Annotated in this window: 112 protein-coding genes (1 of these 112 running past the window's edge); 74 read left to right on the top strand and 38 right to left on the bottom strand. The window is 41.0% G+C overall.

Translation table 11 applies throughout. From position 1 onward, the window contains the following. Window positions 1-316: the 5' end (the start) of a radical SAM protein gene (locus HZA77_12125; GenBank protein MBI5376177.1), read on the bottom strand. Its footprint begins 578 nt before the window's first position; the window shows 316 of its 894 coding nt (coding positions 1-316); its start codon is at window positions 314-316; the stop codon falls past the left edge of the window. 108 nt (window positions 317-424) lie between these two features. Between HZA77_12125 and HZA77_12120 the strand changes: the two genes are divergently transcribed. Next, on the top strand, window positions 425-1033 hold the full coding sequence (locus tag HZA77_12120; GenBank protein MBI5376176.1) for a cysteine hydrolase: 609 nt from the start codon (window positions 425-427) through the stop codon (window positions 1031-1033). Between the two features lie 26 nt (window positions 1034-1059). Beyond that, window positions 1060-1488, top strand: coding sequence for an NUDIX domain-containing protein (locus HZA77_12115; protein ID MBI5376175.1), 429 nt, complete (start codon window positions 1060-1062; stop codon window positions 1486-1488). A gap of 19 nt (window positions 1489-1507) precedes the next feature. On the opposite strand, the gene HZA77_12110 is transcribed toward HZA77_12115, so the two are convergent. The 6 genes from HZA77_12110 to HZA77_12085 form a co-directional block, all read right to left on the bottom strand. Then, window positions 1508-2218: a hypothetical protein gene (locus HZA77_12110; GenBank protein ID MBI5376174.1), complete on the bottom strand. Its 711-nt coding sequence runs from the start codon at window positions 2216-2218 to the stop codon at window positions 1508-1510. A 204-nt stretch (window positions 2219-2422) separates the two neighbouring features. Continuing rightward, complete coding sequence (locus HZA77_12105; GenBank protein ID MBI5376173.1) at window positions 2423-2620, bottom strand: ChaB family protein; 198 nt, start codon at window positions 2618-2620, stop codon at window positions 2423-2425. A gap of 456 nt (window positions 2621-3076) precedes the next feature. Continuing rightward, the gene (locus tag HZA77_12100; GenBank protein MBI5376172.1) at window positions 3077-3274 is read right to left on the bottom strand and encodes a hypothetical protein; all 198 of its coding nucleotides are present in this window, start codon (window positions 3272-3274) and stop codon (window positions 3077-3079) included. Between the two features lie 22 nt (window positions 3275-3296). Further along, window positions 3297-3824, bottom strand: a complete 528-nt coding sequence (locus tag HZA77_12095) for a Mov34/MPN/PAD-1 family protein (GenBank protein MBI5376171.1) — start codon at window positions 3822-3824, stop codon at window positions 3297-3299. Window positions 3825-3928: 104 nt separating this feature from the next. After that, window positions 3929-5005: a DUF362 domain-containing protein gene (locus tag HZA77_12090; protein ID MBI5376170.1), complete on the bottom strand. Its 1077-nt coding sequence runs from the start codon at window positions 5003-5005 to the stop codon at window positions 3929-3931. 29 nt (window positions 5006-5034) lie between these two features. Beyond that, window positions 5035-5877 carry an amidohydrolase gene (locus HZA77_12085; GenBank protein MBI5376169.1) on the bottom strand — a complete coding sequence of 281 codons (843 nt, stop codon included), beginning with the start codon at window positions 5875-5877 and terminating at the stop codon, window positions 5035-5037. 79 nt (window positions 5878-5956) lie between these two features. Here HZA77_12085 and HZA77_12080 point away from each other — a divergent pair, with 79 nt between their 5' ends. Beyond that, a complete protein-coding gene (locus HZA77_12080; protein MBI5376168.1) occupies window positions 5957-7096 on the top strand; it encodes an aminotransferase class V-fold PLP-dependent enzyme in 1140 nt (379 codons plus the stop codon). Between the two features lie 275 nt (window positions 7097-7371). After that, window positions 7372-9000: an alginate export family protein gene (locus HZA77_12075; GenBank protein ID MBI5376167.1), complete on the top strand. Its 1629-nt coding sequence runs from the start codon at window positions 7372-7374 to the stop codon at window positions 8998-9000. Between the two features lie 183 nt (window positions 9001-9183). On the opposite strand, the gene HZA77_12070 is transcribed toward HZA77_12075, so the two are convergent. From HZA77_12070 to HZA77_12050, 5 genes are all read right to left on the bottom strand, one after another. Continuing rightward, window positions 9184-10224, bottom strand: coding sequence for an alcohol dehydrogenase catalytic domain-containing protein (locus HZA77_12070; protein MBI5376166.1), 1041 nt, complete (start codon window positions 10222-10224; stop codon window positions 9184-9186). Window positions 10225-10350: 126 nt separating this feature from the next. Further along, on the bottom strand, window positions 10351-11403 hold the full coding sequence (locus tag HZA77_12065; protein MBI5376165.1) for an alcohol dehydrogenase catalytic domain-containing protein: 1053 nt from the start codon (window positions 11401-11403) through the stop codon (window positions 10351-10353). A gap of 10 nt (window positions 11404-11413) precedes the next feature. Next, a complete protein-coding gene (locus tag HZA77_12060; protein ID MBI5376164.1) occupies window positions 11414-13423 on the bottom strand; it encodes a molybdopterin-dependent oxidoreductase in 2010 nt (669 codons plus the stop codon). Window positions 13424-13573: 150 nt separating this feature from the next. Beyond that, window positions 13574-14509, bottom strand: coding sequence for a flavodoxin family protein (locus tag HZA77_12055; GenBank protein ID MBI5376163.1), 936 nt, complete (start codon window positions 14507-14509; stop codon window positions 13574-13576). A 14-nt stretch (window positions 14510-14523) separates the two neighbouring features. Beyond that, complete coding sequence (locus HZA77_12050) at window positions 14524-16170, bottom strand: thiamine pyrophosphate-binding protein (GenBank protein ID MBI5376162.1); 1647 nt, start codon at window positions 16168-16170, stop codon at window positions 14524-14526. A gap of 154 nt (window positions 16171-16324) precedes the next feature. Between HZA77_12050 and HZA77_12045 the strand changes: the two genes are divergently transcribed. From HZA77_12045 to HZA77_12020, 6 genes are all read left to right on the top strand, one after another. Continuing rightward, window positions 16325-18082 (top strand): alkaline phosphatase family protein, encoded by a 1758-nt coding sequence (locus HZA77_12045; protein ID MBI5376161.1) that lies wholly within the window; start codon window positions 16325-16327, stop codon window positions 18080-18082. 79 nt (window positions 18083-18161) lie between these two features. Then, window positions 18162-18383 (top strand): type II toxin-antitoxin system HicB family antitoxin, encoded by a 222-nt coding sequence (locus HZA77_12040; protein ID MBI5376160.1) that lies wholly within the window; start codon window positions 18162-18164, stop codon window positions 18381-18383. Further along, on the top strand, window positions 18376-18597 hold the full coding sequence (locus HZA77_12035) for a type II toxin-antitoxin system HicA family toxin (GenBank protein MBI5376159.1): 222 nt from the start codon (window positions 18376-18378) through the stop codon (window positions 18595-18597). Before HZA77_12040 ends, HZA77_12035 begins: the two co-directional genes overlap by 8 nt. Window positions 18598-18677: 80 nt before the next feature. After that, entirely contained in the window at window positions 18678-19286 is a 609-nt protein-coding gene (locus HZA77_12030; GenBank protein ID MBI5376158.1) for a flavin reductase family protein, read from the top strand. A 153-nt stretch (window positions 19287-19439) separates the two neighbouring features. Beyond that, complete coding sequence (locus HZA77_12025) at window positions 19440-19931, top strand: L-2-amino-thiazoline-4-carboxylic acid hydrolase (GenBank protein ID MBI5376157.1); 492 nt, start codon at window positions 19440-19442, stop codon at window positions 19929-19931. Window positions 19932-20092: 161 nt separating this feature from the next. Beyond that, window positions 20093-20575, top strand: a complete 483-nt coding sequence (locus HZA77_12020; protein MBI5376156.1) for an L-2-amino-thiazoline-4-carboxylic acid hydrolase — start codon at window positions 20093-20095, stop codon at window positions 20573-20575. Here HZA77_12020 and HZA77_12015 read toward each other — a convergent pair. Continuing rightward, complete coding sequence (locus HZA77_12015) at window positions 20568-22190, bottom strand: GAF domain-containing protein (GenBank protein MBI5376155.1); 1623 nt, start codon at window positions 22188-22190, stop codon at window positions 20568-20570. The two genes, HZA77_12020 and HZA77_12015, sit on opposite strands and share 8 nt — an antisense overlap. Before the next feature lie 13 nt (window positions 22191-22203). After that, window positions 22204-23037, bottom strand: coding sequence for an MBL fold metallo-hydrolase (locus HZA77_12010; protein ID MBI5376154.1), 834 nt, complete (start codon window positions 23035-23037; stop codon window positions 22204-22206). A 104-nt stretch (window positions 23038-23141) separates the two neighbouring features. Here HZA77_12010 and HZA77_12005 point away from each other — a divergent pair, with 104 nt between their 5' ends. The 22 genes from HZA77_12005 to HZA77_11900 all read left to right on the top strand — a co-directional run bounded on the left by HZA77_12005 (window position 23142) and on the right by HZA77_11900 (window position 44431). Continuing rightward, window positions 23142-23621: an NAD(P)H-dependent oxidoreductase gene (locus tag HZA77_12005; protein ID MBI5376153.1), complete on the top strand. Its 480-nt coding sequence runs from the start codon at window positions 23142-23144 to the stop codon at window positions 23619-23621. Further along, window positions 23614-24315 (top strand): tRNA (adenosine(37)-N6)-threonylcarbamoyltransferase complex dimerization subunit type 1 TsaB, encoded by a 702-nt coding sequence (tsaB, locus tag HZA77_12000; protein ID MBI5376152.1) that lies wholly within the window; start codon window positions 23614-23616, stop codon window positions 24313-24315. The genes HZA77_12005 and tsaB overlap by 8 nt, the downstream gene beginning before the upstream one ends. Next, the gene (gene rimI / locus HZA77_11995; GenBank protein MBI5376151.1) at window positions 24308-24790 is read left to right on the top strand and encodes a ribosomal protein S18-alanine N-acetyltransferase; all 483 of its coding nucleotides are present in this window, start codon (window positions 24308-24310) and stop codon (window positions 24788-24790) included. The genes tsaB and rimI overlap by 8 nt, the downstream gene beginning before the upstream one ends. Window positions 24791-24886: 96 nt before the next feature. Then, window positions 24887-25150: a DUF465 domain-containing protein gene (locus HZA77_11990; GenBank protein MBI5376150.1), complete on the top strand. Its 264-nt coding sequence runs from the start codon at window positions 24887-24889 to the stop codon at window positions 25148-25150. 95 nt (window positions 25151-25245) lie between these two features. Continuing rightward, window positions 25246-26904, top strand: coding sequence for a dihydroxy-acid dehydratase (gene ilvD / locus HZA77_11985; protein MBI5376149.1), 1659 nt, complete (start codon window positions 25246-25248; stop codon window positions 26902-26904). Between the two features lie 10 nt (window positions 26905-26914). Then, window positions 26915-28594, top strand: coding sequence for a biosynthetic-type acetolactate synthase large subunit (gene ilvB, locus HZA77_11980; protein ID MBI5376148.1), 1680 nt, complete (start codon window positions 26915-26917; stop codon window positions 28592-28594). Then, the gene (gene ilvN, locus HZA77_11975) at window positions 28594-29085 is read left to right on the top strand and encodes an acetolactate synthase small subunit (GenBank protein ID MBI5376147.1); all 492 of its coding nucleotides are present in this window, start codon (window positions 28594-28596) and stop codon (window positions 29083-29085) included. Before ilvB ends, ilvN begins: the two co-directional genes overlap by 1 nt. A 31-nt stretch (window positions 29086-29116) precedes the next feature. Further along, window positions 29117-30121 carry a ketol-acid reductoisomerase gene (gene ilvC, locus HZA77_11970; GenBank protein ID MBI5376146.1) on the top strand — a complete coding sequence of 335 codons (1005 nt, stop codon included), beginning with the start codon at window positions 29117-29119 and terminating at the stop codon, window positions 30119-30121. An 18-nt stretch (window positions 30122-30139) separates the two neighbouring features. Then, the gene (locus HZA77_11965; protein ID MBI5376145.1) at window positions 30140-30775 is read left to right on the top strand and encodes a phosphatidylserine decarboxylase family protein; all 636 of its coding nucleotides are present in this window, start codon (window positions 30140-30142) and stop codon (window positions 30773-30775) included. Then, window positions 30772-31632 (top strand): CDP-diacylglycerol--serine O-phosphatidyltransferase, encoded by an 861-nt coding sequence (gene pssA / locus HZA77_11960; protein ID MBI5376144.1) that lies wholly within the window; start codon window positions 30772-30774, stop codon window positions 31630-31632. Before HZA77_11965 ends, pssA begins: the two co-directional genes overlap by 4 nt. Next, entirely contained in the window at window positions 31610-33145 is a 1536-nt protein-coding gene (locus tag HZA77_11955) for a 2-isopropylmalate synthase (protein MBI5376143.1), read from the top strand. The genes pssA and HZA77_11955 overlap by 23 nt, the downstream gene beginning before the upstream one ends. A gap of 54 nt (window positions 33146-33199) precedes the next feature. Continuing rightward, a complete protein-coding gene (gene leuC / locus HZA77_11950; GenBank protein MBI5376142.1) occupies window positions 33200-34462 on the top strand; it encodes a 3-isopropylmalate dehydratase large subunit in 1263 nt (420 codons plus the stop codon). After that, entirely contained in the window at window positions 34459-34962 is a 504-nt protein-coding gene (gene leuD, locus HZA77_11945; protein ID MBI5376141.1) for a 3-isopropylmalate dehydratase small subunit, read from the top strand. The genes leuC and leuD overlap by 4 nt, the downstream gene beginning before the upstream one ends. 88 nt (window positions 34963-35050) lie before the next feature. Continuing rightward, window positions 35051-35281: a DUF2934 domain-containing protein gene (locus HZA77_11940; protein MBI5376140.1), complete on the top strand. Its 231-nt coding sequence runs from the start codon at window positions 35051-35053 to the stop codon at window positions 35279-35281. Between the two features lie 25 nt (window positions 35282-35306). Then, a complete protein-coding gene (locus HZA77_11935) occupies window positions 35307-37019 on the top strand; it encodes a DUF1957 domain-containing protein (protein ID MBI5376139.1) in 1713 nt (570 codons plus the stop codon). A 20-nt stretch (window positions 37020-37039) separates the two neighbouring features. Further along, window positions 37040-39172, top strand: a complete 2133-nt coding sequence (locus HZA77_11930; GenBank protein ID MBI5376138.1) for a DUF1926 domain-containing protein — start codon at window positions 37040-37042, stop codon at window positions 39170-39172. A gap of 131 nt (window positions 39173-39303) precedes the next feature. Further along, window positions 39304-40380, top strand: coding sequence for a 3-isopropylmalate dehydrogenase (leuB, locus tag HZA77_11925; protein ID MBI5376137.1), 1077 nt, complete (start codon window positions 39304-39306; stop codon window positions 40378-40380). A gap of 204 nt (window positions 40381-40584) precedes the next feature. Next, the gene (gene motA, locus HZA77_11920; protein MBI5376136.1) at window positions 40585-41436 is read left to right on the top strand and encodes a flagellar motor stator protein MotA; all 852 of its coding nucleotides are present in this window, start codon (window positions 40585-40587) and stop codon (window positions 41434-41436) included. Between the two features lie 20 nt (window positions 41437-41456). Then, window positions 41457-42344, top strand: coding sequence for an OmpA family protein (locus HZA77_11915; GenBank protein MBI5376135.1), 888 nt, complete (start codon window positions 41457-41459; stop codon window positions 42342-42344). A gap of 129 nt (window positions 42345-42473) precedes the next feature. Then, window positions 42474-43013 (top strand): class I SAM-dependent methyltransferase, encoded by a 540-nt coding sequence (locus tag HZA77_11910; protein MBI5376134.1) that lies wholly within the window; start codon window positions 42474-42476, stop codon window positions 43011-43013. Further along, window positions 43010-43756, top strand: coding sequence for a 16S rRNA (uracil(1498)-N(3))-methyltransferase (locus HZA77_11905; GenBank protein MBI5376133.1), 747 nt, complete (start codon window positions 43010-43012; stop codon window positions 43754-43756). Before HZA77_11910 ends, HZA77_11905 begins: the two co-directional genes overlap by 4 nt. A 30-nt stretch (window positions 43757-43786) precedes the next feature. Then, entirely contained in the window at window positions 43787-44431 is a 645-nt protein-coding gene (locus tag HZA77_11900) for a pyrimidine 5'-nucleotidase (GenBank protein MBI5376132.1), read from the top strand. Between the two features lie 14 nt (window positions 44432-44445). On the opposite strand, the gene HZA77_11895 is transcribed toward HZA77_11900, so the two are convergent. The 5 genes from HZA77_11895 to HZA77_11875 all read right to left on the bottom strand — a co-directional run bounded on the left by HZA77_11895 (window position 44446) and on the right by HZA77_11875 (window position 48648). Then, window positions 44446-44934 carry an HIT domain-containing protein gene (locus tag HZA77_11895; GenBank protein MBI5376131.1) on the bottom strand — a complete coding sequence of 163 codons (489 nt, stop codon included), beginning with the start codon at window positions 44932-44934 and terminating at the stop codon, window positions 44446-44448. A 2-nt stretch (window positions 44935-44936) separates the two neighbouring features. Continuing rightward, entirely contained in the window at window positions 44937-45371 is a 435-nt protein-coding gene (gene ybeY, locus HZA77_11890) for an rRNA maturation RNase YbeY (protein MBI5376130.1), read from the bottom strand. A 14-nt stretch (window positions 45372-45385) separates the two neighbouring features. Continuing rightward, complete coding sequence (locus tag HZA77_11885) at window positions 45386-46351, bottom strand: PhoH family protein (GenBank protein ID MBI5376129.1); 966 nt, start codon at window positions 46349-46351, stop codon at window positions 45386-45388. Window positions 46352-46441: 90 nt separating this feature from the next. Beyond that, window positions 46442-46756, bottom strand: coding sequence for a hypothetical protein (locus tag HZA77_11880; protein ID MBI5376128.1), 315 nt, complete (start codon window positions 46754-46756; stop codon window positions 46442-46444). 146 nt (window positions 46757-46902) lie between these two features. Next, window positions 46903-48648 carry an acyl--CoA ligase gene (locus HZA77_11875; protein MBI5376127.1) on the bottom strand — a complete coding sequence of 582 codons (1746 nt, stop codon included), beginning with the start codon at window positions 48646-48648 and terminating at the stop codon, window positions 46903-46905. A 132-nt stretch (window positions 48649-48780) separates the two neighbouring features. On the opposite strand from HZA77_11875, the gene HZA77_11870 reads away from it, so the two are divergent. After that, a complete protein-coding gene (locus tag HZA77_11870; protein ID MBI5376126.1) occupies window positions 48781-50106 on the top strand; it encodes an MFS transporter in 1326 nt (441 codons plus the stop codon). Here the strand turns inward: HZA77_11870 and HZA77_11865 are convergent. The 4 genes from HZA77_11865 to HZA77_11850 form a co-directional block, all read right to left on the bottom strand. Next, window positions 50103-50534, bottom strand: a complete 432-nt coding sequence (locus HZA77_11865) for a pyridoxamine 5'-phosphate oxidase family protein (GenBank protein ID MBI5376125.1) — start codon at window positions 50532-50534, stop codon at window positions 50103-50105. The genes HZA77_11870 and HZA77_11865 overlap by 4 nt on opposite strands. A gap of 88 nt (window positions 50535-50622) precedes the next feature. Next, window positions 50623-50823 carry a cold-shock protein gene (locus tag HZA77_11860; GenBank protein MBI5376124.1) on the bottom strand — a complete coding sequence of 67 codons (201 nt, stop codon included), beginning with the start codon at window positions 50821-50823 and terminating at the stop codon, window positions 50623-50625. A gap of 202 nt (window positions 50824-51025) precedes the next feature. Further along, entirely contained in the window at window positions 51026-51619 is a 594-nt protein-coding gene (locus HZA77_11855; protein ID MBI5376123.1) for a class II aldolase/adducin family protein, read from the bottom strand. Between the two features lie 38 nt (window positions 51620-51657). Beyond that, a complete protein-coding gene (locus HZA77_11850; protein ID MBI5376122.1) occupies window positions 51658-52782 on the bottom strand; it encodes a DUF1343 domain-containing protein in 1125 nt (374 codons plus the stop codon). A 243-nt stretch (window positions 52783-53025) separates the two neighbouring features. On the opposite strand from HZA77_11850, the gene HZA77_11845 reads away from it, so the two are divergent. After that, window positions 53026-54003: a ketoacyl-ACP synthase III gene (locus tag HZA77_11845; protein MBI5376121.1), complete on the top strand. Its 978-nt coding sequence runs from the start codon at window positions 53026-53028 to the stop codon at window positions 54001-54003. Here HZA77_11845 and HZA77_11840 read toward each other — a convergent pair. Continuing rightward, complete coding sequence (locus HZA77_11840; GenBank protein MBI5376120.1) at window positions 53993-54922, bottom strand: PHP domain-containing protein; 930 nt, start codon at window positions 54920-54922, stop codon at window positions 53993-53995. The two genes, HZA77_11845 and HZA77_11840, sit on opposite strands and share 11 nt — an antisense overlap. Before the next feature lie 7 nt (window positions 54923-54929). On the opposite strand from HZA77_11840, the gene hemW reads away from it, so the two are divergent. The 4 genes from hemW (at window position 54930) to HZA77_11820 (ending at window position 59204) form a co-directional block, all read left to right on the top strand. Beyond that, window positions 54930-56147: a radical SAM family heme chaperone HemW gene (gene hemW / locus HZA77_11835; protein MBI5376119.1), complete on the top strand. Its 1218-nt coding sequence runs from the start codon at window positions 54930-54932 to the stop codon at window positions 56145-56147. Between the two features lie 180 nt (window positions 56148-56327). After that, a complete protein-coding gene (locus HZA77_11830; protein MBI5376118.1) occupies window positions 56328-57632 on the top strand; it encodes an NAD(P)/FAD-dependent oxidoreductase in 1305 nt (434 codons plus the stop codon). 218 nt (window positions 57633-57850) lie between these two features. Then, the gene (locus tag HZA77_11825) at window positions 57851-58570 is read left to right on the top strand and encodes an ABC transporter ATP-binding protein (GenBank protein ID MBI5376117.1); all 720 of its coding nucleotides are present in this window, start codon (window positions 57851-57853) and stop codon (window positions 58568-58570) included. After that, complete coding sequence (locus tag HZA77_11820; protein MBI5376116.1) at window positions 58539-59204, top strand: heme exporter protein CcmB; 666 nt, start codon at window positions 58539-58541, stop codon at window positions 59202-59204. The genes HZA77_11825 and HZA77_11820 overlap by 32 nt, the downstream gene beginning before the upstream one ends. Before the next feature lie 78 nt (window positions 59205-59282). Here HZA77_11820 and HZA77_11815 read toward each other — a convergent pair whose 3' ends face one another. Further along, the gene (locus HZA77_11815) at window positions 59283-60416 is read right to left on the bottom strand and encodes an ATP-binding protein (protein MBI5376115.1); all 1134 of its coding nucleotides are present in this window, start codon (window positions 60414-60416) and stop codon (window positions 59283-59285) included. Window positions 60417-60843: 427 nt separating this feature from the next. After that, on the bottom strand, window positions 60844-61587 hold the full coding sequence (locus HZA77_11810) for a hypothetical protein (GenBank protein MBI5376114.1): 744 nt from the start codon (window positions 61585-61587) through the stop codon (window positions 60844-60846). Window positions 61588-61896: 309 nt separating this feature from the next. Between HZA77_11810 and HZA77_11805 the strand changes: the two genes are divergently transcribed. Beyond that, complete coding sequence (locus HZA77_11805; GenBank protein ID MBI5376113.1) at window positions 61897-62433, top strand: hypothetical protein; 537 nt, start codon at window positions 61897-61899, stop codon at window positions 62431-62433. 53 nt (window positions 62434-62486) lie between these two features. Here the strand turns inward: HZA77_11805 and HZA77_11800 are convergent, their stop codons facing one another. Both HZA77_11800 and HZA77_11795 read right to left on the bottom strand, forming a co-directional pair. Then, window positions 62487-64268, bottom strand: a complete 1782-nt coding sequence (locus HZA77_11800; GenBank protein ID MBI5376112.1) for a glycosyltransferase family 39 protein — start codon at window positions 64266-64268, stop codon at window positions 62487-62489. Next, entirely contained in the window at window positions 64244-66154 is a 1911-nt protein-coding gene (locus HZA77_11795) for an aldehyde ferredoxin oxidoreductase family protein (GenBank protein MBI5376111.1), read from the bottom strand. Before HZA77_11795 ends, HZA77_11800 begins: the two co-directional genes overlap by 25 nt. A gap of 157 nt (window positions 66155-66311) precedes the next feature. Here HZA77_11795 and HZA77_11790 point away from each other — a divergent pair, with 157 nt between their 5' ends. Then, window positions 66312-67943, top strand: coding sequence for a glycosyltransferase family 39 protein (locus HZA77_11790; protein MBI5376110.1), 1632 nt, complete (start codon window positions 66312-66314; stop codon window positions 67941-67943). Here HZA77_11790 and HZA77_11785 read toward each other — a convergent pair. Beyond that, window positions 67927-68301, bottom strand: coding sequence for a TIGR03987 family protein (locus HZA77_11785; GenBank protein ID MBI5376109.1), 375 nt, complete (start codon window positions 68299-68301; stop codon window positions 67927-67929). The two genes, HZA77_11790 and HZA77_11785, sit on opposite strands and share 17 nt — an antisense overlap. A gap of 148 nt (window positions 68302-68449) precedes the next feature. On the opposite strand from HZA77_11785, the gene lsrF reads away from it, so the two are divergent. Genes lsrF through HZA77_11760 form a run of 5 tightly spaced genes read left to right on the top strand, consistent with a single transcriptional unit; the run spans window position 68450 to window position 73208 of the window. Beyond that, window positions 68450-69241 (top strand): 3-hydroxy-5-phosphonooxypentane-2,4-dione thiolase, encoded by a 792-nt coding sequence (gene lsrF, locus HZA77_11780; protein MBI5376108.1) that lies wholly within the window; start codon window positions 68450-68452, stop codon window positions 69239-69241. Window positions 69242-69244: 3 nt separating this feature from the next. Next, entirely contained in the window at window positions 69245-70270 is a 1026-nt protein-coding gene (locus HZA77_11775; GenBank protein ID MBI5376107.1) for an alcohol dehydrogenase catalytic domain-containing protein, read from the top strand. A gap of 16 nt (window positions 70271-70286) precedes the next feature. Continuing rightward, the gene (locus HZA77_11770; GenBank protein ID MBI5376106.1) at window positions 70287-71639 is read left to right on the top strand and encodes a hypothetical protein; all 1353 of its coding nucleotides are present in this window, start codon (window positions 70287-70289) and stop codon (window positions 71637-71639) included. Window positions 71640-71651: 12 nt separating this feature from the next. Then, a complete protein-coding gene (locus HZA77_11765; GenBank protein ID MBI5376105.1) occupies window positions 71652-72266 on the top strand; it encodes a CPBP family intramembrane metalloprotease in 615 nt (204 codons plus the stop codon). A 15-nt stretch (window positions 72267-72281) separates the two neighbouring features. Then, window positions 72282-73208, top strand: coding sequence for an alpha/beta hydrolase (locus HZA77_11760; GenBank protein ID MBI5376104.1), 927 nt, complete (start codon window positions 72282-72284; stop codon window positions 73206-73208). Between the two features lie 87 nt (window positions 73209-73295). On the opposite strand, the gene HZA77_11755 is transcribed toward HZA77_11760, so the two are convergent. After that, the gene (locus tag HZA77_11755; protein ID MBI5376103.1) at window positions 73296-73775 is read right to left on the bottom strand and encodes an acyl-CoA thioesterase; all 480 of its coding nucleotides are present in this window, start codon (window positions 73773-73775) and stop codon (window positions 73296-73298) included. 255 nt (window positions 73776-74030) lie between these two features. Here HZA77_11755 and HZA77_11750 point away from each other — a divergent pair, with 255 nt between their 5' ends. Continuing rightward, the gene (locus HZA77_11750) at window positions 74031-74759 is read left to right on the top strand and encodes a creatininase family protein (GenBank protein MBI5376102.1); all 729 of its coding nucleotides are present in this window, start codon (window positions 74031-74033) and stop codon (window positions 74757-74759) included. A 118-nt stretch (window positions 74760-74877) separates the two neighbouring features. Here the strand turns inward: HZA77_11750 and HZA77_11745 are convergent, their stop codons facing one another. Together HZA77_11745 and ispH are read right to left on the bottom strand one after the other, a co-directional pair. Continuing rightward, window positions 74878-75117, bottom strand: a complete 240-nt coding sequence (locus HZA77_11745; protein MBI5376101.1) for a YggT family protein — start codon at window positions 75115-75117, stop codon at window positions 74878-74880. After that, window positions 75114-76010 carry a 4-hydroxy-3-methylbut-2-enyl diphosphate reductase gene (gene ispH, locus HZA77_11740; GenBank protein MBI5376100.1) on the bottom strand — a complete coding sequence of 299 codons (897 nt, stop codon included), beginning with the start codon at window positions 76008-76010 and terminating at the stop codon, window positions 75114-75116. The genes HZA77_11745 and ispH overlap by 4 nt, the downstream gene beginning before the upstream one ends. 189 nt (window positions 76011-76199) lie before the next feature. On the opposite strand from ispH, the gene lpdA reads away from it, so the two are divergent. The 8 genes from lpdA to HZA77_11700 all read left to right on the top strand — a co-directional run bounded on the left by lpdA (window position 76200) and on the right by HZA77_11700 (window position 82935). After that, window positions 76200-77609 carry a dihydrolipoyl dehydrogenase gene (gene lpdA / locus HZA77_11735; protein MBI5376099.1) on the top strand — a complete coding sequence of 470 codons (1410 nt, stop codon included), beginning with the start codon at window positions 76200-76202 and terminating at the stop codon, window positions 77607-77609. A gap of 122 nt (window positions 77610-77731) precedes the next feature. Next, window positions 77732-78034 (top strand): hypothetical protein, encoded by a 303-nt coding sequence (locus HZA77_11730; protein ID MBI5376098.1) that lies wholly within the window; start codon window positions 77732-77734, stop codon window positions 78032-78034. A gap of 16 nt (window positions 78035-78050) precedes the next feature. Then, on the top strand, window positions 78051-79352 hold the full coding sequence (locus tag HZA77_11725) for an NAD(P)/FAD-dependent oxidoreductase (protein ID MBI5376097.1): 1302 nt from the start codon (window positions 78051-78053) through the stop codon (window positions 79350-79352). A gap of 9 nt (window positions 79353-79361) precedes the next feature. Further along, window positions 79362-80627 carry an MFS transporter gene (locus HZA77_11720; protein ID MBI5376096.1) on the top strand — a complete coding sequence of 422 codons (1266 nt, stop codon included), beginning with the start codon at window positions 79362-79364 and terminating at the stop codon, window positions 80625-80627. A 38-nt stretch (window positions 80628-80665) separates the two neighbouring features. Next, window positions 80666-81175, top strand: a complete 510-nt coding sequence (locus HZA77_11715; GenBank protein ID MBI5376095.1) for a hypothetical protein — start codon at window positions 80666-80668, stop codon at window positions 81173-81175. A gap of 32 nt (window positions 81176-81207) precedes the next feature. After that, the gene (locus tag HZA77_11710) at window positions 81208-81540 is read left to right on the top strand and encodes a hypothetical protein (GenBank protein MBI5376094.1); all 333 of its coding nucleotides are present in this window, start codon (window positions 81208-81210) and stop codon (window positions 81538-81540) included. Window positions 81541-81554: 14 nt separating this feature from the next. Next, window positions 81555-82427 carry a shikimate dehydrogenase gene (locus HZA77_11705; protein MBI5376093.1) on the top strand — a complete coding sequence of 291 codons (873 nt, stop codon included), beginning with the start codon at window positions 81555-81557 and terminating at the stop codon, window positions 82425-82427. A 1-nt stretch (window position 82428) separates the two neighbouring features. Further along, window positions 82429-82935 (top strand): shikimate kinase, encoded by a 507-nt coding sequence (locus HZA77_11700; protein MBI5376092.1) that lies wholly within the window; start codon window positions 82429-82431, stop codon window positions 82933-82935. Here HZA77_11700 and amrA read toward each other — a convergent pair whose 3' ends face one another. The 5 genes from amrA to HZA77_11675 form a co-directional block, all read right to left on the bottom strand. Next, window positions 82936-83517 carry an AmmeMemoRadiSam system protein A gene (gene amrA / locus HZA77_11695; GenBank protein MBI5376091.1) on the bottom strand — a complete coding sequence of 194 codons (582 nt, stop codon included), beginning with the start codon at window positions 83515-83517 and terminating at the stop codon, window positions 82936-82938. It abuts the gene before it with no gap. 24 nt (window positions 83518-83541) lie between these two features. Then, complete coding sequence (gene amrB, locus HZA77_11690; protein MBI5376090.1) at window positions 83542-84360, bottom strand: AmmeMemoRadiSam system protein B; 819 nt, start codon at window positions 84358-84360, stop codon at window positions 83542-83544. 146 nt (window positions 84361-84506) lie between these two features. After that, the gene (locus tag HZA77_11685) at window positions 84507-85436 is read right to left on the bottom strand and encodes a hypothetical protein (GenBank protein MBI5376089.1); all 930 of its coding nucleotides are present in this window, start codon (window positions 85434-85436) and stop codon (window positions 84507-84509) included. Between the two features lie 207 nt (window positions 85437-85643). Beyond that, window positions 85644-86081: a hypothetical protein gene (locus tag HZA77_11680; protein ID MBI5376088.1), complete on the bottom strand. Its 438-nt coding sequence runs from the start codon at window positions 86079-86081 to the stop codon at window positions 85644-85646. A 147-nt stretch (window positions 86082-86228) separates the two neighbouring features. Further along, window positions 86229-86615, bottom strand: a complete 387-nt coding sequence (locus HZA77_11675; protein ID MBI5376087.1) for a restriction endonuclease subunit S — start codon at window positions 86613-86615, stop codon at window positions 86229-86231. Window positions 86616-86719: 104 nt separating this feature from the next. Here HZA77_11675 and HZA77_11670 point away from each other — a divergent pair, with 104 nt between their 5' ends. From HZA77_11670 to HZA77_11645, 6 genes are all read left to right on the top strand, one after another. After that, window positions 86720-87901, top strand: a complete 1182-nt coding sequence (locus HZA77_11670) for an acetyl-CoA C-acetyltransferase (GenBank protein ID MBI5376086.1) — start codon at window positions 86720-86722, stop codon at window positions 87899-87901. A 51-nt stretch (window positions 87902-87952) separates the two neighbouring features. Beyond that, window positions 87953-90658 (top strand): UPF0182 family protein, encoded by a 2706-nt coding sequence (locus HZA77_11665; GenBank protein MBI5376085.1) that lies wholly within the window; start codon window positions 87953-87955, stop codon window positions 90656-90658. A 21-nt stretch (window positions 90659-90679) separates the two neighbouring features. After that, window positions 90680-91225 carry a hypothetical protein gene (locus HZA77_11660; GenBank protein MBI5376084.1) on the top strand — a complete coding sequence of 182 codons (546 nt, stop codon included), beginning with the start codon at window positions 90680-90682 and terminating at the stop codon, window positions 91223-91225. A 108-nt stretch (window positions 91226-91333) separates the two neighbouring features. Further along, window positions 91334-92188, top strand: a complete 855-nt coding sequence (locus HZA77_11655; GenBank protein MBI5376083.1) for an AAA family ATPase — start codon at window positions 91334-91336, stop codon at window positions 92186-92188. Window positions 92189-92202: 14 nt separating this feature from the next. After that, entirely contained in the window at window positions 92203-93048 is an 846-nt protein-coding gene (locus tag HZA77_11650) for an AAA family ATPase (protein MBI5376082.1), read from the top strand. After that, on the top strand, window positions 93032-94360 hold the full coding sequence (locus HZA77_11645; protein ID MBI5376081.1) for a nitrogenase component 1: 1329 nt from the start codon (window positions 93032-93034) through the stop codon (window positions 94358-94360). Before HZA77_11650 ends, HZA77_11645 begins: the two co-directional genes overlap by 17 nt. A 16-nt stretch (window positions 94361-94376) precedes the next feature. Here the strand turns inward: HZA77_11645 and HZA77_11640 are convergent, their stop codons facing one another. Next, complete coding sequence (locus HZA77_11640) at window positions 94377-95243, bottom strand: metallophosphoesterase (GenBank protein MBI5376080.1); 867 nt, start codon at window positions 95241-95243, stop codon at window positions 94377-94379. Window positions 95244-95396: 153 nt separating this feature from the next. Between HZA77_11640 and HZA77_11635 the strand changes: the two genes are divergently transcribed. The 14 genes from HZA77_11635 to HZA77_11570 all read left to right on the top strand — a co-directional run. Then, window positions 95397-96398, top strand: coding sequence for a DUF4921 family protein (locus tag HZA77_11635; protein ID MBI5376079.1), 1002 nt, complete (start codon window positions 95397-95399; stop codon window positions 96396-96398). Between the two features lie 177 nt (window positions 96399-96575). Beyond that, window positions 96576-98591, top strand: a complete 2016-nt coding sequence (gene tkt / locus HZA77_11630) for a transketolase (GenBank protein MBI5376078.1) — start codon at window positions 96576-96578, stop codon at window positions 98589-98591. A 140-nt stretch (window positions 98592-98731) separates the two neighbouring features. Then, the gene (locus tag HZA77_11625) at window positions 98732-99190 is read left to right on the top strand and encodes an Hsp20/alpha crystallin family protein (protein ID MBI5376077.1); all 459 of its coding nucleotides are present in this window, start codon (window positions 98732-98734) and stop codon (window positions 99188-99190) included. A gap of 173 nt (window positions 99191-99363) precedes the next feature. Continuing rightward, window positions 99364-99579: a CopG family transcriptional regulator gene (locus tag HZA77_11620; GenBank protein MBI5376076.1), complete on the top strand. Its 216-nt coding sequence runs from the start codon at window positions 99364-99366 to the stop codon at window positions 99577-99579. Window positions 99580-99608: 29 nt separating this feature from the next. Next, window positions 99609-100760, top strand: a complete 1152-nt coding sequence (sat, locus tag HZA77_11615) for a sulfate adenylyltransferase (protein MBI5376075.1) — start codon at window positions 99609-99611, stop codon at window positions 100758-100760. A 17-nt stretch (window positions 100761-100777) separates the two neighbouring features. Continuing rightward, window positions 100778-102157 (top strand): alkaline phosphatase family protein, encoded by a 1380-nt coding sequence (locus HZA77_11610; GenBank protein ID MBI5376074.1) that lies wholly within the window; start codon window positions 100778-100780, stop codon window positions 102155-102157. A 17-nt stretch (window positions 102158-102174) separates the two neighbouring features. Next, window positions 102175-102783, top strand: a complete 609-nt coding sequence (cysC, locus tag HZA77_11605; GenBank protein ID MBI5376073.1) for an adenylyl-sulfate kinase — start codon at window positions 102175-102177, stop codon at window positions 102781-102783. 31 nt (window positions 102784-102814) lie between these two features. Next, window positions 102815-104128, top strand: a complete 1314-nt coding sequence (locus HZA77_11600) for an alkaline phosphatase family protein (GenBank protein ID MBI5376072.1) — start codon at window positions 102815-102817, stop codon at window positions 104126-104128. Between the two features lie 11 nt (window positions 104129-104139). Next, window positions 104140-106266 carry an alkaline phosphatase family protein gene (locus HZA77_11595; protein ID MBI5376071.1) on the top strand — a complete coding sequence of 709 codons (2127 nt, stop codon included), beginning with the start codon at window positions 104140-104142 and terminating at the stop codon, window positions 106264-106266. Window positions 106267-106281: 15 nt separating this feature from the next. Continuing rightward, window positions 106282-108252, top strand: a complete 1971-nt coding sequence (locus HZA77_11590; GenBank protein MBI5376070.1) for an alkaline phosphatase family protein — start codon at window positions 106282-106284, stop codon at window positions 108250-108252. A 46-nt stretch (window positions 108253-108298) separates the two neighbouring features. Continuing rightward, window positions 108299-108493, top strand: coding sequence for a hypothetical protein (locus HZA77_11585; protein ID MBI5376069.1), 195 nt, complete (start codon window positions 108299-108301; stop codon window positions 108491-108493). Window positions 108494-108505: 12 nt separating this feature from the next. Next, entirely contained in the window at window positions 108506-109330 is an 825-nt protein-coding gene (locus HZA77_11580; protein ID MBI5376068.1) for a hypothetical protein, read from the top strand. Between the two features lie 44 nt (window positions 109331-109374). Beyond that, window positions 109375-112113: a hypothetical protein gene (locus tag HZA77_11575; GenBank protein ID MBI5376067.1), complete on the top strand. Its 2739-nt coding sequence runs from the start codon at window positions 109375-109377 to the stop codon at window positions 112111-112113. 285 nt (window positions 112114-112398) lie between these two features. After that, window positions 112399-115343: SBBP repeat-containing protein (locus HZA77_11570; protein MBI5376066.1), on the top strand; the 2945-nt coding region annotated here is incomplete at its 3' end.

The raw sequence follows: 115343 nt of genomic DNA, 5'->3' as shown, positions 1-115343 counted from the left end.
TTGCTGAAAGACCGCTTTTCTTGAGCTCCTTCTTTTTCTCGTAAGTCAGGAGGTCTCCGTTTGTGAGAAGCAATGTAAAAATATCAGCACTTCTAAGCTCTTTTATTAATCTTTCCAGACCGTCAAAAAGAAGCGGCTCTCCTCCGCTTAAGATTGCATTGGCAAGCCCCTGTTTTTTGAGAAAATCAGTAAAGCGGAGTATATCTCCGGAATTGAGCCGCTCATTCCTTTTCCTCTGGTTTCCTGTGTTATAAAAACAGAATGGGCATGCGCGTGTGCATTCAGAGTTCAACACTATGAAAAGCAGCTCTATCATTTGTAATTGTAAGTTAATAAAAAAAATCTTGATACATTATATATTTGTAATAGGTTAAGTCTACAAACGTGTTTGCAATATTAAAAGAAGAAAAACAAAGGTAATAAAATGGATGAATTTGGCTGCCCCTCGTTTGAAGAAAAAATAGCGCCTGTGCATACCGCAGTTATCGTGGTGGATGTACAGAATATTTTCTGCTCAGGAGAATTAAAGCCTTTGACATCAGGGATTGTGTCGCCCATTGAAAAGTTTCTCCGCACTGCGAGAAAATATAATGTTCCAGTGATTTTCATTAAACAGGATGTTACTGCTTTTAAAAAGTCTCCTACTGCAAGAGAGATAATAGTGAGAAATGGAAAGGCTCAAATTCTAAAAGACAATTCTATGGACGAATGGGCAGGGGAGCTTTGCATCAAGCCTGAACAGACTGATATCATATCTCCCAAGACTGCATACAGTGCATTCTTCAATACTCCATTTGAGGCAACTTTAAACTCGATGGGGATAAAAACCATAATTGCAACAGGCTGTGCGACCAATGTCTGTGTTGAGACAACTGTCCGCGATGCCTTCATGAGAGGCTTTTATGCAATAGTGGTTAAAGACCTCACGGCATCATATGACGCAAAACAACACGAGTCAGCTCTTGAAAATATAAACACCAATTTCGGCGAAGTGAGGAGCTCTGGCGAAGTCCTTGCAGTCTGGGAGAGCTAGCTTTAACAAAGAGAGTTTGAGAGTTCTTGATTACTGTCAAAGAAATTTATGCTGAGTGTATTGTCCTTCATAAGGACAGCGCACTGGGAACATTTGTGCTTCTTGTAAAGTCTCCGGGGGAAAAGTGGTTTTTCCCGAGAGATAAGCTTCTTGCAGGGGAAACTGTAGAAGCTTGTGCTTTAAGGGCACTGCGGGAAAAAACAGGAGTCAATGCAGTTCTTAAAAAGAAAGTGGAAGACCGGATATACTGGTACTCTAATAAAACCAAAACCGGAAATCCCGTAAGGATTTTAAAGAAGATATATTTTTTCCTCTTTGAATTTGTCCCATCGCGGGCTACAAGCAATTTGAACATAGCTCATGCCGAGTGGATCTCTGCTGATGAGGCGCTGTTCATGCTTTCAAACGAGGGCGAAAAAAACACCCTTAAGAAATGCCTTGCTCCCGGCAAATAGATATTTTTTATAACAGGGCTTAAAACGGGAAATCTTTGAAGAACCTTTCAGCCCAGTCGTGTCCGAAGAAAACAGTTACAGGTCCTTTCCCCGGGTCATTTTCCTGATATACCTTCTGGTAATGCTTTTTGTAATCATCTATCTCTTTTTTTACAGCAGGGTCTGTGATTGGTTTTGCGTCTTTGAGGTAACTGATGTAAAGGTCGAGATATTTATTAAAAGCTACTTCTATTTCAGGTTCATATTGTTTCTCGCAGCGTATGTATAACTTATAGCCAGACTCAAATTCCCTTCCCCATTCTGATAATTCCTGTTTTGCTTCTATTATTTTAGGGATATTCTGCCAGCTTTCAAAAACCGGTTTCATTGGTTCAATATATTTTTTCATGTAGTCTTCTGTTCTTCTCCACGGGGTTATGTCAAGTATTGCAAATGTTCTTCTCACAGACTCGACAATATCATAGGAAAAAATTGGAAGGTCGTAGATATCTTCAGGGACGATGACGCCATTTCGTACATATACGGCTCCTTCTGCATTCAGCTGCGCGAGCCTTATCTTCTTTATCTTATCGCAAGAGTAGGCTTCATAGACATGCTCCATGGTGGCCCCATCTTTTTCCTTCTTGATGTATTTAAGGTCATCTTCAATCTCAATCGGCTTTAAATTATACAGAGCAGAAAAGCGGTTTTTCACTATCTCATTGAAACGAAGCTTCATTGTCTGGGTCATGATCAATCTCCTAATTGTAAAAAATTAAATAATAGTAATTATTATAGTGTGCATATAAAGTTATTATGAAAAAAATGTAAAGAAGTGTTTGTGATTTGTAAATTGAGGAAATTTATTGGACAAAAATCAAGATAAGAACAAGTTTTAAAAAAATACAATGATACATTTTAAATATCGTATCCATAGGTTAAAGCCATTTTCCCTTCAATGAGATTTTATCTCAAGCAGTAATTCCGTAATGCTTCTGCGTACTGCTTTCCATGCATACTTATGTGATTTTTCATCATCTCCGGCATAATATTCCCATGCAAAGTTGTAGGCATCCCTGTATATCTCCTGCGCTACATCTGGTAGAATTTCCTTAATGCTTCTTGGTATGTTGTTAAGTTGTGGATAATGCATTTTCCCCCTCCTTTTAGAGTAAAATTTATTTTCTCTCTATTTACTATTGCAATTGGCATGCCAGAAAGCAGATTTGGAAAATGGGAAAAGTTATTCTTTAAGGCAGGAAAGTTTTTATCCTTGAATATCAAAGAATTAAAGTTGTGTTTGATCTATTTAAAGGAATTTTTATTGATGAAGAAATTTAAGATTCTGAAATTTGCTGTCAAAATAGTTTCGATTGTGGAACTTTTTGGTTAAGAATCGTCAAAAAGATACCTTGTAGTTCTTGTAAAATATTTAACAGAGAGATTAGTGAAAAAGTAATGACAAGAGGTTGGCAAAAAAATTTTTATAAGCTGAAAATTTTTTGATTTTTATTTTAGAAACAGTTTTTATCTTGGAAACACTTAGTTCTCTGAGTGTAAATCAGGATAAAAAAGGTTTTGATGAAATATATAAAAATAAACAGATAGTTTACTGATTGTCTTTTATAAAATTGGCAACAGACCTGTCCCAGGTTTTCTCACCTTCTTTAGAAAAAAAACATCCGGGTATTTCTTTTCTGCGGCGGTGGTATGCTATACATTCACAGCATATTCCTCTTTTCTCACAAGAGTAAGTGCATGTACAATCGCCGAGGTTTTTTTCCTTGTTAGAGCATTTACTGTTCATTTTTTGCCATCCATAAAATTTATCAGATGTAATTCCAGTTAAAACCTAATCCGAAGGGGCAGCAAATTTTTCCAAGAACAGGGTTGTTAGTATTCTCGTCTCTATACCATGCAGCGATTTTAAGAAAATATTCTCCCACTGTTCCTGACATCGTCCCATTGCGGTTATAGTTCCAGACCTGTGACTTGGCTCTCTTGTTTATCTCGATTATGAAATAGACTCCGCCATTCTTCATTTCCACAATATCTTCCTTGCTGGGAACAAACCCCCCCTTGTTATCACCAAACTGGGTGTGTGAATGAAAATCGCCTATTAGCTTTGCAGGGCTTCTGACGTGTTCCAGAAAATACTCTATCCTTCGGTGCGCATTGTGATTTCTTTCAACCTCTGATGCGTATCTTTCACAGCTCTGATATGCTATGGCATTTTCAACTATAAAAGAATTTTCACTTCTGTAGCCAAGAAGTATGCCTAAGGTTTCCTTGCGAAAAACTTCAACTGCGGCAATAACCATGCTGAGAAAGGCATTTTCCGATATAAAAACTTCCATTTTATTCATGACAAGTGCAAACTTAAGAAAAACTTATCATTTTGTAAAGAAGTTTTTCAGAAAACTATTTTTTAAATATAACTTATTGAAATATAAGAATATAATTATGCAATAACATGCTCCCGCACTGTTATCCTCTCTATATCATTTATACCGAGGCCTAATTTTGCAGCTGAGGCTATATGTCCTGCAAAGGGTGATGAAAGAGGTTTTCCCAGTTCAGATGCTTTTTTATCTATTATATTAAGCCCAATCGTATCAATGGCTACCAAATCAGCTGATGCAAGTATCTGATTATTAATCCATTGCGGCGGACCAAATGGTCCTCCTTCATAAAGCCCAAGCAATCCGTCAAGAATTACAAATCTGGTTTTTCCTTTTATTACGGGGGAGTTGTTAAGCTCTGCAATCTGGGGGTTGCCGTTTCTCGCATGCATATTCTCTATGACTTTAATAGCATCCAACCCTTCTACCGGTGGAAGATATGCAAAATCCATTAATGGTATGTATCCGAATGCACTTTTTAAAGAAAGTGTTACCCCTGCTTTTGTCGCATTAGCAGATGCCGGGTTTACAGCATTTTTAAGAACCGGAACATTAATGATATAATCTGACATCTCTGTCAGCAATCTCGACAGGTTCAATTCCATTCCAATGCTTGGTATGGTTGCTTTGATATTTTTATCAAATCCTATTTTTTTGTGGTCATGGCCAAAACAGCGCACCCCTTCATTACTGTCATTAATTTTGTAGCCTGTTTTTAGAAATGATGCGTCAAGCTTGTCCCATATAAGAATATTTGATGGTTTAATACCGGCAGCTATGAGGCTTTCTGTAATAGCATACGTAACTTCAGGATGTGTTGGAAGCTTTAGATTCGTTACATTAACTTTTAAACCGATTGTCTGCCCTTCTTTGTAATCATGAAATATCTTCTGCCATGCGTCAGCGGATTTTTCTTTTCCGGTTGCAAGAACTAGGGCTTTTTCAACCATTTGTTTTACCCTTGCTGCATCTATCTTGCCATCTTTGTTCACTGACAGGTTGTCTGTAACGACTGAAACCATCGAGTTTGCTACGCTGGTATTCAATAAATCCTCTGCAAAAAGCATATTTGGCAGTCCCGTTGACAAAACCAGAGCACCTGCACCGGTTCTTTTAAGAAAGGTTCGTCTGTCCATTATTTGGTTTCTCCTTATAATGATAAATCCTATTTTAAAGGAAAGAGTTTTGCAGCATTTGAAAATAAGAGCTTATCAAGGTCCTCGCTGCTGATTTTCAGCCCCTTTGCAAATTTTATATATTCATCATGAGAGGCAAGCGCGTAGTCTGTTCCGAAAAGGAGCTTGTCTGCCCCTCCGGAATATACAATATCTTCTATCTTTGAACGGAGCCGCGCCTTCATCTTTTCTTTATAAGGGGATTTCCCTCCGGCAAAAAGACCGGAGATATCGCTGTAGGCATTAGGATTTTTAATTATTACTTCCATAGTGTCAGTAATCCATGGAAACCCCAGATGTGCAATGATTATCTTTAAGTCAGTGAACTTGCAGGCTACATCGTCGAGGTGAAGAGGGTGGCAGTATTTCACAGGGGCTGCCGGGAAAGCCGGATCTCCTGAATGAAAAATTACCGGAACATCATATTTCATGGCAAGTTTGTATATGCGATCGCATTTCTTTTCATAGGGGTAGAAAGCTATATAACCGGGATAAAGTTTTATTGCTGAAAATTCTTTGTTGGAGAGGCATGATTTTACAAAATCAAATTCCTTTGGATTAATGGATACAGGATTTAAAGTTGCCGCAGCAAGAAAGTGGGGAGCATATTTCTGAGCAAAATCTCTTGCATATTTGTTGCTGAAGGTTCCCATGATAAGAGCTTTTTCTATATTGTGACGTTTCATATCCTCAATGAGCCCTTGAGGAGAATAGTTCAGCCCCAGCTCTTTTGCCTGTTCAACTGAACGGTCAAACTCGAAATGGACGTGTATATGGCTGTCGAATACCCGGCGAGCCTTTTCGTTTCTTTTATTTAATATTTTTTTTGCCATTAGATGCGTATTGAAAAATAATATTTTTTATAAGATATTCTTTCCTTTAATTCAATGTGTAAAAGGAGTTTTCTGATAAATGAAGGTTTACCTTGATAATTCTGCCACATCATTTCCCAAACCAAATGAAGTTTTAAAGGCGGTGACAGAGGGGATAACAAAGTTTGGAGGCAATCCGGGACGGGGAAGCAACAGCATGTCCCTTGCTGCATACAGGGAGATATTCAAAGCAAGGGAGAGAGCTGCACGTTTTTTCAATATAAAGGACAGCAGCCGATTGGTTTTTACCTCCAATGCGACAGAGGCTTTAAACCTTGCAATAAAAGGGCTAAGGCTGACATCAGGGGAAATCATAACTTCTTCAATGGAACATAACTCTGTGATAAGACCCCTCTCATCCCTTGTTTCTCAGGGATTAACTCTGAAAAAAGTAAAAAGTTCTGAGACCGGCGAGGTTGACCCTGATGATTTTAAGAGAATGATAACCGGAAAGACAAAGCTTGCTGTGTTCACTCATGCATCAAACGTAGTCGGGACAATCCTTCCCATAAAACAGATTGGCCGCATATGCAGGGAGAAGGGGATAATATTTATAGTTGACGCTGCCCAGACCGCCGGGTGTTTGCCCATTGATGTTGAAAGCATGTGTGTGGACCTTCTGGCATGTTCAGGACATAAAGGGCTTTTGGGGATACAGGGGACCGGGCTTCTTTACATTGCTCCATCGATTAAACTTCAACCTTTAAAGGAAGGGGGAACCGGAAGTTTTTCTGATGATGGGAACCAGCCGGAGGAACTCCCTGACAGGTTTGAAAGCGGGACTCTTAATACTCCCGGGATACTTTCCTTGTGTGCAGGGATAAAATTTATCGAGAAGAAGAGCATTAACAAAATAAGAGAACATGAAATGATGTTAATTAAAAGATTAGTTGAGGGATTAAAAGGGATAAAAGGTGTGAAAATATATGGTGTTGAAAATGAAAAAAAAAGAGCAGGACTTATATCTCTCAATATAGAGGGGATTCATTCCTCCCGGATAGGGGATATATTGGATAAAAAGTTTGGCATTATTGTAAGGACAGGACTTCACTGCTCGCCGGAATCACATAAAGCGGTTGGCTCGTATCCGGGGGGGGCCGTAAGATTCAGCCCAGGGTATTTTAATACAGTTGATGAGATTGATTATTCGGTTAAAGCTGTAAAATCCCTTGTTCGATAAAGGGGCTTCAATTTTTTTAAGTTGCTGTGTTTTTATCATTTTCTCATTTTTTTCTTGACTCAGTCTTTATGGCTATAATAGCATTTAGAAAAATATCCTTTTGTTAAGAGAAAATTAATAGTTTGTAAGTCATCATTAAGTTTTTAACTGAATTATTTAAAAAATTGGTGAAGGGGGTGGTGGTACAGAGTAGAAAAAGTACCTTTTAGATAATTTTAATAAATTAATAATCTGAATTTATTTACTGTTGTATCTTAAGCAAGGAGGGAATACGGATGAAAAAAGTGGGTGTAGCATTAGTTATGGTATTAGCTTTATGTCTTTTGCCTCTTTCCAGTGTAAAGGCTGAGACAAAAGCGGATGTTGAGAACAGACTCGATCAGATTGAAAAGGAAATAGCAGCTCTTAAAAAAGAAGTATCAGGACAGAAAGAAGCATGGGAAAAGAACATGGGCTTCCTGAAGAGCATCAAGCTTGGCGGCGAAGTCAGAACAAGATGGGAAATACAGAACAACTTTGATTTTGCTAAGAACAACACAGATGATTTTTTCCTTATGAGAACACGTTTTTCAATTGAAGCAACCCCGATAGATAATCTCAGGATCTTCATACAGGCTCAGGACGCAAGAGTCTGGGGTGATGAAGAGAATGGTCTTAATGGATGGTCGAGAGGCGGCGACTCGGAAAGTCAGAGGACTGCAAGTGATGACAGGATAGACCTGAAGCAGGGATATTTTGATCTTCAGAACATCGGCGGACTTCCTGTAACCGTGAGAGTAGGACGCCAGGTTCTTTCCTATGGCGATGAACGCCTTGTTGGTGCTAATGACTGGAGTAATTTCGGAAGAAGCTTTGATGCATTAAAGCTCATCATCAATCCTGCTGAAGGCGCACAGGTTGATGTATTTTACTCAAAAGTTGTTGAAAGTATAAGAGATAATAGACTTGATGAAGATTCAGATATAGATTTCTATGGAATATATGGAACTACCACCAACTTTGCTGATGTAGGAATAAAAACATTTGATCTTTATGCTTTAATTCTAAGGGACAACGGATTCAACAATGATGATAACGAGAAACCTGGAGTTTTAAAGTTTCCTGCAGAAGTAGATCATAAAATCAAGAATCAAGGTAATTCAACAATATATACTGTTGGCGCAAGAATGGCTGGAGTTATTCCTGTTATTGAAGCCATAGACTACAATTTAGAATATGCTGCTCAATACGGGACTATTGGTTCCGCTGATAACTATAAAGCTGTAAAAGATGCAAAGGGAAACATTAAAAAAGATAAAGATGGAAAAGATATTTATAAAAAAGATGGTACAATTCCATCATCTAATTTAAATGCATGGGCGGTGCACAGTGAAGTTGGTTACAGTATGCCTGATTTCATGATGAAGCCAAGGATTGCTGCTTTCTTCAATTATGCAACAGGCGATGCAGTGCCGGGCGATAAGAGAAATACCACTTTCGTAAATCTCTTTCCGACAAATCACGACAAATACGGGATGATTGATTTTATGAGATGGCAGAATATGCAAGATATCGGCGGTAACTTAACAATAACCCCGATTGAGAGCCTGACAGCAAAAATTGCGTACCATCGTTTGTGGCTTGCTAAGAAAAATGATGCATGGTACGGATCTCCAAGGCGTGACATCTTTTTTGTTACTAATGCAAACAGAAAAGGCGACGGAGATAATAACGTAGGTGATGAAATTGATCTTCTCTTAAAGTACACCTACAACAAATATGTTGCTCTTGAAGCTGGCTATTCTGTATTCTTCGCAGGCGATCTTGTTAAGCGCGGCGGAACAGCGGATGACGGTGGTAAAGCTATTCAGAATCATAAAACAGAAGCAAACTGGGGATATGTACAGGCCAAAATAGGCTTCTAATATTTTCCAGAGAGTAATCTCAGGGGAAGGATTTTATAATCCTTCCCCTTTTTATTTTATTAAATAGAATCGGTGGCAGTCTGCCGTCGCTTATCTCCTGATTTCCCGTTAACACACAGGCTTGGGCAGGTTCCGCGTCAGGCACCTGCTGTTCAGTGCCAGAGCGGGACTGACAAGCCTGTCTTATATCTCGACAGTTACATAAAGCGCGGAAGGATCTTCAATTCTCAGGTTGAATGCTTTATTTACATCTTCAAGACTAAATCTGTGGGTTATTATTCTGGCAGTTTCAACTTTACCTTCTTCTATCATCCTTAAAGATTCTTTCATTTCAATAATAGTGTGGGCTGATGCTCCCTGTACCCGCAGGCTTTTGCTTAAGACCTGCCGGAAATTTATCGTATTGTCCTCATTTCTTACAGCAAGCGCAATGAAGGCCCCCCCTTTTCTTGTAGATTTGATAGCCGGCTCAATCGTTGGCGCATTGCCGCCGGCAAGCTCGATAGATACATCAACTCCTTTCCCATCTGTTTCTTTTAAAATTATTTCTGCAGGATTGTTATTTTTCGCATCTACAGGAATGCTTCCTGCCAGTTCTGAGGCAAGCTTTAGTCTTGCCGGGTCAATATCAACTGCAAATATCTTCGAGACATTTAAAGCTTTTAACTGCATGACCATCAGTAGCCCTAAATTTCCTGTTCCGAAAACTGCTGCTGATGTTCCTTTTCCTATGCTGACGCCGGAGGATTTTAGTCCGTATAGATTTACCGCCATATGGTGCGTTGGGACAGCTTCCTCGAAACTAAGCTTTTCAGTGAATTTAAGGGCTATATCTTCTCTTGCTTTTATATATTCTGAAAACACTCCTGGAACATGAAACCCGTATGCTTTTATTTGGGGGCAGAAGTTTTCCCGTAGTTTTCTGCATTCTTCGCATACGCCGCATCCCCAGAAAGGCTGAACAACAACCCTGTCGCCTTCCTGCAATTTTTTTACCGATTTACCTTTAGCTTCAACAATTCCGGCTGCTTCGTGCCCGGGTGTGTCCCCGTCGGAGAAGGGCATTATTACAGGTTTGTCATATTTTCTGAAGCGGTACGTGTCAGTGCCTGAGATGGCACAGCATTTTACCCTGATAAGTACCTCGTCATCAGAAATTTCCGGTTTCGGCGCTTCTTCTATCACGAAGCCTTTGTCAAACCCTCTAAAACGCGCAGTTTTCATAGATGATGTTTGCTCCATTTGTTTGATTGTCGGTTTGGCTGTTCCCTCGTCAGGCACCTGCTGTTCAGTGCCAGAGAGGGACAGGCAAGCCGAGTTAATTTTCTATATTCAAATTAATATGCAGGTTCAATAAGGTTTTATCAAAACCTTCAGCGCCTCTCCACTCATGGCAAGCTTAAACCCTTCCTCCCATTGTTCAAGCGGGAGTATATGGCTTACAATGGGCTCGATATTAATTTTACCCGAACCAAGTATTTTTATCCCCTCAACCCAGCATGGGGTCGGGTCTCCCCTGCACCCTAATATGGAAAGCTGCCGCCCCATGACTTCTCCTGCCATGTCAATCTCGACAGGCTCATAGCCGGCACCCGTTAAAACAATTCTTCCACAATTGCGTGCAAGCGCAATTCCTGATTTTACCGCTTCACCTGAGCCTGCTATTTCAATTACGATGTCAGCACCTTTCCCGGTTATTTCCCTTACTTTTTCTTTTATATTCTCCCTGTCTGCAACTATGACGTTGTCTGCCCCAAGCTCTTTTGCAAGCTCAAGCCTTTTCCTGTCTTTTTCAAGACCTGTGACTATTATTTTCCCCGCTCCGTAGAAACGTGCGAGGATTACCATCAGAAGACCAATAGGACCGGGTCCAAGTATAACAACGCTCTCAAGAGGCTGGAGTTTCCCCACGACTTTCACTGCATTTACAGCAAGGCTAAGTGGTTGGAACATGGCGCCTGCTTTAAAAGATACATTTTCCGGCAGAACATGGAGATTTCTTTCAGGTATTACAAGATATTCGCTGTATGCTCCCTGATAAAGCATATAAGCGCTGGATGTAGTGCAGAAATTATTTTTCCCTTCAAGACAGAAGATGCATTTGCCGCATGGATTGGTTGTTACCTCTCCTACAACCCTGTCACCTGTTTTTAGCTTTTTTACATTGGTACCTGTCTCAATCACAGTTCCTGTGAATTCATGCCCGAGCCCAACCTTTTCCCTGTTTAACACTCCTTTGGGGAAGCCTTTCCTGTAAAGCATAAGCTCTGTTCCGCATATCCCGCAGTATTCAACTTTTACTATCACATCCTGCGGGGCATAAGGATTGCTGCCAAGCTGAGGCCGCGGTATATCCTCAATAAGGAATTTGGAATCAGATAAGCGTGCATTCAGTGTTTTCATTGGATAGCTCTCATGGATATTTTTTTACTTTACATGCCAGTGACTTGAAAGATGGAAAGCCTGAGATAGGGTCGCGTGTCTCTATCTCTGTGAGTATGTTCACATTAGCTCCCTCCCATCCGTCAGTTATATGAACAACACCGGCGATGATTTTTGGTGTTATCCTTGCTTTTATATATATTTTTCCCCGCTTGGTTTCGACCGAGCATGTCTCGCCTTCCGAGATACCAAGTTTCCCTGCATCTTCATGGGATATTTCAACAAAAGGTTCAGGACACATCTCCTCTAATGATGGGATCTGATGGAACTGCGAATGTGCAAAATACGGGAATCTCCCCCCTGTTGTGAGTATGAGAGGATAGTTTGAATCAGGCACCTCCGCAGGCGGCACATATAAAGGAAGCGGATTATGTCCTGCTGATGAAAGTATTCCTGATACAAGCTCTATTTTCCCTGATTTTGTAGGGAATCCCTTTTCACGGCATGTTCCTATCGGAGGGGATAGCTTGCTTCCATCAAAAGGATTTTCCTCAATATCCTTAAAAGTTTTTCCAAGAGGTTTAAGGAGATGATTTATCCCTTCTTCCTCGTCCTGCCAGGGGAGCTCATTTTCAAATCCGCATTTTTTCAGCAATTCATGCCATATCTTCCAGTCAGGAAGTGTATTGCCGGGATCAAGTATTTTTTTCTGAATTGATAAGGGCTGCATGATGGAAAGCTCTGTTCTCTCTAAGAATGTTGAGGCTGGAAGCACTATCTGTGACAACCTTGCCGTCTGAGACATGAAGGTATCGATTGTGACGAGCATATCAAGGCCTGAAAGGAATTTCTCTGTCTTCGCTGTATCAGGCCAGGTCATGAGCGGATTGCCGCCATCAACTATCATTCCCCTTACCGCTTCATCAGCATTTTTTTCTAACAGCTCAGGGAAAACCATTGCCTGCCCCTGTCTAAAGGAGTTTGTAAACAGCGGATGTTCCTTTGTTCCTGCTGGCGGTTTCTGCGGTGCCCTTGGTGCAGAAGCTTTTGCAGGGGATAATGGAGGCATGAAGGGAAATATATTTCCACCCTCAATATCAATATTCCCGGTTATCGCAAGAAGGATAGCCGTAGCCCTTACATTCTGTGTTCCATTGGTGTTCTGGTCAAGCGAACTTCCCTGGTCAATACATGCTGGTTTTGAGTTTGCAAACTCCTTTGCCAACGATATGATAGTTTCCTTGTCTATGCCTGTTCCTTTTGCAACCTCATCAAGTGATAAACCGGATATATTTTTTCTGAGCTCTTCAAAGCCTGTAGTGTGTTTTTCGACGAATTCTTTATCATAAATGTCTGCATCGATTATTACCTTTATCATTCCCAAAGCAAGAAGGCCGTCTCTGCCGGGTATTATCTTTATATGCCTGTCTGCAATGCGGGCTGACTGTGTGGTGCGCGGGTCTATGACTACGATTGTTGCCCTATGCTCCTTCTGCCTCAGCACGCTTACTCTTGAACGCATTGTTGATACAAGAGGGTTTGTTCCCCAGAGAATAATGTAGGAAGATTTTTCAAAATTGGGAGACGACCATCTGCCGAAGGTAACCATGTTGGCAAAGACCTTCGCGATATTGCAAAGTGAACCGGTACAGGAAAAATTAGGAGTGCCATAGACCTGGCAGAAGAGTCTGATAAGATGCATTGCCATTCCCTGCGTGATAAGGGGATCTCCGAAGTAGACAGCAAGGCTTTCTCTTCCATATTTTTTTTCGAGTTTTTCAAGGCTTTCGCATATTGAGCTGAATGCATCATCCCAGCTTATTTCTTTGAATTCCCCGTTTACTTTTTTAAGGGGTGACTTAAGTCGGAGAGGGCTCGTTACTATGTCTTTTGCTTTGATCCCCTTGATGCAAAGGTTTCCCTGAGTGTACGGATGTTCCCGTGCTCCGCGAATTGATACAATATCGTCTCCTGATTTTTCAATCTCCATCCCGCAGTTCTCTACGCAAAGCCCGCAAATTGTCCTCGTTAGCTCTCCCATGGTTTTATCCTTTTAATATTGTAAATTTTAATATTGGCTTGCCAGTCCCGCTCTGGCACTGAACAGCAGGTGCCTGCCGCGGGAACTGCCAAGCCATATATTAACAGTGATTAATGCAAATATCTCTGCAGATATATAACTTATCAGAAATTATAATGGTGTAACAAAGGAGGCTCCTGCCCTGAAAGTTTCTTCAAGCCCCTTCTGGTCCCTTTCTATTATTCCTTTTTTGTAATATTCCCCCCAGAATCCGCAGGCAGTTATGATTTCAGAAGTTATCACATTGAAAAGCTTCAACAGCATTACCTGAAATTCTATGATGTGGTTATAGGAATCATTGCTTGGCCATCCCCATGTTCCTATCAATGCACCGCGCTTCAGCGTGCTTATTTTTGGAAAGTGAATCGGTGCGCGAAGAGGATGCATCCTGTCAAAAAATGCAGCCGTAAGGGCGCACTCCCTTCCTGTGTAAACAGGAAAACCCAGCACAACGCTGTCAGCTTCTATGAATTTCCGGTAGACTTCAGACATGCCGTCTTTTAAAACGCATATTTCCGGCAAATCAACTTCTGTGCATTTCATGCATCCTAGACAGCCTGATATGTTCATCTTCTGGAGATTGAACTTTTCCACCTTTGCACCTTTAGAGCGCACGCCGTCTAAGAATTTCTCCATCAGGATGTCGGTATTGCCTCCGATTCTGGGGCTTGTCATTATTGCTAATACATTCTGCTCTGAAGGTTTTTTAATAATCTTTGGTCCATTTTCTCCATCAGGACGGTCCCATCTTTTTATTTCTATGAGCCATTCTTTCTCGCTCAATTTTTCCTGAGACTCTTTTTTGCGGGCAAACTCTTCAGGGCTTTTTATCCTTAAAAGCAGAGGTTCATATGATTTAGGAAGTGCATTGACAGCCCCTCTGTAAAGGATGTCGCCGGTTATCTTGGGACTCTTTTCATCATAGGCGATCAATCGTGCTGAGTTCGATATCTTTTCCTTCCATGATTTTCTTATGATGGCAGGCCAGATATTTAAAATCTTGCTTAGAGTATCCTCTGCTTCCTTATCCCAGGAAAACTCATGCATTTTAAACTCCTTTTTTACAGATTGCTGTCTTTAGTTACAACATTCAGCAGGCATGGTGAATTGCTGTTAAATGCCTTTGAGAGAGATTCTTTTATTTCTGACCGCTTTTCAATCGTTATGGAGTTTACTCCAAGCGATTCAGAAAGTTTGCTGTAATCAATTCGAGCCCAGAGATAGTAGTCATCCTGTTTGCCGAACTTTGCACTTGCCAGTACGTTTAGAGATGAATATCCGCTGTTATTCAGGATTATCTGTATGAAATTTTTGCGATTATAAGTTGCCGCAGTTGAAAGGTCCTGACAGTTAAAAAGAAAACCTCCGTCTCCGGATAAACTTATTATTTTACGTTTTTCATTTTTAGCAAATGTCGCTCCTATCGCCGCGGGGAGGGCAAATCCGAGACATCCGAAGGAACGCACTGAAAAGAAGCTCCGGGGTTTTTTGAGCCTCGGGAAAAGATGTGAGTATGGGGTCCATATGGTGTCAGTGAAGATTACCGCATCATTTTTTTCTATGAACTCTGAAAGTTCTGCAAGGAACATCCTTGAAGTGAGAGGGCTTGATGAAAGAGAGCCATTACCTGCAAAGGCTTTTTTCCTCTCGGCAGATAAAAATTCATTATATGTCTCTTTGTAACCATCATTGTGATTCTGAAATCTTTTTTTTGCAAACTGAGAGGAATTTTTTCTTATAATACCTGATGCACCTCTTAAAAAGCTTCCCGCATCTGCTTTTATGTAGATGTCTGCTTTTCTGAACTTTGGGTTTTCATCATCTACATCAATCCTGATTATTTTTTTGGGGAGCTTTAGTTTCCCCATTCTTAAGTTTACAGGGTTTAGCCTTGCGCCTACCACAATAAAGAGGTCAGCCGCATTGAAGATGTTGCTGTCAAAATTATATGGAGGCATTCCTAGTGAAAGAGGGTTGCTGTCCGGAAGCGCCCCCCGTCCTCCTAAGCTCATCAGCACAGGAATCCCTGTAAGTCTCGCAAATTCTGCAAGTTCATCTTCAGCGCCGCTCCTTATGATTCCGCTTCCGGCAAATATCATGGGGCTTTCCGCTTCATATATCATCTTAAGCGCTTTTGTTATCTCCGGTGGCGTCGCCACTTTCTGTTTTACGTCGATGCTAATCTTCTTGTTCTCAGCTGTATCTTCCATGATGTCTATTGGTATGTTTAAATAAACCGGCCCCGGTCTTCCGCGGTTTGAAGTGGCAATGGCATCGGCAACTGCTTTTTGCACATCTGACGCTTTTTCAGGATAGATTATCTTTTTAGTGACAGGCTCTAAGATCTTGAATGAGTCAACTTCGTGGAATGCCTCTATGCCGAGATTTTTTTGCGGATTGTCAACAGTGATTACAACTACCGGGATTGACTGGTAATAACATTCGGTGACCGCAGATACTACATTTGTAACACCCGGTCCGCACATCACCATGCAGACACCGGGTCGGTTTGTTACAAGTGCGTAGCCTGCGGCAGCAAAGCATGCAGCCTGCTCATGTTTAAAAAGAACTGACTTTATTTTTTTCTGCCGTGCAAGACTCGGGTAGATGCTTGACACAGAGGTTCCGGGAAGGTGAAAAACATTTTCTATCCCTGCATCAGCAAGTGTGCCGGCTATAATGTCTGGTGTGCCGCTAACTTTTCCCATTACAAAACCTCCGTAATTTTGGAGAAAGGCAGGATCAAATTTGAATAAGCAAAATGGTGTCTGTTAGTCAAGCGCAAAGTGATTTGATTTTGTGGCTCGAACCCGGTATACTTATTTTGAGAGTGATAATAACATCAGGGAGAATTAAAAAATAATGAAAAAAATCCTTACAGTTGTTTTGCTCATAGTTTTAATAGCAGGGGCATATTATGCCTTTTATACAAAAAAGCCTGCTGTCATAAAGTTTGAGAATATTGACTCTACTCAGCTCCCTCACAGGAAGGTTATTCTTATTGGGCTTGACGGTGCTACATGGGATGTTCTTCAGCCTCTCATAGATGCAGGCTGGGTCCCAAATATTAAATCTCTTTTAGAAAAAGGGACAAAGGCTGATTTCTATACGCGCTATTCCGCCTTTTCTCCTGTCATCTGGGCAAGCGTTGCTACGGGGAAGCTCCCTGAAAAACACGGAATAAAGAACTTCCTTGTAAGCACACCGGGAGAATATGAAGAGATACCTGCCACAAGCATTGACAGGAAGACAAATGCCATATGGAATATACTTTCCCATTTTGGGAAGAAAGTCTCAGTTACAGGATGGTGGGCAAGCTGGCCTGCAGAGAAGGTAAACGGCTACATGGTTTCACAGAAATTTTTTCTCAATGTATTTCAGGCAGGTCCAATCGGCGCAGAGAATGACATGAAGCTTGGCAAGATCAGCAAAGCTTATACTGAAGGCTCAGAAAGGCTGACCTATCCGGACTCCCTTGCAGATGAATTAAAAAATAATATGGCAGCAGCCTCAACGGAAAAGTTTGAATCATCTGATTTTTATAAATTACTTAACTCTGCTCTCTCAAGTGAGAAAGATCCGTACAGGGAAGATCATCTAAAATCCATGCTTAATATTTATAAGGCTGATTTCATGGGAAAAGAGGTGTTCAGTTATCTTAACGGCAAAGACAGGAATATTGATTTTCAGGCTGTTTATTTTGAAGGTGTAGATGCTTCTTCCCATTTTTTCTGGAAAGAATTTGATGAGTCGAAAAAAATTAAGGGAAGTGCATTCAACTCAATTATTGAGCAGTATTACATAGTGGCTGACGGATATGTTGGGGAGATTTTAAAGGCTTCTGACTCAAACACTGATGTAATAATAGTTTCAGACCATGGGTTTGAGAAGAAGAATGACTCACGAAGCCGCGTTTTCCAGTTAAACAGAGTGCTTGAAAAGCTAGGTTTCCTGAAAATGCTTGAAGACGGGAATATTGATTATAGCAACAGCAGTTGCTTTGATTCACAGGCATTTCCTAAAAGTAACATGAGGGAGATTAAGATAAATTTTGCTGGAATTTTCCCCGGCGGCAGTGTGAAGACAGAAGAAGATGCAAAAAAAATCTATGAGGACCTCAAAGATAGGCTCGGCAAGCTCACACTTGCAAATGGAGGAAAGCTTGTTGAGGATATCTCATATGACAGCACAAAAAAAATAATCAATGTAAAGGTCAAATATCAGCTTCCTTCAGATGACATGATAAAATTTGAAGATGCAGGTGTGTCTGTTGACAAGTTGTTCGACCTTTATGATCTTTCCGGCGACCATAACCCCAAAGGGATATTTTTAAGCGCAGGCATTGATATCATCAATGGTAATGCAAAAGAGGGGCGTGAGGTAACTACCCTTGACGTTACACCTACAATCCTTTCCATATTCGGGCTTCCTGTAGGAACGGATATGGACGGCAAGATAATTTCATCAATCCTCAATGAAACGAGCGGGGATAAAGCATACAGAGGTGTAATTAGCTCATATGACAGCCATATTCCTCTTCAGAACTTAAAGGCTTCTGTTTCAGGCGGCAGCGACAAGCTCATGAAAGAACGCCTCAAATCATTAGGGTATATCAACTGATTAATATATAAGGATAATAGGCTTTAATATTGGATTTTCTAAAAAAACACATTATAATAAATTTTAAAAAGGATAAACTATGTCAAAGAAATTTACGGCGGTAATAACTAAAGAAGAAAAATGGTATGTAAGCCATTGTGTTGAGTTGGGAGTGGTAAGCCAGGGAAAAACGATAGAAGAGGCTCAGATAAACCTCAAGGAGGCGGTAGAACTCTATCTTGAAAGTTTCGGAGAAGAAGATGTACCTGAAAGCACAGGTGAAATAGTAATGTATCCGCTTGAGGTTGTCATAGGTGGTTAAACTTCCAGTTTTGTCTGGTAAAGAACTTATTCAAATTTTAAAAAAAGATGGTTTTCAAATAGTTCGTCAAAAAGGCAGTCATGTAAGCCTCCAGAAAGGAGTTTATAAAGCTGTTGTTCCTCTCCATGAAGAACTTGCCAAAGGAACTTTCCTTGGTATTCTGAAGCAGTGCGGGTTGTCAAAAGAAGATATTGCTGACTTTCTTAAAAAATAAAATATATTCTCCTGCCATGAAATAATAAAGTTCCTTGCTTTTGTTCAATTCATTGGATTTGAAAATTTAAAGGAGCGATCATGAAGAAAAGTATCGAAGTTGAGTTTCTCTGGCATCTTGACCAGCTTGTTCTGCCATTTCCTGTTACAATAATAACCACTGTGGACAGCGGGGGGAAGATTAACGCTGCGCCCTACTCCCTTGTTATCCCATTTTGTGCTTCAAAAAAATCACCGCAGATAATGCTGAGCTGTAACAGGAGCTGGCATACCCCGCAAAACATCGAAGCTACCGGGGAGTTCGTTGTAAATTATCCGGGAGCCGAGCTTTGTGAGGCTGTTGCAGAGACAGGACGCTTTTATCCTGAAGGTGTAAATGAGATGGAATATGCGAAGCTTACTGCCATTGCATCTAATAAAGTAATGCCTCCCCGCATAAAGGAGTGCAGACAGCATTTAGAATGCCGCGTTGCCCAGACAATGAACCCGAGTAAAACGCAGATAACTTTTATCGCAGATATAGTTGATGTATCGATTGATGAGAAGTTCCTTGGCATGAGCCGCGAGGAAAGGATAAAAGAGATTAATCTTCCGGTCTATTTCGGCCCGACTGATGACGGAGGAAGCGTCTTTGGTATTGCACAGGAATACAGGCTTTGCTCCCCTGATATCAAACCTGATTTGTATTGAAAAATGCAGGTTAACCAATTGAGGACAATGTTTGGCGTTGTGTTTCGTATTATTGACAACTTCCGCACCGTGTGCTAACCACTTGTCATAATGTGCCTTTAATGCAGCGAATGCGCTGTAAACAATTTAAAACAACTTTACAGGAGGTTAAAAATGAAATTACCTACCCCGAATCCTACGCCGGTAGAGGAAAAATGGAAGAAAATATGCGAGGGCCTTGCGGCTGAAAGGATCAACCTTTACTTTGATCTTAAGAAGGTTCTTGGAGAAGAAAAAGGGACTGAAGTTTTTAAAAGACTTTATGATGAAGGAATACAGAGAATCCGCAAGAATTTCCCCGGCGGCAAACTCCCTGTGGGCGACCTAATGAGAAAAGAGCTTACAAGCTTTCCCATGCTCGGATTTGAGCTTACTATAGACGAGGTAGAGGAAGGCGGAGAAAAAGCTTATTACGAACATCTTACAAACTGCCCATTCTTAAATATGGCAAAAAAAATGAAAACACCGGAGCTTCCTTGTGACTTCCTCTGCAGCTATGACGTCGAGCTAGCTATTAAGGATAAAAGAGGGCGCTGGGAAATTAAATCCCGTATGGGAGATGGCGCTAGCGAGTGTGTATTTAAGATAAAAGAATGGAAAGACTAAAAAAAACAATATTTGGCGGCATACTTTGTCATCTGCCGGTTCGCAAATGCTCACATACTGAAAAGTATGCTCCGCTTTGCTCACCGACAGCTTTCGCGTCTGCCCCTCAAATCTTGTTTTTTTTAAATATGGTAAATTAAATTTTACTCTGGGGTGAACAAATGGAAGAAAAAATAGTCGGCAAGGATTTTCCATGGGAAAAACAGAGGGAGATGCTTATTGAAAGAGTTTCAATGAAGCTTCCCCAGCTTTACCAGAACCTTGTTGCAACATACGGGCCTGAAAAAGGAAGAAAAGTATATGATGATATTTTTGAGGTGAACTTCGTAAAGCGTTCGAAGGTTTTCTTTGGCAAGGATATCGGTGATATCATGATGGCTGAGGTTGATATTTTCCCTGCAATGGGCTGGAAAATATGGATAGATAAGAAGGACGAAGCAGATGGGCCTGCCTGGTATGAACACCTTGAACTTTGCCCTCACTGGGAATCTACAAAAAAACATAAACTTCCTGATCCGTGTGACCTTGTTTGTAACATGGACTGCAAGATGGGACAAAAGTACAAAGTTGGGAATTGGGAAAGACTGAAACATATGCCGTCAGGAGACAGTGAGTGTCTTTTCAGGATAACAAGAGCTAAATAACGCCTTTGAACCTGTAGTCTCTGACTAACTCATATATTTTTGCATCAATGAAAAGCTTGACCAGATAATGGTCAAGCTTTTTTGCTTTTGCCTCATCGAGCAATATGTCAAGGGCTCTTTCTTCTATAACGGCTTTTTTATATGGTCTGTCTGCTGCAGTGAGTGCATCATAAATATCGGATATGGTTATAAGCCTCGACTGAAAGGGTATCTGTTTTAAATCAACACTGCGAGGATAGCCGGAGCCATCCAGTTTTTCGTGATGGGCATATGCAATTGACGGGACCCTTTTTAAATCTTTAGTCCATGGAATCTTGTCGAGAAAATTGAAGGTATGTGTCACGTGTGATTCAATCTCGCACCGTTCTTCATCAGTGAGGCTCCCCTTCTTTATACTGAGGAAGTGGAATTCATGCTCTGAAAGCAGAGGTATTTTCTCTCCATCAATATGGTAATACCTGTCTGTGAGCTTTGAAAGTTCTCCTGCTTTTTCTTCAGGTAGTATTGATGGTTCATTTGCATTGCTTATTATGGAGAAGTACATTTCAAGATTTTCTATCTCCTTTTTAAGCTGCTCGGCGTTATCCAGATAGTATTCGCGTACTGTGAGTGAATGAGGTTCATCTATTATTCCTCTGCATCTGTCCCTGTAGTATTCTCTTTCAAGATATTTCTTGATGTAATCAAAGCGGTGTTTGATGATGTCAAGCTCGAGAGGATAGAGTTTTTTTGCTTTTACCAGGACATTTTCACGCACTCCTACCTTCCCGAAGTCATGAAGCAGTGTGGCATATCTGATTTCCTTGATTTCTTCATTGCTGAACTTCACTTCCCTGTATGGGCCGCTGTCAAGGTTGTTAATGATTTCAGCGAGCCTGACTGTGAGTATGGCTACCCTTTCGGAATGACCTGCAGTAGTCGGGTCTCTTTGCTCTATTGCCGTTACCGATGCCTTAACGAAGCCTTCAAGGAGGGTCTCTATGTTTTTATAGAGAAGGTTGTTCTCTATGCACACGGCAGCCTGGCTTGCAAGGGAACTTACTATTTCTATATTTTCCGCGCTGAATGGTATCACCTGTTTTTCTGTTTTAGCCGGAGCAGTAAGTTTTGATTTGAAATTTTTCTTCCTGTTGATGAGCTGAAGAGCTCCTGTTATTTCACCTGTGTGGTTCTTCATCGGTATTACAAGGAGCGATTTTGTCCTGTAACCGGTTGACTCGTCAAAGCTTCTGTTAAAGGAATATTCAGCTTTTTTGGTGATTGAGTATGCGTCTTTTAGATTAAGGGTTTTGCCGGTAGAGGCTACATAACCTGCAAGGCTGCTCTTATCTAACGGAAGCTTGAGGTCAAGGACATTCTCAAGTGACAGTGTGTCGTTCTGCGCAAGTTTGAATTTAAGGCATGACGTGTTTCCGTCTTTCTCAACCAGGTAAAGGCTTCCCGCATCGGCCCCGGAAAGCTCCCTGCACTTCTTCAGAATCATTGCAAGGAGCTTGTCGTAATCGCGTTCTGAGGAAAGAGCAGTTCCAATGCGGTTCAACTCTTTGAAGTTTTTTTCAAGCGCCTTATATTTTTTTTCAAGCGGGATTTTTTTACTTTTTGAGAGGCTGCTCAAATCTGATTTTCCATTATAATGTTAACTCCATTCCCTCGTAAGCAGCGTATGATTCAGGGAATTCCTTCCGGGCATCTGCTTCGATTTTGTCGATGAATTTGTCGTCATGGTCAGGGTCATGATGGAAGATGATAAGTTTTTTTACGTTTGCCGCTTTTGCAAGAGCGACCCCCGCTTTCCATGTAGAGTGCCCCCATCCTGTTTTTGGGAATCCCTCCTTCCCTGAATATTCGTCTTCCGTATAGTTTGCATCATAGACCATGACATCACAGTCTTTTACGAGATTGAACAGGGATTTGTCGATGCAGCTGAAATGCTCCGTGTCGGTTGCATATACGAAGGACTTCCCTTTATATTCGATTCTGTACCCCATGCATCCTCCAGGATGATTGAGCCTTCCCATCTTTATCAAGACATCACCGTCCTTAAGCACTTCATTCTTATTTATTTCTACAAACGAGATCTTTGCATCCATTTCCTGCAATGTCACCGGGAAATAGGGAAACATTACCTGTCCTGAAAAAAGATGTTCAAATGAATAGGAAAGTTTTGACTCGCCGTACATGGTGATTTTATAATTTTTATTGTACACGGGGAGGAAAAAAGGGAATCCCTGAATATGGTCCCAGTGAAAGTGTGAGAAAAGAAATTTTATTTCATGGCTTTTTCTTTTAAGTATTTCTTTCCCTAGCTCACGTAATCCGCTTCCTGCGTCGCATATATAAAGATTGTTCCCGCATCTTACTTCCACGCACGGAGTGTTGCCTCCATACTTTACCGTTGATTTTCCCGGGGTTGAGATACTCCCTCTGACTCCCCAGAATTTTACTTTGAAAACTTTTTCCATAGACGTTCCTCTGTTTGGAATTGACATTGATTTGATGCTTGGTTATTAGGGAATCATAATCAATGGGAGTCTATTTTGCAATTTTTTTCTGGAGGTGGTGATTAATGTCAAAGATACTTGTTGTCTACCATTCAAAGAGCGGCAATACTGAAAAGATGGCAGTTGCAGTCGGAGAGGGGATAAAAAAGAAGGGTGTAGAGGCGGATGTTAAAAAAGTTTCTGATGTCAATGTAGATGATATCCCTAAATATGACGGGATGATAGTGGGTTCTCCTAACTACTTTGGATCTATGGCAGCAGAAATAAAAAGTTTTTTTGATGTTAGCGTGAAGCACTTCAAAAAACTGGAATGGAAGGTAGGCGCTGCTTTTTCTTCAACCGGTATGCAGGGGGGAGGAGGAGAACTTACCATCATTGACATATTAAAGGCTCTTATGGTCCATGGATTTATTGTTAAGGGAGAACCATCAGCAGGACATTTCGGCCCGGCAGGCATAGGGGCACCAGATGAAAAAATTCTGAAGGAGTGCAGGCTTCTTGGTGAAAAGACAGCTGAACTTCTTTTAAAGGTTAACCGTGGGTGAACCTGTAAGAACACTTGCCATTGATACAACTACCAGAACCGGCAGTGTTGCTGTTTATTCTGTGAATCCCGGTGAATCGGCTGAAATAGTTTTAGAAGCCGGTAAAAATTATGCTGAGACACTCCTCTCTTCCATCAATCGCCTGTTCGAAATGACGGGATTGCAAATGGAAAATATGGAGCTTATCGCAGTTGCCAATGGTCCGGGTTCATTCACCGGATTGCGGATAGGGCTTGCAACTGCGAAAGGGTTGAGTTGTTCCTCTGGAGTACCTGTTAAAACAGTTTCCACCCTTGAGGCGCTTGCTGGAAGAGTAAGCGACAGCAGCTCAATCATTTGTCCGGTGCTTGATGCCCGGAGAGGTGAAGTCTATTCAGCTTTTTTCAGAAGAGAAAGAGACGGCTCTCTTATTAAAACAAGTCCTGAACTTGCATCCAGAATAGAAGATGTATGTGCGGCTATAGATGATGGCGCGGTATTTTTAGGAGACGGCGTTGACACATACGAAAAAAAAATCAGACTCCTCATGGGCGAGAGGGCAGTTTTTGCTCCGGCTCATTTGAGATATCCCTCAGCTCTTGCCGTAGCACAAACTGCTCTTAAAAAAATCGCTGCCGGAGAAAAAGCTGAGACAGCATTGGCTGTAAAGCCATTATATGTCAGACAATCTGATGCAGAGATAAAGCATGGGTGATTGTCCCATCAATCTTTACTTTGCACCGATGGGATTTGATGACCTCGAGGATGTTATTGACATAGAAAAAAGGTCCTTTTCGAATCCATGGACAGTAGACATGTTTGTTTTTGAAATGTGCCAGATAAAAGTATCCTATCATTATGTTGCCCGCAAAGATAACAGTGAAGGACAAATAGTCGGATATATATGCTTCTGGCTTTTTGATGATGCTGATGAAGCGCAAATAACCAATGTTGCGGTGGAACCTGAGCTTCGCAATCTTGGCATAGGAAGAGAGATTCTCCGCTTTGTTGTTGGAATGGCAATAGAAAAAAAGATAAATGAAATGTTTCTTGAAGTGCGGGTATCAAATATGTCTGCAAGGCATTTATATGAAAGTGAGGGGTTCATTGAAATAGGAAGACGCAAAAAATACTACTCGGACACCGGAGAAGATGCAATAGTTATGAAAAAACTCTTATATATTAGATAGTTAAATTGCTTTTATTTGCTTGAAATTTAACTATCTCTCTGTTATTGTTATTTTTTAAAATTACAATTTACACACAGAAAAGGAGCATTAATATATATGCAGAAATCCTTGGGGAGAGAAGCTATGGGGAATAAGGAAGAACTTTTAAAGGCTTTAAGAGAAGAGAATGAAGAATTCAGAAGCCTTGAAAAAGCCCACAGGGAGTATGAGGTTAAGCTTGAGGAGTTTGAGGTAAAAAAGTATCTTTCGCCTACAGAAGAGGTTGAAAAGGCAAGGATCAAAAAACTCAAACTTCTCGGCAAAGACAGGATGGAGTCCCTTATCAGAGACTTCAACCAAAGTGTTAGCCTGAAGAATTAAAGCATTACCATTACTGTTATTGCTTTTGAAAGCAGAGGTATATATTTTTGTCTTTTTTTTTAACCTGCTGATTTTTAAAGAGATGGGGAGATTTAATGAGAAGCCGTGAAGTAAAAGAAGGGATAGAAAGGGCACCGCATAGAGCACTTTTCCATGCCACAGGCGTAAGACCGGCAGATTTCAAAAAGCCGTTCATAGGTGTTGTTACAAGTTTTACGGATCTTATTCCCGGTCATATAGGAATGCGGGACCTTGAACGTTTTGTAGAAAAAGGGGTTCACTCTGCAGGAGGCTACCCGTTTATCTTCGGAGTCCCCGGAATATGTGATGGCATTGCCATGGGGCACAAAGGAATGAGTTATTCGCTTCCTTCAAGGGAGCTTATCGCTGACATGATAGAGTCTGTAACGAATGCACACTGCCTTGACGGCCTTGTGCTTATTACCAACTGCGACAAGATTACTCCCGGAATGCTAATGGCAGCGGCGAGACTTGATGTTCCTTCTATTGTTCTCACTGCAGGGCCAATGTTTACGGGAAGATTAAGAAAGAAAAGGCTGTCCCTTGTAAGGGATACATTTGAGGGAGTAGGCAGATGCAGGGGAGGAGAGATATCGGAAGGAGAGCTTCACAAGCTTGAGCTTGAAGCCTGCCCCGGTCCCGGCTCTTGCCAGGGTCTTTATACGGCTAACACGATGGCATGCCTTACAGAGGTTATGGGGATGTCTCTTGAAGGCTGCGGCACTGCACTTGCAGGTCAGGCAAAAAAGAGACGCCTTGCTTTCGACAGCGGTGAAAAGATTGTAGAACTTGTAAGCAAACAGATTACCCCTCGCAAGATACTTAATCTTAAGGCATTCAGGAATGCGATCATTGTTGATCTTGCACTTGGAGGCTCAACCAATACGGTTTTACATCTTCCTGCGATTGCCCATGAAGCGGGGATCAAGCTTGAACTTGAAGAATTTGACAAGCTCAGCAAAAAAGTTCCGCATATTTCCATGCTTGAACCTGCGGGCGACAATTATATGGAAGATCTCGAATATGCAGGCGGTATACCGGCTGTTCTTTCAAGATTCAAAGACATGCTTCATGATAATATTACGGTGTCCGGAAGGACAATATTAAGCATTGCCAGAGGCTCAACTGTTGAGGATCCGGATGTAATAAGACCGCTCGACCGCGCTTATCACAAGGAGGGCGGGATAGCGATTTTAAAAGGGACTCTTGCTCCTGATGGGGCTGTGGTAAAGCAGGGAGCTGTTTCAGCATCGATGATGAAGTTTGAAGGGACTGCAAAGGTTTTTAACTCCGAGGAAGATGCTGTTAAATCTATTGTAGAGAAGAAAATAAAAGCAGGTGATGTGGTAGTTATAAGATATGAAGGCCCGAAAGGCGGCCCGGGAATGAGGGAGATGCTCCTTCCTACTGCGGCGCTTGTGGGTATAGGACTGGGAGACAGAGTTGCCCTTATTACGGATGGTCGTTTTTCCGGAGGGACGAGGGGCCCTTGCATCGGACATGTTTCCCCTGAAGCAGCAGAAGGCGGACCGATAGGTGCCGTTAAAAATGGCGACCGCATTATTATAGATATAAGCAACAGGAAAATAGACATAGGGATAACCGCTAAAGAGCTTGCGCAGAGGCTTAAAGGGATTAAGCATCCTGTTAAAAAAGATGTGGGCGGATATCTTTCAAGATATGCCAGCCTTGTACGTTCGGCTAATACAGGCGCCATCGTGGAAAGAAGATAGGAAATCATAAATGAAAAAAGGCGCTGAAATACTTGTGGAGAGCCTCATAAAGGAAGGGGTTGAATACATATTCGGACTTCCCGGGGCTGTTCTCTGCGATGTGTACGACGTGCTTTACGATTCGCCGCTGAAATTTATTATCACGCGTCATGAGCAGGCTGCCGCTCATGCAGCTGACGGTTATGCACGCGGTTCCGGAAAAGCAGGCGTATGTATGGTAACGTCCGGACCCGGTGCGACGAACATAGTGACCGGACTCGCTACAGCATACATGGATTCAATCCCCCTTGTGATCATAACAGGTCAGGTTCCCACAAGCATGATAGGCGATGATGCTTTTCAGGAGGCGGACATAGCAGGGATCACGAGGACGATATCAAAGTATAATTATCTTGTTAAGGATGTTAATGACCTTGCCAGAACGATAAAAGAGGCATTTTATATTGCTACTACAGGAAGACCGGGCCCTGTGCTGATTGATTTGCCGAAAGACGTTCTCAGTGGAAAGGCAAAATACGAATACCCGGAAGAAGTCCATATAAGAGGTTATAACCCCAATGTGCAGGGGCATCTAAAACAGATAGAGAAGATAGCAGAAAGAATATCAGAGTCAGAAAAGCCGGTCATATATATAGGCGGCGGCGTAATACTTTCCGGGGCTGACCAGGAGGTTGAAAAACTTGCAGAAGCAATAAACGCGCCTGTTGCAAGCACCCTTATGGGACTTGGCGGATTCCCGGGTGATCATGAGCTATTTCTCGGTATGCTCGGCATGCATGGAACATACTGGTCAAATATGGCTGTAAACCATGCGGATCTGATTATAGCCGTGGGCGCAAGATTTGATGACAGGGTAACAGGAAGAATAGATAAGTTTGCGCCGAACGCAACAGTAATCCATATTGATATTGATCCGGCGACAATCAGCAAAAATGTTCAGGTTGATCTTCCGGTTGTAGGCGATGCAAAAGAGGTGTTAAGAGAACTGAATGTAAAGGTTAAGGAAAAGATAAAGAAAAAACCTGAGAGAGCTTCATGGTTTTCCGAGATCAAAAGCTGGAAGGAGAAACATCCGCTCTCTTACACGAGAGACAAAAAATCTGTAAAACCTCAGTGGGTAATAGAAAAGATATGTGAGATGGCGGGTGAAAATGCGATTATTACAACTGATGTCGGCCAGCACCAGATGTGGGTTGCCCAGTATTATAAGTTTAAGAAACCGAGGACGCTTCTTACATCCGGGGGGCTTGGGACTATGGGTTACGGTCTTCCTGCTGCCATTGGTGTGAAGCTGGCAAAGCCTGATTGTCCGGTCATTAACATTACCGGTGACGGCAGTTTCCAGATGAATATGCAGGAGATTGCAACGGCAGTTGCATATAAGATTCCCCTCATTGTCGTAATACTTAATAATAACACGTACGGCATGGTGAGGCAGTATCAAAGCTTGTTTTACAACAAACGCTATTATGCCACTGATTTGGATGCTAACCCTGATTTTGTCGCCCTTGCTCAGAGCTTTGGCGCTGCCGGACTAAGGGTTGAGAATGAGAAGGATTTTGACCCGATTTTTAAACAGGCTTTGGCTGAGAAACGCCCGGTTATAATAGATATTAAGACAGATAAGGATGAAAAGGTTTTTCCCATGGTTCCTTCAGGTGGATCCGTAAAGGATATAATGGTGAACTGATGAAACATGTAATCTCAGTGCTTGTGGAAAATAAATTCGGAGTCCTCGCCAGGGTGGCAGGTCTTTTTTCAGCAAGGGGTTTTAATATCGCGTCTCTTTCCGTTGGAGAGACAACGGACACCACTGTATCAAGGATGACTATCATAACGAGCGGTGATGATCAGATAATTGAACAGGTAATAAAACAGTTAAGAAGGATTATAGATGTTATCAAAGTTTCGGATCTGACTGATGAAAGTTATGTTGAACGCGAGATGGTGATGATAAAAGTCAACGCCGACAACAAGGTGAGAGCTGAGCTTATGCAGATAGTTGACATATTTCGCAGCAAGATTATAGATGTTTCGCCAAAGGGATTCATAATCGAGGCAACAGGTGATTCTAACAAGATCGATGCTCTGCTTGATTTACTGAAACCTTTCGGGATTAAGGAAATTGCACGGACAGGTTGTGCGGCAATGAGCAGGGGAAGTCAAAAAAATCATAAGTGACGAATCTTAAAACATTGGAGGAAAGCAGAAGATGGTAGCCATTTTTCATGAAAAAGAAGCGGATTTGAAATATCTGAAGAATAAAACAATCGCCATCATTGGTTACGGAAGCCAGGGACATGCACAGGCTCAGAACCTCAAGGAAAGCGGTCTTAAGGTGATAGTGAGCGAGCTTAAAGGTACAAAGCAGTGGGATCAGGCGAAAAAAGACGGTTTTGAAGTTTTGAATGCAGATGATGCTTCTGCAAAGGCTGATTTCATACAGATGCTTGTTCCTGATGAGTTCCAGGCTACAGTTTACAGAAGCTCTATTGCAGGAAATATGAAAGCAGGGAAAACACTCGGATTTTCTCATGGATTTAATATTCACTACCATCAGATTGAGGCGCCTGCTGATGTTGACGTTGTAATGATAGCTCCCAAGGGGCCGGGACATCTTGTCCGCAGGCTTTATACGGAAGGCAAGGGAGTGCCAGCTTTGATTGCAATAAAGCAGGATGCGTCCGGCAAGGCGAAACAAACCGCATTGGCCTATGCAAAAGGGATCGGTTCCGCAAGGGCTGGTGTGATTGAAACAACCTTCAAGGAAGAGACGGAAACAGATCTTTTCGGAGAACAAGTTGTGTTGTGCGGCGGTGTGACGGAACTTATCCGTGCTGGTTTTGATACTCTTGTAGAAGCAGGGTATCAGCCTGAAATCGCTTATTTTGAGTGTCTCCATGAACTGAAGCTCATAGTAGATCTTATTTATGAAGGCGGCATAGCCAACATGCGCTATTCCATAAGCAATACCGCTGAATACGGTGATTTGTCGCGCGGGCCGAGGATAATTACTGATGAGACGCGCTGGGAGATGAAAGAGATTTTAAGGGAAATTCAGACAGGCGAATTTGCCAGGGAGTGGATACTTGAAAACCAGGCAAACCGTCCTGTATTTAAAGCTCTTGCTGAAGAAGGTGCAAATCACCTTATAGAAAAAGTCGGCAAAGAACTTCGCGGAATGATGTCCTGGATAGGCAAGCCAGTAATAAAGTAACCCGGATTTATATACATAATGCGTTTGCCTCTGGCAAAAGACGGGTGGCGGTTTATAATACCATTAGGTATTATAGCAGTGGCACTCTGGCTGACGGATATTTCAGTGTCATTGAGTATCATAGTTACAGCCTTGACCATTTTTGTGATTGCTTTTTTCAGGGACCCTGAAAGGAATACTCCTGAAGGAGAAGGACTGGTTATTTCTCCTGCAGACGGAAAAATAATAAGACTTGAAAAGGTTAAGAACAGTATCCTTTCCGGTGAGGAGCATTTTATGGTGAGCATATTCATGTCAGTATTTAATGTTCATGTTAACCGGATACCTCTCAGCGGGAAAGTGACCGGGAAAAAATATAATTATGGCAAGTTCATATCTGCATTCAAGGAAAAATCTTCTAACGAGAATGAAAATAATGTTATAGTAGTTAGAGGAAAAAAACATGCAGCTGAAGTTGTACAGATTGCAGGACTTATTGCCAGAAGGATTGTTTGCTGGGTCAATGTAGGTGATGATGTAAGTGTAGGAAATAGATTTGGACTCATTCGGTTCGGTTCACGTGTTGATGTTTATCTTCCGGTAAGTTTTGAGCCGGGCATAGTGAAGGGACAGAAAGTTAAGGCAGGCGAAACTATTTTAGGAGTTTTAAAATGAGAAAAGGAATTTATATTCTGCCAAGCCTTTTTACAACAGGGAATGCGCTTTGCGGTTTTTATGCCATAATCGCCTCGATAAACGGGATGGCCTCTGAACTTCTTGGTAATCAGGATGCTTACAGGAAATGGCTGATATATGCAGCTTATGCGATCATACTTGGCGCTGTCTTTGATTGTTTTGACGGAAAAGTTGCCCGGACCACAAAGACTACGTCAAGGTTTGGCGTTGAGTTTGATTCACTTGCAGATCTCGTGACATTCGGAGTGGCGCCGGGAGTTTTGGTATATATATGGGCATTAAAGCCTTATGGAAAGGTTGGTTGGATTGCTTCATTCCTGTTTGTCATTTGCGGTGCATTAAGGCTTGCACGGTATAATGTCCAGACAACAGGAGTCAAGAGCAAATACTTTACAGGATTGCCAATACCTGCTGCTGCCGGTGTCGTGGCTTCGCTTGTAATTTTCTATTTTTCATACTGGCAATCCCTTGAGGGTATTTTCCGTTATCGCGGAATCTTAACTGTGATAGTGGTCTATGTGGTTGCCCTTTTAATGGTAAGTACTTTGAAATTCAGAAGCTTCTCCGGAGTAGAGACCAGTAAGAGCAAACATTTCAATGTGCTCATCGCTATAATATTTTTTATTTTCATAGTGATAATGAAGCCTAACATGATGCTTTTTCTAATGGTGTGGGGATATTTCTTCATCGCACTTGCAGAAGCCCTGTATCTTTTCATCAGAGAAAAGACGGCTCTGCCGGAGGGAGAAAAAGGAACCGCTTTCGAAGGAAGAAGGAGAATCTACAGGCGAAAGATCAGAAAGAACGAAGATTATGGAACAGATCAGAATATTTGACACCACATTAAGAGACGGGGAGCAGGCTCCCGGCAACAGCCTGAATGTGAAAGAAAAACTTACGATGGCATTGCAGCTAGCGCGCCTTAATGTTGATATTATTGAGGCTGGGTTTCCGATAGCGTCAAAAGGAGATTTTGAAGCTGCTGTTGAAATAGCGAAGGCAGTCAAAGGACCTTATATTGCTGGTCTTGCAAGGGCGAACAAGAAAGATATAAAAGCTGCATGGGACGCTCTCAAACATTCGTCACGTCCTTATATCCACACTTTTATTGCCACCTCGGATATACACATGAAATATAAGCTGAGAATGAGCCGTCGGGAAGTAATTGCCAAAGCGGTAGAGGCTGTAAAATATGCAAAGACATTTACCCGCGATGTTGAGTTTTCTGCGGAGGATGCGTCGAGGACAGATCTTCTCTTTCTTGCCGAGATAGTTGAGGCTGCAATAGATGCGGGAGCAAAGACAATAAATATACCTGACACCGTCGGTTATTCGATGCCCGACGAGTTTGGGAATATAATCGCATATTTGAAAAAAAATGTTCCTAACATAGAGAAGGCGATTCTCAGCGTTCATTGTCACAATGATCTTGGCCTTGCCGTCGCAAATTCTCTTGCTGCAATAAAAAATGGCGCAAGACAGGTTGAATGCACCATTAATGGAATCGGTGAAAGAGCCGGCAATGCGTCGTTGGAAGAGCTTACAATGGGACTTTATGTGAGAAAGGATTTGCTTCCCTTTAAAACCAGAATAAAAACCAAGGAGCTGTATAAAGCAAGCAGGCTTCTTTCAAGGCTTACAGGGATTTTTGTCCCGCCAAATAAGGCAATTGTAGGTGATAATGCTTTTTCTCATGAGGCGGGGATCCATCAGGACGGAGTACTGAAAAAAGCTCAGACATATGAGATCATGACGCCTGAAACTGTAGGCGTAAAGGAAAGTCATATCGTGCTGGGTAAGCATTCCGGAAGACATGCGCTGCGCAAACGTTATGAAAAGCTCGGTTACAGTCTCTCCGATGACGAGCTTGAAAAGGCTTATAAGATATTTATAGAGCTTGCTGACCGGAAGAAGCAGATATTCGATGAGGATCTTGAGATAGTAATTGATGAGCAGGTAAGAAACTTTACAGAAATATATAAGCTTATTGGTGTTCAGGCTATCGGAGGAAACAGAGTATTGCCGACAGCAGCCGTAAGTGTACGGAAGGGAACCAAGATCATTTCTGAAACAGCCTCAGGTTCAGGACCTGTGGAAGCCGCGTGTCTTGCGATTGAGAAGATAGCCAATGTAAAAGGGAAACTTCTTGACTATTCCGTAAAATCTGTCTCTGCGGGAAAGGATGCGATAGGAGAAGTATTCCTGAAGGTAAAGTTTGGGAATGGAACGATGTTTGTCGGGAAATCCACAAGTACTGACATCATATTTGCAAGTGTCAAAGCTTACCTAAATGCTTTGAATAAATATCTTTCGAGGGGTAAACCAGAGAAAGTATTAAAGGGTTTTTGAATTTTCCTGCATACTTTAAACAATAAAAATTAAATGTAACGGATTTGGTGCATTATGGGAATGACCATCACAGAGAAGATTCTGGCAGTCAAGTCATCAAAAAAGAATGTTGAATGCGGAGAAATCATAAGTGCCAGGGTTGATATAGCTCTTGGCAATGATATAACGGCGCCAATCGCTATAGATATTTTTGAGAAATATGGAGCAAAAGAGCTTTTTGACAGAAAAAAAGTGGTCTTTGTCCCTGACCATTTCACACCTAACAAGGACATAAAGTCAGCCGAGCAGTGCCGCATATTGCGTGAATTTTCAAGGAAACATAATGTTGAAAATTATTTCGAGATAGGGCGTGTCGGCATTGAGCATGCCCTCCTTCCGGAAAAAGGGATCGTACTGCCGGGAGACTTAATTATTGGGGCAGATTCGCATACATGCACTTATGGGGCCCTTGGCGCTTTCTCTACCGGAATAGGAAGCACAGACCTTGCAGCAGCCATGATTACAGGGGAGATATGGCTTAAAGTCCCTGAATCAATAAAATTTATCTACAGCGGGAAAACGAGACGCTTTGTTTCAGGCAAGGATTTGATATTGTTTACCATCGGTAAAATTGGAGTTGACGGTGCAAATTACAAATCAATGGAATTTACCGGCGAAGCAATAAGCTCACTTTCCATGGATGGCAGGTTTACAATGTGCAACATGGCTGTTGAAGCAGGAGCAAAAAACGGAATTATAGAGCCTGATGACAAGACATTGCAGTATGTGAAGGGACGTTCAAAGCGGGAATTTATTACGTATAAGAGCGACAAAGATGCCAAGTATTGCAATGTAGTTGATATTGACTCCTCGAAGCTGGAACCCCAGGTATCTCTTCCTCCGTCTCCCGGGAATGCAAGGCCTGTAAGCGAACTTAGGAACATTGCCATAGATCAGGTGATAATAGGATCATGCACCAATGGCAGAATTTCTGATCTTGAAGAGGCTGCTTTAATACTTAAGGGTAAAAAAGTTAATCCAAATGTAAGGCTGATAATATTACCTGCAACACAGGATGTTTATAAAGAGGCTATGAAGAAAGGGCTGCTTGAAATATTTATTGATGCAGAGGCTGTTGTGGGACCTCCTACATGCGGACCTTGTCTTGGCGGACATATGGGCATACTTGCAAAAGGAGAAAAATGTGTTGCCACGACTAACAGGAATTTCGTAGGCAGAATGGGTCACCCTGAAAGCGAGATATATCTGGCAGGGCCTGCTGTTGCAGCTGCGTCTGCCATTACTGGAAGAATTACGAATCCGGAGGAAGTCCTGTGAGCGCTCTTAAGTATAAAGGAAGAGTTTTTAAGTACGGTGATAATGTTAACACTGATGTCATTATCCCTGCCCGCTATCTAAATACAATAGATCCCAAAGAACTGGCATCGCACTGCATGGAAGACATTGATCCCGGGTTTCCAAAAAAAGTAAAACCCGGAGACTTCATTATTGCAGCAGAAAATTTTGGATGCGGCTCGTCAAGAGAACACGCACCTATTTCTATAAAAGCCTGCGGAGTAGCGGCAGTAATCGCTAAGTCTTTTGCAAGGATATTTTACAGAAATTCCCTTAATATAGGACTTCCAATTATAGAGTGTCCTGAAGCCATTGAGAGTCTGTGTGATGGCGATGAAATTGAGGTTGACCTGAATGATGGGACAATAACTAAGATTTCATCGGGACAGGTCTTTAAATCAAAACCGTTCCCTGAGTTTGTGCAGAAGATAATAGAAAAAGGCGGATTAATGGAATATGTATCAAGCCGCGAGACAAGGTAGAGCCTTATAATTTATTTTGTCACTTCCTAAGGGAAAGTGATTATTGTATTTTGCAGAGAAATCTGATGTTCTAAATGGAGGGGGAATTATGGCTACTACTAAGACCAAAACAAAAACTAAAGCAGAGACTACCGTTAAAAAGCCTGCCGCTAAAAGAGGGAGAAAACCTAAAACGCAAGTTTCTGATGAAGAATTCCGTGCCATGGTCCAGCAAAAGGCATACGAGCTGTTTGAAAACAGAGGCAATAGTGGTGGAAGCGATTTAGAAGACTGGATAACTGCTGAAAAGATGATAAAAGAGCAGCTGGGTATAAAATGAAAAGAGCTTTTTAAAGAGTGGTGCTTTGAGCATTAAGGGATATATCAGCCTTGTGCTGCATGCACATATTCCATATGTTATGAGTCATGGCAGCTGGCCGCATGGAACTGACTGGCTGAACGAAGCAGCAGCAGAATCATATATACCCCTGCTCGGAGTTTTTAACTCCCTTCTCGATGATGGAATAAAACCAAATATAGTCTTAAGCTTTAGCCCGATCCTTGCTTACCAGCTTTCAACTGATGAATTCAAGTCAGGTTTTAAATCGTATCTCAGGAACAGGATTGACACAGCTGAAAATGATTGCCGGGGATTTGAGCAATCAGGAGATATGGAAAAAGCAGGTCTTGCACTTGACTGGAAAAACTTTTTTCTGGGTGTCCTGACACAATTTACCAGTAAGTATAATGAGGACATTCCATATGCTTTTAGAAAGCTGAAGGAACAACATGCCATTGAAATAATCCCATCATCTGCCACGCATGCGTATCTTCCCCTCATAGGAGATGATTCAATGGTGAATTTACAGATCAAACTGGCTTCAGAAGCGTTTAACAAATATTTCGGAGGAAGGCCTTCCGGTATATGGCTCCCTGAATGTGCTTACAGACCTGCTTACAAATGGGAATATCCTGTCTCGGGACATACTGATAAAGCAGACAGAAAAGGGATTGAGGAATTCCTGGAGGAAGAAGAAATAGGCTACTTTTTCGTTGATTCTCACATGGTTGAAGGTGGTGAATCCGGTACTTCTTATGGAAAGATTGACAATCTTGAAAAGGGGAGAGAAAAATTTAAAAAGAATATGTATTATTCATCGCAAAAGGGATCACGCTCCGTTTATAATCCATTTTATGTCAATTCAACCTCTGAAAAAGTAAAAAAAATTACAGCATTTGTGCGTGATCCTGCCATAAGTCTTCAGGTATGGAGCGGTGAATGGGGATATCCGGGAGACGGGAATTATCTTGAATTTCATAAAAAGAATTTTCCCGGAGGACACAGATACTGGAAGATTACCAGCGCTAAAAGCGATCTTGGAGAAAAAGAAATATACGGCCCCGATGCAGCAGGAAATATGGTTAAATCTCATGCTTCCCATTTTAGACAGCTTTTAAAAGAGAGACTTTCCAGTTTTAATGGTCAATCTGAAGGGAGAAGCTTATTGGTCTCTCCTTTTGATGCAGAGCTCTTCGGGCATTGGTGGTTTGAAGGTCCAAGATGGATAGATGAGGTTTGCAGGGGAATTCATGCTGATGATGAGATAGAAATGATAACCTGCTCCGATTATCTTGATTTTTGCCATCCCCAAAAAACGGTTACTTTGCCTGAAGGTTCGTGGGGGGAAGGCGGCTCACACATGCTCTGGTTTAATGAACGGACTGAATGGACATGGGGATATATTTATGATGCTGAAAAAATATTCAAAAGCATGTACCGAAAGGTATCTGAGCAGAATATTGAAGAAGCAAAACCCTATATGGGGCAGATGTTAAGAGAGATCCTTCTCCTCCAGAGTTCAGACTGGCAATTTCTTATTTCTACTTCAACAGCCTCAGATTATGCAGAAAAAAGGATATGTGAGCATTTTGATAATTTTACAAAACTTTCCAAAGTGTGTGAGAATATATTAAATGGTTTCTTACCTTCCGAAGATGATAATCAGTTTTTGGATGGCTGCATCTCAAGAAATGGGATATTCTCAGGTATCGATGTTCTGTCATTTTATGAGTATTAAATTTTAACTTTGTTAAAAAAATGGAAAAAACTTATCTTGGTTTTGTGATCCATTTCCATCAGCCTGCCGGAAATTTTGATTTTGTTATAGAGCGGGCATACAATCAGTGTTATCTTCCCTTCGTCAATGTTATCGCTGATTATCCTGATATTAAGATGAGTTTTCATTTTTCCGGATGTCTTCTTGAATGGCTTGAGGAAAAGCATCCTGAATTCTACGAAAAACTGGAAACACTGATAAGCCGCGGGCAGATTGACATTATGACGGGCGGTTTTTATGAACCGATCATGCCTGCTATTCCTGAAAGAGACAGAATCGGGCAAATTTCAATGATGACAAGATATATCAAATCCAGATTTAGACATGTTCCCCGGGGTATGTGGCTTGCCGAAAGGGTGTGGGAGCCATCTCTGCCAAAGACACTGCATGATGCAGGAGTAAAATATCTTATCCTTGATGACACCCATTTGAAATATGCAGGACTACATCCTGAAAAAATTAAAGGATATTTTATAACCGAGGATGAGGGGAAAACGGTTTGTGTATTTCCCTCTGATAAAGTACTTCGTTATTCAATTCCTTTTAAAATGCCTGAAGAGATTATTAATGATATCAAAGTGCGTGGGGCAGAGTCTCCATGTTCTCTTTTTTCTTATGGAGATGATGGAGAGAAGTTTGGCGAATGGCCAAATACCTATGAGTGGGTTTATGAGAAGCGTTGGCTTAGAAACTTTTTTGAAGCGCTGCTGGCGCAGGGTGAGTGGCTTGAGGTTGTGAAACTGGAAGAATATATGAAAATCAAAGGACCTGAAGGAAGGGTTTATATCCCAACTGCGTCCTACGATGAAATGCTTGAGTGGGCACTTCCGGCTGATCTGCAAGCTGAATTTGAAGATGCAATAGAGGAGATGAAAAAAAGATCAGAAGGAGAAAGGTATCTTAAGTTTCTAAAGGGAGGGTTTTGGAGAAACTTTTTCGTGAAATATCCTGAGGCAAATCAGATGCAGAAGAGAATGCTTTATACAAGCAATAAAATTGCAGCAATGTTAGATGATGAAAAAACAGAAATAGGAAAACTTAATAAAGCTATTAAGTCCCTTTATAGAGGGCAATGCAATTGCGGTTATTGGCATGGAGTGTTTGGAGGTCTTTATTCTCACCATATCAGAACTGCAATATATAAAAATCTTGTAGAGGCAGATAAATTAACAAATAGAGTTTTAAAGAAGAAAAAGACATGGGTTGATGTTGAAAAGTCTGATTTCAATTGTGATGGTTTTGATGAAGTTGTTATTTCAAGTGATTCTCTGTCATTATGGATTGATCCCTCTCAGGGAGGAAGCATGGTAGAATTTGACTGGATGACCCAGAACATGAACCTCCAAAATACGATGTCACGGAAGAGAGAAGCCTACCATAAAAAGATAGATGAAGCAGTCCTTCCTGAAAGAGACAATGAATCTCCGCAAACCATTCATTCGCAAAGAGTGATAGACGTAACACTTGCCAAGAACCTTTTATATGACAATCATAGTCGTGGATCATTCATTGATTATGTACTTAATGGAAATGAATCTATAGAAAATTTCATAAGAGGAGAGTTATCCAATACGCCGGCAGGGAAAGCATTTAATGTATATGGATGCAGTATAAAGAAGGAAAGAGGAAATGCCATAGCTAATATGGTTGGGAAAGTTCACAATGATAATTCAGAGTGTAATGTCAGCAAAGTATTTTATGTCAGCCAAGGAAAAGAAAAGTTTAAGGTAAGCTACAATGTGACTTTGCCAAAAGGAAATTCTGACTCCAATATATTTGCTGTTGAACTCAATTTTTCTCTTCCATCAGCTTGTTCGGAAGGCAATAGGCTTTTTATCGTTGATATGAATGAGAAGTATTCCTCTATGGATAATATCATTAATGCAAATGGCGTGAATTCCTTTGGCATGATAAGTCAGTTTGAAAAAATAAAACTTAAGATTGATGTTTCTTCCGGATGCCGACTCTGGAGTTTCCCTGTAAAAACTGTTTCGCAGTCAGAGAGAGGATATGATCTAAATTATCAGGGAACTGCATTTCTTGCTTCATGGAATAATTTGTCTGATAAAAAAACATTCAACGTTGATTTTACAATCAGCCTTCAATCTGATTAAAAATTGCATTTTTTTGTAGCTCAAATCCCTTTTTAATCTTAAAAAACCTTTTGTAAATTTTAAGAAGTAGCGCTATATCCATAACTTCTTATTTTAAAGAATAAAGAAAGTTATTTTATAAAGGAGTAGAAATGGTTGAATTAAAAGTTGTTGTTCTTCAAGGTGATGGGATCGGCCCTGAGGTTGTTGAAGGGGCGATGTTAGTGTTAAACAGGGTAAGCAGGGTTTTTAAGATTAAATTTAAATTTATTAAGGGACTTATTGGTGGAGCTGCTATAGATAAGAAAAAGACCCCGCTTCCGGCAGAAACACTTTCACTTTGTAGGGAAAATGGTGTTGTACTGCTTGGAGCTGTTGGGGGGCCTAAATGGGATGGATTAAAGGGTGCAGCGAGGCCTGAATCAGGGCTCCTGGAAATAAGAAAACGCCTTGATTTATTTGCCAATATAAGGCCCGCAAAAATATTTAAGCCTTTAGTTAATGCTTCTACTATTAAGGAAAGTGTTCTTAAAAATGTGGATTTCATTGTTCTTCGGGAACTCTCTTCGGGTATTTATTATGGTAAGCCTCGTGGTATAAAAAAGAGTAAATCAGGGCTGCTTGCCTTTAACACTATGTCTTATGATGAAAAGACTATTTCACGCATTGCAGAAGTTGCTTTTCAAATGGCAATTGAGCGAAGTAAAAAAGTCACCTCAGTTGATAAAGCCAATGTGCTTGAATGTTCACAGCTTTGGAGAAGAACTGTAGAGAATATCCATAAAAAATACAGCGAGGTAAAGCTTGAACATATGTACATTGACAACTGTGCCATGCAGATGATCAGGAATCCGGGACAGTTTGATATTATACTAACATCCAATCTTTTTGGTGATATTTTAAGCGATGAAGCTGCTATGATTACAGGTTCTATTGGAATGTTGGCATCTGCAAGCTTAGGGAAAAAGGCTTCACTATATGAACCAGTTCACGGTAGTGCTCCGGACATTGCAGGTAAAAACATTGCAAATCCTCTTGCAACAATTCTTTCGACAGCCATGATGCTTAGATACTCATTTAAGAATAATAATGTTGCTTCTCGTATAGAGCTTGCTGTTGAAAAAGTTCTTGAAAGTGGCTACAGAACTGCAGATATCTTTAGCGGGGCAGGCAAGCTAGTTGGGACCGATAAGATGGCAGCATTAGTGGGAGATAATATAAATCAGTAACTAAAGAAATACCGGGATTTAAGAGTGAAATAAATCTGAATAATGGTTTTTTATATGTAAAAAGAATTTGTATTCAATATATTAGCTACAAAATGTTTATTCCGTTGCTATAAACCTTTCTTTAAATATTCTATTAAACTGTATCCTTCCCATACCGACAATCATTCAAGATAAATTTTAATATAGAATTCAGGGACGAATTTAATGATAGCTATTGTAGGGATCGTAATAGTATTCGGGTCAATCTTAGCTGGTTATCTCTTAGAACATGGTAATGTCTGGGTTTTGTTACAGCCGGCCGAACTTATAATCATTGGTGGTGCTGCACTAGGTTCTCTTATTATTACATGTCCACCTTCAGTTCTGTTAGATATTGTAAAAAAGATTCCAAGCGTTTTTAAAGGGGCATCATATAATAAAACTGCATATCTAGAATTATTAAACCTTCTCTATGACATATTTGTAAAAATCAGGAAAGAAGGAGTATTGCATATTGAGGGTGATATAGAAGCACCGGAAAAGAGTGAGTTGTTCAAAAAATATCCAAATGTAATTTCAAATCATCATGCTCTAAAGTTCCTTTGTGATAATTTAAGGGTATATATTGTTGGTGTAAGGTCAAGTGATCTTGAAGATATGATGGATGTTGAACTGGAAACGCATCACAATGAATCAGCTGTTGCTCCTTCGATCGTAACAAAGATGGCTGATTCTCTCCCCGGGTTTGGAATAGTGGCGGCTGTACTTGGGGTTGTCATAACAATGGGGAAGATGAATGAGTCACCTGAAGTAATAGGCGAGAGCGTAGCTGCCGCTCTTGTTGGGACTTTTTTAGGTATATTGCTTTGTTACGGTTTAGTAGGTCCTATCGGAAGTCATCTTGAACACAAGGCGAATGAAGATTCAAAGTATATTGAAGTTATTAAATCCTCAATACTGGCATTTGCAAAAGATATTCCTCCACAGATGGCAGTAGAATTTGGCCGTCGCGTTCTTTTCAGCGATTCCAAACCGAGTTTCAAGGAACTGGAAGAACGTGTAAGAAAGAAAAAATAGGCTAATAGGATAAAAATCTAATGTCTGGAAACGATTCTCAAATCATAATTAAAAAAATTAAAAAAATTAACCATGGCAAACATCATGGTGGAGCATGGAAGGTTGCATATGCAGATTTTATTACTGCAATGATGGCTCTGTTCCTTGTTCTTTGGCTTGTAGCAATGCTTTCAGTACAGGCAAAAAAAGCTGTGGCCAACTATTTCAGAAGCTATACAATCTTTAAAGGTGATGAAGCTGGTGGCGGAAAAGGTATATCTATTACTCCTGGCGGCATTGTTAAAGTAGGCGAAGAAGATTCAATGGTAGTATTTAAGGAGATGGAAGATGTTGAAATCGCCTCAAAAATTGGACAAATGGTTGAAAAGAAGCTTGGAGAATTAAAAAATCAGGTAATAATATCAGTTTCGGGTGAAGGTGTCAGAATTGAGCTTATTGATAAGATTGGGAGCCCAATGTTTGAATTAGGCAAAGCAACGCTGATACCTACCGGTATGAAAATCCTGAATGTAATTTCAGAGAGCTTAAAAAATATAAATGAGAAAATAACAATTGAAGGACATACTGATTCATATAAGTATTCGGCTGAGAATTACAGTAATTGGGAGCTTGCTGCTGACAGGGCAAATGCTGTAAGAAGAGCGCTTATAGAAAACGGCATAGACATTTCCAAGATTGTAAAGGTGGTAAGTTTTGCAGATAATATGCCTCTCAATAAGGATAATCCATTTGACCCTCTCAACAGGAGGGTTAGTATATTGATTGATAAAAAAGAGAATTTGGAGAATGCGATTCCAAAGATTAAACCTATTTCGGAAATAAAAGAAAACTCCGTAAAGAGTGAAACCAAAAAAGAAATTCAAAAATCAGAAATTCCCAGTTTGACAACAGTTGCATCAATTCCCTGACGATCTTTCAACTCTAGCTTCCCTGACTCCTTGATTTTTGTTATCTTATTATAAATGATCATTTTCTTTAGTTATGAAGAATTCCCAGGATTATGCTGGGAAATTCTTTAGAAAAAGAAGGGATTACATATGGATAGTAAAAATGAATATCAAATAGGCGAAGAACCTGTAGAATTTCTTGTTGATAATGTTTCTTTACTTCCGAAAGGGCGGGTTTTGGATATTGCTATGGGAGAGGGAAGGAATGCTCTTTTTTTGGCAGAAAATGGATTTATGGTTGATGGCGTTGAGAGATCGGAAGAGGCTATAAAAACAGCCTTGTTGAGAGCTGAAAAAAGAATGCTTCATTTGAATATTATTAAAGCTGATCTTGAAAAATTTGAGTTTAGTCCTGATGAAAATAGTTATGACATAATTATATGTTTCTACTACCTGCAAAGAACACTATTCCCATTTATCAAAAAGTGGCTTAAAAAAAATGGTATCATTGTGTATCAAACTTTTACTATAGATAACCTGAAATACCAGAACAGACCCAGAAATCCTGATCATGTACTGCAGCATAATGAACTGTTAAAAGCTTTTTTAGATTTCAGAATTAATTTCTACAGAGAATGTGTATTGAATAACGAAACAGCTGTCGCAAGTCTTATCGCTGAAAAAATTTGACAAAACAAATACATATAAAAAATAGCAAAGAGCTGTTACCGGGTGCATTGTGTGTTTTGACATCAGAGGAATACGAGCTTCTCCTTTCCTGGAAGATACGTGTGGGTGAATCATTTACATTTACTGATGAGGAAGGTGATTATTTTAGGGGAAGATTTGTTGGTAAAGTAAACGACAGGCCTTCAGTTAAAGTGATTGAAAAATATGGCAGTCCGGTAGAATCAAACATCAGGATAACTCTTTTTCAATGTTTGCCCGCACGGGAAAGAATGGAGTTGATTCTCGAAAAGGCTGTTGAATTGGGGATTTCAAGAATAATAACTTTCAAGTCTGAGAAATCCATATCTATTGAGGAGAGAGATAATAAACAAAAAAAATCACACAAATGGCCTCTGGTGCTACTGAAAGCAGCAAAGCAGTGCAGAAGAGCTTTGATCCCGGAACTTGAATATTTTGACAGTTTTTGTAATGCTTTAAGTAAGGTCAATGCTGATTCAGGAAAAATATTATTATCTGAAAAGGTAGGATGTAAAAGTTTTAGAGAAACTTTATTAACTCTATCCGAATTTAAAGATATAAGTGTTATGATAGGTCCTGAAGGCGGTTTCAGTAATCACGAAATTGATATGGCAGTAAAAACAGGGTTTATTCCTGTGAATATTGGAGGAAGAATACTCCGGACGGAGACAGCAGCGATAGCTGCTATTTCTATAATACAATATGAACTCGGAGATTTAGCCTAATTATTAGAATATTATGGTGAGGAGTCGTTCTTGAACAGAATAATAATAGATCTTGATAATACTCTCTATCCTGAGCACAAGGGAATATTCTCCCAGGTTAATAACAGGATAAATTTATATCTTGAAGAAAAGATGAAATTCAGGAGGGATACGATCAACTCAATGCGGGTTGAGTATATGGAAAAATACGGGACTACATTGCGGGGACTCATGATTCATCATCATGTCGATCCGGGAGACTACCTTAAATTTGTACATGATGTGGAGATCGAGAGTGTTCTTTCTGGAAATAAAGCTCTTGATGATTTTTTACATAAATTAAAGGGAGAGAAGATTCTTTTTACTAACGGGGCATATAATTATGCCATGCGGATACTTAATTCATTATGTGTGGCACATCATTTCAATACTATCTTTGACATCGTTTCAATTGATTACATTGCCAAACCTGATAGTTATGGCTATAAAAAACTAATTGCTTTGACGGGTAATGGAAGCTCCTGCAATTATCTTTTTATAGACGACAGACCTGATAATATAAGAACTGCTAAAGAATTAGGCATGCTTACGGTACTTGTTTCGGCTAACGGTGCGGGAGATAATTGTAACGCAGAACTTGTTGTCAGGGAAATTACAGAGTTGGAAGATAAATTAAAAGGAACGGTTTTTATTTAAAGAAAGCTTTATCCCTATAGTTTCCTCATCGCTTCAAGTATTTTTCCATATGTTTTCCTGATGTGTTCAGGCATAACTTTGATATCTGCCAATACCGGCATGAAGTTTGTGTCACCATTCCATCGCGGTACGATATGAAGATGGACGTGCCCTTCGAATCCAGCACCAGCTACTTTCCCTATGTTCATTCCGATATTGTATCCGTCAGGGTTCATAACACTGTCAATTGCCATCATCCCCTTTTTAGTGGCCTTGTGTATTTCAGAAAATTCTTCTTCAGTGAGAAGTGTAATATTATTGATGTGTCTGTAGGGAGCTACCATTATATGACCGTTGTTATATGGGTATCGGTTCATGATAGTGAAACAAAGTTTGCCTCTATCGAGAATCAAATTTTCTGCATCATTATTCTCAGAAGGTTTTGTACAGAAGATACACCCCGTATCTTTCCCTCCTTCTTCTTCAATATATTCCATTCTCCATGGAGCCCATATTCTATTCATGATTAACCTTGTTCAATTAAGTTAATTAATTTCTTTTCCATACTTCTCATTTTATCTGTATCATTTTTTATTTGATGGTCAAATCCCGCAATATGCAGAAATCCATGTATTATTAACTTATATATTTCTTTTGTTAAATTGTTTTTTTTTATAATTCTGCGTCTTGCAGTTTCAAGAGATATGACAATGTCTCCCATTTCGTAACAGGGATTTATGTCGCTGAAAGCACCCTCAAGAAGAGAAAATGAGAGAACATCTGTAGCCTTGTCTATTTTCCTGTATTGTTTATTTAATCCCCTGATTTCACTGTCTGTGACAAAGATAATATTCAGGCTGTATTTTTTCATGTCTAGGGCATTAAGGATTTTTTTTGTAGCCCGCAATATATCAGTTTTATTGACCCTGATTTTTGTCCGATTTTCAATAGCTAAAGACATAGCTCTCTTCTTACCTATTTTCTTTTGTTGCCATTCACACTTTCTTCATAGGCTTTTATTATTTTTTTTACGAGGAAATGGCGGACCACATCCTGTTCATCAAAGAATATTATTTTAATATCCTCTATGGAAGAAAGGATTTCTTTCGCCTCCACGAGCCCCGAAGATTTTCCTTCCGGTAGATCAATTTGTGTTATGTCTCCTGTGATCACAGCTTTGGAATTATTGCCTAGTCTTGTCAGGAACATTTTCATCTGCTCCGACGTTGTGTTTTGAGCTTCATCAAGAATAATGAAACAGTTGTTTAATGTTCTTCCCCGCATGAATGCCAGAGGGGCGATTTCTATACTCCCTTTTTCTATAAGGCGTGTTGCATATTCAAAGTCCAGCATTTCATAGATAGCATCATAAAGAGGGCGCAAATAGGGATTTACTTTCTCAAACATATCTCCGGGCAGGAATCCAAGACGCTCACCTGCCTCTACCGCTGGTCTTGCAAGTATGATTTTTGAAACCCTCTTTGTGTCCAGAAAATATATACCCATTGCGACAGCAAGATAGGTTTTGCCTGTTCCTGCCGGGCCAATACCTATAACTATATCGTAGTTCTTGATTGCATCGATATATTTTTTCTGGTTGAAACTTTTCGAGGAGATTATTTTCCCGGAGGTAAGGCGTATTTTTTCAAGAAAAATGTCATCTTCAGGATTTTGATCTTTTTCCCCGGTAAGCGCATTTGTGACTGCGATAATATTGGTTTTAGACAACTCAACCCCTTTACTTGCTAATTCATATAGCTTTTTACAGGATTGCGTGGCTTGAGTTATTGCTTCCTTCTCGCCGCGGAGAGTTATGGAATTACTGCGGGCAATAATGTCAATTTTATAGATTTTTTCCAGAAGACGAAGGTTGGAATCTAAATTTCCAAAAACTGCTTTAAGATGCTCACTATCTTCAAAACTTATTTTTTTTTCAAAAATGGCGGTTTAAAACCCCTCTAATGATTGCTATTTTTGCAAATCATTACTTAATCAGCAGTCATATGTCAACAAATTATCTGGGCTCTTTATCTAAGACTTCCTTCTTTCTGCAAGGACGAAGAGGTTTAGTTTTAGAATTTTTTCTTTTTTAGCTTGTGCTGTTAGAACAGAGGCTCCAACATATATGTCGTTCTTGATCAAAGTCGAAATAACCTGGGAAAGTTCTGAAGAGAGAGAGCATATCTTTTTTGAATCTTTCCCAAGAACAACAACTTTGTTCTTCCCGGAAACCCTTACAGGCAAAACATCACCTTTTTTTAGTCCATCTAACTGAGTTAAAGCAATGTTGCCGGACCAGAGGGAAATGCTTTCAATAGGAGAGTTATATGTATCCGTTTTTTTCATAAAAAAATCCCCCCAAATAATTATTGTCAAATTTTGTTAATTAGGAATTGTTTTCAATAATTATTGCTAATAATGAATTAAAATAAGGAATGAGTCAATTAAAAAGTTATTTAATATGTTGACTTATTTAGTTAGTTTTAAATCAATTAAAACCAGTAAGGTCTTTTATAGCTTTTTTCATAACAATCTTTGAAGAGTTTTGCAAACATTTTTCTTGTATCTTTACCTGTAGATGTTTTTGGTATTTTTTTTACAATTTTTATTTCTTTAGGGGTTTTAGACCATGAATATCCAAGCTCCCTGCAGTATTTCCAGACAGTGCTCTCATCCAGCTTTCCCTCATTTTTCATCTCAAAAACTACTCCAACCTCCTGACCTAAACGCTTATGAGGGAAACCATATACAAGGGCGTTTGCTACTCCGTCTATTTTTGAAAGATCTTCATCCATAAGATAGGGCGAAAATTTCTCCCCACCTCTTTCTATTATGTCTTTTAACCTCCCGGTAATGAAAAACATGGGTCTTCCCCACCGGTCAAGTTTATAAAATCCTTCATCTCCTGTACGCAGTACCCCGAATTTGAATGTTTCCTCATTTGCATCAGGATTTTCTGCATATCTTTCCATTATGTTCCTTCCTGCGATTACTATTTCACCCTTTTGATTTTCAGGCAAAATATTCCCATTTTCATCTAAGATACCCATTTTGCAATGTCTGAGAGGGGTGCCTATGGAAGGTGCCTCAAAGTCGAACATCAGATGATTATACTCCTCATCGTCAAGGTCTGCAGGAAGCCAGCACCCCCAGCATGTTGTCTCCGACATTCCCCATCCATGAGCTATTCTTATTTTGTATTTTGATATAAATTCCCTGGCCACTGATTTTTTCAGTGTTCCGGCGCCGCAAATTAATGTTTTAAAATGAGTTCTCATCTGCGGATATTTTTCATCTGTGTTTTCATTGTTATCATTGAGATCAACCAGCATTGCAGGCACCACGCTTGTTGTGGTGACTTTTTCTTCCGACACTATTTCCCAGAAGTATTTTGGCATCCATTTTCCCAACAGAATGAGTGTACCTCCCGAATAAATAGCGGCCATCATACTTGTTATGATTGCATTTACATGGAAAAGACGCATCGCAGTGAGGAAGACATCATTCTCACTAAAACCATGAAACGACACAACACCATCTATGTCGTAGAGCATTTTGTGCGAGAGTATAACTCCCTTTGGATTTCCTGTAGTGCCTGATGTGTAGACCAGAAGTGCAGGCGATGAAATATTAATTCCGAAGTCCGGCTCTTCATCAATCATTTTTTCAATGAGTTCGTAAAAAAGTGGATGGCTTTTCTTTTCTCCTCCCAGCTGGACAATCGTCTTTATCCCGGCCCGCTCATTGATTCCTTCGAATTTCTCTAAATGACGCTCTCTTACAAATGCTGCGGCAACATTCGAGGATTTTAGTATGAATTCTATTCTGTCCCTGTCTTCTTCCATATTTACAGGGACAACAAGGTTTCCCCGCGACCATGCTGCAAGAAGTATAGTAACAGTATCGCTGTGATTATAAAGATCAACAGTGGCAATCGCGCTACCCGGAGGCACTCCTAAGGTATCAAGCAATTTGATTGTTTTGCATACATTAACCTTCAGGTCATTATATGTGAGTCTTAAGATTTCTCTTTCACTGTTTCCACTTGCATAAAAAACTATGGCTGTCTTTGAAGAAAACTTTTTGCACCGGGAGAAAAAAAGATGCGGAATGTTATCCCACGGGAGTTTGAAATCAGTATCAGGATCTCCTAATAGCTCGGCAAGATCAGGAGAATGAGCTCTTTCTATTCTTGATTCTGTTAAATTGTCTATGTTATCAAAGAGTGAATTTTTCATGATATTTATTTCCCGTTCCTATTCTAAAAAATAGAAAAGAAGAAAAACAATCTCAAGTTTATTTTATCTTTCTGTTTCAGAAAGAGAAATGCTAATATAACAAGATTCATATATAAAAGATAAATCATAGACATGACAAAGGAAAAAAAAGGAATTAAAACATTATGGATGGACCTTCCTGAGGGGGTCACATCTTATAACTTCTGGTCCCTAGTCCTGCTGGCTTTTCTTGTTAACCTCTCTTTGCCTCTCTTTCATATTATTCAGCCTCTCTGGCTGGAAAAAGTAATAAAAATCGACAAGTTAAAATACGGTCTCATAAACTCGAATCTGCAGATCATAATGGAAATAATGCAGATTGCTTTCCTCGGGTTTCTGGGAATAGTTTCTGACAGGCTGGGCAGAAGACCGCTTCTATGGTTTGGATTTCTATTCTTCGGGATTTTCTTTTATCTTTACGGACAGTCAGCTTCTATAGCCGCTGTAGTCGGACTTGATCCAATAACGATTGTCTACATAATGAGGGGGATAAATGCATTTCTGTTCCTTTTGCTTTGGCCTCAGATAATAACGCTCATAGCTGATTACTCCAATGTTGAGAATCGGGGCAGGGGAATGGGTGTCGTAAATTTCATTTCCATATTTGGAGCTTTTTTCTCGCTTCTCTTTGTTTCACAGGTTCCTAAGCTGACAGGAGTAATGAGTTTCTTCTATATCGGGCCATTAATAGGGTTTCTCGGCTGCATTATTGCTTTTGCCGGAATAAAAGACAGAAAAGAAATTGGCGTTGGGGTGAAAAGGAGGGAGAGGGAAAAGAAAGAATGGAAAAAAGTTTTTGCTCTTGCACGTGAAAAACCGGGACTGCGGGTATGTTTTTTTGCCGCTTTCGCCGCAAGGGCAGACCAGTCAATACTCGGGCTTTTTCTTATAACATGGGCAGTGAAAGTAGCCGGAAGTTTCGGTAAAACTCCAGAGGAAGCCACTGCTGCTGCTCCTGCCATGATGGCTGTGAATGTCCTGGTTGCGACCATATTTTCCCCGGTTTTTGGTTATCTGACCGACCGTTTTAGCCGCAAGTTGATTCTTTGCGTTTCCCTTGTTTTAAGCGGTTTTGGCTATGCATTGATGAGTTTCCTTGACTCGCCTTATCATCTGCAAATCTATATTGCCATGGCTTTTATGGGTATGGGACTTTCAGGTATAACTATAAGTGCGCAGACTTTGACTGCTGATCTTGCCCCGAAGGAACTTACCGGTTCGGTCCTCGGCGTATATAATACAGCAGGGGCAATAGGGATACTCTTCTTTGCTTTTGCAGGAGGATATCTTTTTGACCACGTAAGCTTTACCGCGCCATTTCTTCTTAAGGGAATAGCTGATTTTGTTGCGCTTTCATATGCACTATACAACTGGAAGAATATTTCCCACCACTCAGAACAAGTTGCTGAAAATGCTTAATGAGAAGCGACACCTGAGAGATTATCCAGTTTCACTTTAAACAGGCTCGATCCTCCGGGATATTTGAGGATATATTCGGCAACCCTGTAGAAATGGTCCTCTTTCAGGCCTCTTACTTTTGCAACCATCCGCATAACTTTAAAGACTTCTTCTCTTTCAGTAAGATATTCAACCTTCCCCTTTATTGCAGCAGCCTTCCATGTCGGGTAGGCCTTATCAGCGTCGCATATCTTTATCATTATGTTATTGTTCTTTTTAAAGCTGTTGAACATCACTCCTCCGGGCCTTGAACCGGCGTAGATATATTCACCGTCAGTGGCGTAAGTTACTTCTACGGCATAAGGCAAGCCCTCGTTTACTCCTACCAATGTGCACCATGTCCATTCGTTGATAAAATCCCTGATTTCTTTTTCAGTTAGTTTTCTCATGCAGCAATCCTCCTGTAATGGTGTTGCCCGGTAATAAATTAAAAAGGCGGCTTCGTAGAAGCCGCCCCTTAGTGTCGAAGAGTTGATATTAGAGTGGTTTTACATGAACTGCCTGTGGTCCTTTGGGGCCATCCTGAACCTCAAATTCCACAGCCTGACCTTCGGATAGGGTTTTAAAACCCGACCCTTCAATAGCAGAGTAGTGAACAAATACGTCTTCTCCGCCTTCTCTTGAGATGAAACCAAAACCCTTCTTCTCGTTAAACCATTTTACTGTTCCCTGAGCCATAAACTAAAACCTCCTTTTCTCAAATTTCGAGGGAGTCCCCCCTTCTTTAACCGCCAACTGCCAAATTCTACCTCTCCCCCGGAGAACCGGAGTCGACCGAATTTCAGACAATCAAACGATTAATACTAATACTACTGATCAAACTTTACCAAGTAAGCCGCAATCTACGCATTCCTAAAAAAAATGGCAAGAAAAAAATTTATTAATTTTTTCTCCCTATTAAATCTGCAAATATGGCAGTTTTCGCTGCATCCTCTAAAAGATCTGCAAGATTAAATGCATCTGTAAGTGTGGGGCCTGTCGCGACCGCGCCATGCCTTGAGAGGATCAGCACCCTTTCTGTAGAATTTTTGTAGGCGGTTATCACATATTCAGCAAGCTCGTCAGACCCGGCAGGGGCGTAGGGCACGACTCCATGATGCCCGATATTCTTTTCAAATGGACCGGTAAGAAGAGGGACAGTCAGCCCCTTTGTAGAATAAGCTGTGGCTGCTGTAGAATGACTGTGAAACACACAGCCTATCTCAGGTCTGTATTTATATATGCCGCAATGCCATTTGGTTTCCTTTGATGGTTTTAAATCCCCTTCAACAACACGGCAGTCAAAATCCACTACAATGAGATTTTGAGGTGTAACATCCCTGAAGCTTATCCCCGACGCAGTAATAACGACGAGTTCCTTGTCTTTTATCCGCACACTGATGTTACCTCCTGCGCCTGAGGTCAATCCCCGCTCATAGGATTTTACCGAGATCAGGGCAAGCTCTTCCCTTAATTTTTTTATTTCACGATCCATATTTTCCATTTCTCCCTATTGTCATAATACCGGCTCTGTCAGTAAAGCAGATACTCTTTTCTTTTTTTCTTAAAGCCCTTAATGTCATCTTTCCAGCTTTCTGCAATATTTTTTATATCATGAGTCTCTTCAATTTGCTTCCTGAAAATACTGTTTCCCGCAATAACATCAATAGGAAGTTTTTTATATTCATATTCATAGGGAGGTTTCTTCCATTCGAATTTTTCCGGATAAAGTTTTGTTGCAGCTCTCATGAGCGCTGTCCCGGTAAGTACAGGTAAAAATTTATTTCTGTCGGTAACATGTATCTGTATCCCTCCGCAGACTTCATCTTTCCACTTCTGGAATGATGGCTGGAAACAGAGACTCCGGAAGTAGACACCGGGAAGTTTATAGCTATCAAGCTCCTTTTTGAAATTATCAGGATTTATGAATGGTGCTCCTATTATCTCGAATGGTCTTGTTGTCCCTCTCCCTTCTGAGAGGTTAGTTCCTTCAAGATAGACAGTTCCGGGATAGACAACTGCCGTGTCAAATGTCGTCATATTAGGCGACGGTATCACCCAGGGAAGGTCAGTATCATCAAACCACATCTCCCTTTTCCATCCTTTCATCCTGTATATTTCGAGACCGCAGTCAATCTTCCGTTCATACCTATACATGACAGCAAGCTCTCCCATCGTAAGGCCGTGCCTCATCGGGATTTCCAGCATTCCAACGAATGATTTATATTGAGGTTGAAGGCAATCCCCTTCAACTGAATTGCCGTTAACAGGGTTAGGTCTGTCAAGGATGATGAGTTTCTTCCCGAACTTTGAGCATGCTTCCATACAGTTAAACAGTGTGGAAGAGAATGTGTAAACACGGGTCCCCACGTCCTGAAGGTCAACTACGAGTTCGTCTATGTCTTTCAGCATTTCTTCATCAGGAACCCGGGTTTCACCGTAGAGGCTGTAAACAGGTATCCCCAGTTTCTCATGCGTGAACCCGCGCCATGTTATCATGTTGTCCTGCGTATGAGAATATATCCCATGCTGCGGGCCATAAAGGGCTTTAATCTCTATGTTTTTGCATTTTATGATTTTTTCAAGCGCTGGAGAAAGGTCATGCGTGACCGATGCAGGATTTACAAGAAGCCCTATCTTTATTTTTGTTCTTCCTATTCTGTGCTTTTCAAGGAAGACATCAAGTCCCGATGTTACTTTATGATGCAATCTTTTATCTCAGGTTAAAATTTAACAATTCATAAAATATCAAAAAAATAAATGACCTTCAACAGAATTGCAACTTTGGTCAAACAGACTTTATAATATCACACGTTATAACCTCGTGCTTGACATAGCATCTTATTTTTAATATCAAAAGCAAACATTTATACAGGAGATTATCTTAAATACATGGCTGAAATACTGACAAGAATAATAGGTACAGGTTCATACCTGCCTGAACGCGTCCTGGACAACAAGTACTTTGAAAAAATCGTGGATACCAGTAATGAATGGATCATGGAAAGGACAGGCATAAAAGAAAGGCATGTAGCAGAGCCGAATGTCGCAACATCAGATATTGCGACTATAGCTGCAAAAAAAGCCTTAAAATCTGCGGGTGTTAAAGCAGAAGATATTGAGGTCATAATAGTTGCCACCATAACGCCTGACATGTTTTTTCCTCCCACTGCATGTTTTGTGCAGAAGAATATTGGAGCTACAAAGGCTGCGGCTTTTGATATCTCCGCAGTTTGTTCGGGGTTTATCTTTGGCCTTACCATTGCTGACGCATTTATAAAGAGCGGGAAATATAAGAACGCCCTTGTAATAGGTGCTGAAGTAATGAGCAAGATAATTGACTATACTGACAGGAATACCTGCGTCATATTCGGCGATGGAGCCGGTGCAGCAGTCGTAATCCCTGAAAAGGGGAACAGAGGGATACTTTCTACAAATATCCATTCAGACGGGAATTATGCCCATCTTATACAGATGCCGGGCGGCGGCACACGTAATCCCATAACAAAAGAGATGATAGATAAAAGACTTCATTATGTGCATATGCAGGGGCGGGAAACATTCAAAATCGCTGTAAGGTCAATGGAGCAGAGCTGCCTCGAGGTGCTTAAACAGAACAAGCTTACTGCAGATGATATTGATATAGTCGTTCCCCATCAGGCAAACAAAAGGATAATAGATGCTTTGGCTGAAAGGCTCCGTATACCCGAGGAAAAAATAATCCTGACCGTACATAAACATGGGAACACTTCTGCTGCATCTGTGCCCCTTGCCCTTGATGAAGCAATTTCAGACGGCCGGATAAAAACCGGTTGTCATGTTCTGATGACTGCTTTCGGGGGCGGACTTAACTGGGGCTCAATACTTCTTAGATGGTAGGAGAAGCTGACACCTGCTGGTGTGTTTCTTTTAGCTTTTCAATATATTCGTAATCAGCGCTTATCCTTGTTATTGTCAAGCTGTAGTTTCCTCCGCCATGATAATCCGTTCCGCCTGTAACTACGAATTCAAGCTCTCTCGCAATTGAGAGGAGATATCTTTCATAATCTGCTCCTGATACTTTTTCGCCATTGTTTCTAAAAAGCGGGACCTGGAAAGGATAGGGATAAAAAACCTCAACACCCATGAGCCCAAGCTTTTTAAGTTCTATCATATGTTGTCTCAAATCGTTTGTTTTATAAAACCCGGGGTGGGAGTGGACAGGTATTCCTCCTGCATTCCGTATAAGAGCGATAGCATCTGCTGCCTCGATTTTCATCCTGCTAACGTAACAGGGTCCGTTGTCGCTCAAGTATTTCCTGAAGGCTTCGCCGATTGATGATACATATCCTTTTTCCAAAAGGGCTCTTGCAATGTGCGGCCTTCCTATTGTACCGGTTCCCGATATCTCTGCCACCCTGTCCCGTGATATGTCGAAATTAATTCCTTTAAGTTTCTCTATCATCTGGTCTGCCCGTTTTTCCCTGTACTCTCTCATCTGGGCTAAGCGTTCGTTCAGCTTCCTGTTGGCCGGGTCAATGAAATATCCGAGGATTTCCATTCTCATAGTATTGTGAACACAATTGACCTCAACTCCCGGGATGATCTCTATTAAGTGTTTTTTGGCTTCTGCGGCGGCAATGCATATGCCTTCTACAATGTCATGGTCTGTGATGGCAAGAGTTGTTATCCCATTATCAACAGCCATGCGTACAAGTTCCTCCGGCGTTTTTTCGCCATCGGAGAAAGTGCTGTGCATATGTAAATCAAACTTGAGCATAAAAAAAATATAGATTATTATCTCTTTAAAGTAAATCATAAACTCTATGAGAAACCTAGATATATATATACATGTCCCTTTTTGCCTGTCCAAATGTATTTACTGCGACTTTTATTCAGTGCCATTGTCTATCCGTAAAAATGGTCTACTGTGGAAAATTGCTGAGGAAAGCAGGAAACTTACCAAAAAATATGCTGAGGCTGTGAAAAAGGAGTTAAATCTTTATAAGGATAATGGCTTTTTAACGGAGAGAAAAATAGATGCTGTCTATTTCGGCGGTGGGACACCTTCAATCATGACTCCGTCCGATATAGAGGAAATTCTCTCTGCTGTCAGAAGAAATGCTTATCTTGCTGATGACGCTGAAATAACGATTGAGACTAACCCTGCAACCGCAGGCCTCGAAGAACTTTCCGGTTTTAGAAAAGCGGGTGTCAACAGAATCAGCATCGGGTGCCAGAGCTTTGTTGAAGAGGAGCTTCAGATCCTTGGAAGAAGGCACAGCATTTCTGATGCAGGAAGAATTATCAAAGATGCGAGAGCCGCAGGATTTGAAAACCTGAGTCTTGACCTTATCTTCGGAGTTCCCGGGAGCAATTCCGGCAGATGGAATGAAAGCCTTTCAAAGGCGATTGAATTTCATCCGGAACATATTTCCTGCTACGGAATGACAGTTGAAGAAGGAACCCAGCTTTCCGGGATGATAAATGACGGTAGTCTCACCCTTCCCGGTGACGAAGAACAAAGAGAGATGTATCTTGAAGCAGCGGTCATTTTTAAATCAGCAGGTTTGAATCAATATGAAATATCAAACTTTGCAAGGCAGGATTATGAGTGCAGAAACAACCTCAATTACTGGAATGGAGGAGAATATCTTGGGCTTGGCGCTTCTGCACACTCATGTGCTGTAAAAAAAAGCCTGTCAGGAATTTTAATGTCGCGGAAAAGAAGATGGAACATTGAAGATGTTGATGAGTATATGAACCGCTGTGAGAAAGGCTTGTTCCCGGAAGCTGGCGGAGAGGAAGTTACGGGTGAAAAACTTGCCGGCGAAGCGGTGATGCTCGGATTAAGGATGACAGAGGGAATTGATATTGAGAATTTTAAAAAACAGTATGGGGTAGAGCTTCTTTCAAAATGGGGAAAAGAGATAGGATGTCTTCAGGATGCAGGGCTTCTCGCAGTGAACGATGGACGAATGTTGCTTACGATAGAAGGTGTGCTCCTTTCAAACGAAGTTTTTTCCGAGTTCATGGCGGGTTAGAGGCAGAGCTTGACACTGTTTCCAAATCTGTTGTAATGCCAAAATAACTGGCTTGTCAGTCCCGCTCTGGCGCTAAACAGCAGGTGCCTGCCGCGGGAGCAACCAAGCCAGTCGCGTAAAGTAGCAATTCAGAATTACTGTATAGAAGAATTTTTTTTTATAAACTACTAAAGAGACACTATGTCTGACAAATGCGATGTTGTCGTGATAGGCGGCGGACCTGCGGGTTTGACTTCCGCGTGGAAACTTGCCGAGAGCGGATTAAAAGTCATATTGATCGAGACCAAGAAAACTGCTTACCGTTACAAGCGCCCCTGCTGTGCCATGGTAATCCTTGAGCCTGAATTCCATGGAGAGTTAGTTGCAACGCAGAAAGGTTCTATCATATTCCGGAAAAACGACTTCAGCATCCCATATGAAGGTGAATTCAATGACCTCAACAGGAGCGTGAAGTTCTCTGCATCAGGATACAAATTCCTTGTAAGTAAAAAAAGCGGATATCCTCTTGCAAGGACTATAAACAAGGAAGCGCTCCTTAAAACCCTCTATCACAAAGGGCTCAATGCCGGAGTTGAGATGAGGGAAGGGGAGACCGCCGTAAACATTGAGAACTTGAAAGACGGTGTAGAAGTCATAGTGCGCAGGAACAGTAAGCTCTACTCCCTCAATGCATCCTATGCTGTCGCTGCCGATGGAGTGAATTCCACAATGATTGCAGCGCTTGGTCTCAACCTGGGAAGAAAACATCTCTATCAGACACGGGTTATAGGCTATGAGTTCGAGGATGTGGATTCACCGTTTTCAGATTCCTTTATGCAGTTCAAGGGAAAGGTTTATGGAGCTTCAGGCGCAATTACTGTGACACCAAAGCCCTTGTTGGAAGAGGGTAAGCTGGTGTACGAAGTTTCAATCGGTCCTGACAGTAAGAAGGGTGAAACAGCAGAAGGTTTGTTGAAAAATTTTCTCTCAAAGGAATTTGTGGCTCCATGGTTTAAGCATGCCCGTCTTTCGGCAACTATTGGCTGTATGTGGCATCTCTATGAGCCTCTTTCAAATCCGGTGTGCGGCAGGGTGGTGCTTGCAGGGGACGGTCCATCGTTCCAGGAGGTTGAAAATCAGGGGGCCATGATGTGCGGTTATAAAGCTTCTGAAGCTATAAGGGCAGAGATGGAAGGGAAGAGCGGATTCGATGAATACAGAGAGTTCTGGCAGAAGTCTTTTGAATTCAATGATCCGAAAGTGTTATATGAAACAGCCCGCGGTTTTGGTTTAAGGAACTTCGGCGATGAAGAGCTGGATTTCCTTTTCTCAATGGTTGACAATGAAGTCCTTGACGGAACGATAAACCATTTCAAGGTTGGCAACACGATGCTTGCCGAGTTTGAGAAGCGTTTTGATTATATAAAAAAGAAGCGCCCCGACATTGCGGAAAAGCTCTCGAAATTCATCAATCCGGAGCAGAAGATAGAGAAGTTCTTCTGGTAGGTAAAATGATTTTTGTCTTTTTTTTGGAAATTTGATAAGTACACATCATTAATACATACTTACGCATTAAACATACATCACTAAGGGAGCTTGAAAATTGGTAAAGCTTGGTTTACAGGCTTTGATTGCTAAAGAAAGCGCCATAAGACTTGCAAGGCTTGGTGGTACAGAGAAGAAGCTGAACAAGATACCCCGCAGAAAAACAGCAGGTCTTTGAAATGGTGATTGTAGAGAATCTGACTAAAGATTTTGACTCAGGCTTTTCATTAAAGAACATAACGGTCAGCATCGGCAAAGGAGAAAAGGTAAGTCTTTTTGGTCCAAACGGTGCCGGTAAGACTACATTCTTAAGGATACTTGCCTGCCTTATCAGCCCCACATCCGGTTCATTTAGAATTTTAGGGCATCCGCAAAACGAACGAATTGAAATATTAAAGCATTTGAATCTTGCCCCCCAGTCAGGCCATTTTTATGAAACGCTTACGATAAGGCAGAACCTCGAATTTTATGGGAAGATGTATGGTCTTGAAAAAGAAGAATCAGAAAAAAGGATTAACGAACTGTTACAGAAATTTGATCTAAGCTCTAAAATAGACCAGCCGGTTTCGCACCTTTCAAAGGGGATGAAACAGCGTCTTCTCATAATAAAGTCCCTTATCAACAGCCCGCAGATATTGCTCCTTGATGAGCCATACTCAGGGCTTGATGTGAAATCCTCAGAAATCCTTCATGAGTATCTGAATTCATTCAGCGACATGACAATGATTACTGCCACTCATGATTTCGATACAGGAGTTCACGAAGGGAGAAGAATCCTTATTTTCAATGATGGTTCAATAATATTCGACGGACAGTGGAGTGAAAGCCCTGAGGAGTTTAAAAATTTTTACCTGAAAGTAATCGAGGATGATAAAGCAGGCTTGGGCGCTGGCATATAAGGATTTTCAGATCGAATCAGGGAAAAAGACATTATTCAAATCCCTGATATTCCTTTCCGTTATTTTGATATTTCTTTCAAGTTTTGTGGTAATAAAGAATCCGGAATTCAAACCTGTTGTCGGTTCACTTGTGATCTGGCTGATACTGGTGGATATATTGTTCCAGTCCATCAACAGGTCTCTTACATCAGAAGATGAAAGCGATTGCTGGGAGGCGCTTAGGCTTTGCCCCATATCTTCTAAGGCAATCTTTCTCGGAAAATTCATATATAATTCCGCCCTTGTCATTACTGTGGAGATTGTGACCCTTCCTCTTTACATTATTTTTTTTAATCTGGGCAAATCCGCATTTATCATGCTGATCCCGATTCTTTTGACTTCCTTTGGTTTTATTGCCATCGGCCTGCTGATTGCCCTGCTCTCCCTTAGGAATCAGGGACGCGAACTGCTCACAAACGTTATGTCACTTCCTTTATTTCTTCCCGCTCTTTTCTTAGGGCTTCGGACATCGCTCGAATTATCAGTGGGTGCAAGTTTATATGATATATTGGATTTCCTCCTTTATCTTTTCTGTTTTGATTTGCTCGCCTTCGCTATTGCCTATTTTGCCTTTGATACCAAGATGGCGGAATAACAATAGGGCAGAAGTTCAGTTTAAAAAAATAAGCTTGGGAATTGCCGAAAGGTATTTATCTTTACAGGTTAGAACAGGTTAGATGTGCGTTAGAAGTTCCTGCAGATTTAAGAACTTTACTGAAACATTTCCATACTTCTTGCTGAAAGAGCGTTTGACGTCATTAGCCACGACAAGTCCTTCTGCTTTAGGATATTGCCGGAAAAAAGACTGAAGGTTAGATGCATCGAAATCATCTGCTGACCATTTACATTCGATGGCAAGAGGAGGTTTGCCTCTGCGAACAAGAATAAAATCTACCTCGTGTCCCTTTTTGTCGCGCCAGTAATTGATATTGTGCGACTGCAAGTGTGCATGCAGTTCGTTAAGCACAAGATGTTCCCAGAGGAAGCCCATATCATCGGGTCTAAGATTATGCCAGCCTCTATAATAACATATAAAGCCTGTGTCAAAAGTATAGACTTTCGGTGCTGATATGATTTCGGATGTTTTCCTTGTATTGAATGGGCGGATAATGTGGACAACATAAGTTGCTTCCAGAGCCTTAAGATAATTTGAAATGGTAGAACGGCTTACTTCACAAAGACGGGTAAATCGGGTTGCTTCAAAAATGCCGCCGCTTTGCATCATAAGAAGCTCTGCAAATTTTTGAAATGAATAGCGCCGTTCAAGCCTGAAAAGCTCCTGTATGTCTTTTGCCCAGTAGGCATCCATCCATTCCTGAAAATCCTTTTCAGGTATTTGCGATGACATAAAGAACGGAGGCATCCCACCGCGCAAAAACCGGTGTGTAATATCAGGATTTTCAAAATCATTTGTATCAGAAATAGTCATAGGAGTTAGCCAAAGTTCTGTCTTGCGTCCGGCAAGTGTGTCTCTGAATTTTGCCGATGCTCCGAGAGTTGATGACCCGGTGGCAATCAAGCGAATATCTTTATAATGATCTGCAGCAATCTTTAAAAGCTCTGAGGGGTTACCAAGCCTGTGTATTTCATCAATGATGACCCTTTTTTTGCGAAAACTGTCAAGGAATGACTCAGGATCACTCATCATTCTTCTGACACTTGGAAGTTCGCAGTCGAAATACTCTGTGTCAGGAAGGCTTTGGCAAAGAAAGGTTTTGCCGGCACGCCTTACACCTGAGAGCCAGATTACAGAGCGTTCATTCCATGCCTTTTCGATCTTTTCCTTCCAGAATTTTCTTTGTTTCATATGCGGTTATGATAGCGTATAGTTCTACTAAACGCAACTATAATAGCATTTAGTACCAGAATGCTCGGTGAGCCGGATTTCCTCCTTTATCTTTTCTGCTTTGATATATTGTCATTAGCTATTACCTATCTTGCCTTTGATACAAAGATGGCGAAATAACAGCGGGATTGTTCCTTCTTTTGCGTGCCCAAAAGAACGAACCAAGAAAAGGGCACCCCGGAAAATTTCCGGGCGGTTCGCTCGGTTGTCCTTCAGTAAATTTTTTCAACTCGCACGTCCTGTGCTCAAACAGGAAAAAATTTTTAACCTTCAGGACTGCCCTCCTCACCTGAAATTTTCAAGGGGGATATAGAAACTCAATATTGCAAAAGCAACTGCCTTTGGTTTTATAACTCCTTAAATTTTTATATATATGATTCTGATGTTCCTATTTTAGTAATAATTTATTGCTTATAATTTTTTCATTTAAATCCTGAATTGCTTTATTCATTCCAATCAACAAAATTTCAGCATATCCATCATTATCAAAACCCCAATTATAGTAACGACCGTGAAGAACAGAAGCTTTATCCTCTACATTGTATTCCCATATTTTTTTATTATCACGTGTTAATAGTGAGAGTTTTACTTCTAATTCATTATTAGAAGATCCTGATGGCAAGCCTAATGACCAAAGGCAAGGGCCAACAAATGAAAGTCCATATGTAAAGATTTTCCCGTTGTATAAGGTTGAATCAACCTCCCCTGACAATATTAAATCTGCTGTTTCATCTCCTCCGTAAGAGAAATAAGCTTCTTTGAAAATTCCTGACTCATTTAAGCTTCTTGTTACTGCTTTAGCAACATCTTCAGGAGGATTGAATATATAAGCAGGTCCTCCAGTAGACCCAATAGTAACAAACGCTCTCTGTGTGTCAGGTCTATCATATTCTACATAACCGAATGGGAACAATGGAATATACCCCAAGTAAAGAGTAGCCATTGTATTATGATTTCTTCTGTTGTCTTTAAAAGGCAATACAGCAATTTTAAGTGGTAGTTTTGGAGTATCATAAAGTTTGATTAGATGTGTTGGATCGGGAGGATATGTCCATTTAGAAGTTGTTGTACATGAAGTAAAAATAAAAATAATGGCAACAACTGAAGTTAGTTTTAATATCTTTCTTCTCATAAGTGTCTCCTTGTTAATATTTCATAATGATCAATTAATATAATTTAAGCTTAATTTATATGATGTTGCTCAAATCAAGCAAGGGATAAATTACGACAAAAACCTCAGAAAATTCCGAGGCATCACACTTAATTGTACATATTTGCGATAGAACAATAAACTGATAATCGCCTAGAATGCTGAAATAACGGCAAAATAAATTTTAATTAAATTACTTGCTCCATTACAACTCTTTTGGCATAATTTTTATTAAAATTATCTTGCCTGAAACGATAGCAGCATATTCTAAATTTAATAAGGAGGTAATGCATGGTTAGTAGATGTTGGAGTCTTGTGCTTACTCTGGTATGCATCAGTTTGTTAAGCTGTGCTGCGCAGAAGCTTCTTGCACCTGAAGAGCTGCAGAAAATGACTAATGATCAATATAGAGATTATTTTCTTAACCGCATTGATAATGCGGTTGTAGTTAATGCATTGGATTCAGGGGGGTATGTTGTCGTTAAAATAGAAAATCCTTATGGAGGCGCTGCAAGAGGAGGAAGTTATCCGAGAGGTGTTGATATAGATACTCCTAAGTATAAACAATCTAAGGATGAATATCTGATTTTAAAGACAGAGCTTTTAAGACGGGGTGCAGGCAATGAGCCTTATGTGTTTGCGACTATGGAAAAAGCAAATAAACTTTTTGAAGTGCAATTGGAATCGATGTGGAGAAAGTCACAAATTAATTCGGGGGCAAGCGGAAATTTTAGAAGGTTGTATGAAACAGCAAGAGATAGATCAAAAACAAAAGGGAACCTTCTTGACAGGTTATTTGATGATTCGACTTACCGCGATATATATTAATATTTGTTAAGGAAGATAATATGAAAATGCGGACTTTTCTGTATATAGTCTTATTACCTGCTTGATGTAACTTTCGACCCAAGCTGATAGATGTAAATCTCAGGTCCGGAGACCTCATCTTCCTTTGCCGAAAATGATTTTATTGGCAGCAGGTTAATTGGAAGATTAGCTTGTTTGAGAATATCCTCTTTGTTGAGTTTATAGAAACCTGCTATGAGATAATCAGCTTCAGAATTTGTTGTAATGGCAATATTAAACTTCTTATCTGACAAACTCATATCCGGTGCATCGCCGATGACTATTAGCCTGCTCTTTTCCGGAATATTCTTTTCTGCCCATAGAAATGCCTCGGTTAATGTTGATTTTTCGAGAAACTGCTTTTCAATTCCAATTGTCATCTGGACAGGCTTGAAACATAAAATTATAATGAGTGCAGAAACAGTTACCCACTCCTTTATCCTCTTCCCTGATACACTTGAGACAAATTCTCCTCCCCTTGTGATTGCACAAGCAGCGAACAATATAAAGCAAGGAACAAGAGGGAGGATGAAGCGCGGCATGGTGAGTGTCCATGAGCTTATCATCAGGAGATAAATACCTGCCCACAGAAAAATCGGGAGTGCTCGTTTTTTCAAAGATAAAAAGATTCCTGCTAATGACATAAAAGAAAGAAGCTTTCCGCTGCTCCCCAGCATCCTTAAAAAAGCTGCTAATGGAGAACTTCCTCTGCCTTCAGACCAGATTTTATTTTCATAATAGCCGAGAGTCGTTACCTTTGTAGAAAATTTGATGTCCTGCAGGAAAGCTGTAAAATCAAAAAGTATATAAGGCGACACTATGAAAAATATAACTATAGATAGCAGCAGCGGATAGATCAGTTCACTGCTGAAAGGATTGACGCTTAGATATTTACGGAGAGATGGCAGAAACATGAGCAGCAGGGGGACGGAAAGGAGTATAAGCCCTGAAACCATTACACCTGACCTTAACTTCCCGAAAATAAAAAATCCCAGATCTCCTTCTTCGATTTTTCTGTCACTGCTGAGGACGCTTTCAAAAAACCCTTGAAGATACGGTTTGACCAGCGGCAAAGAGAAGAGGAGAAGGAAAACACCTGCAATGATGCATAATACTGAAAGTGTCCTGACTGCATTTCTCTCTGTAAATTCTTTTTTCTCTTTGCCTGCCTCGAGAACAAAGTATGAAACTATAAGTATTAGCATGAGCGGAAGAGCCGTGTATTTTGTTGATGAGGCAAGTCCGCAGAATATGCCTGCAAGGAGAAGAGCGCGGCTATTTTCTTCGTCAAATGCCTTGCACATAAAAAAAAGAGCCGCAGTTATCCAGAGCATAAGCGGTATATCAACGATTGCATAATGCGATGACTGGACATGGAGCGGGTAAATCGCGAGAATCAAAGCCGACACAATGGCTGTTTTACGGTCGTAAATTTTTTGCGCCAGCAAATAAAGCGCAATGACATTTGCACTTCCAAAGATAGCGGAGATAATTCTGCCAAGCATCCAGAAAGAGGAATCTGATGCGCTGAACTTAAAAACTGCCGGCATTATGAATGATGCGAGCTTGAACGAGAGAAAATAAAAATAGACCGTAAATGATGGATAGTAAAATATATGCGGATTATAATCTCCGCTGAACATTGAGAGGGCAGGCTGTATCTGGCTCCATTCATCTGGATGAAGCCTTTGGGGAAGTCCGTAGGAAATACCGGTCAGTCTTAAAATTAATGATAAGATTAATATGCCTGCGGGGATGAGAAATCCGGTAAGGCTTTTTGTCCCCTGCGCTTTTATTTGCCTATCCGGTTTAACCACTCTGCTTCTGAGGTAAGACCAAGAGATTCTAGTTTACTTCGGGTAGGGATACCTGTTTTTACATCCCAGTTTCTTCTCGTATAATAATCATCGAGCATCCCTTCCCATTTTTGCTCGTCGATTATCTCTCCTTTAAACGGGCCTGAGGGCACAGGGCCATCCACCCATTTTCCTATTAGTCTGTCGTCAGTGCGCCTTATCCCTTCTCTATTTATGTAAAGCCTTTCAATGTTGAATATCCGTTCCCCTGCCTCAAGTATCTCATCAAGAGAGAGATTGAATCCTGTGATTACATTGAAAAGCTCTGTCTGGTCATCAATAGTCAGTCCTCCGCCGTTTGATTCGCTTGCAAAGCGGCAGATCTCAAGTGAATCGGTAATGGCGGCTATATGCTGCATACGTATTGCCACGACCGCCTTGACATAGGATTTATGGTCAAGGACTTCCGTTGTCCCGAACATCTTTAGCGCCATTTCCGGTGTGTATCTTCCCAATCCTCCTACTGTTTCAGTAGGCACTCCGCCTCTTAGGTGGTCGCACCCCCTTGTTGCTGTGGCAAGACAAAGGGCAAGACCTTTCATTATACGCAGGTCTATGCCTCCAAAAGTCATTCCCTTGCTGTGGCTGATATATTTTTCCGCGCCATGTCCGATTTTTTTTGCCGCAGGGAGAGCGCCCTCAGCAAGTATGTCACCTATATCCTGCCTGAAAGCAATCTTGTCTATTAGCTTCATCAGAATTTCCGGTTTCCCCCAGTCAAGAATGAGCCCGTCAGTGTCTTTTTCAGTGATTACGCCATTCTGGAACAAGTCGATGGCGACAGCGATGAGCCCGCCTGCTTCAAGGGAATCCATGCCGTACTGATTGACCATGTTGTTGATTTTGAATATGGAAGCGATGTCCGAGTTATAGCAAGTTGGTCCGAAGGGAGTCACCACTCCCTCTTCGATTTTGTTTCCCCACTCCCCTTTGTATGGTCCCTCTTTTATTTCAAACTTGTGTCCGCAGTGAATGGGGCATGCATAGCAGGATTTATTGCCGGTATAGAATTTTTCTACTATCTTTTCCGGATCGAAATTCTGGACATTTTCGAAGCCTGAAGTTTGGTTGAAATTCTTGAGGGCGATTATACCAATCCTGTCGGTTATAGGTGTTCCCATTGTTCCGCCGTATTTGCCTATGGTCTTGGCAAGCTTTGTCTCTGAAGCTTTTTTGTGGAGATCGCGTTTAAGAAGATTAAATTTTTTTGCGTCAGCTATCTCCACTTCATTTGTCCCGCGGACAGCTACGGCTTTTAATTTCTTTGAGCCCATTACCGCTCCCATCCCTGTTCTTGCGGCTGCCCTTTCCTCATGCATCACCGAACCGAACCTTACGAGGTTTTCTCCTGCCTGTCCGATGCAGGCAATTCTTACCCTGTCATCTCCAAGCTCTTTTCTTATAAGCGTTTCTGTTTCGCGGGTGTTCTTCCCCCAGAGTTTTGAAGCATCCCTTATTTCAACTTTTCCGTTATTTATGAATATGTAAACCGGATGGTCTGATTTTCCTTCGATTATTAGATGATCACATCCTGATTTTCTAAGCTCAGGGCCGAAGTTGCCGCCGGCATTGGCATCGCCTAAGATTCCTGTGAGAGGCGATTTTGCGCTTACGGTAAAGCGCGCGGAAGCAGGCGACTTGGTTCCGGAAAGGGCGCCTGTCCCGAATATGAGTTTGTTTTCTTCTGAGAGAGGTTTTACGTCAGGGCCTGTCTCATCAAAGAGAAGCTTTGAGTTTATTCCTCTTCCGCCTATGAATTGTTTCCTGAAAGAAGAGTCACGCGATGAGCCCGACACTTTGCCGTCTGAAAGATTTATCCTTAGGATGTTTACAATATCAGCTTTCAATCTGTTTGCTTTTTCTTTAAAAAGTTATTTAATGAAGCAATTATTTAAATCATAGTCATGGCTTTAACAAAGGTCAATTTAAAAAATAACATTACAAAATAACATTAAATGGATGAGCATTTTAAAAACACTTTAAGTCTTGCTGAAAGTCTGCGGCATGGATTCTGATTTTTCTCATAACCGGAAGTATACATATCTGTTCATCCTCCTTCTTGTTGTAATCCCGTCGCTTTTTTCAGGGCTTAGCGGATATGAGCTTCTTTTGCCTGATGAGCCGCGGGAGGCTGAGATAGCAAGAGAAATGTGGGTGAGTGGTGATTTTGCAGTTCCCAAGCTAAACGGCGAGGCATTTCTTGAAAAGCCCCCTCTTTATTATTGGACTGTAGTTGCTCTCTATAATGCTGCCGGCAGGGCAGATGCCTTTCTTTCAAGATTGCCGTCAGCCTTCTTTGGTTTGGGTACGATTCTTTTTGTGTATGCACTTTCCGCAATGATGTTTGGCAGAAAGACAGGGCTTGCGGCCGCGCTTATCAGCTGCACTACCCATGAATTTCAGAAGATGTCTCATAACTGCATGATTGATATATCCCTTGCTTTTTTTGTCATTGGAACGGTTTATTATTTTGCTGCCGGCTACATATACGGCAGACAGAAAACACTCAATATCTCGTTGATGTACGCTATGGCGGGATTCGCTTTCCTGAGCAAGGGATTTATAGGTGTCGTGATACCGGGTGTAGTGATTTTCCTTTTTTTTCTCTTTGAAAAAAACCTCAAAAGCGGAATCATTGATATTAAAATCTGGCTCGGAGTCATTATATTTCTTATCATAACTTCTCCATGGTTTTATCTTCTCTGGCAGGCAGGGGGAACAAAATATTTCAAGGTATTTTTTATAGACAATCACTGGGGGAGGTTTGCCGAGGCTTCATTGGGGCACAGGCAGGGTTTCTTTTTTTATTTCTCTAAGATATTTGAAGTCCTCTTTCCCTGGTCAATATTACTTCCTTTATTGATATTCGATATTTTCCTGAACCGGAAAACTTCGCTGTTAGAAAAAAGAAGAGAGATTCTTTTTGTAAGAATTTTTGCCTTTGCTCCGCTTGCACTTTTGAGCTTCTCGGCGAGCAAGAGAAGCGTATATCTCCTTCCGGTAATTCCTGCTTATGCCATTTTAACAGCCCTGCTGCTTGAAAAAGAATTTCTCAAAAAAACAGCTTCAAGGGGAGCGGGAATATTTGGCAGACTGTTAACGGTAGTCGTGCTTTTATGCATGGTCCTTGCGATGGCCGGTTGGGTATGGGCTGCTGGAACTGCAAATGCCAGTTTTATAATTGCAGTCATTCCTGCCGTCATTGCGGCAGCGGGAGTGATAGTGTTTTCATTGCGGAATGAATTACAGAAGCTTTTTGTCGCAGTAGTTGTCTCTACGGTTATTATGTTTTATGCCTTTTCTAATTTTGAGCTTGAAAGAGGGGAGAAGAACCAGAACTATCGGGGCATTGCAAATATAATAAGGAAAAACGTCTCTGACATGGAACATTTCAGGGCTTTTGATCTTTCAGAGCATGAAAGGAGCATTGCCTTTTACCTTAACAGGACATTCCCTGAAGATATGAAATGGGAAGAGGTGAAGCATCATCTCTTATCTGACAAGAATATAACCTATATTGTGAATGATGATAAACTGGAAGATGTTTACAGAAAATTACCTGTCGGTATTGGGATAAAGCCGATCGGCCGTGTTGACAGAAACACGCTTTTTCTGCTTATTAAGAAAACTTCATGAGCAGAGGGCCGGAAAAGAAAGCGCAAAGCCAGAGGATATAAACATATCTGCTGTATCTGTGAAAACGGTGGGCTGATTTCTCATCCCCTTTTTTCCAGACGAGCAGAGCCCAGCCAGCATGAATCCCCATTCCAAGAAGCGCTGCAATGCCAAGCACACCATGTATCGCAGGTGCATTTCTGCTGTTTAAGAACATCCCTGATGTTCCCAATACATCAAGGGTGAATCCGGTAAGAAAGGAGACAATGAAAATACCTTTCAGCTTTCCTGTTATCTGCTCACCCCAGACCGCATAAGTATATGCGAGCAGGGCTAGAATTATGGCGCCTCCGTAAATCGTCATTTCACCTCTTCCCATGTCTCTATTCCCCTTATTTAGAATTAGTGCATTTCAAAAAAATTTTATTTGCAATAACAGTGAAGTTGTCATATTGCATTTCATTGATTAGTTGGCAATAAATTCTTTAAAATAAAAACTCACGATTTTATTTGGGAGGTTCCATAAGATGGATTGGGGAATGAAAAACCGCTTAGCTCAGCTTATCAAGCCCGACGGACATTGCATGTTCATGCCTATTGACCACGGCTATTTTCAGGGGCCGACTTCGAAACTCGAAAAACCATGGGAGACCGTGAAACCTCTGCTTAGATACAGCGATGCCCTTTTTTGCACAAGAGGGGTGCTTCGTGCATGCATCCCGGCAGACAAGAGCATACCCATAATACTGAGGGTGTCTGGGGGGACGAGCATGGTCGGAGCAGACCTTGCAAACGAGGCAGTCACTACTTCCATGAAGGAGGCTTTGCGTCTTAATGTTTCCGCTCTTGGTGTTTCTGTGTTTGTCGGAAGCTCTTACGAACGGCAGACTCTTCTTAACCTTGCAAATCTTGTAAATGAAGCTGAGGAGTATGGTCTTCCTGTAATGGCAGTCACGGCTGTGGGAAAAGAGCTTGAAAAAAGAGATTACCGCTATCTTGGCCTGGCATGCAGGATTGCTGCAGAGCTTGGCGCAAAGGTTGTAAAGACATATTGGTGTGAGGATTTTGATAAAGTTGTAAACGGTTGTCCTGTCCCTGTTGTCATGGCAGGAGGACCTAAAGTTGATACAGACCGCCAGGTTTTTGAGTTTGTCCATGACGGGATGCTGAAGGGCGCCATCGGCATTAACCTCGGGCGCAATATATGGCAGAACCCTAATCCTATTCCAATGATAAGAGCTCTTCGCGCCATCATACATGAAAAGGCGACGGCAAAAGAGGCGGATGAACTTTTTAACGAACTGAAGAACAGCAAGTAAAATATGCGCGTAGCCAAATACTATAACAACCGGGACGTAAGACTTGAAGAGATGCCTGTGCCGAAGATTGGCGCAGGAGAGATACTGGTAAAGATAATCGCAAGCGGTGTCTGCGGAAGCGATGTGATGGAATGGTACCGCATAAAGAAAGCCCCTCTTGTTCTTGGGCACGAGATTACAGGCGATATCGTCGAGACGGGCGAAGGGGTGGAGAAGTTCAAAAAAGGTGACAGGGTCACCGTTGCCCACCATGTCCCATGCAACACCTGTTATTACTGTCTTAACGGCGAGTATTCCGTTTGCGACACTCTGCGGAGCACCAACTTCGACCCCGGCGGTTTTGCAGAGTATGTGCGCGTTCCAAAGATAAATGTTGACCGCGGTGTTTTTCTGCTTCCTGACGAGGTGTCCTATGAAGACGGGACATTTTCCGAACCATTGGGATGTGTTATGCGCGGCCAAAAAGTTGCAGATGTGAGGCCTGCCCAGACTGTCCTTGTCATAGGAAGCGGAATATCTGGTCTTCTTCATATCAAGCTTGCCCGTGCAGTGGGAGCCGCGAAAATATTTGCCACTGATATAAGTGAATACAGACTTTCTGCTGCTAAAAGGTTTGGCGCTGACGAGGTTATACGTGCAAGTGATGATGTTTCGGGAAAGATAAAAAGCCTGAACGGCGGAAGGCTTGCAGACAGGGTCATATTATGTGCAGGGGCAGATTCGGCAATTGAGCAGGCGCTTCAATGCATTGACCGCGGAGGCACGATCCTTCTCTTTGCACTTCCGGAGCCCGGAAAAAAATTCCCAATAGACCTCTGGAATATGTGGCGTGACAACGTGACTATAACTACAGCCTATGCATCTCCTCCCGCTGACACGATTCCTGCAATAGAACTTATACGTTCAAAGAGGGTAGATGTCTCGGATATGATCACCCACAGGCTCCCCCTTAGCGAGGCAGGTCTTGGCTTTAAGCTTGTATATGAAGCCAAAGATTCAATTAAGGTCATAATTGAGCCGCAAAGATGATGAGCTCATTTAAGAGATGATACAAAAAGTTTCCAAAAAAATTATCCTTATTCTGCTCCTGTTTTCTTCATTCTGTTTCCCGGGTCGTTCGTTCATGGTTTTTGCTGAAGACCTTCCTCTATTGTTTTGTCCGGTAAATGATGATGTCACAGGTTCAGAGAGGAAACTTCAAACTTCTGATGGTAATGATGAAAGGCTAAGGGTATCTGTGGATTTATCATTGATAAGCCCGCAGTCAGGTGATGAAAGGGTTGAAGCCCTCTTGCCGGAAAAGATTACAGCCGGCAGCGAAAAGCCTTACAGAAAAATAGTTATTGCAAAAAACCGGAGTGAGATCAGGGGAGAGCACAGTTATTCATGGTTCGGTACTGTTGAGGAGAAAGACCTGAGCACTGTTGTAATGACTGTTGCCGATGGAGTCATGTACGGGCACATAGATATAGATGGGGACTCCTACTCTATTTCCGCAGACAAAAGCTCTCACGATAAAAACGATTACCTGATAGTTAAAAATGATGAGACAAGGCTTGCTCCAATTGATGATGGTGCAGTTTCACCTCTCCTCAAAGGAAAGAAAAAAAACAATAGGCATTCGTCTGGCCGGGTGCAGGATGACGGCTCGGTCATAGACGTTCTTATACTTTATACGCAGGAATTTAGCGATAAATATGGGGATGAGACTGATGGAAAGATTCAGCACTTTGTCGATCTTGCTAACGAAGCTTATCATAACAGCGGAATCAATACGAGCATAAGCATTGCTCATTCAGAGCTATATTCTGATTCTGGTGCAGATGAAGATATTAATATAGACAATGCTCTTCCATTTATCCTGACAGATACCAATATTGCGGCATTAAGGGACGAGTACAATGCAGATTTAGTCACTCTGTTAAGAGTTTATAAAGATACTGATTACTGCGGTCTCGGTTATCAGATGAGTCCTGTATCGCCTCTTTTTGAAGAGTACGCATTTTCTGTTGTTGAAGTTAAGGACATCTCTGACATCCCTCAAGGCTCTTCAGGCAGGTATTGCCATAAAACTACTTTAGCCCATGAGCTTGGACATAATATGGGGTGTGCCCATGATAGGAGTCACCTTAAAAAAGACAAGAAAGGAAATATAATAAACAAAGGTGCATTTAGCTATTCATATGGATATGACAAAAAGAATTCAAAGGGGAAAGGAATCTTCGGTACAATAATGAGCTATGACCGCCCCACAATAACGTATTTTTCAACGCCGAAAGTTAAATACAAAGGCTATGCAATCGGGAAAGGAAGCAAAAGCAAACAATCAGCAGATAATGCCAGAACTATAAACAATACAAGGAATACTGTGGCAAACTTCAGAAACTCTGAACAATAGAGAAGGAGTTTTATGAAAAAAGAAATCCTGATTGCTCTTACGGCCTGCATAATACTTTTTTCCATTTGCTTTTATCTGAATATTTCTCTTGGGCTTGGCAAGGCAGAAAGCGACCATGACCCATCATCAGTCTGGCTCTATGGAAAGCACAGCCTTCTTATTGCCCTTGCAATAGTTCTTCCTGCTTTTTCAGGAATAAACATTTTTCGCATGGCGGGCTGGCAGTTCAACCCCCGGTGGTTTGTTATTGCTGTTGCAGTCGGGTTTTTCATGGGATTTGGAAACCGCGGAGGATTTGATCCCAGAATTCCGGTTATGCTTGTGCTCGCGCTCTTTCATACCTTTGCGATGGAGTTTTTTTTCAGGACCTATCTGTACAGATTCCTCCAGCCTTATTTTAAATGGCAATATACCTCGATGATTCTCTCATCGCTTTTTCATGGGATAATTTATCTTACTGAATATCCTGTCTGGCAGCTTTCCGTAATTACAAAGGTAGGATTTGTTTTCCTTTTCACTTTTCTTGGAATACTTTTTTCAGTCTCTTATAAAAAATCTGACAGCTTTTATGTCCCATGGGTTATGCACTTCTTCGGTGTTTTAAAATACGGCCTGCTTTTTAAATAATTGTGAAAGGGGTTTATGACAAGAGGCAAAAGAATAATTTCATGGGTTATTGGAATTCTCATAGTTCTCTATATTGGTCTTGTAATAGTTGCATCTTTACCTCAGGATTCTGTCCCTGCAAAGAGCCTTGCGAAACAGGGAGACAAGTTCGTAAATATCAAGGGGAAAGAAATACGTTATGTAAAGCAGGGAGAAGGTGAAAAAACCATAATACTTGTCCATGGTTTTGGATGCTCTATATATTCATGGCGGCATGTCATACCCTTGCTTTCCGATAAATACACAGTATATGCCTTTGACCTTCCCGGGTTTGGTCTTTCAGACAAGTCCCCTTCCGGCAACTATGACCTTAAATCACAGGGTAGTTTCGTTATAGATTTCATGGATGCCCTGAACATATATTCTGCAACCCTTGTGGGACATTCAATGGGAGGTGTTGTAGTGGGCTACGCAGCAGTCGAGGCGCCGGAGAGAATTGAAAAGGTAGTTCTCAATGATGCAGGTTTTTACAGCGGAGGAGCTCCATCGTTCTTAAAATATCTTTTCTACCCATTGAACAAACTTTCAGCCATGCAGTTTTATAACAAGTCATTTGTAAAAAAGCTCCACATGGGGATGTTTTATAACAAGGAGCTTGTGACGGATGAGCTTGTAGATGAATATCTTATAGCAGGAAAAACCCCTGATGCAGTTGAGGTGATGTCAAAGATGATGACTGATGTAGAGCCGCAGCAATATACCGGAATAAGCGAGCATATCACTGCGCCAACGCTTATTGTCTGGGGAGAATTCGATCCCGGAATGCCTCTTTCAGATGCCGAGCGTCTCCGCAGTGAGATTAAAAACTCCCTTCCAGTCATTGTTATAAAGAATGCAGGCCACATGGTGCCGGATGAAAAACCTGAAGAACTCGCAAAGGTAATAAAGGAATTTGTGGGGTGAGTATCAGGCAAATTCAAAAAAAAGTGTAATCGATCAGAATAACCAGTTTGTCATGTAAACGTACTTCACATTTATTCTGGATATTTGCTAAGTATGGTTTCTGAGTTTTTTTCTGATGTTGCGGCGTTCCTCTGCTTCGCGGAACTTTTTCTTCTGCTCCTCTGTTTTAAGTGAAAGCTTGGGAACAGAGACAGGTTTGCCTTTCTCATCAAGCGCCACGAATGTGAGATAGGCATTGCTGGTTTTTTTGCGCTCCCCCTTTATATGGTCTTCTGAGAAAACTTTTACCTCAACATCCATTGAAGTGCGGCCTACGTAAATTACTGCTGCCTCCAGAATTGCAATTGCGCCGAGCTTTATAGGATGCTCGAAGGTGAGCACATCCATCGAGGCAGTGACAACGCTTCTCCCGCTGTGCCTTCGTGCAGTGATGGCACCTGCAATATCTATCCAGTGCATCACCCTTCCTCCGAGTACATTGCCGAGAAGATTGGTATCATTGGGGAGCACCACTTCGACCATCTGAGTATAGGAGTCTTCAGGAGATTTGGATGTTATTTTAGTCATAAGAATTCCTTTCATGCTTTTTGGATAAGTCAGGAATGACTTTATATCTTAATCCTTCAAAGTCAATTATCAAAACAAAGCTATCATTGAAATATAAAAAACCGGAAAATATAAACAACCGGCTTGTCAGTCCCGCTCTGGCACTGAACAGCAGGTGCCTGCCGCGGAATCTGCCAAGCCGGTTTCAAAACTAATTTCTTGAAATTTATAGTTAGCTGATATTAAAAGATAATAAAATTATATCAGGGGCGTGAAATGTACATAGACCGTATAACGATGAAAGATTTCGAGTCCGAGGTCAGGAAGGGAAGAATGGTTCTTGTCCCATTTGGCGCTACCGAAGAGCATGGGGCGCATCTCCCTCTCGGCACAGATACGATTCAGATAGAGCAGATAATCGAAGGTGCGTTGAGCGAAAAAAAATTCCTTGTGGCTCCATCGATTGCCTATGGGCTTTGCAGTTCAACGAGAAATTTTCCGGGCACACTTACAATCTCATTTGACCTCCTTAAGAGCTTTGCCGGAGAGATTCTTTCAGAGCTTGAACGGAACAATGTTAAAAAGACAATGCTTATATCCGGTCATGCAGGCTCAGACCATATGGCAGCCATGCGTGTGGCGGCAAAAGAATTTGCAAGAAACTCAAAAATGAAAGTAGTTGTCGCGTCAATTGCAGACCTTGTCCTTGCAGACAAAAGTAATACTGTGCTTTCAAAAGTGCCGCGCGGAGACAAACATGCCGGGTTCATCGAGACCGCCTGCATGCTTTACCTTGAAGGCGGGCTTGTTAAGAAAAACAAGATTCCTGGTAAATCTGACCCGCAATTTCCTGATCCTTTAATAATATCTGATGCGCAGAAATATTTTCCATCAGGTGTCATGGGAGACCCTGCCGGCGCAAATGAAGCTTTCGGCAAAGGGATTTATGACCTGGCAGTATGCTCTCTTGTGAATCTGATAGGATGGTTTGAGAAACAGAAATAGCTGAAGCTGCTATCAGCGAGTGCAATAGCCATAATCATCATATATGGAAAGTCTGCTCGGGGAGCAGACCCTACAAATATTTTCACAGATTCTACAAATATTTTTACAGACTCTACTCCTACCCGATATCTGACAGCACCCTCATTAAGAACCGGATTAATATGAAAGCCACAAAAGGTGAAAGGTCAATATTTCCAATGGGAGGGATGACTTTCCTTAGTGTGCCGAGGACCGGTTCAGTAGCCTTCTGGATAAAATCTGTAAATTGGTTGGAAGCCTGCGGCCCTATCCATGAAAGAACCACCTCAGCGAGGATGAGATAACTGTAGAGTTCAAGAAGGAAAATTAGAAATTTCATAATGTGTTTTTCACTTTTTTAGAGGGGTTATGACTTCCGGAAAGCTTCCTTATTTTTTCTTCAACCTTATCAACAATCCAGCTCGGCGTTGATGCGCCTGCGGTGATACCTATTGATTTTTTACCTTTGATATTCTCCGGCAATATCTCATCTCCGGTTTCTATATGGATAGTCTCGACATTCTTCCTGCAAATCTCCGCAAGCCTATTTGTGTTGGCGCTGTGTTTTCCTCCAATCACTACCATTAAATCCACTTCCCGGCTAAGCGATGCCGCGGCATTCTGTCTCAGTATGCTGGCATTGCAGATTGTATTGTATATCTTCATCTCCCGCGAGATTTTTAAGAGGTTTGTGACGACATCGATGAAGTTCTGCTCGCTCTGAGTTGTCTGTGCTATGACGCCTATCTTTTTTGAGAATTTTTTGTCTTTAAGCTCTTCCGGGGTTGAAACTACAGTTATGTTGTCCTGTACGCTTTCAACGATAGCTTCCACCTCTGCGTGATTATGATCTCCTACAAGGACTACGTCATATCCCTGCTCAACCAATATCCTTGTGATGTTATGAAGCCTCTTCACTTTTACACAGGTGGCATCGATTATTTCTATCCCTTTCTTCTTTGCCTTGTCTATGTGGGCTTTCGGCATACCGTGGGATCTTACGATGAGAGTTGACCCGGGTTTTACCTCTTCCACTGAACTCACTATTTGAAGCCCGCGGTTCTGGAGCTCCGACACTACCTGCTTGTTATGGATCAGTTCTCCAACAACAGTGATATTGCTTTTCTGCTTTTTGAGTGATTGGTTGGAAAGCGCCTGTTCGGTGAGGTCTATTGCTCTTTTCACACCTTCGCAGAACCCGAGAAACTTTGCGCGTTTGATAATCAATGCCATTTTTTCTCCATCTTTTTTCTGATGTTAAGAACTAAAAGACACGGAGTCAAGGAGTAATGAGTTTTTATAACTTTTCCTGTTGACAAATTAATATGGAAAATATTAGGTCTTTTTTGCGAGTGTGAGTGCGAGTAAGATGAGCGGGTGGAAACCTGCGATGCAGCGGATATTGACGTTACGGAGAATAATATGTCTGGAAATTATGAGATTGCGATTATAGGCGGCGGGCCTGGAGGATATGTGGCTGCCATAAGAGGGGCACAGAGCGGGAAAAAGATTGCATTGATAGAGGGAGATGAAGTAGGCGGCACCTGTCTAAACAGAGGCTGCATTCCTTCAAAGACTCTGATCAAGGCAGCGGAGATAATTTCTCTTGCAAAGAAAGCCTCTATGTATGGGATAGAATTCTCCCAGCCGACAGTGGATTTCAAAAAGCTGATGGGAAGAAAAGACACAGTTGTAAAAACACTCGTTTCCGGAGTCAAGGCTCTTTTAAAGGCGAATGGTGTTGATGTGATCAAGGGCGTTGCAAGGTTTGAAAATAAAACCACCCTTTCTGTCACAACGCCTGAAGGGAAACAGCAGGTGACGGCAGATAAGATTATAATCGCATCAGGTTCAAAACCTGCTGCACTTAAAATTCCGGGAAGCGATATGGAATGCGTGATCGACAGCGATTATGCATTTGAGCTTGAAGAGCGTCCGGAAAAAATGGTGATAATCGGCGGCGGCGTGATAGGCGTCGAGATGGCCTATATCTTTAATGGCATAGGCACTGATGTTGAGATAATAGAAATGCTTCCCCGCATTGTTGCTCAGGAGGATGCTGATGCGTCAGCAGTGCTTGAAACTGCGCTTAAAAGAAATGGAATAAAAATAAATACAGGTGCACGAGTCAAATCAATTGAAAAATCAGACGGCGGATGTGTAACGATTTTTACTGCACAGGATGGCGTGGATAAAAAGATAGAATCAAACCTTGTTCTTATGGGAGTTGGACGGGTTCCAAACACATCGGACCTCGGGATAGAGACGCTTGGCATCGAGGCACAGAAGGGCGCCATAAAAGTGAATGGGAAAATGGAGACATCTGTGCCGGGTATATATGCGGCAGGAGATGCCATCGGAGGCATCATGCTTGCCCATGTTGCCATGGAAGAGGCTATTGTTGCAGTTGACAATGCAGGCGGCGGCAATGAGGAAATGAGATACGACCATGTGCCGCGGTGCGTTTACACGATTCCTGAAATTGCCGGTGCAGGGCTTACTGAAACCGAAGCAGCAGCAAGGAATATACCGGTGAAGATAGGGAAATTCCCATTCTCTGCATCAGGCAAAGCAGCGACAATGGGAGAGCGTGACGGTTTTGTAAAGGTAATAGCAGACGCAGCCGGAGAAAAGATTCTCGGTGTCCTGATCGCAGGAGCTGAGGCAACTGAACTCATAGCAGAAGCTGTCATCGCAATGAAGGGCGGTGTTACTGCCGGCGGGCTTGGAGAGACTATTCATGCCCATCCCACGCTTTCGGAAGCAGTTAAGGAGGCGGCCCTTGCTGTGTCGGGAAAGGCAATCCATTTTCCTCCTCAGATTAAAAAATAGGGCAAAATGCTATTGACAAAAATAAAAGTTATTTGTGATATCTATTGCAGGAATGAGTTGCTGATTGTTTTTAAAATTTTAAATAAAAAATCAAATTTAATAAATCGGGAGGATAAATAACTATGAACTTTTACTGCCTTGACTGTTCCAAAGAGTTTTACCTTGAGGATAACGAAGACGCACTTGCCTGTCCGTTCTGCAACAGCGAGGATATTGAAGAGATTGAAGCTGACGAGGAAGTTGCGGAAGATGAAGAGGACGTAGATGAGGAAGCAGAAGAGGAAGAGGAGTTTGAAGAGGAAATTGAAGGTTTTGACGATGCAGAAGAATTCGACGACGACATGGATGATATCTATTCCGATGATGACGAGGACTACGCAGACGAGGATATAGAAGAATTTGAAGATGAAGATGAGAATATGTGATTAACCGGGAACGGATATGGACAGCGATATAATAATAATAGGAGGAGGTCCTGCCGGACTTATGGCAGCGAGGACCGCGCTTGACGAAGGTTTGAGAGTAATACTGATCGAGAAAAAGAAAAATGCGGCCCACTATGTAAAACCATGCTGTTCAATGCTCCTTCTTGAACCAGGCTATCATGACGAGTTCATAACAACGGAAGATAAAAAAATAGAATTTAAAAATACTGCTTTCAGCGTTGATTATACCGGCGAGTATGTTGACCTTCCAGGAAGCATCAGATTTTCCCCCGAAGGCCATCCTTTCAGGATATTTGCCGGAAACGGTCTTGCTGCAAAAGTAATCGATAAGGAAACTCTCCTTAAAGGCATCTTGAAAGAAGTAAGCTCTAAAGGGGCTGACATAAGGCACTCCACGGTTGCGATAATCGCTGAGGAAATAAAAGGTGGAGTAAGGGTTAAAGTAAAAGATAAGTCCGGTGAAAAGGATCTGACGGCAAAGTTTGCCTTTGTCGCCGATGGTGTGACCTCCAATGTAGTAAACAGGATGGGGCTTAATAAAGAAAGAAAACTTTTTACCAAGGGGCTTGCTCTTTCCTATCTTATGGAAGGTGTTAATTTTCCTTACGAAGATGCTTTTGCTGCATTCATTGGTAAAAGATATACCCCTGCCGGTCAATTCTACATGGTGCCTAAAAGGATGGAAAAATTCGGAAGGGATAATAAGGTCTGGGAAGTTACTTTCGGTGTCCCTACCGGAATGGATATAAATCCGAAGGAACGGTTGAATGCCTTCATAAAGGAAGGACCTGTCAAAGACTGGTTTGGAGATGCGAAGATACTTGAAGAGATCGGCTGTGCAATGAGTTTTTATTCTCCTTTGCAGCATCCTGCTGACGGGAACATCGTGATACTTGGTGATGCGGCAAGTTTCCAGGAAGTGGAAAACCAGGGTGCGCTCATGTGCGGGCATTATGCATCAAAACTTGCGGCGTCATGCCTAGCCGGGAATGAGCCAAACCTCGAAAGATACAACGAGTTCTGGCAGCGCTGTTTTGAGTTCAATCATCCGGGTGTTATCGAGGCCACTGCAAGGACATATGCAATACATACATTCACCGATGAACAGCTCGATTATCTTTTTTCTCTGGAGCACGATTTCACTGTGCCGGGCTATATAAATCACTGCACCTGTGCTGATGTTATGTTCAATGGCTTTGCCCAGCATTATAACCGGATAAAGCAGGAACGCCCTGAAATAGCTGCCGGTATAGATAGATTCAAAGGGGCGGCGGCAGACTCTCTGCTCCATACCTGAAAAATCCCGGTGATTTCCGGATCAAGGCAGCAGAAGACAAACCTCCTTTCATGGATTGCTTACGATATCTCGGGTACTATTTTTTCTCTTGTCATTGTCACCCTTCTTTATGCTGTTTATTTTAAAGAGATAATTGCCGGAGGCTCTGATTTTTCAGATCTTGTATGGGGGGTAAGTACCGGCGTTTCGATGATTGTGGTGGCGATTGCATCGCCTTTGCTTGGTGCTGCTGCTGATTTAAGCGGAAGACGGAAAGCGTTTCTTGCAGTAACAGGGGGTGCGGCTGCGCTTCTCACCATCACCCTTGCCATACCCGGCAGAGGCGAGATACTGCTTGGCAGTATTCTTTTTATCTTAGCCAACATAGCTTTTAATTTAAGCTACACTTTCTATAATTCACTTCTCCCTGATGTCTCAACTAAGGAGAACATGGGGAGTGTTTCAGGCGCTGGTTGGGCAGCAGGCTACGGAGGCGCACTTATTTTCCTTCTTATGTTCTATCCTTTTCTCAAAGGAGGTATGGAAGAAAACAATTTGTGGAATCTAAGGTTTGTATTCATTCTGACAGGGGTGTTTTATCTCATATTCATGGTTCCTGTTATTTTCTTTTTAAAACTTGATGACAGGAAAGAAAAAGCAGGTGAAAAAATAACGGGATCTGTTACTTCTCCGCTCGCGCGCGTGTTTGGCACAATAAGGGACATAAAGAAATATTCAAATCTTGCGCGGTTCCTGATAGCTTTTTTTCTTTATAACGATGGCATAGCAACAGTGATATTTTTCAGCTCCATATATGCATCGCACACGCTTGGCTTTACAATGAAGGAACTTATAGTTTTTTTCCTTGCCATTCAGTTAAGCGCCATGCTCGGTGCTTTCACGCTTGGATTGCTGACTGACAGGCTCGGAGCAAAGAAGGTAATCATCTTTTGTGTTTTGGTGTGGTGCATACTTGTTACCTGCACCTACTTTGTCACGAGCCATCAGACATTTTTTGCCATAGGCATTATGTGCGGTGTTGTCATGGGTGCATGCCAGTCTGCAAGCAGGACTTTTATGGGGCTTTCCGTGCCTCCGGGGAGGAGTGCGGAGTTTTTCGGTTTCTATTCCCTTTATGCCAAATTTTCTTCAATTCTTGGCCCATTGATGTTCGGTTTCATATCATCATTTACTGGAGACCAGAGAAAGGCTATACTTTCAATGCTGGTTCTTTTTGTATCAGGGATGGCTATAATGTTAACCGTCAAAGAACCTGAGGCTGATTCAGTCCAATAACGATACTTTTTCCGGTTTAAAAAAATTAGGAGAAAGATATGATGGCAAAGGAAAGACCTAACGGGCCGGTTGCAAAAGTGGCAATGCTTTTCCTTTTCGGGATAGGCTTTGGCAATGTGGAGGCAATGATCGTGGTTTATCTGAGGAGGATACTTCCTCCCTTTGATGAGACGACTTTCGGCACTGTTGATGAGTTTGTACGGTTTATGGAAAAATACAATGTCTATCGGATCGAGCAGGTAAGGGAGATGTTTACGATCCTAATGCTTGTCACTCTCAGCATACTTGCCGGAAACAGCCTGCTTGAGCGCTTTGCGGCTTTTTGCATATCCTTTGCGACATGGGATATATTCTATTATGTTTTTCTCTGGGTCATCAATGGCTGGCCGTCAAATCTGTTTGATATAGACGTTCTCTTCCTTGTCCCTTTTCCATGGGTGGCGCCTGTAATTCTCCCTGTTTTTATATCAGCGCTTATGATAGGTACAGGTTTGCATATTTATTTTGTGCGATTGAAAGAAGTGAGGACGAGAGGGTACGTTCTTTAGTTATATAGTAGATAGATAAACGACGGAGGCGGATGATGGATAAAATAATCGTATCTTACAAGTTAAAGCCCGGAAAGACTGCTGGAGAGTATGAGGAATATTTTAAAAAAGAAAAATATGCTGTAGTCATGTCATTCCCGTCTGTTTCGGGATTCCGCTTATTCAGGGTGGCACAGACCATAGAGGGAACAAAACAGGCAGACTTTATAGGTGAGATTATAGTAGAGAGCATTGAAAAATATGCAAAGGACAGGGAAACACCGGAGTTTAAAAAATTTATTGAAAAATGGTTGCCATTTGTTATTCCTGAATCAATTAATGTGAGTGTGGTAAAAGAGGTTTCTCCGGATAATATAAACTTTTAGGTTATAGGTGTAGTTTGAATATTGATGGAAACACAAAAAAGATAGGGCTTATCGGGCACCCTGTGGAACATACATTCTCGCCTGTGATGCATAATGCAGCTTTTAAAAAACTGGATATGAATTATGTCTATCTTGCATTTGATATTGAGCCGGAGAAACTATCCACCTCTCTTGGTGCAATGGTTGCGCTTGGGTTCGAAGGATTGAACGTAACTGTTCCCCACAAGGAGACAATAATCCCTTACCTGCACGGACTTGCAAAAGAAGCCATACTTATCGGGGCGGTAAATACTGTGCATATAGTCAACGGGAAATGCATCGGACATAATACTGATGCCTATGGATTTGGCAATGCTGTGAGGCGTGCTTTTTCTACTGAGTTGAAGGGAAAATCAGTTGTAGTCATCGGCGCGGGAGGAGGGGCAAGGGCAGTTGTGGCGAGATGTGCCATTGAAGAAGCTTCAAATATTGTTGTCGCAGATATTGTTCATAAAAAAGCAGAGAAACTGAGCGAAGAAATAATAAAATATCTTCCTGATACAAAGATACACGTAGTAGATATAAATGATGATGCCTTTGGAAAGATTGTCAAACATTCTGACTTTGTCATTAACGCAACTCCCATCGGGCTAAAGGAAAGTGACCCGCTTCCTGTGGACCCTTCTTTCCTGCGTGAAGGACAGATGGTTTTTGATCTCATCTATAATCCTGTGAAAACAAAGTTCATGATTAAAGCCGAAAAGTGCGGATGCATGGTCTCAAATGGTTTAATGATGCTTCTTTATCAGGGGATGAAAAGTTTTGAGATATGGACAGGCATTGTCCCTCCTGAAAATGTAATGAGAGATGCGTTGATAGCCAAAATTTCCGCTTCGGACAAAGAGTAGTATGTATAAAAAATCTGTCGTTCTTGTAGGCTTTATGGGCACAGGGAAATCAACTGTGGGTTCCGTGCTCTCCAAACGGCTGGGTTTCGAATTAATCGATATTGACGCTCTTATAGAGAAAAAAACAGGGAAGAGCATTACAGACATATTCACCCGTGATGGTGAAAAACATTTCCGGGACATTGAAGAGGAAGTCATTCGGGAAATTGCGGGAATGGAAAAAGCAGTCATCATTACGGGTGGAGGTGCAGTGCTCCGGAAAAACAATATAGAGAACCTAAGGAAATGCGGCAAAATAGTATGCCTTACGGCAACGCCCTCAGAGATTTACAGAAGGGTTAAGGCTGAGACACACCGCCCTCTTTTGCAGGTTGATGATCCGGTTAAAAAAATAGAGGAACTCCTGAGCGCCCGTGAGAAATTTTATGCTGAGGCAGATGTATTCGTTGATACCACAGGGCTTACTACAGACGAAGTCGCTGAAGAGGTAATAAAAAAGTTAACCTGATTATCCTGCCAGATCTTTTTCAGAAAAAACCTCTGCGCTGAAAATATAGATATTGGAGTCTTTTTTCCACTCATTCCTGCCAAGCCCTGCTTTTGTGCATGTTTCCTCAAGAAAGGCTATTCTGTCCCATCCGTATTTTGTCGCAACCTGCGGAAGGAGAAGCCCTGAAAAAATCTGTTTTCTTAAGAAAAGCCCGTGTTTTCCAACCTCGATGCGGGTTATGTCATCAATCAATTCAAGCGGGCTTAGCACAGAAATCTCTATCTCTACTGATTCGAGTTCCCTCGGAGCAACAGCCGGGAATCTCGGGTCCTCTGTAGCGGCTGACACTGCTAGTTCTGCAACTGAGACATAAAGCGGTTCAAAAGTTTCAATGCGTCCAATGCACCCTCTTAAACTTCCGTCGCAGTGAAGTGACACAAAAACTCCTCTTTTTTCTTTCAATGTCGCGGAAGCAGACGTGGGAACTATATATTTTTTGCCGAGGACTGCATGCCTTATTGCATCCCGTGCAGTTTCAATGAGGAATCTTCTTTCATTAATTGTAAGGTTAGAATCTATGTTCTTCTCTTTTATATTCATGGCATATTCATGGTGCCTTATGTTTTAATTTTTTCCTCTGTACAATCCTGCTGCGAGATATCCCACAACCCGGTCAAAGTCACCTGATATGTCCCCTGAAGTGGCATGGCAGTAAATTTTGCTTTTGGGATTTGGAAACATTCCAGCTATTAAAAGTGCGATTAATATTGGTGTGCTCCCGCAGGCTTCGCATTCTCCGCTGTTAACGTTCTGATAGAATCCTTCGGTGTCCAGTTCCTTCACAGCCTCAATGACCTTAGAGTCGAGTTTTAATGCCTGCTTCTGGTTGTAAAAGTGAGAAAGGTCTGAACTTGCCACTATAAGCGTTTTTTCGTCGGCAATCTCTTTTATTGCTGATGCAATGCGTGTACAGTTTTTCATGTCTCTTTCGATTGAAAGGATTGGTACCATCTTAAAATTTCCGATTGCCCTTTGCAGAAATGGAATCTGTATCTCAAGAGAATGTTCTTCGCTGTGAGCCCGTGGCTCGTCTTTAAAAATGTTGTCCCCTTCAATAAGTTTCCGGCATATATCTTCATCTATGTCAACTAACCCCAATGGAGTCCTGAATGCTCCGCTTCCAAACAGAGCTGCTCCTCTTATGGGATGATAGTGTGACGGTGCGATGATGACAACCTTGTCAAAAGACTTTCCCTCAACCTGTTTATATGCAAATGCTGCGACCTGCCCGGAATAAAAATAACCGGCATGAGGTGATATTAAAATAAAGGGAGTCTCTTTATCTTCGCATTTTGCCTTTTGCAGGAATCCGTCTATCTGTCTGGCAAGGGCTTTCCCCTCTCCCGGATACCATGAACCTGCTATAGGTGATTCGCGTATCATTTTTTTTATTTCCTCTGTTAACAATCTATTGGAGAGCGCCGTGGTTGTCAACGATAGCAATATACAACTTATGAGAAATAGATTTAGATATTTACTGAATAATAATAGAATAATAACAAATGGTTTGTATTGATGTTTTAAATAACTTATTCGTGTTCTACGTAGAATCTCTCTCTCAATTCCATTATAGCTCTAATGACGTTTTCACCAATGGAAAGGTAGTTATTTACTTTTTCTTCTTCCCATGTTCCTTCTCTACGATGTCCTTCTCCGCTTAGTTTGTTGTATATATCCCTACCCTCATCCATCAATCTTTCTATCGCATCGAGGTCAAATTCATTGAAATTATCATGAGAGTTGTCTCCTATAACGGCATATTTAATTCTTTGTTTTTGAGTTGGTTTGTTTGTTGATGTTTCAGGTATATACCATGACATTTTATTGACTTTTTCATCTGGAGCAAGGCACATCTCAAGATGGCTTAAAGTCTCTCTCATAGCATGTGCAGCACTCATGAATTTTTTGTCTATCATATTTTGAAACGCCTCTTTGAATTTTTGCTCGAGCAGAGGCTCTATTTTTTTGAGCCACTCTTCAATGTTATTTCTGTTTTCAGATGCAGTAGGTTGAATATAAGTTGTCAGAATGTTATTCATAGCAGGACACACATCGCTGATGACTTTACCAATATAACAGACTGTGGAATCTGCTGATCTTGCTGATGAATTACCTACGACTAAAGTTCCAGAAAATAGATCGATCCTTTCAGCGATATTTTCTATGCTTTTATATTGGTTATTTGAATGATCTCTCAATCCTGTAATCAGCCTTGAACCTGACTCAATAGCATCCGAAATGTCACGAGTCATTGAGAAAGCGTTAGAATTTGGTAAGTTATTAACAACTAAACGCATTCTATTAATTAACTCTTTTTTTTGATTCAACACTTCAAGCATGTCATTAGCGTCACTTCGAAATTCAAAAACTTTTTTTTCAGAGCGATCCACTTGTGTATATGTTTCATCAAGTGCCTGTCTCATATTTTCTTTGGTTTTATCGTATTCAGAATTATCCATGTACTAGACCCTGAATTTAATTTAAATAAGTGTAAGTATTATTAGGCAAATACTTCTTCGCTGACGGGCAGATCTTTGCTAGATTTTACATTAATCCATCTCAACGAAGCCAAGTTACGGATTGTCTCTGCTACTATCAGTTAATTAAAAGAAGGATGCCTACTTTGTTTCTACTCCATTGCAGTATTTAACATTTAGCATCTTTGTTTAATTTTTTTTCTTTTTATTTTCTATGTCTATTAAAGGCTCTATCCCGGATATGATTCTACTATTAATTTCGAAATTCTGATTTGGCTCAAGTTGCATTACATTTGTGGAATCAGGAAGGCAAATACCTGAGCTCTGCATTGTTTGCATTATGATCTGATCTTTATACTCTTCAATAGGTTGATAATCTTTTAAATTTTTTGGATTAACTAATATCTGCCATTCCCAATCTTCCTCTTTAGACTTATCAAATCCAACTCCAATATCTTTTACAGATAAGTTGCCATTAAATTTAAGGCGTTTGACTGTTGAATTTTGATGTCCTATTAATAAAATTGCTGGTTTTCCTTTATCATTAAATAATTGTTGAACTTCTAAGTTTTTTCTTGATACGATTTTCTTAGCTTTAAATTTATTTTTGAATAATCGTTTACCCAAAAGCTTATCCCTTGTTAAAAAATTTTAACTTCCAATAAGGCTAATTTTATATTAGAAGGGGGAAAATATAGCTGTCAACCAAAATATATTTATTTTTACGATACAAGATCCCATGTAAATGCTCTTTGCATGAGGCTGTTGAAAAGTTTATCGAGTTTCTTTCTGCTTGCTGCTCTTTATCTGCTTCAATCTGCTCAACAAGCTTTGCAAGTTCATGCTGGAGAGGAAGAGGGGTGAGGATATCTGTTTTTTGAAGATTTGATAAAGGTAAAATGAATGTAATGAATTGTTAGGAACTAAACTCTTAAACCCTTGATTGGTACATAGTTCTTTTTCTGTAATTGCGAGATGCACTATTGGTGTATGTGAAGATATTAATACAGCTCCAACGGGTAACATTGTTATAAAACAACTATCATAGCCTTTTTTAGTTATCTTTATTGCGAAATTTTTAGTTTCAATTGTGTTAATTTTTGAAAAATTTGCTAAAGGTCCAAGCGCTTTTTTGTGCCAATTTCCCCATCTCGTTGACAAAGCACTCTGTTGGTGTTAACGATTTTATAGGTGTATAGCGTGGGAATTAATGATATAAGATTTCAGAATAATATAAGCTTTCAGAATAATGAGGAGAAAATAAAATGAGAAATGTTGTGATAACCGGCGGGTGCAGAACAGCGGTTGGAAATTTCGGTGGTGCACTGAAGGATATTCCTGCGGCGGACTTAGGCTCAATAGCTGCGAGGGAGGCAATAAAAAGAGGAAAGGTTTCTCCTGAGCAGATTAATGAGGTGATAATGGGTTGTGTGCTCACGGCAAGTGCAGGACAGAGCGTAGGACGGCAGGTCGGCATAAAGGCGGGTATTCCAAACGAAGTTCCGGGAATGACAATAAACAAGATGTGCGGTTCAGGCCTTCGTGCTGTAATGATGGCGGCACAGGAGATAGCTCTTGGTGATGCTGATATAATAATTGCAGGTGGAACCGAGAGTATGAGTATAGCTCCTTATGCTGTTCCCGGGCAGAGATGGGGTTCAAGGATGGGCGATGCGGCAGTTGTGGATACAATGATAAAAGACGGGCTCACATGTGCATTCAACAATGTCCACATGGGGGTTCTCACTGAGAATATTGCCGAGAAGTATGGAATTTCAAAAGATGAGCAGGATGAGTTTTCCTGTTTAAGCCAGAATAAAGCTGAAAAAGCGATCAAAGAGGGAAAATTCAAAGATGAGATTACACCTGTTTTTATTCCTCAGAGAAAAGGCGACCCTGTTGTTTTTGAGCAGGATGAATTCCCGAGGATGGGATGCACTGTTGATATGCTGAAGAAGCTTCGCCCTGCATTTAAGAAAGACGGGACAATCACTGCCGGCAATTCATCGGGTATCAACGATGGCGCTGCTGCCCTTGTTGTGATGGCTGAAGAAAAAGCAAAGGAGCTTGGCATAACCCCGCTTGTAAGAATAAGATCCTATGCAACAGCGGGAGTTGACCCTGCCTTTATGGGGATGGGACCTTTCTATTCAAGCACTAAAGCTCTTCAAAGGGCAAAGCTTACCATAAAAGATATGGGCCTTATTGAGCTAAATGAAGCGTTTGCAGCCCAGTCTATTGCAGTATTAAGAGAGCTCAAGCCGGATAGTTCAAAAGTCAATGTCAACGGAGGCGCCATAGCCATAGGACACCCTATCGGAGCAAGCGGAGCGAGGATACTTGTGACCCTCATATATGAAATGAGGAAAAGAGGTGTGTCTTTGGGGCTTGCCGGACTCTGCATCGGAGGTGGAATGGGGATCAGCATGATTGTTGAAGCCCTGTAAGGAATAATTTTTTAAGCATTTTTTTAACTGCCACTGAAAGGAGTTTATATCATGCGTTCTCTCTTTATTTTGTTTGTGCTTATAGGGATAGTTATCCCTGTTTTTTTCAGCGGCGTTGATCTTCTTATAGATTACCTCTGGTTCGGACAACTTGGATATGGCACTATTTTTACGACCTCCCTCTTTGCAAAGCTTGCTGTAGGATTTTCTACCGGTCTTCTCTTCATGCTGCTCGTTTCGGTAAGTATACTCTTTACACGATCGAAAGCATCTCTTCAGATACCTAAGGTATCCGGTAATATAATTGAGTTTCCTGAGATTGAAAGATACAGGGAAGGAGCAACGAAGATAAGCCTGATTGTCACAGCCTGTATTGCTTACCTGATTGGCGGATGGGGTGCTTCACACTGGGAGGATTATTTAAAATACAAAAACTCCATTCCATTCGGAGTGTCTGATCCTCTTTACAGCAGGGATATAGGGTTTTATATCTTTGAGCTTCCTTTTATAGAGGTTGTTTACCAGTTCCTGTCAATATGCGTAGTGTTTTCGATTATCATCTCTGCAGGGCTTTATCTTATTAACAGGAACATTGTTGTCTTTGATAAGGGGGCCAGGCTTTCTACGGCGGCAAAGAGACACTTCCTTATTCTTGGAGCATTATTTTTTGTAACTCTTGCACTGAAATTCAGGATTGATGTTTACAATCTTCTTTTCTCGAAACGAGCGATAATTTTCGGTGCAGGGTACACTGATGTGCATGCATCGCTCCCCGTAATAAATATAATGGCAGCTCTTTCGCTTGCTGTCGCGGGAGTTTTCATAATCAATATCTTTTTCCCTCTATACAAAGTCCTTGCAGGGAGTGCTGCTCTGCTCCTCGTTGTTTTTATATTAGGAGAAAAAATTTACCCTGAGGCAGTCCAGAAATTCCAGGTCGCTCCTAATGAGATTGAAAAGGAAAGGGAATACATAGCTCTTGCAATCAAATTTACGAATGCTGCATATGGGATTGACAAGGTTGATGAAAAGCCTTTCCCCGCATCTGAAAATCTCACAAGCGCTGAAATAGATAATAACAGCATTACAATAAAAAATATTAGGCTCTGGGATGAAGCGCCTCTTCTTGCGACATTTGCACAGCTTCAGGAGATAAGGACTTATTACGATTTCGTAGCCATTGATAATGATCGTTACATGATAAACGGCGAATACAGACAGATTGCACTCTCGCCCCGCGAACTTTCCTACGCGAACCTTCCGAGCAAGATATGGATCAACGAACATCTTACTTACACGCATGGCTACGGACTCTGTCTCGGCCCTGTCAATCAGGTCACAAAAGAGGGGCTGCCTGAATTTTTCATTAAGGACATTCCTCCAAAATCGCTGGACAAGATTGAGGTTAAAAGACCTGAGATATATTTCGGAGAGATAGCTAATGATTACTGCTTCGTGAACACCGCAAGCAAGGAATTCGACTACCCTTCCGGAGACAGCAACGTATATACGAATTATGCAGGGACAGGTGGAATAAAAGTAAAAAACTTCTGGCAGAAGATCCTCTTTGCCCTGAAGTTCAAAGAGCTGAAAATTATGCTTTCCGGAGATATCTCGTCTGACAGCCGGATTATGATGTACCGGGGGATAGAGGAAAGAGTCCGTCACCTTACTCCGTTCATAGCATATGATTCAGACCCATATCTTGTGATCTCAAAGGACGGCAAACTTTTCTGGATAATTGACGGATATACTGTTACCTCTAATTATCCTTATTCTGAGCCTTTTTCAGGGAGAAGCAATTACATCAGAAATTCTGTGAAAACCGTTGTTGACGCTTACAACGGCACCGTAGACTTTTATATCAGCGATGATAAGGACCCGCTTATCAGGATGTATTCAAAGATATTCCCCGGTGTATTCAAGCCCCTTACAGCCATGCCTGATGACCTTAAGGCGCACATAAGATATCCGCAGGACCTTTTTTCAATTCAGGCTGCAAAATATGCTGTATTCCATATGACCGATCCGCAGGTGTTTTATAACAAGGAAGATTTATGGAAGATCCCGGGGACTTCGACCGCGCAGGTGGAATCTGTTATGAAGCCCTACTATACCATAATGAAGCTTGCTTCCGAGGAGAAGGGGAAGGAAGAATATATCCTCATGATACCTTTTACTCCGAGCCGGAAGAATAATATGATAGCATGGCTTGCTGCGAGGTGCGATGCTCCTAATTATGGAAAACTCATAGTATATGATTTTCCAAAGCAGAAACTTGTTTACGGGCCCCAGCAGGTTGAATCACGTATAGACCAGGACCCTGAAATATCAAAGCAGCTGACCCTTTGGAACCAGGGGGGCTCAGCAGTAATAAGGGGAAGCTTACTCGTTGTTCCAATAGAGAAGTCAATACTCTATGTCCAGCCTTTATATCTTTCATCAACGCAGGGAGGAAGCCTGCCTGAGCTTAAACGTGTCCTCGTTTCTTTTGAAAACAGGATAGCTATGGAAAATACCCTTGAACTCGCAATGATGAAAATTTTTGGTGAGGTTAAAAGTATGGGAGAACAAGGTGAAACCGTGGCGCAAATTTCTTCAAGGCTCGGGCCTGGTACCAAGGGACTGATTGAAAAAGCCAACGAACTTTATCTCCGTTCATTGGATAAATTAAAAAGCGGCGACTGGAGCGGATATGGAGCAGATATTAACGAACTTGGAAATATCTTGCGGGAGCTTAAAGGGACAAATAAATAGCCTTTATAAGGAAACAAAATTATGCTGAAAACTCTTAAATGGAACTGTTTGTTGTTGTTTCTTGCCGCAGGATATTTATTTTGCAGCCTCTCTTCTGCATTTGCCGCAGCTCCTTCAGGGACATGGCTTATTGACGGCACCTATGAAATCAAGACAGGATATAAAGGCAAGTATCTGACTGACACCGATAGTTTCAGCGGAGAGAAAGTTGTCTTTGGGAAAAAAAAGATAAAAATCAATATTACTCAATTCCTCTTTAACGGGAAATGGAAGTACAACATCAAAAAAGACAAAATAACCATCAATCTAGACGGCGATGACATAGAAGATATGGTCAAAGATTATGTTGAAGGTGAATATAGCAAATATATTAAAAACTTTGATCTGAACATAGATGTGGACAAGAAGGCGGTTGCAATAAATGTATCACCTGAGGGTACATTGGATGGCTCTGAGGATATCAAAGCCCAGTGTGAAATAAGTTATGAGAAATTTGGCGTGACAATAAAAGTCGGGACCATAGATTTTAAAGCAAAATTAAACTTCACAGGGCTTCAGAGCCAATAAATCCCAGCCGTTATCATTCTCACAACATCTTCCCTCTTGCCTAAGTAGAAAACGTATTGTAAGAAATACGCCGGACACGGAGAAGGGGAGGAAGTTTTGTTATCTTCGATAAAACAGATTGCAATATATGGTAAGGGAGGGATAGGTAAATCCACTATCTGCTGTAATCTCTCTATTGCCATGACTATGCTTGGTGAAAAAGTTTTCCAGATCGGATGTTCCCCCAAGACCGATTCAACATCAATGCTTAACGGCGGAGAGATGATAACTCCGGGCATACTTGAAAATGTGAGGAGTAAGGGGAGCAACAGAGATTCACTTATGGAGTGTATCAGGTTATCCCCTGATGGAGTTTACTTCGCAGAGACCGGCGGTCCTGAGCCGGCAAAAGGATGCGCAGGCAAGGGTGTAACCGTAGCGCTAGAACTTATATCAAAATACAGGGTGCTTGAAGAGATCGGAGCAACGGTCGCATTTTACGATGTTATCGGAGACATAGTCTGCGGCGGCTTTGCAATGCCCATGAGGAAAGGTTTTGCAAATGATATCTATATTGTCACAAGCGGAGAGCTTATGTCCCTTTACTCTGCGAACAATATATGCATTGCCATAGCAGATGCCGCTAGTGACGGGGGAAGTGCAAGGGTATCAGGGATAATCGGTAATATGCGAGGCGTTAAAGGAGAATGGGAGATAATAAATGATTTCGCAAAGATGACAGGTGTTCCAATCATTGCTTCTATCCCGAGAGATAACACAATACAGGAATGCGAAGTAGAGGGAGTTAACGTTATAAAAAAATATGCAGACAGCGATATTGCAAAAAAAATCAGAGAAATTGCTTCTATTATCCTCAAAAATAAAAGAGGAGTAATTCCCCGTCCTGTCCAGCTTGAAGAGCTGATAGACCTGCTGAAAAAATATCAATCGCCATTTAGAAAAAGACTGAGAGCGTCAGCGTGAAGCAGAAACCAGATATAAGAACTGTGGCAATATACGGCAAGGGGGGTATAGGGAAGTCAACCATAGCCTCCAATCTAAGCGCAGCCCTGTCTCATATGGATGAAAAAGTGATGCAGATAGGCTGTGATCCCAAGAGGGATTCAGTGGCGCTTCTCTGCGGCGGCTTGAAAAAAACGATACTCGAATGTTTGGATGAGGGAATGTCAGAAGAGATATTCTCAAAAGTAATCCATAGCGGATACAACGGAATTTATTGTATTGAAAGCGGAGGTCCAAAGCCCGGGTCAGGATGCGCCGGACGTGGTGTGGCGCAGGCACTGGGGTTTATCGAACAATACAGAGTGTTTGAGAATTATGGAATTACCTTTGCCTTGTTCGATGTTTTAGGCGATGTTGTCTGCGGAGGATTCGCCCAGCCTGTTAAAGATGGTTTTGCAAAACAGGTTTACCTTGTCACTTCCGGAGAGATACTTTCCATCCTTCAAATGAACAATGTGTGTATGAGTATAATCTCAATAGCTGAGTCCTATGGTTCATGCACAATATCCGGTATTATAAGCAATATGCGCGGAGTACCCCATGAAGAGGAGATAGTCGAAGAAATAGCCGGAATAATGGGACTCCCGGTTATAATTCATATACCTCGCTCCCATACTGTCCAAAATGCAGAGCGTGAAGGGAAAACGGTTATTGAGGCTTATCCTGAAGACAGTCAGGCAAAAATTTACAGGGACCTTGCAGCAAAAATTCTTAGCTCTGATCCTGATGAAACATTTTCTCCCAATCCTGTTTCACTAAGCGAAATAAAGAACGTTATAAAAAAATATATGCCGTCACAGGGATATGCGACGCATAATTGACAGAAGGACGAATCGACAGGCATTAAGTGAACTTCCTTACGGATACTCATGTTCTTTTTGCGGCGCCTTTCTTGCCGGTGCCGTGATGAAAGGATGCGGTATTATCACCCACTGTTCGCCGGGGTGTAATTTTTCCCTTAACATTACCCAGCTTGGAGCAAGCGGCCGGTTTTCAAAGCCTGTGAATTTCGCCTCAACGCTTCTTACGGAAAAGGATGTCATATTTGGGGGCGGAGGCAGTCTCTATGATTCTCTTCTCAGATTTGCTGACAATTTTGATATTGATTTCGAGATGGTAATAACCGGGTGCTCAGCAGAGACTATAGGTGACAATATCTCGGAAATCTCGTCCCGGGCATTTGAAAAAACAGGGAAACCAGTGTTGACCGTTAATGCTGGGGGATACAAAGGGAATACAGTTGACGGCTATAACATGGCCTTAAAATCAATTGCCGAACAGCTTGTTATTGATGAAATGCCGCGTGTGGATAAGTCGGTTAATCTCATAGGGATTATTCCTGTCCATGATCTTTTTTGGAGAGGGAATATTAATGAGATGACAAGGCTGATTCAGAGTATTGGAGCAACAGTAAATTCCGTTCTTGTCGGAGAAGGCATGACCCTTGCTGATATCAGGCGGCTGCCTTCGGCATCGCTCAATGTGGTTGTAAGCGAAAGTGTAGGCATTGAAGCAGCGGCTGTAATATCGGAGAGGTTTGGCATGGAGACGGTTATTTGTGATGAAGGTTATCCGGTAGGAACTGTCTCTTCTTCAAAATGGCTCGAGAGGGTAGGCAAGGCTTTGAATGTCAGCACCGAAATAATTAATTCAGCAATTGTTGCTGAGACAAATTCAGTTTTAGGAAGTGTAGCAAACTACATAAGTGCACTTAATGACGTCATATTGAAACAAAGATATTTCATACTGGCAGATTCATTTTATGCGCTGGGTATTTTTTCCTATCTTACCGGTGAACTCGGGATGACGCCGGAGGTAATTGCAGTTTCGACTTGTAATGACAGAACGCTGGAGAAAATCGGTGAGCTTTGTGACAGGTTTTCAGTGAATCCGGTCATAGCCATCGACCCTGATAATAATGACATTGAAAAACTTCTGGATGAAACAGAGCCTACGTTGTTTATCGGTAGAGGGGAAGATATTCAGATTGCGAGAAAAAAGGGTGTTCCTCTGTTAGGGCTTACTCCGACAAACTTACACCGGATTCAGTTATATCCCTTGCCTTTGACCGGTTTTAACGGTGGCCTTGTGATTCTTGACGAGATATTCAGGGAAGTTATGAACGTGCGATAAAAATCTTATTTTGTTATTACCATCTTCTTAGTTTTTTGAAGCGCCTGAATTTTTCATTTGCAGGAGAGCTATAAGCTCCGGGTTCAACTTTTATCATGGTATCCTGTATTACGTCACCGTTTACTTCAACGACCATTAGATGGTTTATATATTCACCGGAAACATCCCTCTCAAGACCGAATGCTGCTCCAGCACCTCCTGTAATGACATAAGTGACGCCGTTCTTTACATATTTGTCATAGCAATGAATATGTCCGCAAAAGACATAATCTACATCATGTTTTTCCATCATTTTTATAAATTTCTTATTGTTATAAGTCATGGTGTGGTGCCAGTTGCCAATCTCAGGAGGGTAATGCATAAAAATAAATTTGTGTTTGCTGGTTAGGAGTCTTTGCTCAAGCCATGAGAGCTGGCTGTCTGTTAGATAGCTGGTGCTGTTATCGATAATTATAAAACGGCAGTTTGCATAATCGAAGAAAAAGTCTGAGGGACCAAAGATGTTTCTATAGTATTTTCTGCCGTTATTTCTTATATCATGGTTTCCGGCACAGACGAAATAGGGCATGTTCAGCTTTTCAGACATCGATAGAAAGCGCAAATATGATGAATAACTCCCGTCAGGAACAAGGTCTCCGGTGTTAATTGTAAAGAATGGGTTTAACTCATTTGTAAATGCAACTATTTTTTCGTAAATTTCAAATCCTTCCCTATTGTCTCCAAAAACAACGAAAGAAAATGAATCGGATGCTGGCACAGTGCTTATTCTTTCAACTGATTTTTCATTTAACGTAGTTGTTCCCGTCTTAAGCTCTGTAAAATTGCTGCATGATTGAATAGAGATCAGGACAAGTATTAACGGTATTAAATATTTTTTTTTCATAATATAAACTCCTTGTTTTGTTTCTCTAATACATTTATTCTATAACTTTATATATTATCTTTAAAGTAAAAGCTTTAATATTTAGATTTAAATTATGATCTTGTTGAGAAGGAATATATTAGTTGTTGATATCAAATTCATGGAGGGGAAAAAATGCCGGAATTTCGCCAGAATGTAGCTACGAAAGATTGGGTAATAGTCGCTACAGAACGTGCAAAACGTCCTGAAGATTTTGTAGCGAAAAAAGAAAAAAAAGAAAGACTTTCTTTTCGTGAAGATTGTCCTTTTTGCCCGGGCAATGAAACTAAAACTCCACCAAGTCTTTATCAGGTCCAGAATGGGAAGGGTTGGCAGGTAAGAGTGATTCCAAACAAGTTCGCAGCATTGGTGCCTGATGGAGAATTCAAAAGGATAGAAGGCATTCCATTTCATTCCATGACCGGTATAGGCGATCATGAGGTAATCATCGAGACTCCGAAACATAATCTGTCTCCTGCGCTTCTTGAGCCTCAGGATATGAACTCACTCCTTGCTGTTTACCGTGACAGGTATAAAAAAATAATTTCGAACCCGCCGAGAACTCAGATGATAATAATGTTCAGAAATCATGGTGAGAGCGCCGGTACATCTCTTGAACATCCTCATTCTCAAGTGGTGGCTACACCGATCATTCCTCTTCATATAAAGTACAGGATTGATGAGGCTTTAAGATATTACGAATCGACGGGAGAATGTGTATTCTGCTATATGATAGATGAAGAGATGAAGTGTGGCGACAGAATAATTGCTAAAAACGAAAGATTTGTAGTTTTTGAGCCTTTTGCTTCGAGTTCTCCATTTGAAACATGGATCATGCCGCTTCGTCATTCATCATCATTTGATCAGATAACAGATGATGAAATAAGTGCTCTTGCAACGATTTTTCAGGATACGTTGAAACGCCTGTATCATGGACTTGATGATCCGGATTACAACTATATGATAAAATCTTCTCCAGTGGACAGAAGGACCAGCGATTATTTCCACTGGTATATTAAGATAGTTCCCAGGCTTACAAAAGCAGCAGGTTTTGAAATAGGTTCCGGGATGTATATCAATTCCGCAATGCCTGAAAAATGCGCGGAATTCCTTCGTAAGGTTAATTTTTCGAAATAATCAGATGGGTGTTCTAAAAGAGGAGTATTGAAAAAAACTCTTGATTTTTAAATTATAAAGTTATTCATAACCTCGTTTTTTCCTTTTATTTCTGTGCATTTTTTTTGAAGGATTGTTTTATTTAGCCTGTATCTGATTGGTATCAGGAAGGAGATAATGATCTTGGGCGAACGTAATATGGCATTAAAGAATATGAATATAGACGACCTCTGTATCAATACAATACGCACTCTTTCCATGGATGCCGTGGAGAAGGCTTCCAGTGGCCATCCGGGCACACCGATGGCTCTTGCGCCGCTTTCCTATCTGTTATGGACGAAAGTCATGCGTCATAATCCTAAAAACACTAACTGGTTCAACAGGGATCGTTTTATCCTTTCCTGCGGGCATGCTTCAATGCTCCTCTATTCATCACTGTTTCTTGCCGGATACGATATTTCTATTGAAGATATTATTAATTTCAGACAATGGGATAGTAAAACTCCCGGGCATCCGGAATATCGTGTTACCCCGGGGATAGAAATGACTACAGGCCCTCTTGGGCAGGGTTTTGCGAGCGGTGTTGGTATGGCTATGGCAGAAGCGCATATGGCGGCAGTCTATAACAGAAAAGGGTTGAATATAGTTGATCATTACACATATGCGATATGCAGTGATGGAGATATGCAGGAAGGCATATCTCATGAAGCGGCATCTTTGGCAGGGCATCTTGGGCTTGGTAAGTTGATCTATTTTTATGATGATAATCGGATAACAATAGAAGGCAATACATCTCTTGCATATTCAGATGATATAGAAAATCGGTTCCGCGGATACCATTGGCATGTACAGCGGGTTAAAGATATAAATGATCTACACGCCCTTGAGAATGCAATTCACGCTGCACAAAAGGAGAAGGGAAAACCTTCTCTCATAATAGTGCGCTCTGATATTGGTTACGGAGCGCCAAATAAGCAGAATAAATGTGAAGCACACGGAGAACCTTTAGGTGCTGAAGAAATCAGACTTGCAAAAAAGAATTATGGTTGGCCTGAAAATGAGCACTTTCTTGTATTAGAGAAGGTCCTTAAGCATTCGAGGAAAGCAGTTGTTCGCGGAGAAAAAAATGAGAAACAGTGGAATAAACAATTTGATGAATATAGAAAAAAATATCCTGATTATGCAAGGATGTTTGAAATCGCTCTTAAAGGTGAATTACCTGAGGGATGGGATGAAAGCTTGCCTGACTTTTCTTCCAAAGGAGCTATGATAGCTACTCGAAGCGCTTCAGGAAAAGTGATTCAGTCTGTTTCATCAAGAATTCCTTGGCTTATCGGTGGCTCTGCAGATCTTGGTCCATCTAATAAATCTGTTATGGAAGGGAAAGGTGATTTTGCGAATACCTCTTATGCATCGAGAAACATTCACTGGGGAATTCGCGAGCATGCAATGTGTGCATGCTCTACAGGGATTGCACTTCACGGGGGAGTAAGGCCTTATGCGTCTACTTTTTTTATTTTCTCAGATTATGCAAGGCCAGCTATCAGATTAGCATCATTAATGAAAATTCCTGTCATATATGTAATGACGCATGACAGTATAGGATTAGGAGAAGATGGGCCTACTCATCAGCCAATTGAGCATATTGCTTCATTCCGTGCGATGCCGGGGATAGTTCTTATACGTCCTGCTGATGCAAATGAAACAGTTGAGGCATGGAAATTTGCCTTACAGTATAAAAATGGGCCCGTTATGCTTGTTCTTACAAGACAAAATTTGCCGGTTATATTGCAGGGGGGAAGGATTGCTTCAGCTAAAGACCTTTCCAAGGGAGGTTATATATTATCAAAAGAAAAAAATAGTTGTCCTCATGCAATACTAATTGCATCGGGTTCGGAAGTTCATATTGCACTTGAGGCTCAGCAGAAACTGGAAGCTGATGGAATAGATGCGCGTGTTGTGAGTATGCCAAGCACTCATCTCTTTTCAGCACAGCCCAAGAGTTATCGTGATAAAGTTTTACCTCCTTCTGTAAAAGCCAGAATAAGCATTGAAGCAGCGTCGACTTTCGGCTGGCGTGAATGGGTTGGCGATGAAGGTGAAATAATTGGAATTGAAACTTTCGGGGCAAGTGCACCTTATAAGTTGCTCTATTCGAAATATGGCCTGACAGTTGAAAATGTTGTAGAAAAAGTAAAAAAGCTTCTTAAATAGATCCGTTTCATCTCCAATCAGTTATTTTTCTATATTTCCACATATCAAAAAAAGGAATGTCTTGACAATTCTTCTTAACATTTATAAATTGATATTGAGAATCAATCTCAAGTAGTTAAAAATTTGCAAGGAGGCTAGTCATGACAATTCTACATTACCATCCGATAGCATCTGAAAGATCCAGTGGGAAATTATTGTCTGAAGATACCCCCCTTTTTAAGGATATGTTTTTTGGAGAGGATTTTTACAGGGGCTGGACTGAAAGAGAAGAGATGAGGATAAATGTTTATGAGACAGATGAACAATGGGAATATTTTGTAGAGTTACCAGGAGTTAAGGAATCAGATCTAAAAGTATCTTTTGAAGAGGGACATATCAAAGTTTCCGGAGAGCGGAGATTTGAGGAATCTTCTGAAAAGATTGCAAAGTATCACTTAAGAGAGATAGGTGATGGATATTTTGAAAGGTGGCTCCATGTTCATGAGGGAGCGAATATGGAAGGTATTTCAGCGAGTTTAAAGAGTGGGTTGCTTAAGATTACAATTCCTAAACTTGAAACTTCAAAAACAAAGCTAATTGAAGTAAAATGCGTTGATTAAAAAATTAAATTAAAAGTAACAAAAGCGAGAGGGGGTGCCGTTAAACCCCCTCTCAATTTTTTTGTAGAATTTATTTAATTTAAAAAGAAAAAAGTCTATTGACAAAAGTAAGACCCTCCGATATTACTAAAATAAGACTCTTTGAAGAGCCTCATAGGAGTGCAACTAATAATATGGACAGCAAAGTCACTATAAAGATACCGCGGGTACTTTATACTAAAATTCAGCATCTTATATCTGAATCAGGTTTTAACTCGCCGACAGATTTCATAGTTTACGTTCTTCGTGACCTTGTAGGGGAAAAAGAAGCGGTTAAGGAAAATCATGAATTTTCTGCGGAAGAGCTTAAAGAAATTAAACGAAAACTGAAAAACTTGGGATACTTGTAACAACTCTATTAACTTTAGGAGATTTAAGTATGATAGAACCACATGGCGGTAAGCTTATAAACAGGTTTGTAACTGGAGCAGAATCTGAGACTCTTGAGGGAAAAGCAAAGGGCTTAAAAAAAATCACCATAAACAGCAGGGAAGCAAGTGACCTTGAAATGATTTCTACAGGTGCACTTAGCCCGCTTGAAGGTTTTATGGGTGAGAAAGATTATAAGAGCATTCTTAAAAATAAAAGGCTTGCTAATGGCCTTCCCTGGACTGTTCCAATAGTACTGACAGCAAAAAATGGAAGTGAAGGCGATTATAAAATAGGTTCTGAAGCTGCAATCTATGATGAGCGGAATGATCTTCTTGGCGTTATCGAAATTGAGGATAAATATAAATTCAATAAGGAAGAAGAGGCGACTGCTATCTTAAGGACTACAGATGAGGCTCATCCGGGTGTTCAGTATCTGAAATCCATAGGTGAGACATATCTTGGCGGGAAGATAAAGATTATAAGAAAACCCCGGCACAACAGTTTTCATGACTTTAGGCTTGATCCTGCACAGACTCGGGCACTTTTTAAAGAGAAGGGGTGGAACAGTGTTGTTGCTTTCCAAACAAGGAACCCGATTCATCGTGCTCATGAATACCTTCAAAAATGTGCGCTGGAGGTTGTTGATGCACTTTTAATCCATCCGCTTATGGGTGATACCAAGGGTGATGATATTCCCGGTGATGTACGATGGGATTGTTATAAAGTTCTTATGGAAAATTATTATCCAACATCAAGGGTTGCCATATCTATATTTCCTGCCGCGATGAGATATGCGGGACCTACGGAAGCTATTTTCCATGCAATTGCGAGAAAAAATTACGGGTGTACGCACTTCATAGTTGGTAGAGACCATGCCGGTGTGGGAAGCTATTACGGTACATATGATGCCCATTATATTTTCCGGGAATTTGACCCAAAGGAAATAGGGATAACTCCGATGTTTTTTGACCACGCCTTTTACTGCAATACCTGCGGCAATATGGCATCCACAAAAACATGCCCCCATTCAAAAGAGAACCATGTTTTTCTTAGCGGTACAAAAGTGCGTGAGATGCTGAAAGAGGGACAAAGACCACCGAAAGAGTTTACCCGTCCCGAAGTTGCAGATGTGCTCATTAACAGCATGAAAAATTCTTAAACTGGAGACATAGGAGTATGACAAAACTTCTTGTAATTGGTCTTGATTGTGCTACGCCGCAGCTAGTTTTTGATAGCTGGCTTGATGAGCTTCCAAACTTAAAATCTCTGGTTGAGAGTGGAATACATGGAAAGCTTCGCTCCACTGTCCCGCCCATTACAGTTCCTGCCTGGACTGCAATGATGACATCTCAGGATCCCGGTATGCTTGGGTTTTATGGTTTCAGAAACAGGAAGAGCTATGGTTACGATGATCTTTATTTTGCCAATGCGAATTATGTTAAGGCTAAAACCGTATGGAACCACCTTTCCCGGAACCGTATGAGCTCACTTGTTTTTGGAGTGCCACAGACCTATCCTCCAAAGCCGCTCAATGGCGTTCTTGTAGCTTGTTTTTTGACTCCCAACAAGGATGTACAGTACACCTATCCTGACGAAATAAAAGCAGAACTCGACAAAGCTGCTGACGGAGACTATATAATTGATGTCGATGACTTCAGGACTGATGATAAACAAAAGCTCCTTGAATCTATTTATGTCATGAGCAGAAGACGTTTCAAGGCCTTCAGGCATTTCCTGACAAAGGGAAACTATGACTTTGCGATGATGGTAGAGATGGGGATTGACCGGATTCATCATGGCTTCTGGCGTTACTTTGATGAGGCGCACAGACTATACGAACCGGGAAACCCATTTGAAAATTCAATCAAGGACTATTACAAAGATATTGACAGGGAGATAGGAGAAACGCTTAAAGTAATTTCTCCTGATACATCGGTTATGGTTGTATCAGATCATGGCGCTAAGACAATGATGGGTGCCATATGTATAAATGAATGGTTCCAGCAGGAAGGTTATCTGACTTTAAAGGAAAAGCCTTCAAAGGTGATGTCGCTTAAAATGAATATGATAGATTGGAGTAAAACAAAGGTGTGGGGAGAAGGCGGATATTATTCCAGAATATTTTTTAATGTTAAAGGGCGTGAGCCTGAGGGAGTAATCCCGCAAGAGCAATATGAGGATTTCAGGAACGAGATAATACGAAAGCTTGAAGCAATGAAAGATGAAAACGGCAAGCTAATTAACAACAAAGTTTTCAAACCAGAGGATGTCTACAAAGAGTGCAATAATGTTCCGCCGGACCTTATCCTTTATCCCGGCAATCTGGACTGGAGGTCTGCAGGCTCAGTAGGTACGGGGACCATCCATATTTATGAAAATGATACAGGACCTGATGATGCAAATCATGCTGAGGATGGAATTTTCATCTGGAAAATTCCGGGGAAGAAATGGGATAACAAAGGTAATAATTATTCCATATATGACATCGCCCCATCAATCCTGAAATATTTTGGACTTGATATTCCGCAGGAAATGGTGGGAAAACCAATTATATAAAAAAGAAGGATAGGAGGATTCTAATGAAAGGATTTACAATTTGGTTCACTGGTCTTTCAGGTTCAGGGAAAACAACTCTTGCAAGGGAAGTTGAGGAGATACTTCTCGAAAGAGGACTTAAGGTTGAGGTATTGGATGCTGATATCGTGAGAACCAACCTCAGTAAAGGATTGGGTTTTTCAAAGGAAGACCGCGATATAAATATCAGGAGGATTGGGTTTGTCTGCAATCTTCTTACACGCAATGACGTTGTTGCAATTGCAGCGGCAATATCTCCATATAAGTCGGTCAGAGATGAGAACAGGAAGTTAATTAAAAACTACGTAGAGGTTTTTTGTAAGTGCTCGATTGATGCTCTTACACAGAGGGATGTTAAAGGATTATATGCAAAAGCTCTTAAGGGCGAGATAAAGAATTTTACAGGAGTTGATGATCCTTATGAAGAGCCTGATAATGCTGAAGTAGTAGTGGATACAGGTAAGGAGACAGAAGAACAGAGTGTTGCGAAGATTATAAAGACCCTGGAGATTCTCAATTACATACCGCGTGTGGAAGATGCGAATGAATATTCCGGCGATGAAGAGGATGAAATAAAAGCAAGACTTAAGGATCTCGGTTATATATAATAGCTAACAATAATTGAGACCTTAAAATAAAATGGCATTCTTCTTTAAGAAAAAAAAGAAAAAAAGATGTTGTGTTGTAGGGCTTGACGGCGTCCCTTTTACTCTCCTTGAAGCGCTGACCCGGAACGGGGTCATGCCATTCATGGAAAAACTCAAAAGAGATGGCAATCTGAGAAGCATGAAAGTTACCTTGCCTGAGATATCTGCCGTAAGCTGGTCAAGCTTTATGACGGGAACAAATCCGGGGACACACGGTATTTTCGGGTTCATGGACCTGAAGCCCCAGACTTATTCTCTTACTTTCCCATCTTATAATGATTTAAAGGCTCCTGCTATTTGGGATAATTTGAAAGAAATAGGGAAGAGGAGTGTTGTAATAAACCAGCCGTCAACTTATCCTGCAAGACCAATCAATGGTGTTTTAATTTCTGGCTTCGTTGCAATTGATATTAAAAAAGCAGTTTATCCGGCAACACTTGTCCCGCAGTTGCAGGAACTGGGTTATAAAATCGATATTGATACGATGAAAGCGAGAGAGGATAAAGATTTCCTTATCAAGGAACTTTATGCGACTCTTGCCGGAAGAAGCAAAGCCCTTGATTTGTTATGGGACAATGAAGATTGGGATTACTTTGAAGTTGTTGTAACAGGTACAGACAGGCTGCATCATTATCTTTGGGATGCACTTGGCGACAACAGCCACAAATATCATCAGGCTTTTCTGGACTATTACAACAAAGTGGATTCTTTTGTTGAAAGTACATATAAAAAGTTTCTTGATATTGCCGGTGACGGCGAAGAAGGGAATGAATTTCTGCTTCTTTCTGACCATGGGTTTACCGGAATTGAAAAAGAGATTAATCTTAATTGCTGGCTTGCAAAGGAAGGTTATTTGAGCTATATGAAAGATTCACCTGACTCAGTAGCTGATATATCAGATTCTGCAAAGGCGTTTGTACTTGATCCGGGCAGGATTTATATAAACTACAAAGGTAAGTATCCCAAAGGATGTGTAGAGCGCGCTGAGGGTGAAGGTATCATGCGTGAGATAAAAGAAAAGCTTGAGAAAGTTGAATTCGAAGGGAAGAAGGTTATTCAAAACGTGTTCAGAAAAGATGAAATCTATAGCGGTCCTTATCTTGACCGGGCAGCAGATATGGTTGCTCTTTCTTATCCTGGTTTTGATCTTAAGGGGTCGGTAAAAAAGGATGTTATTTTCGATAAAACTGTGTTGCAGGGAATGCATACATGGGATGATGCCTTTTTCTGGTCCTTTGGCAGAAAAAAAGATAATCTTAATATTACAGATATCGCCCAGATTATCATTGATAATTTCAAGAGTTAACACCCGAAATAATGCTGATAACAGTTAAAAAGAAAAATTACAAAATTATAGCGGGGGAAAAATTATTCTATTTTTTTACCGTACTTTCTCTTTTTTTTACCTGTCCTGCTGAAGCCTACATAGGTCCGGGAGCAGGGTTTGCCTTCATCTCAAGTTTTTTTGTTCTCTTTGTTACTTTCCTGCTTGCCATATTTTCTATAATAGCCTGGCCAATAAAGTTCATTATAAAGACTTTCATTAAACGAAGGTCAGGCGTTAAAACCGATATTGAGCAGGTTGTCATTTTAGGGCTTGATGGACTTGACCCGGGTCTTACAACCAAGTTCATGAATGAGGGTAAACTTCCCAATTTGGCAAAACTCAAAAGTGAAGGGACTTTCATTCCCCTTAAAACAACTGCTCCTGCAATGTCCCCTGTTGCCTGGTCTTCATTTATAACAGGTGTTGATCCTTCCCGGCATAATATATTTGATTTTTTAAAACGTGATCTGAAGAGCTATCTTCCCGACCTTTCATCAGCACATATCGGGAATGCAACACGGACATTGAAAATAGGGAAGTATTCAATTCCTCTCGGGAAACCTGAAATAAGACTTCTTCGAAAGAGCAAACCGTTCTGGAATATACTTGGAGAGAATCACATATTCAGCTCAGTCCTGAGGGTGCCAATTACTTTCCCTCCTGAAAAATTTAACGGTGTTCTCCTTTCAGGTATGTGTGTTCCTGATCTTAAAGGAACGCAGGGCTCATTTACATATTATACGACTGATAAAAATTCTGTTGGAGAGCATACCGGTGGAGTGCGCGTTCTTGTCAAAAGGGAAGGAGATGTAATCAACAGTTTTATAAAGGGACCTGCAAACTCACTTTTAAAAAGTAATGAAGAGATGACAATCCCTTTTTCAGTGAAAGTGGATGAGGCATCTAACACAGCCATTATAACATTAGCGGATATTAAGATTAAACTTGGAAGGCAGGAGTATTCCAACTGGATTACGCTTGTATTTAATGCAGGTATAGGTATAAAAGTCCAAGGTATATGCAGGTTTTATCTTAAGAATATTTCTCCTCATTTTGAGTTGTATATAACTCCAATAAACATTGATCCTGACAATCCGGCGATGCCTATTTCTCATCCTGTTTATTATTCAGTGTATCTGTCAAAACTTCAGGGTAAATATGCCACTCTTGGTCTTGCTGAAGATACATGGGCGCTTAATGAAAGGATAATAGACGAGGAAGCATTTCTTAACCAGGCTTACAAGCATCACGACGAGAGGGAGTCGATGTTCTTTAATGCCCTGGAAAAAACAAAAAAAGGTTTGACAGCTTGTGTCTTTGACACAACTGACAGGATACAGCATATGTTCTACAGATATATAGATGAAAAGCATCCGGCTAACAAAGATAAAGATACGGTAAAACATAAGGGTGCGATTGAAGAGCTCTATGTTAAGATGGATGATCTCGTAGGGCGAACAAGAGAGAAGGTAGGCGATAAAGGTGTAATGATTGTAATGTCTGACCATGGATTTAAATCATTCAGACGTGGTGTGAATCTTAATTCATGGTTTTTACAGAACGGTTATATGTTTTATAAAGATGACAAGCCAGGGAAAGAATGGTTTGAAAATGTTGATTGGGATAAAACGAAAGCATACGCATTCGGGTTAGGCGGTATTTATTTAAATGTCAAAGGACGTGAAGCAAAAGGGATTGTAACCCCTGGTGAGGAATGCAAAAAATTAAAAGATGAACTGAAAGAAAAACTTTCCCGGCTCAATGACCCTGATTCTGGTGAAACGGCAATCAGCAAGGTTTATGACAGCGACGAGCTCTATAAAGGGCCCTATGGAGTGAACGGTCCTGACCTTCTTGCAGGTTTTAATGTTGGCTACCGCTCTTCATGGGAAGCAGCAGTCGGCAAGTCTACTGATAAAGTGATTGAAGACAATACAAAGAGCTGGAGCGGCGATCATTGTATGGATCCCCGTTTAGTACCGGGAGTTTTATTCTGCAGCAGAAAGATTGATGGTGAAAGTCCGTCTATAATGGATGTCGGACCTACAGTTCTTAAGCTTTTTGGAATTGATGTGCCCTCTTACATGCAGGGGAAATCCTTCATTAACAATGTTTGATAAAAGAAAGATATCATGCTGAGAAAAGTTACAGTCATATTTACGGTACTAATAGTCCTCTCTCTTCAGTTTGTCCCGGGGTGTAAGAAGGGGGAAACTACGTCAGTGGACAAAAAGGTTCTTATAATAGGATTTGACGGGATGGATCCGGTGATCCTGCAAAAATTGATAGATGAAGGCAAAATGCCTACTTTCAAAAAGCTTGCTGAAGAAGGTACGTTCAAGCCGCTTCAAACAAGCATGCCGCCCCAAAGCCCTGTAGCGTGGTCTAACTTCATAACAGGTATGAACCCGGGAGGACACGGGATTTTTGATTTTATTCACAGAGATCCCCAAACCTTAATGCCTTACCTTTCTACATCAAAGGCAGAAGAGCCTAAGAAAAAAATATCTATAGGAAACTGGGTGATTCCTTTGTCAGCCGGAAAGGTTGAACTTTTGCGTCATGGTAAATCATTCTGGGAAATATTAGAGGATAAGGGAATACCATGCACAGTATATATGATACCTGCTAATTTCCCTCCTGTAGAATGTGAGGCAAGGACACTTTCAGGTATGGGGACTCCTGATATACTTGGCACCTATGGAACTTATTCATACTATTCCAATGTCCGCCCGGAGATGAAAAACGATGAGCTTTCCGGAGGACGTTTCTATGAAGTGAATGTAGCAGACGGCAGGGTCGATGCAAGTCTTGTTGGTCCTAAAAATACTTTTAAGAAAGATGCTCCTGATGCATCTGTAAATTTTTCTGTATTGATAGATCCTCAGAATTCTGTAGGTAAAATCGTTCTGCCTGATAAAGAGATTTTTTTAAAAGAAGGGGAATGGAGCGAATGGACGAGGGTTGAATTCAAACTTATTCCGTATTTACAAAATGTGTCAGGAATCTGCAGATTCTATTTAAAAGAAACACATCCTGATTTTAAGCTTTACGTTACTCCTATAAATCTTAACCCTGAAGACCCTGCACTTCCAATCTCGACTCCGTCAGGTTTTTCAAAGGAGATTTACGAAAATATAGGTTATTTTTACACACAGGGAATGCCTGAAGACACCAAGGCGCTGACTGCCGGTATCTTTACCGATGGAGATTTCTTAACCCAGGCAACGATGGCTTTTCAGGGAGAACTTGACGGATACAGATATATGCTTTCACAGTTCGACAAGGGACTTCTTTTCTTTTATTTTTCCAGTACGGACCAGCAGTCTCACATGTTCTGGAGAAACCACGACAGCTCGTCACCGGCATTCAAGGAAGAGGGTTTTGATAAGTATGGCGACGTGATTGAAAAACTTTATCAGAGGATGGACATTGTGCTGGGCGAGGCAATAAAAAAAGTTGATGACAAGACATCAATTTACGTTATGTCCGATCATGGCTTTGCGCCTTTCAACTGGTCATTCAATCTTAATACATGGCTTCTTGATAATGGATATATTTCTCTCATTGATCCGTCAAAACAGGAGGAAGGAGAGCTTTTTGCAAATGTCGACTGGCAGAGAACCAAAGCCTATGGCTTAGGGCTCAACGGCCTTTATATAAACATTTCCGGAAGAGAACCTGAAGGAATAGTCAGTCAGGGTGAAGAAAGGGAAAAACTTGTTAATGAGCTGGTAGAGAAGCTTGAGAACATTGTTGACCCAAAGACGGGAAAGAAGGTCATAAGAAAGGCATATAAGCGTGAGGATATATATTCCGGTAAATATGTGGAACAGGCTCCTGACATCATAGTAGGTTTTGACCGCGGATACAGGATATCATGGGAATCCAGCCTTGGAAAATTTCCCAAGGAACTCGTAGCTGATAACAAAGATCCATGGAGCGGCGATCACTGTATGGCATATGATGTAGTTCCTGGTATTTTGCTTACAAACAGAAAAATTAAAACTGAAAACCCGGCGCTTTACGACATGGCTCCAACAATACTTGCGGAGTTCGGAGTGGACAAAGAAAGTGACATGGTCGGTTCCTCGATTTTTTGAAAAGTTTTTGAAAGGTTTTTGAAAAATACTTTTTAAGGAGAAGAACATGTTTGGCGGATCAAAAATAAAGCTCGACAGCGAATTGCTGAAGAAAGTTAAGAAGTATTCTGATATTGCCGGCTATTCATCTGTTGAGGAATTCATCACACATGCAATTGAAAAAGAATTGGCGGCTCTTGAAGATTCAGATTCAGAGGAAGAAATAAAGAAAAAACTACAAGGATTGGGTTATATTTCCTGATTAGGGGTAATAATGATTTTTTTGATAAATCTAATTAATTCTTTATTTGATCTTACCTTTGCTCCATTTGTGAACATGAATCTTCTATGGGGGATTTCAGTAGTGTCACTGGTGACAGGCGTAGTTATGCTGATTATTTTTAGCTACACATCTGATCAGCAGGGCATTAAGGAAACAAAAGAGAAAATTAAAGGATATCTCCTCGAAATAAGGTTGTTCAAAGATGACCTTCAGCAAAATCTTCGCTCTCAAAAGCAGATTTTAAAATACAATTTGCTTTACATGAAGCATTCTCTTAAGCCAATGGCTGTTATGATAATCCCGGTTATCCTCATTATGGTCCAGCTGGATAACCGGTATTCTATGCGTCCATTTAAAGCAGGAGAAAAGGCGTTAATCTGCTTAAAACTGGCAGATAATATTAATCCTGTGACCGCTAACATTGAGCTCAAACTTCCTGCAGGCGTTACAATGGACGCTCCGCCTTTGAGGATTGAGAAAGAAGGGGAAATAGACTGGAGAGTTAGAGTTGATACTCCGGGAGATTATGATCTTAAGTTTCTTGTTGGGAACGAGACTTTCACAAAAAAACTTGTTGCTGAACCAAGGCTTGCACGGTTATCTTCTGAGATAACTCAGGCATCTTTAAGCCAGCTTCTTATTACTCCGGGGGAATCGCCAATCCCCTCATCAACTCCTGTTAAGGAAATAAAAGTTGTTTATCCTGAAATGCAAATCAAAATATTTGGCCGGAATATCCACTGGATGGTTCTGTTTTTCGTATTATCCATAGTCTCTGCTTTTGCCCTTAAAGGGGTTTTTAAGGTACAGATCTGAGATTGTTTTATAAAGAGCAATAAATATAAAAATTGAAGGGATAAATGGTTGAAGTGAAAAAAACCATTAAACTAACTTTTTTATTTTGTCTCTTTCCATTATTACTTTTCTTTAATAAAAACATTTTTGCATCTGCCAACAGTCAATCAATAACAACTTTAGAGTTTAATTTTGATTCGCTTACTTCCCATGAAGTTAATGAAAGTGGCAAAACTTATAAGTCGTTCTCATTACCTGATGGAGGATTGACTGCTGAACCCGGCCGGCCTCAGCTACCATTCAAAAGAAAACTAGTTCCTATCCCAGACAATGTTCAACCTGAAATATCATATGAAACAGAACCTGGGGAAACATATTATCAGACAGATATACTGCCTGCACCTTACATAAATATTGGATTGCCTTTTGATAATATGCAGAAGCTCTATAAGGAATATTGTAAACCGTCTGAAGCTTATTTTCAGGATAAAAACTTTCCTTCCACAGCTTGCGAAATAGAAAACATTATTACCATAAGAGGAAAGAAATTTGCAGTAATCATGGTTTATCCTCTTCAGTACAATCCTGCTTTGCACAAGGTTGAGACATTTAAAAAAGTCTCTGTCCTGTTAAAACTCGCCGCGGTTTTGCCGGAGATTAAGAGCGCTAAAAGAAATAGTTTATTAACAACGCAAGAATCATCCCCATCCTATCCAATGTTGAAAATCAAGATTACTAAAGATGGGATTTATAAATTGACTGGAAAAAGTCTGAAAAAGTCCGGATTTACTTTAAACGGTGTTGATCCGGCTACGTTCAAAATATATTACAAAGGGGTAGAAGTCCCAATAATTGTTAAGACAAAAAAAACTTCATCATTCGGGAAAAGCGATTACATAGAGTTTTACGGTGAGAAGAACGTCTCTCAGTATTCTGATACATCCGTTTACTGGCTGTCAGCAGGAGATGATGCCGGTAAAAGAATAAGTTACAAGAACAAGGGGTTGAAAAGCGGCGGGAAAACGAAAAAATATTTTACTGAAAAGATTGAGGAAGAAGAAAATACGGAGTTCATCCAGACCCTGCCTGAAGAACCTGACAAAGATCACTGGTTCTGGAAAAGAATATATTCAGGAGAAAAAAAGTCATTTGATTTTAATGTAAGCAATCTCTCATCTGCGTCGGATACAGTCAAAATCGAGATAAATCTCCAAGGGTTGATGGATGACACTTCGAATCCTGACCACAACACAAATGTTTCCATCAATGATAAAAAAGTTGATGAGTTTTCATGGGATGGAACTGCTGAAGAGTTAAGAGTGATAACAACAACTCGCAGCATACTGCAGAAAGGGGCGAATTCCCTGTCTATACAAAGCACATCTAGCGCTAATGATTATATGGTCCTTAATAATTTTTCCGTTTCATACCCTTCAGCTTTCAAGGCGGCAGACGGCATCCTTTTCTTTTCAGAAAATGATGATGGCACTCACACCTACAAAGTAAGCGGTATAAAAGGGAGCGCCAATACTATTCAGGTTTTCGATATAACAGATCCCTTCAATGTGAAATCTTTGAAATTCAAATCAAAGGGCAAATATATCACTTTCTATGATGTTACCTCCGGTGCTACTCAATATCTGGCAGCAGCTTCAAGTACTTTCAAATCTCCTGACAGTATGGAACTTATAACTGAAAAATCCGGTCTTAAAGACACATCAAACGGGGCTGACTATATAATTATTACTCACGATGATTTTACAGAACAGGCAAACACACTTTCCCAGTTTCATGCATCAGAAGGGATGAGAGTAAAAGTTGCTAAGATTAATGATGTTTATAATGAGTTCGGTTATGGTTTTTATGATCCGCAGGCAATCAGGGATTTTATAGAATATGCTTACAATAGCTGGCAGGCACCTAAACCTTCTTATGTGCTTCTCATTGGCGATGCAAATTTCGACTACAAAAACTATCTTAAAACAAATACCAAAGATTTCATCCCTACAAAATTAGTTGACACTTCATCTTTTGGTCCTACGCCGAGCGACTCATGGTATGCCTGCGTTGACGGAGATGACAGCATTCCTGACCTTTATATTGGAAGGATATCTGCAAGTTCTGCCGGGGAAGCTGAATCTGTCGTAAGCAAGACTATAGAGTATGCGGATTTGTCGTTAGATGAGGCATGGCTTAATAATATTGCCCTTGTGGCAGATGATCCTGATGATGGCGGAGATTTCGAGGCTTTGTGCGATGCACTTGAATCGGAAGTCCCTGTCACCTATTCAATGCAAAAGATTTATCTCACTAGTTTCGCGAATGCTTCTGATGCCAAAGACGAATTTGTAGCAGCAATAGACAGCGGTGCTCTTGTTGCTGTTTATGCCGGACATGGCTCTGTAACTGAATGGGCGGTAGAAGAGCTTTTTACTGTTAGTGACATTTCCCTTCTTTCAAACCAGGGGAAATATCCTTTCATCGCAAATCTTAATTGCCTGACCGGTTACTATGCATCTGCTGCTGATGAAAAGAGCCTTGGGGAGGTCTTTTTGAAGGCTGAAAATTCCGGAGCAGTGGCATTCTGGGGACCTACCGGTCTTGGATATACAAATGAATATGAGGAGATCGGAAAGGAGCTCTTTTCAACAATTTTTAACAGCGAAAATAGCAGCACAAGTCTTGGCGAATCTGTGACTAATTCACTGATAAATGCCTATACGAACCAAGGTGTGTCGGAAGACTATTTTAAAGACATGGTTATCCTTGGAGATCCTGCCTTAAAGCTTAAAATATCCCAATAAATAAGTGTGATATATCCCTGTCGGATTATTAGACACTTTTTAACCTTAATAATCAATATATTATAACTTGTAATATAAAAGTGTCTGCTATTCATGACACATTTCTTGCTTTTTAAAATTTCCCTGAGTTTTCTGCATTTTAAAATAATACAATAAAACAATGATATATAAATTATTTTTTTGACTGGCATAACACTTGCTTATATTCTTATGTGTGTTTTAAGTATTTTTATGTGTCTATAGCTATAACATTACTTAAATGGTTCTTAAATAGGGAGGTATTAAATGCGGCATGTAAAACGTATTGCATTTGTTTCAATTTTTATTTCTCTATTATTAATCCCTGCTGTTATTCATTCAAGCAATACATCTGTTGCTGACAGCAACCGCATAATGTCAAAGGCAGCAAAGCTTCAGATGCCATTCATAGAGAACCGGGGACAGCTTCAGGATAAAAATGTAAAATTTTATGCTAATACATTTGCCGGCAATGTGTTTGTTACGGAGAAGGGAGAACTATTTTATGGTTTGGTAAAGGGAGAAGCCTCTACCCGCATTTGTGAAACTCTTATTGGTGCAATACCATCAACTATAAAAGGTGAAAGCAAATCAGCAACAAAGGTAAATTATTTTACCGGCAGTAAAGATAACTGGAAGTCAAACATCTCCACATGGGACAGCGTAAATCTTGGCGAAGTCTATGAAGGAGTGGAACTGAAACTCAAAGCCTATGGTAGCAATGTTGAAAAACTTTTCTATGTAAATGAATGCGGAGATGTTGAAGACATAAAACTCAAGTTCGACGGCGCAGAAGATATTTCTGTAAATGAAAACGGAGAACTTGAAGTAGAGACAGAACTTGGCACAGTGAAATTTACCAAACCATATGCTTATCAGGAGATTGATGGACAGAGGGTTGAGGTAAAGGCTGAATACTTGATTGGCTCGTCTCTCTCCTATGGTTTTCAGGTTGCTTCTTACAACAGGAACTATCCGCTGATTATAGACCCATTGCTGTCGTCGACGTTTATTGGAGGTGATGGCAATGATTATTGTCATGCTGTAGCATTAGGCAATTCAGGAGACCTTTTTATTGCAGGTGTAACATATTCATCGGGCTATTATGAATTTCCGGCTACTTTAGGCTCTTATCATTCCTCTTATTATAACAACACTGGTGATGTGTTTGTTTCAAAGTTTGATAATAATTTAAGTACTCTTTTATCCTCGACCTATATAGGAGGGTCTTCTATTGATGAAGTTAAAGACTTGGCCATAGATTCATCTGGGAATATTTTTATTGCAGGCTATACATACTCCACTGATTATCCTGTAACATCAGGAGCATTTGACACAGCATTTAACACATCTATATTTGAAGGTTCTTCTAGTGATGTTTTTGTTTCAAAGCTTGATAATAGTTTGAGTAATCTTCTTGCATCGACTTACCTTGGCGGAAATAGTTTTGATTATGGCAATGCAATAGCCATAGATCAATCGGGGAATATTTATATAGCTGGAGAGACACTGTCGTTAGGTTTTCCAGTAAGAACAGGAGGATATACTACTTCCCCCTATTATGAAGCGGGAATTCCTCATTCTATCGATGAAGTTTTTGTCTCAATGTTGAATAATGATCTAAGCTCACTGCTCCATTCAACATTCGTAGGTGGAAGTGGTGGAGAAACTTGCAGTGATATAGCAATAGATCCATCAGGAAGTGTTTTTATAACAGGAAGGACGAGTTCGTTTCCTTATCATAATATGCCATCACCTTATAATCGCGATTATCCTGCAACTTATGGCGATTATTACATTACTCCAAGTGGTGATACAGCATATGGTAGTAATGTTTTCGTTTCAATGCTGGATGCTTCGCTTGGCCACCTTGGGCCTTCAATATTTATTGCATATATTGATGGATATAATAATTACGGCAGTTCCATAACAGTTGATTCTGCCGGGAATGTTTTTGTAACTGGCAATACAAAGTTATCTGACTATCCGATAACCGCAGAAGCTTATGATAGCTCTTTTAATGGAAACAATGATGTGTTTGTGTCTAAGTTTAATAATAATTTAACATCTCTTATCGCCTCAACTTTTGTAGGCGGCAGCTCCGACGAACGTGTCAATTCAATTAAGACAGACCCATCAGGGAATGTATATATTACAGGATACACAGGTTCGTCGGATTATCCTGCAAGCACAGATGCTTATGATATGTCTATAGATGGTGCTTATGATGCTTTTTTTTCGAAGTTTACGAATGACCTCGCTACTCTGTCTTATTCAACATTTCTTGGGGGGAGCGGATACGATGAAGCTACTTCCTTTGCCATAGAGCCATTAACGGGAAATGTATATATTGCCGGCTATACTGATTCGCCAGATTACCCGGTGATAGACGAGGTTTATGATACATCTTATAACGGAATGCTTGATGTTTTTATTTCAAAGCTGAGCAATAGTTTGGATGCTATTGATAGTGATAATGATGGGATTTATGATTTTATTGATAATTGTCCTAATATCTATAATCCTGATCAGGCAGACACTGACCATGACGGAATAGGTGATACTTGCGACACCTGCATCGATACAGACGGTGATGGATTTGGGAATCCCGGATACCCTGCAAATACCTGCCCGACAGATAATTGTCGTGATGTCTATAATCCGGTTCAACAGGACACTGACAATGACGGGATTGGCGATGCTTGCGATACATGTATGGATACAGATGGTGATGGATATGGTGATCCCGGATTTTCGAAGAACACCTGTCAGATTGATAACTGCCCGGATATTTCTAATCCAGATCAGGCAGATGTAAATAATGATGGTATTGGCGATGCCTGTTCTCCAACTGACCTTATTGTTTCCTCTCTTTCAGCCACTCTCGCATGTTCCGGTATAACTATTAATGACACGACAAAGAACAATGGGTCCGGTGACGCAGATGCTTCAACGACAAGCTTCTATCTTTCAGTGAACTCGAAGCTTGATGCAGGGGATACCCTTATCGGGAATAGAGCTGTTCCTTTGATCAAAGTCGGTCAGGTTAACACAGGGTCAACAATTATAACTCTTCCGGAAGGAACAACTCCGGGCAGCTACTATATAATTGCCAAAGCAGATGGATTAAATGGAATTGCAGAGACAAATGAGAACAACAATATAAAGGCTATTTTTAAGTCTTTTAAACCTGACCTCAGTATTACCTCTCT

The sequence above is a fragment of the Candidatus Schekmanbacteria bacterium genome (assembly GCA_016219965.1).
Classification (GTDB): domain Bacteria; phylum Schekmanbacteria; class GWA2-38-11; order GWA2-38-11; family J061; genus JACRJM01.
The sequence above is the reverse complement of the archived record's forward strand: the minus strand, read 5'-3'. Positions and strand labels throughout refer to the sequence as shown.

What these genes read in the sequence shown, in the direction of transcription:
- HZA77_12095 (MBI5376171.1), bottom strand. Translation starts at nt 3,824, where the DNA reads ATGGAAGTTTTTATATCGGAAAATGCCTTTCTCAGCATGGTTATTGCC.
- HZA77_11640 (MBI5376080.1), bottom strand. Translation starts at nt 95,243, where the DNA reads ATGAAAAAAAAATATTTAATACCGTTAATACTTGTCCTGATCTCTATT.
- HZA77_12025 (MBI5376157.1), top strand. Translation starts at nt 19,440, where the DNA reads ATGAAATTACCTACCCCGAATCCTACGCCGGTAGAGGAAAAATGGAAG.
- amrA (MBI5376091.1), bottom strand. Translation starts at nt 83,517, where the DNA reads ATGAATATAAAAGAGAAGAACATAGATTCTAACCTTACAATTAATGAA.
- pssA (MBI5376144.1), top strand. Translation starts at nt 30,772, where the DNA reads ATGAGAAAAGGAATTTATATTCTGCCAAGCCTTTTTACAACAGGGAAT.
- lsrF (MBI5376108.1), top strand. Translation starts at nt 68,450, where the DNA reads ATGGATTGGGGAATGAAAAACCGCTTAGCTCAGCTTATCAAGCCCGAC.
- HZA77_12060 (MBI5376164.1), bottom strand. Translation starts at nt 13,423, where the DNA reads ATGGGAGAGCTAACGAGGACAATTTGCGGGCTTTGCGTAGAGAACTGC.
- HZA77_11820 (MBI5376116.1), top strand. Translation starts at nt 58,539, where the DNA reads ATGATAAAGCAGGCTTGGGCGCTGGCATATAAGGATTTTCAGATCGAA.
- HZA77_12020 (MBI5376156.1), top strand. Translation starts at nt 20,093, where the DNA reads ATGGAAGAAAAAATAGTCGGCAAGGATTTTCCATGGGAAAAACAGAGG.
- HZA77_11895 (MBI5376131.1), bottom strand. Translation starts at nt 44,934, where the DNA reads ATGAATAGAATATGGGCTCCATGGAGAATGGAATATATTGAAGAAGAA.
- HZA77_11670 (MBI5376086.1), top strand. Translation starts at nt 86,720, where the DNA reads ATGAGAAATGTTGTGATAACCGGCGGGTGCAGAACAGCGGTTGGAAAT.
- HZA77_11955 (MBI5376143.1), top strand. Translation starts at nt 31,610, where the DNA reads ATGGAACAGATCAGAATATTTGACACCACATTAAGAGACGGGGAGCAG.
- HZA77_11830 (MBI5376118.1), top strand. Translation starts at nt 56,328, where the DNA reads ATGTCTGACAAATGCGATGTTGTCGTGATAGGCGGCGGACCTGCGGGT.
- HZA77_12100 (MBI5376172.1), bottom strand. Translation starts at nt 3,274, where the DNA reads ATGAACAGTAAATGCTCTAACAAGGAAAAAAACCTCGGCGATTGTACA.
- HZA77_11855 (MBI5376123.1), bottom strand. Translation starts at nt 51,619, where the DNA reads ATGGATCGTGAAATAAAAAAATTAAGGGAAGAGCTTGCCCTGATCTCG.
- HZA77_11810 (MBI5376114.1), bottom strand. Translation starts at nt 61,587, where the DNA reads ATGAGAAGAAAGATATTAAAACTAACTTCAGTTGTTGCCATTATTTTT.
- HZA77_12050 (MBI5376162.1), bottom strand. Translation starts at nt 16,170, where the DNA reads ATGGGAAAAGTTAGCGGCACACCAGACATTATAGCCGGCACACTTGCT.
- HZA77_11610 (MBI5376074.1), top strand. Translation starts at nt 100,778, where the DNA reads ATGACAAAACTTCTTGTAATTGGTCTTGATTGTGCTACGCCGCAGCTA.
- HZA77_11940 (MBI5376140.1), top strand. Translation starts at nt 35,051, where the DNA reads ATGGCTACTACTAAGACCAAAACAAAAACTAAAGCAGAGACTACCGTT.
- HZA77_12055 (MBI5376163.1), bottom strand. Translation starts at nt 14,509, where the DNA reads ATGCATGAGTTTTCCTGGGATAAGGAAGCAGAGGATACTCTAAGCAAG.
- HZA77_11575 (MBI5376067.1), top strand. Translation starts at nt 109,375, where the DNA reads ATGGTTGAAGTGAAAAAAACCATTAAACTAACTTTTTTATTTTGTCTC.
- HZA77_12110 (MBI5376174.1), bottom strand. Translation starts at nt 2,218, where the DNA reads ATGACCCAGACAATGAAGCTTCGTTTCAATGAGATAGTGAAAAACCGC.
- HZA77_11785 (MBI5376109.1), bottom strand. Translation starts at nt 68,301, where the DNA reads ATGGGAAGAGGTGAAATGACGATTTACGGAGGCGCCATAATTCTAGCC.
- HZA77_12105 (MBI5376173.1), bottom strand. Translation starts at nt 2,620, where the DNA reads ATGCATTATCCACAACTTAACAACATACCAAGAAGCATTAAGGAAATT.
- HZA77_11930 (MBI5376138.1), top strand. Translation starts at nt 37,040, where the DNA reads ATGGAAAAAACTTATCTTGGTTTTGTGATCCATTTCCATCAGCCTGCC.
- HZA77_11725 (MBI5376097.1), top strand. Translation starts at nt 78,051, where the DNA reads ATGGACAGCGATATAATAATAATAGGAGGAGGTCCTGCCGGACTTATG.
- HZA77_11715 (MBI5376095.1), top strand. Translation starts at nt 80,666, where the DNA reads ATGATGGCAAAGGAAAGACCTAACGGGCCGGTTGCAAAAGTGGCAATG.
- HZA77_11865 (MBI5376125.1), bottom strand. Translation starts at nt 50,534, where the DNA reads ATGAGAAAACTAACTGAAAAAGAAATCAGGGATTTTATCAACGAATGG.
- HZA77_11840 (MBI5376120.1), bottom strand. Translation starts at nt 54,922, where the DNA reads ATGATTTACTTTAAAGAGATAATAATCTATATTTTTTTTATGCTCAAG.
- HZA77_11965 (MBI5376145.1), top strand. Translation starts at nt 30,140, where the DNA reads ATGCGTTTGCCTCTGGCAAAAGACGGGTGGCGGTTTATAATACCATTA.
- HZA77_11775 (MBI5376107.1), top strand. Translation starts at nt 69,245, where the DNA reads ATGCGCGTAGCCAAATACTATAACAACCGGGACGTAAGACTTGAAGAG.
- HZA77_12085 (MBI5376169.1), bottom strand. Translation starts at nt 5,877, where the DNA reads ATGGCAAAAAAAATATTAAATAAAAGAAACGAAAAGGCTCGCCGGGTA.
- HZA77_11645 (MBI5376081.1), top strand. Translation starts at nt 93,032, where the DNA reads ATGCGACGCATAATTGACAGAAGGACGAATCGACAGGCATTAAGTGAA.
- HZA77_12005 (MBI5376153.1), top strand. Translation starts at nt 23,142, where the DNA reads ATGTCAAAGATACTTGTTGTCTACCATTCAAAGAGCGGCAATACTGAA.
- HZA77_11595 (MBI5376071.1), top strand. Translation starts at nt 104,140, where the DNA reads ATGCTGATAACAGTTAAAAAGAAAAATTACAAAATTATAGCGGGGGAA.
- motA (MBI5376136.1), top strand. Translation starts at nt 40,585, where the DNA reads ATGATAGCTATTGTAGGGATCGTAATAGTATTCGGGTCAATCTTAGCT.
- HZA77_12070 (MBI5376166.1), bottom strand. Translation starts at nt 10,224, where the DNA reads ATGAAAACTGCGCGTTTTAGAGGGTTTGACAAAGGCTTCGTGATAGAA.
- HZA77_11600 (MBI5376072.1), top strand. Translation starts at nt 102,815, where the DNA reads ATGGCATTCTTCTTTAAGAAAAAAAAGAAAAAAAGATGTTGTGTTGTA.
- HZA77_12080 (MBI5376168.1), top strand. Translation starts at nt 5,957, where the DNA reads ATGAAGGTTTACCTTGATAATTCTGCCACATCATTTCCCAAACCAAAT.
- HZA77_11910 (MBI5376134.1), top strand. Translation starts at nt 42,474, where the DNA reads ATGGATAGTAAAAATGAATATCAAATAGGCGAAGAACCTGTAGAATTT.
- HZA77_11710 (MBI5376094.1), top strand. Translation starts at nt 81,208, where the DNA reads ATGATGGATAAAATAATCGTATCTTACAAGTTAAAGCCCGGAAAGACT.
- ilvN (MBI5376147.1), top strand. Translation starts at nt 28,594, where the DNA reads ATGAAACATGTAATCTCAGTGCTTGTGGAAAATAAATTCGGAGTCCTC.
- HZA77_11915 (MBI5376135.1), top strand. Translation starts at nt 41,457, where the DNA reads ATGTCTGGAAACGATTCTCAAATCATAATTAAAAAAATTAAAAAAATT.
- tkt (MBI5376078.1), top strand. Translation starts at nt 96,576, where the DNA reads ATGGCATTAAAGAATATGAATATAGACGACCTCTGTATCAATACAATA.
- HZA77_11660 (MBI5376084.1), top strand. Translation starts at nt 90,680, where the DNA reads ATGCTGAAAACTCTTAAATGGAACTGTTTGTTGTTGTTTCTTGCCGCA.
- sat (MBI5376075.1), top strand. Translation starts at nt 99,609, where the DNA reads ATGATAGAACCACATGGCGGTAAGCTTATAAACAGGTTTGTAACTGGA.
- HZA77_12045 (MBI5376161.1), top strand. Translation starts at nt 16,325, where the DNA reads ATGAAAAAAATCCTTACAGTTGTTTTGCTCATAGTTTTAATAGCAGGG.
- HZA77_11635 (MBI5376079.1), top strand. Translation starts at nt 95,397, where the DNA reads ATGCCGGAATTTCGCCAGAATGTAGCTACGAAAGATTGGGTAATAGTC.
- HZA77_12120 (MBI5376176.1), top strand. Translation starts at nt 425, where the DNA reads ATGGATGAATTTGGCTGCCCCTCGTTTGAAGAAAAAATAGCGCCTGTG.
- HZA77_11990 (MBI5376150.1), top strand. Translation starts at nt 24,887, where the DNA reads ATGCAGAAATCCTTGGGGAGAGAAGCTATGGGGAATAAGGAAGAACTT.
- amrB (MBI5376090.1), bottom strand. Translation starts at nt 84,360, where the DNA reads ATGATACGCGAATCACCTATAGCAGGTTCATGGTATCCGGGAGAGGGG.
- ilvB (MBI5376148.1), top strand. Translation starts at nt 26,915, where the DNA reads ATGAAAAAAGGCGCTGAAATACTTGTGGAGAGCCTCATAAAGGAAGGG.
- HZA77_11665 (MBI5376085.1), top strand. Translation starts at nt 87,953, where the DNA reads ATGCGTTCTCTCTTTATTTTGTTTGTGCTTATAGGGATAGTTATCCCT.
- HZA77_11590 (MBI5376070.1), top strand. Translation starts at nt 106,282, where the DNA reads ATGCTGAGAAAAGTTACAGTCATATTTACGGTACTAATAGTCCTCTCT.
- HZA77_11685 (MBI5376089.1), bottom strand. Translation starts at nt 85,436, where the DNA reads ATGGATAATTCTGAATACGATAAAACCAAAGAAAATATGAGACAGGCA.
- HZA77_11870 (MBI5376126.1), top strand. Translation starts at nt 48,781, where the DNA reads ATGACAAAGGAAAAAAAAGGAATTAAAACATTATGGATGGACCTTCCT.
- ispH (MBI5376100.1), bottom strand. Translation starts at nt 76,010, where the DNA reads ATGGCATTGATTATCAAACGCGCAAAGTTTCTCGGGTTCTGCGAAGGT.
- HZA77_11620 (MBI5376076.1), top strand. Translation starts at nt 99,364, where the DNA reads ATGGACAGCAAAGTCACTATAAAGATACCGCGGGTACTTTATACTAAA.
- HZA77_11750 (MBI5376102.1), top strand. Translation starts at nt 74,031, where the DNA reads ATGTACATAGACCGTATAACGATGAAAGATTTCGAGTCCGAGGTCAGG.
- HZA77_11730 (MBI5376098.1), top strand. Translation starts at nt 77,732, where the DNA reads ATGAACTTTTACTGCCTTGACTGTTCCAAAGAGTTTTACCTTGAGGAT.
- HZA77_11860 (MBI5376124.1), bottom strand. Translation starts at nt 50,823, where the DNA reads ATGGCTCAGGGAACAGTAAAATGGTTTAACGAGAAGAAGGGTTTTGGT.
- HZA77_11880 (MBI5376128.1), bottom strand. Translation starts at nt 46,756, where the DNA reads ATGAAAAAAACGGATACATATAACTCTCCTATTGAAAGCATTTCCCTC.
- HZA77_11760 (MBI5376104.1), top strand. Translation starts at nt 72,282, where the DNA reads ATGACAAGAGGCAAAAGAATAATTTCATGGGTTATTGGAATTCTCATA.
- HZA77_11755 (MBI5376103.1), bottom strand. Translation starts at nt 73,775, where the DNA reads ATGACTAAAATAACATCCAAATCTCCTGAAGACTCCTATACTCAGATG.
- leuB (MBI5376137.1), top strand. Translation starts at nt 39,304, where the DNA reads ATGGTTGAATTAAAAGTTGTTGTTCTTCAAGGTGATGGGATCGGCCCT.
- HZA77_12010 (MBI5376154.1), bottom strand. Translation starts at nt 23,037, where the DNA reads ATGGAAAAAGTTTTCAAAGTAAAATTCTGGGGAGTCAGAGGGAGTATC.
- HZA77_11580 (MBI5376068.1), top strand. Translation starts at nt 108,506, where the DNA reads ATGATTTTTTTGATAAATCTAATTAATTCTTTATTTGATCTTACCTTT.
- HZA77_12075 (MBI5376167.1), top strand. Translation starts at nt 7,372, where the DNA reads ATGAAAAAAGTGGGTGTAGCATTAGTTATGGTATTAGCTTTATGTCTT.
- HZA77_11790 (MBI5376110.1), top strand. Translation starts at nt 66,312, where the DNA reads ATGGATTCTGATTTTTCTCATAACCGGAAGTATACATATCTGTTCATC.
- HZA77_11815 (MBI5376115.1), bottom strand. Translation starts at nt 60,416, where the DNA reads ATGAAACAAAGAAAATTCTGGAAGGAAAAGATCGAAAAGGCATGGAAT.
- HZA77_11700 (MBI5376092.1), top strand. Translation starts at nt 82,429, where the DNA reads ATGTATAAAAAATCTGTCGTTCTTGTAGGCTTTATGGGCACAGGGAAA.
- lpdA (MBI5376099.1), top strand. Translation starts at nt 76,200, where the DNA reads ATGTCTGGAAATTATGAGATTGCGATTATAGGCGGCGGGCCTGGAGGA.
- HZA77_12030 (MBI5376158.1), top strand. Translation starts at nt 18,678, where the DNA reads ATGAAGAAAAGTATCGAAGTTGAGTTTCTCTGGCATCTTGACCAGCTT.
- HZA77_12040 (MBI5376160.1), top strand. Translation starts at nt 18,162, where the DNA reads ATGTCAAAGAAATTTACGGCGGTAATAACTAAAGAAGAAAAATGGTAT.
- leuC (MBI5376142.1), top strand. Translation starts at nt 33,200, where the DNA reads ATGGGAATGACCATCACAGAGAAGATTCTGGCAGTCAAGTCATCAAAA.
- HZA77_11585 (MBI5376069.1), top strand. Translation starts at nt 108,299, where the DNA reads ATGTTTGGCGGATCAAAAATAAAGCTCGACAGCGAATTGCTGAAGAAA.
- HZA77_11745 (MBI5376101.1), bottom strand. Translation starts at nt 75,117, where the DNA reads ATGAAATTTCTAATTTTCCTTCTTGAACTCTACAGTTATCTCATCCTC.
- HZA77_11875 (MBI5376127.1), bottom strand. Translation starts at nt 48,648, where the DNA reads ATGAAAAATTCACTCTTTGATAACATAGACAATTTAACAGAATCAAGA.
- rimI (MBI5376151.1), top strand. Translation starts at nt 24,308, where the DNA reads ATGGGTGATTGTCCCATCAATCTTTACTTTGCACCGATGGGATTTGAT.
- ybeY (MBI5376130.1), bottom strand. Translation starts at nt 45,371, where the DNA reads ATGTCTTTAGCTATTGAAAATCGGACAAAAATCAGGGTCAATAAAACT.
- hemW (MBI5376119.1), top strand. Translation starts at nt 54,930, where the DNA reads ATGAGAAACCTAGATATATATATACATGTCCCTTTTTGCCTGTCCAAA.
- HZA77_12065 (MBI5376165.1), bottom strand. Translation starts at nt 11,403, where the DNA reads ATGAAAACACTGAATGCACGCTTATCTGATTCCAAATTCCTTATTGAG.
- HZA77_12090 (MBI5376170.1), bottom strand. Translation starts at nt 5,005, where the DNA reads ATGGACAGACGAACCTTTCTTAAAAGAACCGGTGCAGGTGCTCTGGTT.
- HZA77_11625 (MBI5376077.1), top strand. Translation starts at nt 98,732, where the DNA reads ATGACAATTCTACATTACCATCCGATAGCATCTGAAAGATCCAGTGGG.
- HZA77_11765 (MBI5376105.1), top strand. Translation starts at nt 71,652, where the DNA reads ATGAAAAAAGAAATCCTGATTGCTCTTACGGCCTGCATAATACTTTTT.
- ilvD (MBI5376149.1), top strand. Translation starts at nt 25,246, where the DNA reads ATGAGAAGCCGTGAAGTAAAAGAAGGGATAGAAAGGGCACCGCATAGA.
- ilvC (MBI5376146.1), top strand. Translation starts at nt 29,117, where the DNA reads ATGGTAGCCATTTTTCATGAAAAAGAAGCGGATTTGAAATATCTGAAG.
- HZA77_11805 (MBI5376113.1), top strand. Translation starts at nt 61,897, where the DNA reads ATGGTTAGTAGATGTTGGAGTCTTGTGCTTACTCTGGTATGCATCAGT.
- HZA77_11825 (MBI5376117.1), top strand. Translation starts at nt 57,851, where the DNA reads ATGGTGATTGTAGAGAATCTGACTAAAGATTTTGACTCAGGCTTTTCA.
- HZA77_11770 (MBI5376106.1), top strand. Translation starts at nt 70,287, where the DNA reads ATGATACAAAAAGTTTCCAAAAAAATTATCCTTATTCTGCTCCTGTTT.